Annotated in this window: 103 protein-coding genes, 2 tRNA genes and 3 pseudogenes (2 of these 108 running past the window's edge); 46 read left to right on the top strand and 62 right to left on the bottom strand. The window is 41.4% G+C overall.

Features of this window, described 5'->3' with window-relative positions:
• A protein-coding gene (locus tag ACN222_RS23225) for a DNA-directed RNA polymerase subunit omega (protein WP_010998779.1) crosses the window boundary here: on the bottom strand, window positions 1–41 show its 5' end (the start). It extends 196 nt beyond the left edge of the window; 41 of the gene's 237 nt are visible here — the first part of the coding sequence; it begins with the start codon at window positions 39–41; the stop codon falls past the left edge of the window.
• Between the two features lie 188 nt (window positions 42–229).
• On the opposite strand from ACN222_RS23225, the gene ACN222_RS23220 reads away from it, so the two are divergent.
• Window positions 230–649 carry a fasciclin domain-containing protein gene (locus ACN222_RS23220; RefSeq protein WP_010998778.1) on the top strand — a complete coding sequence of 140 codons (420 nt, stop codon included), beginning with the start codon at window positions 230–232 and terminating at the stop codon, window positions 647–649.
• 166 nt (window positions 650–815) lie between these two features.
• Here the strand turns inward: ACN222_RS23220 and ACN222_RS23215 are convergent, their stop codons facing one another.
• Entirely contained in the window at window positions 816–2,282 is a 1,467-nt protein-coding gene (locus ACN222_RS23215) for a glycoside hydrolase family 13 protein (protein WP_010998777.1), read from the bottom strand.
• Window positions 2,283–2,743: 461 nt separating this feature from the next.
• On the opposite strand from ACN222_RS23215, the gene ACN222_RS23210 reads away from it, so the two are divergent.
• The 3 genes from ACN222_RS23210 to ACN222_RS23200 all read left to right on the top strand — a co-directional run bounded on the left by ACN222_RS23210 (window position 2,744) and on the right by ACN222_RS23200 (window position 5,771).
• Entirely contained in the window at window positions 2,744–4,033 is a 1,290-nt protein-coding gene (locus tag ACN222_RS23210) for a glucose-1-phosphate adenylyltransferase (protein ID WP_010998776.1), read from the top strand.
• A 64-nt stretch (window positions 4,034–4,097) separates the two neighbouring features.
• Window positions 4,098–4,649 carry an AAA family ATPase gene (locus ACN222_RS23205; RefSeq protein ID WP_044522275.1) on the top strand — a complete coding sequence of 184 codons (552 nt, stop codon included), beginning with the start codon at window positions 4,098–4,100 and terminating at the stop codon, window positions 4,647–4,649.
• A gap of 120 nt (window positions 4,650–4,769) precedes the next feature.
• Window positions 4,770–5,771 (top strand): DnaJ C-terminal domain-containing protein, encoded by a 1,002-nt coding sequence (locus ACN222_RS23200; RefSeq protein ID WP_010998774.1) that lies wholly within the window; start codon window positions 4,770–4,772, stop codon window positions 5,769–5,771.
• A gap of 104 nt (window positions 5,772–5,875) precedes the next feature.
• Here ACN222_RS23200 and ACN222_RS23195 read toward each other — a convergent pair whose 3' ends face one another.
• Together ACN222_RS23195 and ACN222_RS23190 are read right to left on the bottom strand one after the other, a co-directional pair.
• On the bottom strand, window positions 5,876–6,412 hold the full coding sequence (locus tag ACN222_RS23195) for a peroxiredoxin family protein (protein ID WP_044523313.1): 537 nt from the start codon (window positions 6,410–6,412) through the stop codon (window positions 5,876–5,878).
• A 295-nt stretch (window positions 6,413–6,707) separates the two neighbouring features.
• On the bottom strand, window positions 6,708–7,319 hold the full coding sequence (locus ACN222_RS23190) for a peroxiredoxin (protein ID WP_010998772.1): 612 nt from the start codon (window positions 7,317–7,319) through the stop codon (window positions 6,708–6,710).
• Window positions 7,320–7,517: 198 nt separating this feature from the next.
• Between ACN222_RS23190 and ACN222_RS23185 the strand changes: the two genes are divergently transcribed.
• Window positions 7,518–9,581, top strand: coding sequence for an amylo-alpha-1,6-glucosidase (locus ACN222_RS23185; protein WP_096637202.1), 2,064 nt, complete (start codon window positions 7,518–7,520; stop codon window positions 9,579–9,581).
• A gap of 190 nt (window positions 9,582–9,771) precedes the next feature.
• On the opposite strand, the gene ACN222_RS23180 is transcribed toward ACN222_RS23185, so the two are convergent.
• The 3 genes from ACN222_RS23180 to ACN222_RS23170 all read right to left on the bottom strand — a co-directional run bounded on the left by ACN222_RS23180 (window position 9,772) and on the right by ACN222_RS23170 (window position 10,567).
• Window positions 9,772–9,845 (bottom strand) — tRNA-Met (locus tag ACN222_RS23180).
• A gap of 45 nt (window positions 9,846–9,890) precedes the next feature.
• The gene (locus ACN222_RS23175; RefSeq protein ID WP_010998769.1) at window positions 9,891–10,061 is read right to left on the bottom strand and encodes a hypothetical protein; all 171 of its coding nucleotides are present in this window, start codon (window positions 10,059–10,061) and stop codon (window positions 9,891–9,893) included.
• Between the two features lie 2 nt (window positions 10,062–10,063).
• Window positions 10,064–10,567, bottom strand: coding sequence for a Spy/CpxP family protein refolding chaperone (locus ACN222_RS23170; protein WP_010998768.1), 504 nt, complete (start codon window positions 10,565–10,567; stop codon window positions 10,064–10,066).
• 356 nt (window positions 10,568–10,923) lie between these two features.
• Between ACN222_RS23170 and ACN222_RS23165 the strand changes: the two genes are divergently transcribed.
• Together ACN222_RS23165 and ACN222_RS23160 are read left to right on the top strand one after the other, a co-directional pair.
• A complete protein-coding gene (locus ACN222_RS23165) occupies window positions 10,924–12,129 on the top strand; it encodes a sensor histidine kinase (protein WP_010998767.1) in 1,206 nt (401 codons plus the stop codon).
• On the top strand, window positions 12,126–12,785 hold the full coding sequence (locus ACN222_RS23160) for a response regulator (RefSeq protein WP_010998766.1): 660 nt from the start codon (window positions 12,126–12,128) through the stop codon (window positions 12,783–12,785). The genes ACN222_RS23165 and ACN222_RS23160 overlap by 4 nt, the downstream gene beginning before the upstream one ends.
• Before the next feature lie 34 nt (window positions 12,786–12,819).
• Here ACN222_RS23160 and ACN222_RS23155 read toward each other — a convergent pair whose 3' ends face one another.
• The gene (locus ACN222_RS23155; protein WP_010998765.1) at window positions 12,820–13,242 is read right to left on the bottom strand and encodes a nucleoside deaminase; all 423 of its coding nucleotides are present in this window, start codon (window positions 13,240–13,242) and stop codon (window positions 12,820–12,822) included.
• 65 nt (window positions 13,243–13,307) lie between these two features.
• Between ACN222_RS23155 and ACN222_RS23150 the strand changes: the two genes are divergently transcribed.
• Both ACN222_RS23150 and ACN222_RS23145 read left to right on the top strand, forming a co-directional pair.
• Window positions 13,308–14,099 carry an ion transporter gene (locus ACN222_RS23150; RefSeq protein WP_010998764.1) on the top strand — a complete coding sequence of 264 codons (792 nt, stop codon included), beginning with the start codon at window positions 13,308–13,310 and terminating at the stop codon, window positions 14,097–14,099.
• A 97-nt stretch (window positions 14,100–14,196) separates the two neighbouring features.
• Window positions 14,197–14,433 (top strand): DUF3134 domain-containing protein, encoded by a 237-nt coding sequence (locus ACN222_RS23145; protein ID WP_044523309.1) that lies wholly within the window; start codon window positions 14,197–14,199, stop codon window positions 14,431–14,433.
• A gap of 41 nt (window positions 14,434–14,474) precedes the next feature.
• Here ACN222_RS23145 and ACN222_RS23140 read toward each other — a convergent pair whose 3' ends face one another.
• On the bottom strand, window positions 14,475–16,037 hold the full coding sequence (locus tag ACN222_RS23140; RefSeq protein ID WP_044522263.1) for a phytoene desaturase family protein: 1,563 nt from the start codon (window positions 16,035–16,037) through the stop codon (window positions 14,475–14,477).
• Window positions 16,038–17,163: 1,126 nt separating this feature from the next.
• On the opposite strand from ACN222_RS23140, the gene ACN222_RS23135 reads away from it, so the two are divergent.
• Complete coding sequence (locus ACN222_RS23135; protein WP_010998761.1) at window positions 17,164–17,550, top strand: hypothetical protein; 387 nt, start codon at window positions 17,164–17,166, stop codon at window positions 17,548–17,550.
• Window positions 17,551–17,655: 105 nt separating this feature from the next.
• Here ACN222_RS23135 and ACN222_RS23130 read toward each other — a convergent pair whose 3' ends face one another.
• The 3 genes and pseudogenes from ACN222_RS23130 to ilvN all read right to left on the bottom strand — a co-directional run bounded on the left by ACN222_RS23130 (window position 17,656) and on the right by ilvN (window position 21,111).
• Window positions 17,656–18,603 (bottom strand): PEP-CTERM sorting domain-containing protein, encoded by a 948-nt coding sequence (locus tag ACN222_RS23130; protein ID WP_010998760.1) that lies wholly within the window; start codon window positions 18,601–18,603, stop codon window positions 17,656–17,658.
• 510 nt (window positions 18,604–19,113) lie between these two features.
• A pseudogene (locus ACN222_RS23125) lies at window positions 19,114–20,240 on the bottom strand (IS630-like element IS895 family transposase).
• A 349-nt stretch (window positions 20,241–20,589) separates the two neighbouring features.
• Entirely contained in the window at window positions 20,590–21,111 is a 522-nt protein-coding gene (ilvN, locus tag ACN222_RS23120) for an acetolactate synthase small subunit (protein ID WP_041456726.1), read from the bottom strand.
• Between the two features lie 278 nt (window positions 21,112–21,389).
• On the opposite strand from ilvN, the pseudogene ACN222_RS23115 reads away from it, so the two are divergent.
• A pseudogene (locus ACN222_RS23115) lies at window positions 21,390–21,757 on the top strand (BON domain-containing protein).
• 16 nt (window positions 21,758–21,773) lie between these two features.
• Here ACN222_RS23115 and ACN222_RS23110 read toward each other — a convergent pair.
• Window positions 21,774–22,712, bottom strand: a complete 939-nt coding sequence (locus tag ACN222_RS23110; RefSeq protein ID WP_010998756.1) for an alpha/beta fold hydrolase — start codon at window positions 22,710–22,712, stop codon at window positions 21,774–21,776.
• A 460-nt stretch (window positions 22,713–23,172) separates the two neighbouring features.
• Between ACN222_RS23110 and infC the strand changes: the two genes are divergently transcribed.
• Both infC and ACN222_RS23100 read left to right on the top strand, forming a co-directional pair.
• A complete protein-coding gene (gene infC, locus ACN222_RS23105) occupies window positions 23,173–23,706 on the top strand; it encodes a translation initiation factor IF-3 (RefSeq protein ID WP_011318830.1) in 534 nt (177 codons plus the stop codon).
• A gap of 263 nt (window positions 23,707–23,969) precedes the next feature.
• Complete coding sequence (locus tag ACN222_RS23100) at window positions 23,970–26,978, top strand: hypothetical protein (protein WP_010998753.1); 3,009 nt, start codon at window positions 23,970–23,972, stop codon at window positions 26,976–26,978.
• A 38-nt stretch (window positions 26,979–27,016) separates the two neighbouring features.
• On the opposite strand, the gene ACN222_RS23095 is transcribed toward ACN222_RS23100, so the two are convergent.
• Window positions 27,017–28,012, bottom strand: a complete 996-nt coding sequence (locus ACN222_RS23095; protein WP_044522253.1) for a DUF389 domain-containing protein — start codon at window positions 28,010–28,012, stop codon at window positions 27,017–27,019.
• A 130-nt stretch (window positions 28,013–28,142) separates the two neighbouring features.
• Here ACN222_RS23095 and ACN222_RS23090 point away from each other — a divergent pair, with 130 nt between their 5' ends.
• Entirely contained in the window at window positions 28,143–29,705 is a 1,563-nt protein-coding gene (locus tag ACN222_RS23090) for a cation:proton antiporter (RefSeq protein ID WP_010998751.1), read from the top strand.
• A gap of 48 nt (window positions 29,706–29,753) precedes the next feature.
• On the opposite strand, the gene ACN222_RS23085 is transcribed toward ACN222_RS23090, so the two are convergent.
• On the bottom strand, window positions 29,754–30,554 hold the full coding sequence (locus ACN222_RS23085; protein ID WP_010998750.1) for an ester cyclase: 801 nt from the start codon (window positions 30,552–30,554) through the stop codon (window positions 29,754–29,756).
• Between the two features lie 408 nt (window positions 30,555–30,962).
• Between ACN222_RS23085 and ACN222_RS23080 the strand changes: the two genes are divergently transcribed.
• Both ACN222_RS23080 and ACN222_RS23075 read left to right on the top strand, forming a co-directional pair.
• Complete coding sequence (locus tag ACN222_RS23080; RefSeq protein WP_044523306.1) at window positions 30,963–31,526, top strand: CAP domain-containing protein; 564 nt, start codon at window positions 30,963–30,965, stop codon at window positions 31,524–31,526.
• A gap of 84 nt (window positions 31,527–31,610) precedes the next feature.
• Window positions 31,611–32,087, top strand: coding sequence for a TspO/MBR family protein (locus ACN222_RS23075; protein WP_010998748.1), 477 nt, complete (start codon window positions 31,611–31,613; stop codon window positions 32,085–32,087).
• 317 nt (window positions 32,088–32,404) lie between these two features.
• Here ACN222_RS23075 and ACN222_RS23070 read toward each other — a convergent pair whose 3' ends face one another.
• Complete coding sequence (locus tag ACN222_RS23070) at window positions 32,405–33,520, bottom strand: ferrochelatase (RefSeq protein ID WP_044523303.1); 1,116 nt, start codon at window positions 33,518–33,520, stop codon at window positions 32,405–32,407.
• A 269-nt stretch (window positions 33,521–33,789) separates the two neighbouring features.
• Here ACN222_RS23070 and ACN222_RS23065 point away from each other — a divergent pair, with 269 nt between their 5' ends.
• The 3 genes from ACN222_RS23065 to ilvB all read left to right on the top strand — a co-directional run bounded on the left by ACN222_RS23065 (window position 33,790) and on the right by ilvB (window position 37,853).
• Complete coding sequence (locus ACN222_RS23065) at window positions 33,790–34,362, top strand: hypothetical protein (RefSeq protein WP_010998746.1); 573 nt, start codon at window positions 33,790–33,792, stop codon at window positions 34,360–34,362.
• A gap of 156 nt (window positions 34,363–34,518) precedes the next feature.
• Window positions 34,519–35,784, top strand: a complete 1,266-nt coding sequence (locus tag ACN222_RS23060) for an MFS transporter (protein WP_010998745.1) — start codon at window positions 34,519–34,521, stop codon at window positions 35,782–35,784.
• Window positions 35,785–35,954: 170 nt separating this feature from the next.
• A complete protein-coding gene (gene ilvB / locus ACN222_RS23055) occupies window positions 35,955–37,853 on the top strand; it encodes a biosynthetic-type acetolactate synthase large subunit (protein ID WP_010998744.1) in 1,899 nt (632 codons plus the stop codon).
• A gap of 304 nt (window positions 37,854–38,157) precedes the next feature.
• On the opposite strand, the gene ACN222_RS23050 is transcribed toward ilvB, so the two are convergent.
• Together ACN222_RS23050 and ACN222_RS23045 are read right to left on the bottom strand one after the other, a co-directional pair.
• Window positions 38,158–38,952: a DUF2993 domain-containing protein gene (locus tag ACN222_RS23050; RefSeq protein WP_010998742.1), complete on the bottom strand. Its 795-nt coding sequence runs from the start codon at window positions 38,950–38,952 to the stop codon at window positions 38,158–38,160.
• 288 nt (window positions 38,953–39,240) lie between these two features.
• Entirely contained in the window at window positions 39,241–39,735 is a 495-nt protein-coding gene (locus ACN222_RS23045) for a pentapeptide repeat-containing protein (protein WP_010998741.1), read from the bottom strand.
• A gap of 176 nt (window positions 39,736–39,911) precedes the next feature.
• On the opposite strand from ACN222_RS23045, the gene gcvT reads away from it, so the two are divergent.
• From gcvT to gcvP, 3 genes are all read left to right on the top strand, one after another.
• Entirely contained in the window at window positions 39,912–41,042 is a 1,131-nt protein-coding gene (gene gcvT, locus ACN222_RS23040) for a glycine cleavage system aminomethyltransferase GcvT (RefSeq protein WP_010998740.1), read from the top strand.
• Window positions 41,043–41,231: 189 nt separating this feature from the next.
• Window positions 41,232–41,624, top strand: a complete 393-nt coding sequence (gcvH, locus tag ACN222_RS23035; RefSeq protein WP_010998739.1) for a glycine cleavage system protein GcvH — start codon at window positions 41,232–41,234, stop codon at window positions 41,622–41,624.
• 272 nt (window positions 41,625–41,896) lie between these two features.
• Window positions 41,897–44,848: an aminomethyl-transferring glycine dehydrogenase gene (gcvP, locus tag ACN222_RS23030; RefSeq protein ID WP_010998738.1), complete on the top strand. Its 2,952-nt coding sequence runs from the start codon at window positions 41,897–41,899 to the stop codon at window positions 44,846–44,848.
• A 151-nt stretch (window positions 44,849–44,999) separates the two neighbouring features.
• On the opposite strand, the gene ACN222_RS23025 is transcribed toward gcvP, so the two are convergent.
• The 15 genes and pseudogenes from ACN222_RS23025 to ACN222_RS22955 form a co-directional block, all read right to left on the bottom strand.
• Window positions 45,000–47,315, bottom strand: coding sequence for a hypothetical protein (locus ACN222_RS23025; RefSeq protein WP_010998737.1), 2,316 nt, complete (start codon window positions 47,313–47,315; stop codon window positions 45,000–45,002).
• 211 nt (window positions 47,316–47,526) lie between these two features.
• The gene (locus ACN222_RS23020; protein ID WP_010998736.1) at window positions 47,527–47,694 is read right to left on the bottom strand and encodes a type I restriction enzyme endonuclease domain-containing protein; all 168 of its coding nucleotides are present in this window, start codon (window positions 47,692–47,694) and stop codon (window positions 47,527–47,529) included.
• Entirely contained in the window at window positions 47,672–48,535 is an 864-nt protein-coding gene (locus tag ACN222_RS23015; protein ID WP_419756909.1) for a type I restriction enzyme endonuclease domain-containing protein, read from the bottom strand. Before ACN222_RS23015 ends, ACN222_RS23020 begins: the two co-directional genes overlap by 23 nt.
• Window positions 48,530–48,631: pseudogene (locus ACN222_RS23010) on the bottom strand (type I restriction enzyme subunit R domain-containing protein); the annotation flags it as partial. The pseudogene ACN222_RS23010 and the gene ACN222_RS23015, both read right to left, overlap by 6 nt.
• Before the next feature lie 82 nt (window positions 48,632–48,713).
• Window positions 48,714–50,564: a type I restriction endonuclease subunit R gene (locus tag ACN222_RS23005; protein WP_419756877.1), complete on the bottom strand. Its 1,851-nt coding sequence runs from the start codon at window positions 50,562–50,564 to the stop codon at window positions 48,714–48,716.
• Complete coding sequence (locus tag ACN222_RS23000) at window positions 50,561–51,235, bottom strand: hypothetical protein (protein ID WP_044522249.1); 675 nt, start codon at window positions 51,233–51,235, stop codon at window positions 50,561–50,563. Before ACN222_RS23000 ends, ACN222_RS23005 begins: the two co-directional genes overlap by 4 nt.
• 41 nt (window positions 51,236–51,276) lie before the next feature.
• A complete protein-coding gene (locus ACN222_RS22995) occupies window positions 51,277–52,449 on the bottom strand; it encodes a restriction endonuclease subunit S (RefSeq protein ID WP_010998733.1) in 1,173 nt (390 codons plus the stop codon).
• 3 nt (window positions 52,450–52,452) lie between these two features.
• Entirely contained in the window at window positions 52,453–52,884 is a 432-nt protein-coding gene (locus ACN222_RS22990; RefSeq protein WP_044522246.1) for a type II toxin-antitoxin system VapC family toxin, read from the bottom strand.
• A complete protein-coding gene (locus ACN222_RS22985) occupies window positions 52,881–53,150 on the bottom strand; it encodes a hypothetical protein (protein ID WP_049942511.1) in 270 nt (89 codons plus the stop codon). The genes ACN222_RS22990 and ACN222_RS22985 overlap by 4 nt, the downstream gene beginning before the upstream one ends.
• A 71-nt stretch (window positions 53,151–53,221) precedes the next feature.
• The gene (locus ACN222_RS22980) at window positions 53,222–53,800 is read right to left on the bottom strand and encodes a Uma2 family endonuclease (RefSeq protein WP_010998730.1); all 579 of its coding nucleotides are present in this window, start codon (window positions 53,798–53,800) and stop codon (window positions 53,222–53,224) included.
• Between the two features lie 104 nt (window positions 53,801–53,904).
• Complete coding sequence (locus ACN222_RS22975; RefSeq protein ID WP_126987137.1) at window positions 53,905–54,162, bottom strand: hypothetical protein; 258 nt, start codon at window positions 54,160–54,162, stop codon at window positions 53,905–53,907.
• A gap of 10 nt (window positions 54,163–54,172) precedes the next feature.
• Window positions 54,173–55,756 (bottom strand): type I restriction-modification system subunit M, encoded by a 1,584-nt coding sequence (locus ACN222_RS22970; protein ID WP_010998728.1) that lies wholly within the window; start codon window positions 55,754–55,756, stop codon window positions 54,173–54,175.
• 796 nt (window positions 55,757–56,552) lie between these two features.
• Window positions 56,553–57,944, bottom strand: a complete 1,392-nt coding sequence (locus ACN222_RS22965; protein WP_010998727.1) for a malic enzyme-like NAD(P)-binding protein — start codon at window positions 57,942–57,944, stop codon at window positions 56,553–56,555.
• Between the two features lie 311 nt (window positions 57,945–58,255).
• Window positions 58,256–59,149: a DUF2207 domain-containing protein gene (locus ACN222_RS22960; RefSeq protein WP_010998726.1), complete on the bottom strand. Its 894-nt coding sequence runs from the start codon at window positions 59,147–59,149 to the stop codon at window positions 58,256–58,258.
• Entirely contained in the window at window positions 59,146–59,346 is a 201-nt protein-coding gene (locus ACN222_RS22955; RefSeq protein WP_010998725.1) for a type II toxin-antitoxin system HicB family antitoxin, read from the bottom strand. The genes ACN222_RS22960 and ACN222_RS22955 overlap by 4 nt, the downstream gene beginning before the upstream one ends.
• Window positions 59,347–59,547: 201 nt before the next feature.
• Here ACN222_RS22955 and ACN222_RS22950 point away from each other — a divergent pair, with 201 nt between their 5' ends.
• On the top strand, window positions 59,548–60,852 hold the full coding sequence (locus ACN222_RS22950; protein WP_010998724.1) for a Tudor-knot domain-containing protein: 1,305 nt from the start codon (window positions 59,548–59,550) through the stop codon (window positions 60,850–60,852).
• 260 nt (window positions 60,853–61,112) lie between these two features.
• Here ACN222_RS22950 and psbA read toward each other — a convergent pair whose 3' ends face one another.
• Window positions 61,113–62,195: a photosystem II q(b) protein gene (gene psbA / locus ACN222_RS22945; RefSeq protein ID WP_010997721.1), complete on the bottom strand. Its 1,083-nt coding sequence runs from the start codon at window positions 62,193–62,195 to the stop codon at window positions 61,113–61,115.
• A gap of 364 nt (window positions 62,196–62,559) precedes the next feature.
• Between psbA and fni the strand changes: the two genes are divergently transcribed.
• Both fni and sppA read left to right on the top strand, forming a co-directional pair.
• Window positions 62,560–63,612 carry a type 2 isopentenyl-diphosphate Delta-isomerase gene (fni, locus tag ACN222_RS22940; protein WP_010998723.1) on the top strand — a complete coding sequence of 351 codons (1,053 nt, stop codon included), beginning with the start codon at window positions 62,560–62,562 and terminating at the stop codon, window positions 63,610–63,612.
• Window positions 63,613–63,689: 77 nt separating this feature from the next.
• Complete coding sequence (gene sppA / locus ACN222_RS22935) at window positions 63,690–65,519, top strand: signal peptide peptidase SppA (protein WP_010998722.1); 1,830 nt, start codon at window positions 63,690–63,692, stop codon at window positions 65,517–65,519.
• Window positions 65,520–65,637: 118 nt separating this feature from the next.
• On the opposite strand, the gene ACN222_RS22930 is transcribed toward sppA, so the two are convergent.
• From ACN222_RS22930 to ACN222_RS22895, 8 genes are all read right to left on the bottom strand, one after another.
• On the bottom strand, window positions 65,638–66,234 hold the full coding sequence (locus ACN222_RS22930) for a methylmalonic aciduria and homocystinuria type D protein (protein WP_010998721.1): 597 nt from the start codon (window positions 66,232–66,234) through the stop codon (window positions 65,638–65,640).
• Window positions 66,235–66,531: 297 nt separating this feature from the next.
• Window positions 66,532–66,738 (bottom strand): hypothetical protein, encoded by a 207-nt coding sequence (locus ACN222_RS22925; protein ID WP_010998720.1) that lies wholly within the window; start codon window positions 66,736–66,738, stop codon window positions 66,532–66,534.
• Between the two features lie 169 nt (window positions 66,739–66,907).
• Entirely contained in the window at window positions 66,908–67,549 is a 642-nt protein-coding gene (locus tag ACN222_RS22920; protein WP_010998719.1) for a MotA/TolQ/ExbB proton channel family protein, read from the bottom strand.
• Window positions 67,550–67,637: 88 nt separating this feature from the next.
• Entirely contained in the window at window positions 67,638–69,704 is a 2,067-nt protein-coding gene (locus tag ACN222_RS22915) for a sensor histidine kinase (RefSeq protein WP_010998718.1), read from the bottom strand.
• A 9-nt stretch (window positions 69,705–69,713) separates the two neighbouring features.
• Window positions 69,714–70,589: a substrate-binding domain-containing protein gene (locus ACN222_RS22910; RefSeq protein WP_044523288.1), complete on the bottom strand. Its 876-nt coding sequence runs from the start codon at window positions 70,587–70,589 to the stop codon at window positions 69,714–69,716.
• A 254-nt stretch (window positions 70,590–70,843) separates the two neighbouring features.
• Window positions 70,844–71,125, bottom strand: coding sequence for a hypothetical protein (locus ACN222_RS22905; protein ID WP_010998716.1), 282 nt, complete (start codon window positions 71,123–71,125; stop codon window positions 70,844–70,846).
• 27 nt (window positions 71,126–71,152) lie between these two features.
• On the bottom strand, window positions 71,153–72,190 hold the full coding sequence (locus ACN222_RS22900; RefSeq protein WP_010998715.1) for an ABC transporter permease: 1,038 nt from the start codon (window positions 72,188–72,190) through the stop codon (window positions 71,153–71,155).
• 141 nt (window positions 72,191–72,331) lie between these two features.
• A complete protein-coding gene (locus ACN222_RS22895; protein WP_010998714.1) occupies window positions 72,332–72,850 on the bottom strand; it encodes an adenine phosphoribosyltransferase in 519 nt (172 codons plus the stop codon).
• A gap of 478 nt (window positions 72,851–73,328) precedes the next feature.
• Here ACN222_RS22895 and ACN222_RS22890 point away from each other — a divergent pair, with 478 nt between their 5' ends.
• Window positions 73,329–73,955, top strand: coding sequence for a DUF3038 domain-containing protein (locus ACN222_RS22890; protein ID WP_010998713.1), 627 nt, complete (start codon window positions 73,329–73,331; stop codon window positions 73,953–73,955).
• Entirely contained in the window at window positions 73,952–75,418 is a 1,467-nt protein-coding gene (locus tag ACN222_RS22885) for a DUF4335 domain-containing protein (protein WP_044522236.1), read from the top strand. Before ACN222_RS22890 ends, ACN222_RS22885 begins: the two co-directional genes overlap by 4 nt.
• 367 nt (window positions 75,419–75,785) lie before the next feature.
• On the opposite strand, the gene ACN222_RS22880 is transcribed toward ACN222_RS22885, so the two are convergent.
• Complete coding sequence (locus ACN222_RS22880; protein ID WP_010998711.1) at window positions 75,786–78,056, bottom strand: transglycosylase domain-containing protein; 2,271 nt, start codon at window positions 78,054–78,056, stop codon at window positions 75,786–75,788.
• Between the two features lie 622 nt (window positions 78,057–78,678).
• On the opposite strand from ACN222_RS22880, the gene ACN222_RS22875 reads away from it, so the two are divergent.
• Entirely contained in the window at window positions 78,679–79,287 is a 609-nt protein-coding gene (locus tag ACN222_RS22875) for a hypothetical protein (protein ID WP_010998710.1), read from the top strand.
• Between the two features lie 77 nt (window positions 79,288–79,364).
• Here ACN222_RS22875 and lspA read toward each other — a convergent pair whose 3' ends face one another.
• Window positions 79,365–79,841, bottom strand: a complete 477-nt coding sequence (lspA, locus tag ACN222_RS22870) for a signal peptidase II (protein WP_010998709.1) — start codon at window positions 79,839–79,841, stop codon at window positions 79,365–79,367.
• A gap of 115 nt (window positions 79,842–79,956) precedes the next feature.
• Window positions 79,957–80,547 (bottom strand): biotin transporter BioY, encoded by a 591-nt coding sequence (locus ACN222_RS22865; protein WP_010998708.1) that lies wholly within the window; start codon window positions 80,545–80,547, stop codon window positions 79,957–79,959.
• Between the two features lie 678 nt (window positions 80,548–81,225).
• Between ACN222_RS22865 and pstS the strand changes: the two genes are divergently transcribed.
• The 4 genes from pstS to pstB all read left to right on the top strand — a co-directional run bounded on the left by pstS (window position 81,226) and on the right by pstB (window position 85,294).
• Window positions 81,226–82,404, top strand: a complete 1,179-nt coding sequence (gene pstS, locus ACN222_RS22860) for a phosphate ABC transporter substrate-binding protein PstS (RefSeq protein ID WP_010998707.1) — start codon at window positions 81,226–81,228, stop codon at window positions 82,402–82,404.
• 175 nt (window positions 82,405–82,579) lie between these two features.
• Window positions 82,580–83,530, top strand: coding sequence for a phosphate ABC transporter permease subunit PstC (gene pstC / locus ACN222_RS22855; RefSeq protein ID WP_010998706.1), 951 nt, complete (start codon window positions 82,580–82,582; stop codon window positions 83,528–83,530).
• Between the two features lie 19 nt (window positions 83,531–83,549).
• A complete protein-coding gene (gene pstA / locus ACN222_RS22850; protein WP_044522230.1) occupies window positions 83,550–84,431 on the top strand; it encodes a phosphate ABC transporter permease PstA in 882 nt (293 codons plus the stop codon).
• Between the two features lie 56 nt (window positions 84,432–84,487).
• Window positions 84,488–85,294: a phosphate ABC transporter ATP-binding protein PstB gene (gene pstB, locus ACN222_RS22845; RefSeq protein ID WP_010998704.1), complete on the top strand. Its 807-nt coding sequence runs from the start codon at window positions 84,488–84,490 to the stop codon at window positions 85,292–85,294.
• Window positions 85,295–85,558: 264 nt separating this feature from the next.
• Here the strand turns inward: pstB and trmFO are convergent, their stop codons facing one another.
• The 6 genes from trmFO to ACN222_RS22815 form a co-directional block, all read right to left on the bottom strand.
• On the bottom strand, window positions 85,559–86,875 hold the full coding sequence (trmFO, locus tag ACN222_RS22840) for an FADH(2)-oxidizing methylenetetrahydrofolate--tRNA-(uracil(54)-C(5))-methyltransferase TrmFO (RefSeq protein WP_010998703.1): 1,317 nt from the start codon (window positions 86,873–86,875) through the stop codon (window positions 85,559–85,561).
• Window positions 86,876–87,024: 149 nt separating this feature from the next.
• On the bottom strand, window positions 87,025–87,699 hold the full coding sequence (locus ACN222_RS22835; RefSeq protein ID WP_010998702.1) for a glutathione S-transferase family protein: 675 nt from the start codon (window positions 87,697–87,699) through the stop codon (window positions 87,025–87,027).
• Window positions 87,700–87,762: 63 nt separating this feature from the next.
• The gene (locus ACN222_RS22830; RefSeq protein ID WP_010998701.1) at window positions 87,763–88,203 is read right to left on the bottom strand and encodes an acyl-CoA thioesterase; all 441 of its coding nucleotides are present in this window, start codon (window positions 88,201–88,203) and stop codon (window positions 87,763–87,765) included.
• Window positions 88,204–88,287: 84 nt separating this feature from the next.
• Window positions 88,288–88,677, bottom strand: coding sequence for a tautomerase family protein (locus tag ACN222_RS22825; protein ID WP_010998700.1), 390 nt, complete (start codon window positions 88,675–88,677; stop codon window positions 88,288–88,290).
• The gene (locus ACN222_RS22820) at window positions 88,664–89,269 is read right to left on the bottom strand and encodes a TetR/AcrR family transcriptional regulator (RefSeq protein ID WP_010998699.1); all 606 of its coding nucleotides are present in this window, start codon (window positions 89,267–89,269) and stop codon (window positions 88,664–88,666) included. Before ACN222_RS22820 ends, ACN222_RS22825 begins: the two co-directional genes overlap by 14 nt.
• Before the next feature lie 111 nt (window positions 89,270–89,380).
• Complete coding sequence (locus ACN222_RS22815; RefSeq protein WP_010998698.1) at window positions 89,381–90,535, bottom strand: iron-containing alcohol dehydrogenase; 1,155 nt, start codon at window positions 90,533–90,535, stop codon at window positions 89,381–89,383.
• Between the two features lie 216 nt (window positions 90,536–90,751).
• Between ACN222_RS22815 and ACN222_RS22810 the strand changes: the two genes are divergently transcribed.
• The gene (locus tag ACN222_RS22810; RefSeq protein ID WP_010998697.1) at window positions 90,752–91,030 is read left to right on the top strand and encodes a hypothetical protein; all 279 of its coding nucleotides are present in this window, start codon (window positions 90,752–90,754) and stop codon (window positions 91,028–91,030) included.
• 174 nt (window positions 91,031–91,204) lie between these two features.
• Here the strand turns inward: ACN222_RS22810 and ACN222_RS22805 are convergent, their stop codons facing one another.
• Complete coding sequence (locus ACN222_RS22805; RefSeq protein WP_010998696.1) at window positions 91,205–92,386, bottom strand: helix-turn-helix domain-containing protein; 1,182 nt, start codon at window positions 92,384–92,386, stop codon at window positions 91,205–91,207.
• A gap of 616 nt (window positions 92,387–93,002) precedes the next feature.
• Between ACN222_RS22805 and ACN222_RS22800 the strand changes: the two genes are divergently transcribed.
• The 4 genes from ACN222_RS22800 to ACN222_RS22785 all read left to right on the top strand — a co-directional run bounded on the left by ACN222_RS22800 (window position 93,003) and on the right by ACN222_RS22785 (window position 95,346).
• On the top strand, window positions 93,003–93,146 hold the full coding sequence (locus tag ACN222_RS22800; protein WP_158303723.1) for a hypothetical protein: 144 nt from the start codon (window positions 93,003–93,005) through the stop codon (window positions 93,144–93,146).
• Window positions 93,147–93,435: 289 nt separating this feature from the next.
• A complete protein-coding gene (gene fba, locus ACN222_RS22795; protein ID WP_010998695.1) occupies window positions 93,436–94,515 on the top strand; it encodes a class II fructose-bisphosphate aldolase in 1,080 nt (359 codons plus the stop codon).
• 370 nt (window positions 94,516–94,885) lie between these two features.
• Window positions 94,886–95,086 carry a hypothetical protein gene (locus ACN222_RS22790; protein WP_044522221.1) on the top strand — a complete coding sequence of 67 codons (201 nt, stop codon included), beginning with the start codon at window positions 94,886–94,888 and terminating at the stop codon, window positions 95,084–95,086.
• Window positions 95,083–95,346, top strand: a complete 264-nt coding sequence (locus tag ACN222_RS22785) for a type II toxin-antitoxin system RelE family toxin (protein ID WP_010998693.1) — start codon at window positions 95,083–95,085, stop codon at window positions 95,344–95,346. The genes ACN222_RS22790 and ACN222_RS22785 overlap by 4 nt, the downstream gene beginning before the upstream one ends.
• A gap of 96 nt (window positions 95,347–95,442) precedes the next feature.
• Here the strand turns inward: ACN222_RS22785 and ACN222_RS22780 are convergent, their stop codons facing one another.
• Together ACN222_RS22780 and ACN222_RS22775 are read right to left on the bottom strand one after the other, a co-directional pair.
• Window positions 95,443–95,661, bottom strand: a complete 219-nt coding sequence (locus tag ACN222_RS22780) for a DUF433 domain-containing protein (RefSeq protein WP_010998692.1) — start codon at window positions 95,659–95,661, stop codon at window positions 95,443–95,445.
• 231 nt (window positions 95,662–95,892) lie between these two features.
• A complete protein-coding gene (locus tag ACN222_RS22775; protein WP_010998691.1) occupies window positions 95,893–98,253 on the bottom strand; it encodes a WD40 repeat domain-containing protein in 2,361 nt (786 codons plus the stop codon).
• 497 nt (window positions 98,254–98,750) lie between these two features.
• On the opposite strand from ACN222_RS22775, the gene ACN222_RS22770 reads away from it, so the two are divergent.
• From ACN222_RS22770 to ACN222_RS22755, 4 genes are all read left to right on the top strand, one after another.
• Window positions 98,751–99,830, top strand: a complete 1,080-nt coding sequence (locus ACN222_RS22770; protein WP_044522220.1) for an aromatic ring-hydroxylating oxygenase subunit alpha — start codon at window positions 98,751–98,753, stop codon at window positions 99,828–99,830.
• Window positions 99,831–100,148: 318 nt separating this feature from the next.
• Complete coding sequence (gene rd, locus ACN222_RS22765) at window positions 100,149–100,313, top strand: rubredoxin (RefSeq protein ID WP_010998689.1); 165 nt, start codon at window positions 100,149–100,151, stop codon at window positions 100,311–100,313.
• Between the two features lie 136 nt (window positions 100,314–100,449).
• Entirely contained in the window at window positions 100,450–101,691 is a 1,242-nt protein-coding gene (locus tag ACN222_RS22760) for an NAD(P)/FAD-dependent oxidoreductase (protein ID WP_044522219.1), read from the top strand.
• A 534-nt stretch (window positions 101,692–102,225) separates the two neighbouring features.
• Entirely contained in the window at window positions 102,226–103,278 is a 1,053-nt protein-coding gene (locus ACN222_RS22755) for a tellurite resistance TerB family protein (protein ID WP_010998687.1), read from the top strand.
• Between the two features lie 120 nt (window positions 103,279–103,398).
• Here the strand turns inward: ACN222_RS22755 and ACN222_RS22750 are convergent, their stop codons facing one another.
• The 7 genes from ACN222_RS22750 to psbD form a co-directional block, all read right to left on the bottom strand.
• A complete protein-coding gene (locus ACN222_RS22750; RefSeq protein ID WP_010998686.1) occupies window positions 103,399–104,271 on the bottom strand; it encodes a 6-carboxytetrahydropterin synthase in 873 nt (290 codons plus the stop codon).
• 140 nt (window positions 104,272–104,411) lie between these two features.
• Window positions 104,412–105,119: a J domain-containing protein gene (locus tag ACN222_RS22745; RefSeq protein WP_010998685.1), complete on the bottom strand. Its 708-nt coding sequence runs from the start codon at window positions 105,117–105,119 to the stop codon at window positions 104,412–104,414.
• Window positions 105,120–105,134: 15 nt separating this feature from the next.
• Window positions 105,135–106,097: a cysteine synthase A gene (gene cysK, locus ACN222_RS22740; protein ID WP_010998684.1), complete on the bottom strand. Its 963-nt coding sequence runs from the start codon at window positions 106,095–106,097 to the stop codon at window positions 105,135–105,137.
• Between the two features lie 126 nt (window positions 106,098–106,223).
• Window positions 106,224–106,661, bottom strand: a complete 438-nt coding sequence (locus ACN222_RS22735) for an RrF2 family transcriptional regulator (protein WP_010998683.1) — start codon at window positions 106,659–106,661, stop codon at window positions 106,224–106,226.
• Window positions 106,662–106,837: 176 nt separating this feature from the next.
• Window positions 106,838–108,565 carry an iron uptake porin gene (locus ACN222_RS22730; RefSeq protein WP_010998682.1) on the bottom strand — a complete coding sequence of 576 codons (1,728 nt, stop codon included), beginning with the start codon at window positions 108,563–108,565 and terminating at the stop codon, window positions 106,838–106,840.
• 365 nt (window positions 108,566–108,930) lie between these two features.
• Window positions 108,931–109,212, bottom strand: coding sequence for a 4a-hydroxytetrahydrobiopterin dehydratase (locus ACN222_RS22725; protein WP_010998681.1), 282 nt, complete (start codon window positions 109,210–109,212; stop codon window positions 108,931–108,933).
• A 608-nt stretch (window positions 109,213–109,820) separates the two neighbouring features.
• Entirely contained in the window at window positions 109,821–110,876 is a 1,056-nt protein-coding gene (psbD, locus tag ACN222_RS22720; RefSeq protein ID WP_010998428.1) for a photosystem II D2 protein (photosystem q(a) protein), read from the bottom strand.
• Between the two features lie 386 nt (window positions 110,877–111,262).
• On the opposite strand from psbD, the gene ACN222_RS22715 reads away from it, so the two are divergent.
• The 5 genes from ACN222_RS22715 to ACN222_RS22695 all read left to right on the top strand — a co-directional run bounded on the left by ACN222_RS22715 (window position 111,263) and on the right by ACN222_RS22695 (window position 114,837).
• Entirely contained in the window at window positions 111,263–111,535 is a 273-nt protein-coding gene (locus ACN222_RS22715) for a hypothetical protein (protein WP_010998680.1), read from the top strand.
• 14 nt (window positions 111,536–111,549) lie between these two features.
• Window positions 111,550–112,227: an ABC transporter ATP-binding protein gene (locus tag ACN222_RS22710; protein ID WP_010998679.1), complete on the top strand. Its 678-nt coding sequence runs from the start codon at window positions 111,550–111,552 to the stop codon at window positions 112,225–112,227.
• 436 nt (window positions 112,228–112,663) lie between these two features.
• Window positions 112,664–113,212, top strand: a complete 549-nt coding sequence (locus tag ACN222_RS22705; protein ID WP_010998678.1) for an NYN domain-containing protein — start codon at window positions 112,664–112,666, stop codon at window positions 113,210–113,212.
• A gap of 154 nt (window positions 113,213–113,366) precedes the next feature.
• Window positions 113,367–113,438 (top strand) — tRNA-Asn (locus tag ACN222_RS22700).
• 1,075 nt (window positions 113,439–114,513) lie between these two features.
• Complete coding sequence (locus tag ACN222_RS22695; RefSeq protein WP_010998677.1) at window positions 114,514–114,837, top strand: hypothetical protein; 324 nt, start codon at window positions 114,514–114,516, stop codon at window positions 114,835–114,837.
• A 276-nt stretch (window positions 114,838–115,113) separates the two neighbouring features.
• Here ACN222_RS22695 and ACN222_RS22690 read toward each other — a convergent pair whose 3' ends face one another.
• Window positions 115,114–115,343, bottom strand: the 3' portion of a protein-coding gene (locus ACN222_RS22690) for a serine hydrolase (RefSeq protein WP_010998676.1). 1,285 nt of this gene lie beyond the right edge of the window; 230 of the gene's 1,515 nt are visible here — the last part of the coding sequence; its start codon lies off the right edge, out of view — the gene reads right to left on this strand; it ends in the stop codon at window positions 115,114–115,116.

Genomic DNA, 115,343 nt, shown 5'->3' with positions numbered 1-115,343 from the left:
ATCTGAGATTGGGTTGTCTCGAATTTAGAACGCTTGAGCATAGTAATGGGTTCTTAGGGACTACCCTAGTTTAGCAGTAGTGATCAAGACTAGGGATTCTTCAGGGGCAGGGGGAAGAACTGCTGACTCTTAACTCATGACTAATGACCTTTCTTGCGATAGAGGTTGATTGCTTTTGTATGTTTATAAGTTGGTTGTAATTGTGAAGTTAATAAATTAACCAAATATTATGGCTGACATTGTGGAAACTGCTGTGAAAACTGGAAAATTCAATAAGTTTGTGCAGGCGGCTGAAGCTGCACAAATCTTAGATACTCTCAATAGTCCTGGGATTTTTACTTTGTTTGCACCTACTGATGAGGCTTTTGCAAAGTTACCGCAGGGAACTTTAGAAGCACTGCTCAAAGACATACCGAAGTTAAAAAAGATTGTCACATATCACGTAGCCTTTGGTGATGTCCGGTCGGATGACTTGGTGCAAATTGAGGAAGCGGAAACCGTGGAAGGATCTGTTTTAGCGATTGAGTCTACTAACGGTAAATTTAAGGTGAATGATGCCACCGTTCTGCAAACAGACATTCTTGCCGATAATGGAGTGATTCATGTTATTGACGCTGTTTTAATTCCGGCAATGGTGGCGGGCAAATAGTTCCTTATAGCCTGCGGAAAGGATTTGTTCTGGGAACAGGGTTGGGTATTACCGAATAAGGCAAAAGTTAAAAGGCAAAAGAAAGAAAAAGAACATCACTTATGGGGATTATCTTTTTTCTCCCCCAGTCCCCAATCCCCAATTCCCAGTTCCCAGTCCCCAATTCCTAATCCCCTAAACCCAGAATGCAGCCACTACGTGGGGGGAGACTTAAGAACAGTTGTTTTGTTTCTTCTGTATTGTGCCAGTGAAATTCTGCTTGACCGTACAGGATTTTATTTGGCTGAGTCTGCAAACTAGCAACATCTACATTAGCCTGGGCTGTTGCTGTACCTACATTTACGGCAATAATTAATTCTTCTTTGCCTAAGGTGCGGGCAAAAATATACAATGCACCTTGCGCCCAAATAACTTGATAGTCACCTGTGCGTAAGGCTGGGTAAGTACGGCGTAAGGCTATTAATTGACGGTGGGTCTGATAAATTTCTCTATCCCAGTTAGCTTCTAAAGGAAAGCCCCGCCGAGAATCGGGGTCGATACCTCCTGGTAAACCCACTTCATCGCCGTAGTAGATACTTGGCGCGCCAGGAAAGGTAAGTAGTAATAGGGTAGCTAATTGTATACTGGCTTGATCACCGCCAGCAATGGTCAGGAGTCGGGCTGTATCGTGACTCGCTAATAAGTTGAGTTGGGTAAGTTGAATGTCCCAAGGGTAAAGTTGCAGTACTTCCTGAATTTTGGTGGCGTATTCGGCAGCGAATAGGGGCGGATATGGTTGATAATCGCGGCTTTGGACTTGTTCTAAGACTACGCGATCGCCTGCGGCAAAGGCAATGGTCGGCCCGGCAAATAAGTAATTCATCACACCGTCGAATTGCGTCCCATCTAGCCACTCGCTGGAATCTCCCCACACTTCCCCCACAATATAAGCTTCGGGGTTAATGGCTTTAACGCGATCGCGGAATTCTTGCCAAAAGCCAGGAGTTTTAATTTCAAATGGTACATCCAACCGCCAGCCGTCGATGCCGAATTTAATCCAATATTCGGCAATTTCCATAATATATTCCCGCACTTCTGGGTTGTCATGATTAAATACTGGCAAGGCGCGATTATCAGCCCAACCTACATAATTTGCCGGCAACTCACCTGTATATGGTGCCAGAGGCCAGCCTTCAATCTTGAACCAATTTACCCAAGGGGAATGAGGGCCATTTTCCAAAACGTCGTGGAAAAAGAAAAATCCTCGACTGGAATGATTAAATACGCCATCGAGGACAACTTTAATATTGCGTTCGTGGGATGCGTCTAGTAATTCCTTAAAAGCGGCATTCCCACCCAACATCGGGTCTACTTGATAATAGTCGTGGGTATGATAGCGGTGATTGCTGGCAGATTGAAAGATGGGTGTAAAGTAAATGGCATCAATGCCTAAGTCTTGAATGTAGTCTAACTGCTCCATGATGCCCCATAAATCACCGCCTTTGTATCCTTGTAGCGTAGGCATCGCATCCCAGTCTTCCCAACGCGCATCACGCAACAGGCGCTTGTGGGGCTGTTTACTTCTAGCAAAACGATCGGGGAAGATTTGGTAGAATACAGCGTTTTTCACCCAGTTTGGTGTTTGAATTTGCATTATTTCCCTTTTATGCCTTCAGGTGCGATCGTGACAAATAATTATCTATTTGGGATTCCTACTTATGATAGAAAATTTACATTTAACAGTATGGATGAGATTCTTGTCTAAACTACGATCGCAACCTTAATAGGCAATGGTGGAGTCAACATAGCGATCGCCCAATAAGCTATTCTGCTTTTAAGTTGCATCATCCATCATGAGGGCTGTTAACAGTCAACAGTCATTTCACAAATTAAGGCAAGATTAAGAAAATACTGTAACCATTAACATATCTAATATTTTTAATCATGAGTGCAAATTAATACAGTGGAAATTGTTTTCTGATCAATGGCTGCACGATACGTCACCAGTAAGGTTTTTTAAAATTCATTCAAGATAATCTTTGATCCCCCCTTACCAGCTGCCACAGACAGTCCTAAACTGTAGGTGGGAGTTGAAAGGCAGTTGGGAGAAATCTTGTGAAAAAAGTCTTAGCAATTATTCTTGGTGGTGGTGCGGGTACTCGCCTTTACCCACTAACCAAACTCCGCGCTAAACCGGCAGTACCAGTGGCAGGGAAATACCGCCTAATAGATATCCCTGTCAGTAACTGCATTAATTCGGAAATTTTTAAAATCTACGTATTAACACAATTTAACTCAGCTTCTCTCAATCGCCACATTGCCCGTACCTACAACTTTAGTGGTTTTAGCGAGGGTTTTGTGGAAGTGCTGGCCGCCCAGCAGACACCAGAGAACCCTAACTGGTTCCAAGGTACAGCCGATGCTGTACGTCAGTATCTCTGGATGTTACAAGAGTGGGACGTAGATGAATTTTTGATCCTGTCGGGGGATCACCTGTACCGGATGGACTATCGCCTATTTATCCAGCGCCATCGAGAAACCAATGCGGATATCACACTTTCCGTAATTCCCATTGATGATCGCCGCGCCTCGGATTTTGGTTTAATGAAAATCGATAACTCTGGACGAGTCATTGATTTCAGTGAAAAACCCAAGGGCGAAGCCTTAACCAAAATGCGTGTTGATACCACGGTTTTAGGCTTGACACCAGAACAGGCGGCATCACAGCCTTACATTGCCTCGATGGGGATTTACGTATTTAAAAAAGACGTTTTGATCAAGCTGTTGAAGGAAGCTTTAGAACGTACTGATTTCGGCAAAGAAATTATTCCTGATGCCGCCAAAGATCACAACGTTCAAGCTTACCTATTCGATGACTACTGGGAAGATATTGGGACAATCGAAGCTTTTTATAACGCCAATTTAGCGTTAACTCAGCAGCCCATGCCGCCCTTTAGCTTCTACGATGAAGAAGCACCTATTTATACCCGCGCTCGTTACTTACCACCCACAAAACTATTAGATTGCCACGTTACAGAATCAATCATTGGCGAAGGCTGTATTCTGAAAAACTGTCGCATTCAACACTCAGTATTGGGAGTGCGATCGCGTATTGAAACTGGCTGCATGATCGAAGAATCTTTACTCATGGGTGCCGACTTCTACCAAGCTTCAGTGGAACGCCAGTGCAGCATCGATAAAGGAGACATCCCTGTAGGCATCGGTCCAGATACAATCATTCGCCGTGCCATCATCGATAAAAATGCCCGCATCGGTCACGATGTCAAAATTATCAATAAAGACAACGTGCAAGAAGCCGACCGCGAAAGTCAAGGATTTTACATCCGCAGTGGCATTGTCGTCGTCCTCAAAAATGCCGTTATTACAGATGGCACAATCATTTAGTCAACAGTCAACAGTCAACAGTTAAGAATTTCAACTTTGACTAATGACTACTGACCCTAGACTAATGACAAAACTCATATTACTGATTGGTCTTCCTGGTAGCGGTAAGTCAACCTTGGCAAAACAATTAGTAGCACAATGCCCCCAGATGCAGCTGATTTCCACAGATGCCATCAGGGGGCAACTGTTTGGCTCAGAAGCAATTCAAGGGTCATGGCTGCTAATTTGGCGGGAGATAGAGCAGCAATTACAGCAAACTGTGATTACAGGTAAAATTGCCCTTTTCGACGCGACCAACGCCCAACGCCGCCATCGTCGTGAACTCATTACCCTAGCCAGTGAATTAGGTTTTACCGACATTACAGGAGTTTGGATCAAAACACCCGTCTGGTTATGTCTAGCACGCAACAAAAAACGCCCACGCCAAGTCCCCGAAGATGTCATCTTACGAATGCACCGTCAACTCCGCGATGCACCCCCCATCCTAGAAGAAGGACTAGAACACCTAATTGTCTATGAAAATATCTTTTCCCCCATTCATAACTCCCTACTCCCCATTCTCTCCATCGATAAGTACGGAAATTGCCCTGACCCAGTGAGCGGGAACCACACTTGATTTTCTTTATTATTTGTTAATTTAAAATCAGAATATTTATGGCTTGGCATTAGACCTAGCAAATTCTCAACTTCAAATCTTAGAAGAAAACTTAAAGAAATTTCTACAGGAGGCTGGTAGATGGCTGCAACCGACTTCAAAGACTATTACGCGATTTTGGGAGTTAGTAAAACTGCCACTCCAGAGGAAATTAAACAAGCTTTTCGCAAGTTAGCCCGCAAATATCACCCTGATGTCAATCCTGGTAATAAACAGGCGGAAGCAAGCTTCAAGGAAGTTAACGAAGCCTACGAAGTTTTATCAGATGCCGACAAACGGAAAAAATACGATCAATTTGGGCAATATTGGCGACAAGTTGGCGAAGGCTTCCCTGGAGGTGGCGCTGGTGTCGATATGGGTGGAGTGGACTTCAGCCAATACGGCAATTTTGATGAGTTTATTAATGAGTTGTTAGGACGCTTTGGTGGTGCTGCACCTCGTGGTGGGCGACAAAGTTACTCTTATCGCACTCCTGGTGGTAGACCAGGGGGTGGTTTTGGTGGCTTCAACGACTTTGGATTTCAAGATGTAGGCGCAGCAGGCGGTGGTCAAGATGCCGAAGCTACCATCAGCCTAACTTTTGCTGAAGCTTTTGCTGGAGTTCAAAAGCGCTTTAATTTAGGTAACGAAACTATTGATGTGCGGATTCCGGCTGGTACTAAACCTGGTACTCGCTTACGGGTAAGAGGTAAGGGTCAATTTAACCCCATGACACAACAAAGAGGTGACCTATATTTAAAAGTAGAATTTCAGCCCCACTCATTCTTCCAAATTGAAGGGGATAACTTAGCCTGCGAAATTCCTATTACTCCCGATGAAGCGGCGCTGGGAGCCTCCATTGATGTACCTACACCCGATGGTTCTGTGAACGTTAAACTACCTGCTGGTGTGCGTTCTGGTCAATCTCTCCGTTTACGGGGTAAGGGCTGGCCTATAGCCAAAGGCGGACGAGGAGATCAGTTTGTCAAAGTGGCTATTGTGCCACCAAAAGATATGAGCCAACAAGAGCGAGAATACTATGAAAAAATCCGGGCTATCCGCAGTTACAATCCCCGGAGTCATTTACAACAAGTGAAGTTGTAATATCCAATTCGGCTGCTTATTTAACTATATAGTTGATTTGGTTGGTAATGGGTAATAGGTAATTGTTTGTCCCATTACCAATGCCCAATTACCCATTACCAATTTTAATCAAATTTTCCTAACAACTTTTCGACGCTAGCATTGTGATCAAAAAACGAAAATAAATGCTTGTAACGCAATCTACCATCTTTATCTAAGACAAATTGGGCTGGTAAAGGCGCTCCCAAGGCTTGCCCTACTTGATAGGTACGAAATGCCCGACAACTTGGATCACTAAGTAAAGGCATTTTTAAGCCTAAATCTTTAACAACTATTTGACTTTGCTTTTCGTCAGTACTCGTAACTAATAGAACTTCTATCCCCCGATTAGTAAATTGTTCGTAGTTCTCATTTAAAGCTTTGATATGAGGAAAGCAAAAGGGGCAATATTGCTTTTCTGTGAAAATTCGCGTAAATGCCAGTAATATGGGCTGTTTGCCTCGGTAATTTGATAGTTTAACTAACGTTCCATTAGTAATATCTGGTAATTGAAAGTCTGGTGTTCCTACATCTAGTCTTAATTCGTTACTAGCGGGAATAGGCAGGAAATTACGAAAGAACCTTTCATTTAATAAGCCACTGAAATCTGTTGAAGTTAACATAAACCGTTCAAAATTATCAACTAACTGATAGTAAATGCAATGATAAAACCACAGATGAACACCGGAGTTAACACTGATTTTATATCTGTGTCTATCTGCGTTCATCTGTGGTATGGATGATTATCTTATTTGACTCTTGCAAGCAGGATAGAAGTTGGAAGGTTTCTAAATAAAGTAATTGATTGCAGAGGGGCAGAATAAATATATGAAAGAAAAAGCTATGAACCAATTAGGCTATTTTCTTTCCTTCTGCCTGCTACCTTCTGTTTAAGAGACGCGATCGCCAACTGCTTTTTTACACAGCAGCGAAGTAAACTTTGGACTTCACAGGGTCGGGAGTCATGGTCTTTTCCCCAGGTTGCCAACCAGCAGGGCAAACTTCATCTGGGTGAGACTGGACATACTGGATTGCTTGCAATGTCCGTAGGGTTTCATCAACGCTACGACCAAAAGCTAGGTTGTTAATGGTAGCGTGCTGAATGATACCATCTTTATCGATGATGAACAGACCACGTAAAGCGATACCTGCTGCTGGGTCTAGTACGTTGTAAGCGTCGCTAACCTCTTTCTTAATATCGGAAACTAAGGGATAATTTAGGTCGCCAACACCACCAGACTTACGATCAGTTTGAATCCAAGCTAGGTGGGAGAACTCGCTATCAACGGACACACCGAGAATTTCGGTGTTAAGTTTCTTGAATTCTTCGTAGCGATCGCTAAATGCTGTGATCTCCGTGGGGCAAACAAAGGTAAAGTCTAGGGGATAGAAGAACAAGACAACGTACTTACCACGATAGTCGGAAAGCTTAATTGTCTTGAATTCCTGATCAACTACAGCTGTTGCTGTAAAGTCGGGAGCCTGTTGACCAACGCGGAGGCTTTCTTGTGTTCCGTAGGTGATGGACATTAACTTAATTCTCCTTCAACTTATATCGGTTTACTAGGTGTTGGAGTTTGGGTTAGGAATAAACTTACCCATCCACGCTTTCACCCTATCGGGTATTCTCCGAGAAGCCTTACGGGTACGCAGTCCTTTAGGGCTGTCTCACAGTTTGATTACGATCTGTTACGACTATATCATAGTCATAACGATTTTGAGTAGCAAATGGATGATTTAGATACAAGAGAATGGTTGCTGACTAATGGCTTAGGAAGTTTTGCCAGTGGAACTGTTTCGGATATCCGTACACGAACCTATCACGGTTGGCTATTTGCATCGACAAATCCGCCTTCTGGACGCACCCTACTGCTGTCGCACTTAGAAGCTAGTTTAGAAGTCTCAGGAAAAGTCGTAGCATTGGGGACGAATATTTGGGGTACAGGTGAGATTGCACCAACAGGTTACAAGCTACTGCGTTCTTTTGATGTTAACCCAGCACCTAAGTGGATTTGGGGTGAAGGAGACTGGCAATTAAGTAGGCAACTTGTGATGCCTTACGGTGTAGTGGGGAGTGGGGAAGTAGAAGGCAGGAGACAAGATCAGGACTCTCAATTCTGCCATCGGTTGTTAATTCACTATCGTTATGAAGGTAGAGAAACTGCCGTATTGAAACTGCGATTGCTAATTGCCGATCGCGACTTTCACCATCAACAAACTAATAGCCTAGATTTACAATTTTCTCAAGTTCTGGGTAACAAGCAAATCTACTTGCAAGCCATGAATTCTGGTCGTTTTGGCACACCTTGGCAGTTGCGGTGGTCACACGGAGAATATCAAGCCAATGCAGTTTGGTATTGGCATTATGGCTTACCAGAAGAAACACAACGGGGATTAGGCGATCGCGAAGACCTCCATAGCCCCGGTTATTTGACAGTAACTCTCCAACCAGGAGACACAGTAACTCTGGAGGCACGGATGGGTTTTCCGGCTGAACTTACAGATTCCCTTACCAGCGATACCTTTGCCGAAGCTGTGGAAGCAGAGCAAGAAAGACTGTCTCAGGTTTTTGGATGGGGCGTTGGGGAAGATGGGGAAGAATTTCTCAATGTTTCTTCCTCATCCCCCTCATCCCCACTCTGGCAGCAACTACTCAAAGCCGGGGATCAATTTATTGTCTATCGAGATTCCATTGCTGGCCCTACGGTGATTGCTGGTTATCACTGGTTCAATGATTGGGGACGTGATACTTTGATTGCCTTACCTGGTTTAGCCTTAGTACCCCAGCGTTTTGAATTAGCAAAAGGCTTATTGCAAACCTTTGGGCGTTATTGCCGCCACGGTTTAATACCTAATGCTTTCCCTGATATTGACAGCGAGCCATATTACAACAGTATTGATGCAGCCCTATGGTGGATTGAAACTTTAGGACTGTACCTGGAAGCTACCCAAGATTGGCAATTTTTGGCGGAGCAGTTCCCCACTGTCCAACAAATTTACAAAGCATATTTTGGCGGTACTCGTTACAATATCCAACTCGATGCGACTGATGGCCTGATTGGTTGGGATGCTCGGAATGTTGCTCTTACCTGGATGGATGCGGTAGTTGGCGGAGAACCCATAACTCCTCGTCCAGGTAAACCAGTGGAAATTAACGCTCTGTGGTATTCGGCTTTATGTTGGCTGAGTCAATGGGCTGAACGATTGAGTCAGATGGATTTGGGTGATTCTGTTCGTCTGGAAAAACAGGGGCGGCGTTATGCTCAACAAGCGCAACAGGTGAAAGCTTCTCTGCAAAAGTTTTGGAATCCACAGCTGGGTTATTTATACGACACCATCGATTTAGACGATCGCCGGAACGTACAAATTCGTCCCAACGCGATTTTAGCTTTGTCTCTACACCACTGTGGATTTTCCCAACAACAGGGACAACAAATATTAGATTTGGCAACTTATCGCCTGCTAACTCCCTATGGTCTGCGTAGCCTCGATCCAGCAGATCCAGAATATCTTGGCAGATATGAAGGTAGCCCCGAAAAACGCGATCGCGCTTACCATCAAGGTACTGTTTGGACTTGGCTGATTGGGCCTTTTATCCGTTCTTGGCAGCGTTTCTACCCAGAACAACCATTGCCTTTTGATTGGCAACCTCTATTAGATCACTTTTTAAGTGATGCTTGTCTTGGTTCCATTTCCGAAATTTTTGATGGTGACCCTCCTCATAGAGCCAGAGGAGCCGTAGCACAGGCTTGGTCAGTCGCAGAAGTGATTCGCCATTTGCCGACGACTTGATTTGTGTTTGCGCCTTTGTATATTTGTTTGTGGAGGTTGGTAATAGGTAATAGGTCATTGGTAATAGCCAAAACTATTATCTTTGACACTCCCGAAGGCGATCGCCTCTTTCCTACTTACAAAGCTTGAGATATTTATCCCGTCTTTAATGACTAAGAAGAAAAACTCTTGTGTAGGTTAATTTTAAATATGGCTCAGGTCGGATTTGAACCAACGACCCCAGGCTTATGAGTCCCGTGCTCTAACCAACTGAGCTACTGAGCCGTGTTTTCACACATTTCTTAATATAGCTGATAAATTTATTTTTGTCTAGTATTCTGGGAAATGAATTTTCTCTGGTTGCTTGATATAAGTAAGCGTAGTTTCTCGATTTTCACGATTGGAAGAAGATTTCCCCCTTGCTTCAGCCAGACCGTCAACCGAACCTAAAAACTGTCGTAGGCTAGGAGTTGAAAGAGTGGAAGTAGCAAGGGGTAGCATTATCAGCTTTGAGGTGAAGGTTGATTATTGCGTCTTTGCTGCCAACGCTGACGGGCATTAGCTTTCAGTTCTTGTAATTTAGCTCGCTGTTCGGGGGTTAAGACTGCTTCCATTTGTTGTTGTGAAGTTTGGCGAATTGACCGGATTCTAGTTTTTTGCTCTTCAGTTAAATTTAATTCAGCAAAATTCTTACCACCGCGCCGGCCAGCTTGTGGGCGCTGACCTTGTTGACGCTGCGCCTGACGAGCTTGGCGTGCAGCTTCCATTTTAGCTTTCTGTTCTGGGGTAAAAACTGCCTCAATTTGGGCGCGGCTGTTACGACCAATTTCTTGTATTCTGGCCTTTTGTTCGTTGCTTAATCCCAAACTTTCCCAAGGGCCTTTCTTTCCAGCTTGTGCAATCAATAACACAGAAGAAGAATTTGTTTGTGCTTGAACAGCAAAGGGAGTTGCAGTTAAAGTGAGCGCCAGCGCTCCAACTAATAGGGATAAGGGTTTGAGTTGCATTAGGTTCCTTGATGTGTTTTCCTGTGGGAATGTAACCATCTTAGAAACCCAGCTCAACTATCCACATGAGGAGAAAGTCATGAATACACCCATGACTTTTGTCATGCTGCAAACCTGATTCAAGTGACTGGCGGTTTGGTGGAAATTCCAGTAAACAGGAATTACACAGGTGTCATCATCAAACTAACTTTTAGAGTGCGTCAGCCCTAATAATTTCGTACACATTAGAGGATTTCCCACATCTGAAGCACACTAATATTGTGCCAGTTGCGTGAGTCCTGGTAAATATAGAGAACTCGTCAGCAGCCAGAAGTCATATCAATTCAAAATAATCACTATATTTTGTAGTATAAACTATGGGTCAATATATTAAAGTTCATAACCACCCTTTCCGCTTTTTACTATATCTAGAATGGATATTGTTAGCAATATCTATTATCACGTCAATATTGCCCTATCCTTCACCTAGATTTTCCAGTAGATTTCCAGAAATTACGATTATTAGTCTCACAATTTTTGGATTAATGGGATTAAGATTACCCACCAGTAATAACTTAAATAAAATAGTTTATACTGTCTTTGAAATCATTTTAATTTTTATTACTGGATTATTTGAAGGGAGATCTGCTCGGATGTTTCCCTTTCTCTACATTATTTTAGTGACTCGTAGTTGTTTAATTTTTAAGTTACCTGGACGTTTATCTGTCACTTTAACTTCGTTTAGTTTGTTTTTATTCACATTAATAAATCGATTACCTCGTTCTCCACTTCCAATACAAGCCCAAGAGCGTTTTCGCTTTTTTACGCTGAGTTTGACACTTGTATTTGGCTTAAGTTTAATTTTCGTCTTGCTGTTAATGAATAGCTTATTATCGGAACGTCAGAGTCGAGAAGAATTAGCTGTTGCCAATGAAAAACTACGTCAATATGCTCTACGTATTGAAAACCAAGCAACTCTAGAAGAACGCAATCGTATTGCACGAGAAATTCACGACTCTTTAGGTCATTCCCTCACAGCATTGAATTTACAATTAGAAACTGCGTTAAAACTTGCACAGTCTAATCCCAATAAAGCACAAACTTTTTTAGTTAGGGCAAAAGAGCTTGGTTCTAAAGCTTTACAAGATGTGAGAAATTCTGTTTCTGCTATGCGCTCTCATCCATTGCAGGGCAAAACTTTAGAACAAGCAATTGATATCATAGCAGCAGACTTTGAGCAGAATACTGGGATTATATTAACTAGTAGTTTTAATCTTGATTACAAATTATCAACAGAAGTTAGTACAGCCATATATAGAATTATCCAAGAATCGTTAACCAATATTTCTAAGCACGCCAGAGCCACAGAAGTTATTTTAGAAGTTTCTCTTAATCGAGGTAGTTTATCTTTAATAATTCGGGATAATGGTAGAGGGTTTGATATCCAACAAAATACCACAGGTTTTGGATTACAAAGTATGCGCGATCGCACTCTGGCTTTAGGAGGAAAATTTGCTATCAATAGCGCTGTTGGTGATGGTTGTCAAATTACAGTTGATATTCCCGCAAGCAGATTAATATGATTAAAGTCTTATTAGTAGATGATCAAAATCTGATCCGTCAAGGATTAAGAGCATTATTAGAGCTAGAACCTGATATAGAAATCGTGGGAGAGGCAGAAAATGGAAAAATCGCTATTGATTTGATTCCACAATTTCATCCAGATGTAGTATTGATGGATATGCGAATGCCAATTATGGATGGAGTAGCTGCTACACAAGAAATTCAACAGAATTTCCCTAATGTTAAAGTTCTAGTTCTGACAACTTTTGATGATGATGAATATGTCAAAGCAGCTTTACAACATGGTGCAATGGGTTATTTACTCAAAGATACACCCTCAGAAGAATTAGCTGTGGCAATTCGCGCAGTTGAGAAAGGTTACACTCAACTAGGGCCAGGAATAGTCAAGAAACTCTTAGTGCAGTTTCAGTCTACACCAAACCACACGCCACCTGCGCCGACTCATTTAGCTGATCTTACGCCCAGAGAAAAAGAAGTTTTACGCTTAATTGCCGCAGGTGCAAATAACCGAGAAATTGCCCAACAACTCTATATTTCTGAGGGGACAGTTAAAAATCATGTGACGAATATTTTAAATCGGTTGAATTTGCGCGATCGCACCCAAGCCGCTATCATTGCCAATACCTATTTAAATTATCTCAATGAATCTGAATAAAAGATAGTAAATTCACTATTATTATCTGATTTCACTAAAACAAATTCAAACATTCCTGTCGAAGAATGCCCTTAGTCACTTTGATGTTTCTCAAAGATTTGGCAATTACTTCTTCACACGATATTTGGATTTGTGATTGATTTGCTAAAATTAAATCTTGAATTGAAGCACCATATATAATCTCTGCAATACCACTCCAAACACAAGCTGCGGCACACATGGGGCAAGGTTCACCGGTGGTATATATGCTATAACCTGCTAAGGAAAAGCTTTGTAATTGCGCGGTTAAACGGCGAATCACATTAATTTCCGCATGAGCAGAAGGATCATTGTCTCTAGCAACGGTGTTGTGTGCGAATGCCACAACTTGGTTATCTTTGACAATTACCGCACCGTATGGCGCATCTCCTTTTTTTGCTTCGGCGATCGCTAGACGCATAAAATATTCTGGGTTCATAATTATCTTGATATTTCAGTAAGATAGACGGTAAAAATACCATATTTAAACAGGTATCGTAAAGTATGTTACTCAGTAGACAACAAACTGAATTTTACTTAACAGACCTAGAAACACCATTAGGTAAAGCCATTAATTTGACAACTGCTGTCTTGGTTCTATTATCATCAGGCATTTTTGTCGCTCAAACCTACGCTATACCCGACTCTATTAGGTTGCAGTTGGATCAAATAGATACAGTTATATTGGTAATTTTTGCAGTAGAGTATGTCCTCCGCCTTTGGAGTGCAGAAAATAAACTCAAGTATATATTTAGCTTTTACGCAATTATCGATTTAATAGCAATTTTGCCGTTTTTACTAGGTTTAGTCAATATTAGTTTTATTCGTATATTACGCTGGTTTAGAATTTTAAGATTAATCAGATTCATTGATAGCAAATTCTTATTTGGCAGTATTAGTTCTGAAGACGGGATAATTTTTATTCGGATACTGTTTACTTTATTCACCATAATTTTTGTTTATTCTGGCTTAATTTATCAAGTAGAACATCCCGTAAATGCTCAAGTTTATAGTACTTTTCTAGATGCCTTTTATTTCTCAGTAGTCACAATGACAACTGTAGGCTTTGGAGATGTAACTCCCATTTCAGAACTAGGTAGATTATTAACCGTATTGATGATTTTGACAGGTGTAGCAATTATCCCTTGGCAAGTAGGGGATTTAATTAGGCGCGTAGTCAAAACAGCCAATCAGGTAGAAACTGTATGTTTGAATTGTGGTCTAAAATTTCACGATCAGGATGCAGAGTTTTGTAAGCGCTGTGGAACTAAGTTACCCAGCCCAAAAATTGATTAACTCTAACCTATTGATCAAAAAGCTCACCCATAAGACAGAAGTCATTGTCAATACACCAATCACACTAGTAATTAAAAGAGATTCGTGGTGCAAAACAATGATTAAATCGTCTAACCCTGCTCTCCACGAAGAACCTCGTCACCAGCCAGCAGCTATTATTCCTCTCAAACAAGAAGAATCTTTACTGGATTGGTTACAAAGTACAGGTCGATTAGTTGCTTACCAACCTATTGACTACTATTACGAAGACGAGGTAGAGGAAGAAGAAGACGTGGAAGAGTTTGTTGATGCCTATAGTTTTGATGCAGAAGAAGTAGAGGATTTAGAAGAGTGAATCATAAACAAGCGATCGCCATTGAGTAGAATAGCGATCGCTTATCTCATCCCCACCAATCCCTGAGGCGCGTTATATTTCTGCCTGACAGATTGCCCAGTCAATAATTCTACAACATCCATTCCATTCCCAATTACACCAGGAATACTAGGATATCCAGCACTCGCACCCACCAAGAACAGGTTAGGTAACTCTGTCGTGTAACCTAAGCGATTTAACCCTACTTGTCTAGGAACTAATTTCGCACCGTAAATATTACCTTGTGGTTGTCCCAGATAATATTCACTCGTTGTTGGTGTGCCGTAAACTTTCATCCTGATGTAATTATCTATATCTGGAACAATATCACGCACACTGTTCATGATTTGTTGGTAAATCTCACGCTTTTTAGCTTTATAAGCTGCCGAGTCGTTCTCATGCAGATATGCAAAAGGTTCATAAGCACAAACAGTAGCAATTTCTAAAACATGATGCCCGACTGGAGCCATTCCTGGTTCATGAGATTTCATCGTCGGACAAGAAAGGAAAATCCACGGCTGACTGAAATCACCTTGCAATTGTCGGTGATATTCTCTATTTAAATCTCCAGTAGGATAATACCAAATGTTCCAGTTACCAATGCCATAGCGTTGTGGATCAAAATTACTATCTAAACCCAAGTAAATATTAAAAGCACTGGCAGAGTATTCATAATCTGTCAGCCGCCGCCGTTCTTTGTGGCTGATGGCTTCACCATCGTGCATCAATTCTACTGTTAATTTAGGGTCAAGGTCGCTGATATAGGCTTTGGTAGCGCGATAGACCTTACCATCAGCAATAACAGTATGAACTTTGCCACCACTAACTTGAATATGATTAACCGTCGTAGCATAAGCAATGACACCACCACCGGCAGTAATGGTCTCAACAATGGTATCAACCAAGTGCTTAAAGTGATGTTTAGGATAATAAGCACCTTCAGAATAATCCCAAACCAGAGAAGTATGGGTCAGTAAAGCAATTTCTGCGGGTGGTAGTGCATAATCGCCACTTTGTCCAGCCAGCACAGCTTGGAGTTTGGGCGATAAGCCAACATAGTTATACAAGTCTTGCAGAGTCCAACTGCGCTTTTTAAAAAGATTAAAATACTTAGGTAACTTTAACCAGTCAGACCACTTCTGGTCAAACCAACGAACTTCCTTACCTAAATTACGGATTTCTTGATGAAGTTGTTGAATTTCGTTGCAGTAGCGATTAATAGCATTGGTTTCTTCAGGAAAGGTAGACAGCAAACGATAACGTAAACTTTCCCATCCTAAGGGAATTCTAAAATCTGCTTCTGGGGTGATGATGCGATCTATGCAGTCGGGGTCAAGGCTATTAAAGGGGACATCTTGACCAATATAGTTGAGAAATTGAGCGATCGCCTGGCCATGACCACATTGAGAAATATAATGCACATCCGCACAAAAACTATATTCCCCATAATCAAAAGTATGGCAACAACCACCAGGTAAATAGTGTTTTTCTAAAACTGCTACATTATATCCTTGTCGAGTTAAACAAGCAGCCGTTGCTAATCCACCCAAGCCGGCTCCAAGAATTACATAATCAAAGATTTCCATATTCTCCTCCTCTGAAATCTTGATTGCTCTTAATTTCATCGATATTTTTGTTAAAACTTCTTATGATGTGATTACTGTTTTTACAATTTTCATCCAATAGTACTGAGAAACCGGAAAAACATTAAATATCAAAGTCGATATTTAGTCTAGTTTGCATTGAAAAGATGAGAAATCATCTAACCAGACTGTTTATTTTCCTCTCACTTAGTTATAGTTAAGGTATCTAAAGATGAGGATTCTATTTGATATCTTCAAGAATCTGTAAATAATCGCTACTAATCAAACTCAGTAGTTTTATCTATGACTGATATTTTTTAGTTTATCTAACATCTCAAAATTCGTTTGAGACTATTTGTCTTTCTTAACACAACCCATTTTTTTATGTAATTGTTCTAACATAGTGATTGAGTCCATATTTGCGATAACTCATGATCGAAGGTATCCTGTCCCTAAGAGAGAATGTGCTAACACATCCCATCAAAAGGATTCACTACTTACAATTTAGTCTGATGAAGACTTATTAATTCCTTCCTATTTGCCATGCTTGAGCAAATTTCCAAATATTTTAGACTATGCTTGTGATAGAGATAGAAATATTACAACTTACCAAAATATACAGATAAAATTCTCTTTTAATCACAGATAATAGCAGTATTTAGACTTTCAGGAAACTGCATGGATAATTATAATTTATAATCCGGAAAATATCATATTACATCGTTTTTAACTATATTCATAGTGGTATATATTAGTGTTCATGATGTGCGCCCATAGCTAGAATTTTTATGATTAATATTCCCACACAAATATGCTTTTGAGAATATGTCTTCAAACTATATCCAAGGATATACTTTTTGGGTCATTAAGCAAAACTATTGACAGAGATAGCTAAAACTTTATTTTGTTAAACATATAATTGAAGCACTAAAAAAGATTCATCTCGCATCAAACACTGAGGTATCAATGTTACACCTGCTTATAATAGTAATCAATATTGATAGTATATGTCTAATTTATGAGCGCTAAATATGTTATGTGATACAAGCATCAATGTTTTTGTGTCCAGAGTACCAAATAAACACCAATAAATCTCACATTAGTAAATATATAAATAAGGGTCAATAATATGTTCACTGAGGTAATAAATCAACACAAGTCAATAGCAAATAATGACATTCAAGTTGTTAATATCACTGAATCCCAACAAAAACACGCTCAAACTAATAATATAGATTTTCCAGATATAGCTATCTCTTTAACTCCTGTTGGATTAGTTTTTAGTTGGGTCATTTTTTTTATAATTTTACGTAAAATTCGTTCCGTCATAGAAAATAAGATGGTTTTTACAGTGAAGGGGTTACATCAATTGCCTTGTAAAAACTGTCAATACTATTGTAATAATCATTATCTGAAATGTGCAGTTCAGCCCTCCATTGTACTCACAGATGAAGCAAAAAACTGTTCTGAATATTTACCTAAAAATGACAAATTTGATGCCAAACATTTTTTTTAACAGCTTATGGTAGTAACAGAACATATAAGAAGAAGGTAATAGATAATATAGCAATTACCCATTACCAAATTCCCATACCCTTTTTGGTGATGATTTTAGCCTCTGTTATTTCTGCTTTTGCCGTTTTAATAAAATGCCAAACCCCATAACCAAAGGTAAGCCAATAATAGAAGAGCCTTCCGGAACAGCGATAGATTGTTGCTGCAACAATGGTGGTAAAACTTGTGTTAGTGCTAGAGCAGTTATTTCTGAGTTTCGAGAAGAGTTTTTGCGAAACTGAAGATTAATGGCTTCAAAAGTCAAAGGACTTTCAATTAGCCCGTTAGCATCTATCCAATCTGAAGCTTTAATTGTAAGTGGCGAAGACATTGACGCTGATTTGGGAGCAAAAATTTTCCAAGCAGTTTGAGCAATATCCCAATACGATAAAGAAGCTTCGTATGAGGTTGAACTCACCTTACTTACCCTCAAGCGAAAATTGGTTGGCTGACCTACTGGAAGATTTAATCGCGTTGATGCAGGTAATTCGGTACTAGTCGGATTGAAACCGGGATCTACATAAACTTGATGATAAGTATCTGCAACATTGGTAGGATTACGAGGTCTCATTGCCACTCTGAGTTCAGCATTTTCATCAACTAGTGAACTACCGCTCGGACAGGGTGGTGTACCAACAATCGTATTGCTTGAACTGTTGTAGCATACAGGAGCGTTATCCGCATACTGCAAACCAACATAATACTTGTCATTTTCTCTGTGAGCATTTGTGCTAGGAAAAAATCCCGTCCAATATAAAGAAACAGTCCCTAAATCTAAACTGACACGATTATTTAGAGAATAAGAGGCAGTACCCCAAGCTGAAGTACCAACAATTTTACTGTCATTAATACTTGTTCCACTTAATGACCAGCCGTCGCTGCTATCAAAATCTGTCTTGAAAATTTCTGTTTCGTTGGCATCATAGCTGAATTGCCCTAATGCTTTAGTTGGTAAAGTTATGAATCCTAGTAATGTTAAAAGTAAACTTAAACTAATACTTTTGTAAGTAAACATTTCCCCTCACTACATGATTTAGGATAGACTTAGCTAGTGATCAAGCGAATTGACAAATATCGCCAAAAAATAAGACAGTTCATCTCCAATAGCCTAAGCGTAGGCCTAGGCAAAAACGCTTGCTAATTCCAAAATCCAGGGTATGAATGGGTTTTTGGCTTTGAATTTGTTCTCATTCTTGACGCTTTAGTATAATTACTGATATTCAAACACAGTAGATTCTAATATTACAGTTGTATTTTTACAAGTAAAACTACTTATTTAATATAAAAAACAGACTTTTTTTAAATTTACTATAAAGTATTATCCAAATTGTTCAATAAACGATTTTATGTGTATCTATCCTATGAATCTCAAAAGCGTAAGTTTTACTGAAAAAACTGCCTAATATGTTGCAGATAACGGTTTGATATGAAGCTGTTTAAATATTTTTATCCAACAATCAAAAATAGTATTTCAACACCTTTTATTAGGCACTCAGAAATAAAAATATCGAGATATATAGGAATCCTATTTGATTTTTGAATAAGTTCCGTACATCTGTAGAGTGTCAAAATCAAAGGTAGTGTGTCTAATAAACCACTCAAATATCCACTTTAAATGTGAAAATGAAGGAATTAAAGCACAAAAACGTCTAACCCATGTTTTGGCTTGTAACCAAATATCCTCTATCGGATTTTGTACTGGGCAATTAGGGGCAAAACGGACACAGTGTATTTTCCATTGCTCGGTTGGTAAGCTTTGATTAACAGAGTCCAAGAAACCTCTAATTTCCTTGGAACGGTGGTAGCTAGCCCCATCCCAAAAAATTAGTAATCGCTGGTCGGGAGAGTTAGCTAGTAAGTATTCTAGGTAGTTGATAGTATTTTTTGAGTTTCCAGCATCATAAGCTTTGAGAACTAATTCTCCAAGGAGATAGTCAACTGCCCCATAGTATGTCTGCTTATCTCGCTCGTTGACAACTGGGACTGCGATTTCTTGGTCACTTTTTCCCCATACATAACCACTTAAATCTCCCCACATTAAATGACACTCATCAATTAACAATACTCTTAACTTTCCTGTTTCGATTTCTTCTCGGTTATTTGCCAGCAATGTTTCAATCTCTTTTTTTTTCTGCAACAGCATTCTCATCGGCTTTCGGATTTACCTTTGTGGTTTTCTTCCAACTGATTCCTGCTTCGGAGAACAAGTCGTAGTAGCTTTGCTTTGACTCATAAACTACGTCATACTCAAAAGCTAGTTGATACTCTAGTTCCCCAAGCTCCCAACAATCTTTTGTTTGTAGCCAGCTCAACACCTCTTGGAGTTGTTTAGCATTCAGATAGCTCTTTCTCCCTTTGTAGTTTAGTCGCAGTCCGTCAATTCCAGTTTCTTCATAGGCTTGCTTCCAGCCTGTGATTGACCCTCGCGATACGTCTAAAATTTTTTGGATTTCATCATACAAGTAACCTTGATAAACTAGCTTGACTGCCAATGCTTTCCTTACTTCACGCGCATCTGGACACATATCTATAAAATCTTGTAATTCAGCAATCGCATTCAGTGCAGTTTCCTCTTTTAAATATTGCTGCGATACTTCATTGCTGCGATACTTCCCCCGCAAGTGTAGTAGCTTGTAAATGCTGACTTTTCATTGTTTACTATTAGACTTTTATCCCTCTCCGTATTATCTCTTGGTCTTGTTCACAAATCAAATAGGATTCCTATAGGACTCATACTTGATTTTTGAAATACACGTAGGGGCGCCACTGCGTTGGACGGGTTTCCCGGCTTGGAGCAAGTGGCGTTGGGCATTCATTGCCCACCGGCTCATGGTTTTGGTGGGCAATGCCCACCCTACAGATACTAAGAATTTTATGCGCTAGCGCAGGCTACGCCAACAGAAATCAAATCGGATTCCTATATCTATGGTTTGTTGGCAAGCATCACGCAAGCAAAAAAATGAAATTTCCCAGTCAGAGACTGGGAGTGAGGGGCTAAAACTTAAGAAACCTTCGCTTCTAAGGATTTAAGTAACTCAGTATTGACACCAGATTCACGAGTCAGGGCGATTTTACCGGTGCGGGCAATTTCTCTGATACCAAACTTTTGTAGCACCTGGACGATCGCCACCATCTTACCAGGGTCGCCGACCACTTCTAAAGTTAAAGAATCTTCCGCCACATCAACTACTCGCGCCCGGAAAATTTGAGCTAATTCAATGACTTCTGAACGGTTGCTGCTGGTGGCGTTCACTTTCAGAAGCATCAATTCTCTCTCCACACAAGGAGTTTCAGTTATATCCTGTACTTTGAGAACGTTAACGAGCTTGTATAGTTGTTTGGTGAGTTGTTCAATCACGCGATCGTCACCAGGTACAACCATAGTAATGCGGGAAACTCCGCCCTCTTCCCCCGAACCAACAGCCAGGCTTTCTATATTAAAGCCGCGACGAGCAAATAAACTAGCAATGCGGGACAGAACTCCCGCCTCATCTTCTACCAGAACCGAAAGAGTATGTTTCATCTTTGCCAACACAGGCTCAGACAACATATAACTAACCAGAATGTTAGCTAACAGCTGCCCTACACGTACTGCTTACTAGGTGAATAGGTTATAAATCTTATACTTTATTTTAAACTTAATCCCTCCATTCCTGAAATCTTCTATAAAAAAGTTATGTCTAAATCATTCCAAAAGCAGAAGTCATCTGGAGAATATATCTTTTGATCGGCAGATGTACATTATTTATCAAAATCTTATCTTGAGAATATTGTCACCATTAAATCAGGAGAAAGACATTTATGAGTTGGTTAAAAAGACTTTTTGGTATGGAAAAACCTCAAAATGCCCAGGTAAATCCAACTCCGCAAGTATCCCAAGCCTCCGCTACGACTAATGCACCTACGGCTACCCAATCAATTCCACCAGAACGTTTAGGGTTAAACGGCGAATATGACCAAAGTGGTTTAGCAAAGCGAGTAGCATTGGCATTTGATCAAGACCAGCAACTTGATGATATGAATTCTTTGTGGGTTGCTCAAACTGGTAGCACCGTTGTTCTAAAGGGTTCAGTTCCCAGTCAAGACATTCTCTCAATAAAATGATTTCCGTGGCGCAATCTGTACATGGTGCTACAAACGTTGATACCAACCAAGTAAATATTGGCTAAAGACTAGCAATTTTTGTCATTTCTGGGAGATAACTAGGTTTTGGCAATCTCCCAAGGACTTGTCCATCCATGCCAAAATAGCCTTGTTTACCTGTTCTGGGCATTCATCATGGGGACAATGCCCTACATCCTCTAGGTTAAGTAATTGCAACTTTTCGTTGTATTGAGCGAATTGGTTAGCCAGAATCGGCGGGACAAACCTATCTTTGTTCCCCCAAATCAGCAGCATGGGTATTTGTAAAGTTGGCAATATAGCTTTGACACTAGGACTAAAGTTAACACCGATCGCCGCTTTAAACAAAGCACTAAAAGCACGGGCTGAACCCCTATCTTGGGGAGGCCCGGCTAAAATATCCACCAGCTCGTCGGTGATGGCTGCGGGATTGGCGTAAGCAAGACCAGCCCAACGGCGGAGAACGCTAGGACGGCGCACGAAATAAAACACCGGTTTTAAAAGTATTGGAGAAGCGACAATATTTTTGATTGTCCTCACTACAGGTCTTAAAAAAGGCGGAATCATCTCTTGCTCTAATGATGGGTCTGGTAAACTCATCATCACAATCCCCTTAACCATATCGGGGTGAGCCGCCGCCGCCGCTAAAGAAATCAAAGAACCATTGGAATTTCCAATCAATACCACTGGTTGACGGATAAAAGCTTGCCAAAAATCGTAAACTTGCTCCACCCAAAGTTCAATGCTGTAATTTGCTGGGGCTTTTTCTGAACCACCAAAACCGAGCATATCCAACGCATAGACTGTATGAGATTCGCCCAAAACTTCTAAATTATGCCGCCAATGACCAATAGAAGCACCAAAACCATGCAGTAAAATTAAAGGGGTTTTTTCCTGGTCTCCTCTGCTAGGACGAATGTAGGTGTAACGAGTCCGCCAACCCCGCCAAACCCAATCCCTTTGATTCCCAACCCGCTCCCGCCAGTGTACAGTCATGGTCACGCCGCTTCGCTCCGATTCTCAGTGGTTACTTCCCATTTTATAGATTCAGATGGGAGGCAGTCCCGATGAAAAAATTCCACAGTCATAGATGAACGATATCTTTCTCCCCTACACCCCCACAACTTTACACCCTCTTTCCAGTCAGAAGGCAACCAGAAAACCCAAATTTCTCCCCCATATCCCCACTCCTATTACCCATAAAAAAAGAATTGTTACAATAGTTAACCATTCTCTAGATTGTGTGATTTAAATTAACGATTATAGAGAAGCTCTCTCAGAGTGAGTAAAATAACAAATACAGAAACCAAATAAACTATTTTATGGATTAGTTCCTATAAAACTATAGACTCCTTCTTAAATTCTCAGTTATTTTAGTATTGTGCTGCTTAGGCAGACCAATCAAAACAAAGCAATCAAGTCCACATTACATCACTTAACAAAGAAGCTCCCACAAATCATAATGCCTGTGATTGAGAAAAAAAGAACTCGCGATCTGCCCCAAATTAACGAACGGATCCGCTTCCCGAAAATTCGAGTCATTGACACTGATGGTTCCCAGCTAGGAATTCTAACTCCACAGGAAGCGCTGCAACTAGCAGAGGAGAAGGAGTTGGATTTAGTACTGCTCAGTGACAAGGCCGACCCGCCGGTGTGTCGGATTATGGATTACGGGAAATACAAGTTCGAGCAGGAGAAGAAGGCGCGGGAAGCTCGGAAGAAACAGCACACGGCTGATGTGAAAGAAGTGAAGATGCGCTACAAAATTGAGGAACACGACTACAATGTGCGTGTTAAGCAAGCAGAACGCTTCTTAAAAGATGGTGATAAAGTCAAAGCAACTGTGATGTTCCGGGGTCGAGAGATTCAACACAGTGATTTAGCTGAAGATTTATTGAAGCGAATGGCAACGGATCTGGAACCGTTTGGTGAAGTGCAACAAGCACCCAAAAAAGAAGGGCGAAATATGATGATGCTTATCTCGCCTAAGAAGTAATACTCATAAGTATTCTTGTAACCAAGTAATCCACCACTGAAAATATCAAAACGGCTTCACCGTCGTTGAAATTAATTGCAACTTGATAGTCCTGAACTCTGAGTGGGAAACATAATACTCAGTTGTTCAGGACTTTTGCCATTTTGGGGATTGGGGAGCCATTATTAATTTTGAATTTTGAATACTTCGACAAGTTCAGTACAAGTTTTGAGTTTTGAATTGATTGCTCCCCACTAGACGGAGAAGATACCAGAAAGTAAAACATGGAATTGAAAAATTATTCGTTGGCAGCAAATCCAAATTGGCTGGCACAACTTTTAAAATGGGTGAATCTACGACCGGAAGAAGGCGAACGGACTTGGATGATGTTTGCCTTTTACACAACTGTATCTGTGGGGTTGCGATGGGCTGAGGATAGTACAGTAGCACTATTTTTGGATGAATATGGTGCTGGGCCATTGCCTTGGATGTATATTGCCAGTGCGGTTATGGGTATGGCGCTGGTTTTTGTCTATTCTTGGCTACAAAAGATTTTTCCTTTGCGCTGGGTGGTGGTGGCGATCGCACCTTGTATGATCGTGCCGTTAATTTTGTTAGTATTATTACGCTGGGGAATCGATGTCGCCTACTTTTCAGTCATCGTCGTATTTTTACTGCGGTTGTGGGTAGATTCTATCTATGTAGTCAACGATCTAAATACTTCCATCGTTGCTAACCAATTATTTAACATTCGAGAAATTAAGCGCACTTACCCACTCATTAGTAGTGGGTTATTAGTAGCTGATGTGATCAGTGGCTTTAGTTTGCCTTGGTTGCTGGAGTTCGCCAAACTCAACCGCGTAATTATGATCGCCTGTGGAGTGATTATGATTGGCTCGGCGATTCTTTGCTATTTAAGTTATCAATATCGCACATCTTTTCCCGAAGCACCACAGCGCCTAATTCCTCAAGAACAAGCCTCTCGGCATCGGCGTATCCAAGCACCACTCAAGCGTTATACTTTACAACTATTTGCCTTTGTTGGTCTGTTACAAATTATTGGTTTATTAGTAGATTTTCAATATCTCCAAGAACTAAAAATCAACTTAGGCGATCGTGAACTAGCAGGATTTTTAGGTATATTTGGTGGGATTGTCGGATTGTGTGAGTTAACTACCCAGTGGTTTGTTTCCAGTCGCCTCATCGAACGCTTTGGAGTGTTCTTCACTGCTGCACTTTTGCCTGTGGCTGTAGGCTTTGTTGTCCCTGGGATGATTGTTGTACTTTACTTGCTACCTGGAATACAATCCCTAGCATTTTTCTGGGGATTGGTTGGGTTGAAGTTCTTTGATGAACTGTTGCGTTACACCTTCGTTATCAGTAGCGGGCCGTTACTATATCAACCAATTCCCGAACGTATTCGTAGCCGAACCCAGGTACTATCAGGGGGAACTGCGGAAGCGATCGCCACTGGTACTGCTGGTATCATCATTGTAATTACCTTGTTTGTGTGTGGGTTGTTTGTACCTGCAACAATGCAAAAGTGGGTGTTTATCGGCGAAACGATGGTAGTAGCCGTTGCCTGCTTGAAGGTAGTATGGTTATTGCGATCGCGTTATGTTGATTTGTTAGTCTTGAGCGCTGATAGAGGCGAACTGAGTGCCTCTAATGTGGGTTTACGTGCCTTTAAACAAGGGGTAGTCAAAGCTTTAGAAGAAAAAGGCAATACCGCAGATAAACACTCTTGTATTGAATTATTAGCCCAAATCGACCCCCAAGGGGCAGCAGATGTTCTCTCGCCTATTTTATTTAAGCTAACGCCAGATTTACAACGACATAGTTTAGAGGTGATGCTAGCCACTGATGCCAGTCCCACTCATGTATCTGAAGTGAAATGGTTGTTAGAGCGTCATCCCGACAATGTTAATCCCGAAGTTTTTGCCCTAGCATTACGTTATGTTTGGCTAGCTGACCCCAATCCCAATTTAAGCCAACTGGAAGAATACCTCAACCAGCGCCACCACTCATTAACCCGCGCCACGGCTGCGGCTTTGCTATTGCGTCAGGGAACACCCATCCAAAAAGTAGCCGCAACCAAGACTTTACGCCGGATGTTAACCCATAAGCAAGAACGAGAAAGGGTGAACGGAGTCAAAGCTCTACGAGAAGTGGTTTATTTACAGGCATTGCGGATTCATATACCTAATTTGTTACAGGATGAATCTTTAAGGGTGCGTTGTGCTGTCTTAGAAATGATTGCCGCAACGCGCATGGAAGAATACTATTCCTCTCTGCTGACAGCACTTTATTACAAGTCAACCCGCGCCACTGCCATGCGTGCCTTAATCAAAATGGAGAATGAAGCATTGGATATGTTGTTACAACTGGCTACCAATGCCCATAAACCAGAAGTATTAAGGATGTATGCTTGGCGTACCATAGGACAAATTTCTACCACAGAAGCTGTAGAGACCTTATGGTTGCAGTTAGAATCTTCTTGGGGTGCTACTAGATACCATATTCTGCGTAGCTTGTTGAAAATTCAGAAACAATCAGAAATTACCAATTTAGTAGATAGGTTTCAACACAGTCGGGTAGAAAATCTCATTGATCAGGAATTACGTTTTTTGGGTGAGATTTATGCAGCTTATATAGACTTACGACCACAATTAAATTTAGATAATAGTCAAACAAACCCAAGAGTTTTGATTGTTAGTGATTTACTACAACGTGCCTTGGCAGAGATGGAATGGGATATTCGGGAACGTTTATTATTACTATTAAAATTACTGTATTCGCCAGATAAAATGCAGGCAGCAGCTTTTAATCTCCGGTCTGAATCAGTGGTGAATTTAGCACGAGGACTGGAAATATTAGAACATACAGTGAATTTGCCACGAAAATCATTGTTATTAAATCTTTTAGATAAGCGATCGCACCAAGAAAAGCTGGATGATCTTTTAGAGGCAGAATTTACAGAATATCAACCGTTGTCAGCTAGTGAAAGATTACGAAAGATGCTCACCTTGGGTAATTTCCTTTCTGATTGGTGTTTGGCTTGCTGTTTTCATTTTGCTCAAGTTAACCGGATTCGTTTGACAATTAACGAAATTCTGATGGCTTTGCGTCATCCTACGGGCTTTGTGCGGGAAGCGGCGATCGCTTATTTGAGTGTGGTTTCATATCGCGTCCTCTTAGAACTTCTGCCCAAATTACAAAAAGATTCTCATCCCCTAGTAGCAGCACAAATTCAGGAATTGATGAATAAAACAGCAATCAAAATTACTAAATAAACTCAATCAGTAGTGAAAATTCGTAATTCTGTAAGATACTAAGGCTCAGAACTTTTTACTTCTTCCACCTGGCCAACTTCAAAAATCAAGGTGAATGGTTGTCCCATTTCTCGCTCGACAAATTCTTCTAGTAGCTTTACTTGTCGGGGTGTAACTGGATCGTTAGCTCGCACACTCAGCCGTACTTCCGGAGGATTAACTAACCAGTTGGTACTACTTCTAAATAATTGCAGGCGTTGAAAGGTGACAGTACGATTTAATAATGCTCTACGTAAACTGGCTTCTAATTGCGTCTGTCGTACCAGTCGAGCAAAGCTCACACCTAAAGGAATAACCAGAATAGCTGTCAGTACCAAAGTCGAAACAATGGGGCGACGCGCTTGGCTCATAGAAGTATAACCTGCCGCCAAAAACGTCACCATACAGGAGAGGGTAATACCTAGTAGATTGGTGAGGTAGAGTAAGGTTGCGCCCAAACTAAGTGCGAAATTTGCCTTAGCTAAACCCAGTCCAATTACGCATATAGGAGGCATAAGAGCAACTGCGATCGCCGTTCCTGCCAAACTACCGGAAATTTTTGTCTCAGTTTTGGCGTAGGCACTAATAGCACCAGCCGCGACGGCAATACCTAAGTCTAACAGGGTTGGTTCAGAACGAGCCAAGACTTCACTACCATAATCAGGTAGTCCCACGATTAAACCCAAAAAGCAGGCGATCGCTAATGCTAATAATGTACCTATGCCTACAGATGTAATACCTTGACGGAATAAAAGAATATCACCTTGTAAAGCACCAAAAGCTAATCCGCGAATGGGCAGCATTAGGGGAGCGATAATCATAGCACCGATAATCACGGCGCTACTATTGGACAATAGACCAAAGGTAGCGATCGCACAAGAACTGACAATTAGAGTCAGATAAGGTATGTCCAGACTTGATTCTGCCTGTAAATCTACTTGTAATTGTTGTAGTTGTTCTGGCTGTCTTTGTTTGCGCCTGAAGTTCTGAAAGCGGTCTCGAATGTTAATACCCAAGAGCTTCCCCCTTCTTGTTTAATTAACTGTTAAATATTCATGCCTAGATGATTAAAATCTTATATTCAGGCGATGCCATCTGAATATATTCCCTGGACAATCAGTACAGAATTCTACTAAATACTTACTCATGGTACTTGAATCAGCAATCAGTGAAGAAGTGATCGCCACGAATCTCAAGCAGTTTCTTTTAGTACTTTCGGTTTCTTTAGGTGTAGCCACCTTACCCCAAGTATTTAGTTGGTTTCGCCAAATCCCTTATACCTTACTTCTGGTAATTGTCGGTTTGGGACTAGCAGTCGTTGATGTGCGCCTGGTTGTCCTGTCTCCTGCTTTAATTTTGTCTATCTTTTTACCACCCTTATTATTTGAAGCCGCATGGAATTTGAAATGGTCAGATTTGCAGCGTGATTTTGTCCCAATTTGTCTATATGCCGTGTTTGGGGTGATAATCTCAATTGCCGGAGTAGCAATTGGACTTAATCAACTGGCGGGAATTTCCCTAACTACAGCGTTACTCATCGGTGCGAGTCTTTCTGCTACTGACCCTGTTTCCGTCACCGCTTTGTTTCGTGAATTGGGTGTAGGAACTCGACTTGTCACCCTCATGGAAGGCGAAAGCTTATTTAACGACGGGATGGCAGTAGTCGCCTTTGGTTTTTTGGTGGCTTTGCCTTTTGGGAATGCCGAATTAGGCTTTCAACCAATTTTGTTACAGCTTATACAAGTGGTGGGTATCGGTGTAGCAGTAGGCTGTTTGATTGGTTTTGCTATTTCCTACCTGACCCAACGTTTTGACTTGCCAATGGTGGAACAGTCCTTAACTTTGGTGTCTGCTTACGGTACTTATCTCATTACCGAAGACTTGGGGGGTTCCGGCGTAATCGGGGTTGTCACTACAGGTTTGATATTAGGTAACTTTGGTTCACGTATAGGCATGAATCCCCGGACTCGGATTATTGTTTCCGAATTTTGGGAATTTTTAGCGTTTTTTGTCAATTCGATTGTTTTTTTATTAATTGGCGACCAAATCCGTTTTGCCAGTTTAGGAGAAAATCTGCAAATCATTGCTATTACAGTAGGTGCAATGATTTTAATGCGAGCAGTTGCATTATTTATTCTCAGCAAATTGAGCGTTATGATGACTCAATCACAAGTCTCCTTACCTGAACAGACTATTCTTTGGTGGGGTGGGTTACGTGGTTCTGTGTCAATTGCCCTGGCATTGAGTGTACCGAATGTATTGCCAGGGCGAGAAAAAATCATTGCTACCGTCTTTGGAGTAGTTTTATTTACGCTACTAGTCCAGGGATTAACAATTAAACCCCTGCTGCAAAAGCTCAATCTGCTCGGCGATGCACCCTTACGCGAACAGTATTTACAACTAGTCGCCCGTAGTGTTGCTCTAGAAAGAGTATTGCAATACCTCCAAACAGAGAAACGTCCCGGTATCGACCCAGAGTTTATTCGTTACCAAGAGAAACTTGTCACAGGTGAAATTGCAGAATTGCAAACCAAGATTGATAAATTACACAATGAATACCCCAATCTTCAGAACTTTACAACAGAACAATTCCGCGATGAACTACTAGCAATTGAGGCAGATACTTATGCGGAATTTGTCAAGTCTGGGCGATTAAATAAAGAATTGGCTCCGATGCTGGAAGATGTATTAGGTCATCAAAGAGACTAGAGTTTAGAGACTAGCGCTCAGAAATTATCTCTTACCCAATCCCTATCTTTACTTCACAACAGCAGCAAAAGGACAACGGCTAGTTTGTAAATTTGCTGGTGCTGATGTCTCCTTTTTTCCCCAAAGTTTTCTGATGAAATTCCAAAACCTCCGCCAGAGAGAATTAGATTTTTTTTGCTGATTTTGGGGTGTTTTGAGTAATTTACCACCAGATGTCAGCTTCGCTAGGAACTTGGTGTTGTCGTAATAGTGTTCCAAAGACAGGATTTTTAAATCCTCTGTGACACGCACAACGCTTGTGCCAATGACTTCTATCGCCTCGCCCGTAGCTGCATAGCCTTTAAATTCACCTTTAAACTCACCCCAGTGTCGCCATTTAAAAACAATCTCCGGCGCCCCAGAATAAACTTCTAGTACTTCCCACAAAAAGCCATCGGGAAAAGCTGTATGAAATAGACCAGTGGAAGTTTCAAAGTTTTCCTCAGTGGCTTTGTAATTTTTGGTATTGCCAATCATCAATTTATAAGTACCTGAATTAATCAAGTCTGTGATGGTATGGCGAGAACCTCCATTGGTACTCATGCGAAATTGGTCGGGAACAACAGAAAGCCACTGAGCAGGATTTGTTTTAAAGTTAGCTTCAATATCAAAGGTACGCACTAAGTTTTGGACTAGTGTTTCCAATGAATTGGATGGGTGATTACGTGTACTTTCTTGAGCAAGTTTTGCATCAGAATGGGTATAATCTGGCTTTTCACCATAACGCCACTCAACATGATTGCTGTATTTTAATACAGTGTCTCTATCTTGTACCCAAAGATGAAGTTTTTCGATGTCGATTTGACTCATAAACCCCTCTGCGAAATCAATGTAAAAATTATAAGCAACCAAATTTCGCAGCTAAATCCCCTCGATTTTTGCAGTTAAATATACAGATTATCTGCTGTTAATTTCTCTTGAATTTGTAGCGATTGAACTATGTTAACTATCTGTATACACTTCTTTTATATTATGCCAGTTCGCTCAATCATAATTGTTAATTTAGCAGCTATTGTCTGGTTAAAAGCCTTAAAATTTGCCAAATAAATGGGCAGCAATTAGTTGTTATGTTATGCAAAAATTGTCTAAAGTATAAATATTGGAACACTAGAAATTAATTAAACTGTTACGCACAGAGCAGTAAAAATACTGTTTAAGGAAGAATAAGTGAAATTACTATACAAATATAAAAATATGTTACTCAAAAATATTTGGGTAATGTGGGGTGCCATGGGCTACGCCCTACCGTTGGCGATCGCCTTATTATCCACAGGCTGTGAGCAGGTAATTGAATCTTTGCCACCTCTGCCAACGGTTGAAATACCATCAAATCAACCACTAAAGCCTCAAATTCCTGTAGAATCTGCCACCTCTGCCCAAATTGAAGCAGCCGTCCGCCAAGGAATCAACCAAGTACGTCAAAAAAACGGGTTACAACCTTTACAAAATAACGTCAAATTAGCGCAGGTTGCCCGTCAATACAGCAGACAAATGGCAGAGAAGAAATTCTTTAGTCATACTGGCGCGGATGGCAGCACCCCAGCAGATAGAGTCCGTGCTGGTGGTATTTCTTATTGGGTAGTCGGTGAAAATCTATACACAAGCACAAATATTCCTCGTCCTGTACCGTCAGCGATTGAAGGGTGGATGAAAAGCCCTGGACATCGAGAAAATATTCTCCGCCCCGTATTTGCGGAGACAGGTGTAGGAGTGTGGCGAATAGGCAACACCTACTATATTACTCAGTTATTCTTGCGGCGATCGCCCCTTGGGTGGCCTTAAATTAGGATCACAACTCCTTATAATATGCAGCGATCGCCAATAATTGTCTAAACTGCAAGTAGACCATTATTTTAGAAAAACCTTGTGAAAGCGAGATGGATCATCACAGCAGTTTCAGCAGCATTGTTTTTTGGTGGTAGCCTGTTTACATCGCTGCGTGACCCCTGGTTTCAAAACTTACAACGTCCCGACTGGCTGACCTTTGAATTTATCATCCCGTTTGTTTGGACTTTCATTTGGGCTTGTACAACCATTTCTGCAATTATTGTTTGGGAAAAAAGGACAAGACAGGGCTTTCGACCTTGGTATTTGATGGCTATTTATGCAGCGATCGCCATTTCTACCTCTGCGTATAGTCCTATTGTAGTAGAACTGCGGAGCCTCACAGGGGGAATAATTATGGGTGGCTTGGCAACGCTACTAGTGTATATTTTAGCCTTCGTAGTCAAGCCCATTTCCCCAAAAGCCTCTTGGCTATTCCTTCCCTACGCCCTCTGGGGGCCATTTGGTACTTATCTAACTTGGTTATTACTCCAACTAAATCCCGGTGTAGCAAGTTAGCCTATTTCTACAAATCTTAAGTATTATAGCATGATTCTTGGTATAGTACTTTACGTAATCGAGTATAATCATAAAGGGTTTCCACCGCCCGCATCGGTCATCCTAATTAACGCAGTCCTGCATAGGATCTAACAAAGTAAAAAATTATTTTCCTCGATTAGCTGCTGAGGGTAGCACCAGCATTGCCATTCGGGAATTACAACGTAATTTGAGCCAAAACTTAATAAGGGTGTAAGGGTGGTGAAAACTACACCCCTACACCCCTACACCCCTACACCCCTACACCCTTATACCCTTACACCCTTACACCCCTAATTCTAGTGATGATGGTGATGATGATGTACAGCTAATTGTGGGTTGATTGCCACTGCTTGCTCATGCTGCAACTCAGCAATCTGAGCATTTGCCCATTCAGCCGCCATCGCCAAAAACTCTGGATGGTCATTCACACAAGCCATCTGCACATAATCCACACCAGAATATTTCTTCTCTAAATCATGAATTATGTGGTGTACATCTAGTAAAGTTTCGTGGTTTTCTGTAGCAAAGCCAATAGGCATAAAGATAATAACCTTTGCACCCAATTGAATCAGGTTTTTAGCTGCTTGCTCTGCGTTGGGTTGCGTCCATTCAATTAAGGGGGTGTCATGATTCAGCCAACCCACGGAAATGAGGGGATACTTATAAATTAACTCTTCCCGCACCAGGTCGTACAACGCTTGACTTTCGACAATTCCAGAGGTGAAACCTTTGGCTTTGTGAGGACAACCATGATTCATCAACACAATGCCAATTTGGGAAGGTAAATAAGCTGTGGCTAAATCAGCGTTAATTTTCTCCTCTACCAGATGAGCCATTAAATGGATGTATTCTGGCTCGTTATAGAAGGAAGGTATATAACGTAATGCTTTCAGCCAATGATTTTCACCATCATTTGTCTCAGTTAAAGCGTTGTTAACTTGTTCAATAGCAATCCCACTGGTGAAAATGGAATCAACGACTAGTAGGGGATAAATCAGAATTTTGTCAAAACCTTGACTTTTGATTTCCGCCAAAACTTGGTTAGGTAAAAAAGGAGCGCAAAAATTAAAAGCTTTGAAAACTTGAATGCGATCGCCCCATTTTGCTTGTAAATTTTGTTCAATGCCAGCACGCTGCTTTTCAAAGATGGCGTTGTGAGGGGAAATAAAATCGTGGTGTTGATGTCCCCATTCGTGACGGTCAAATAACGCCAGTAACTTTGCTAACGGCGGATAAATCCAAGTCGGTACAGGTGCGAATTTTGCTGTCAGTAGATTGAGCGCCTGTTCGTTATAGTTAGCAAAATCTTCGTAGCTTTCAACTTCACCATAACCCATGAGCAACACGGCTACTCGGTCTTGGGTTGATAAATGTTCCTGTGTATTTTGTAGTTTTTCCGGTGTGGCAACCACAATAAATTCCTCGATATAAGCCAGATTGGCAAGCAAAATCAGTAGCTACAACATAGCTGGATTGTTTGCCCACCTAGTAAGTTATTATCCTATCCCCCTGGATGGGATAACAACAAAAGTGACAATAATATATCAAAAGACATACTGAGCTTAATACTAGGTACTGAGTAGGGAAAAATATTTAACACTATATGCTTTGAGGAAGAAATGTTAACTGTTGACCAATGACAACTGACAAATGACAAATGACAACTGACTATAATTTATAAATGAGCATTATTATTTGCCCTGGAATCCATGACTCAGATTTAACTGAAAGCTTTGTGTCAGGGTGCTTGGGTGCATTCTCTGGTAACTCAATTAGTCAAAAGCCCGTAGAGATACTTGTTGTTCCAGTGGCAGGGGTTTTGACTTTATCATCACTTCATATTTTGCAGTTTCTGCACGATCGCTTGGGGAATAAGCTAAAATCGCCAGTTATATTCATCAGCTTCAGTGCTGGCGTAGTCGGAGCGATCGCTGCTGCTTGGCAATGGCAAAATTGGGGGGGTCATGTCAAAGCATTTATTGCCATAGATGGATGGGGCGTACCACTGTGGGGAAATTTTCCCATTCATCGGCTCAGTCATGATTATTTCACTCATTGGAGTTCATTGTTACTAGGAAGTGGGCAAACTAATTTTTACGCAGAACCACCCGTTGAACATTTAACCATGTGGCGATCGCCCCAAACCGTACAAGGCTGGCAAGTTGATATGTATGTCAAAAATACTACTTCAAATACCCGTTTAACTGCGGCTGAGTTTTTACATTTATTGTTAAGACACTATGAAGCAAAATAGTCCGGAAAACCGTCACAGTTACCAGGAGTGAAATATTGAGTGATGAGACAATCAGTAGGGATATGGAAAATGAAGATGAAAAACTCCAGATTCCATTTGCTTCTTCTAGTCCCCACTCCCACCCCCATCTACCGTACTTATTAAACAAAATCCCCAATGTTTCCTACTGAACCTGCTACTGTTAATAATGGGTTTGGCGCACTGATCAAAAATCGTAATTTTATGCTGCTGTGGATTGGGCAATTGCTCTCCCAGTTAGGTGATAAAGTCTTTTTTGTCTTAATGGTTGCCTTGCTGGAGAATTACCCACCCCTTCCAGGTTGGGCAGAAAACTCCATGTACTCAATTTTGATGGTAGCCTTTACTCTGCCCGCAATTTTACTAGGTTCTGCGGGAGGTCTTTTTGTTGATCGCGTTTCTAAAAAATTCGTCCTAGTAGGCGCTGATGTCATCCAGGCATTACTAACACTTTTAATAGCTTTCTCTCCACGGAACTTTTTCATATTTTTAGTCTTGACTTTTGCAATTTCCTCCCTAGCGCAGTTTTTCGCACCAGCAGAACAGGCTGCTATTCCAATTTTGGTGCGTAAAGAAAATTTTATGGCGGCCAATGCTCTTTACAGCAGTACAATGATGGGAGCCTTAATTGTGGGTTTTGCCATTGGTGAGCCGATATTAAGTTTGGCAAAAACCTTCTTAGGCTCAGATTATGGTCAAGAATTAATAGTAGCTAGTTTGTACTCGCTGTCAGCACTTGCATTTTGGCTAGTTAATTTTAAATCTGAACACAAATCCATTAGCGATCCCACAGCCTTAATCCATCCTTGGGCTGATTTCAAAGAAGGATTAGGCTATCTCAAAAAGAACCGCCTAGTATTGAATGCTATGCTGCAATTAACCACATTATATTGTGTTTTTGCCGCTTTAATGGTGCTTTCAATCAGATTAGCAGCAGATTTTGGTTTAAAACAGCAACAATTTGGCTTTTTCTTAGCAGCAGCCGGAGTAGGCATGGTTTTAGGTGCAGCCATATTGGGACATTGGGGAGATAATTTTCGTCACAAACCCTTACCCTTAATCGGGTTTCTGGTGATGGCAGGTGTTTTGTCATTATTCACTTTTACCCACAATTTGCTCTTGGCTTTAGCACTTTGTGGATTTTTAGGATTAGGTGCTTCTTTAATAGGCGTACCTATGCAAACATTAATTCAACACCAAACACCACCTACAATGTATGGCAAAGTATTTGGTTTTCAAAACCATGCTGTAAATATTGCCCTATCAGCACCGTTGGCTATTACCGGGCCATTAACTGATGCTCTAGGCTTGAGAACTGTATTGGTGGGTATGAGTTTCGTAGTTGTAACCGTAGGTGTAATGGCATGGAAAAATACCCGCCGAGTTTTGCAAGATGTGATTTAGTTATTAAGTCCCCATTACCCATTACCCATTCCCCCACCCATACTCTGTATCTATCATCGTCATACTAAAGAAAGAAATTTAATTCATAATTTGATTGAACTTTTCTATTAATATTGAATTACTGACTACAGAATTCCCGCATTAACTTAGCTATCATCTGAGGTTTGACCGTGACTGTGAGCTTGCCTTCCCCGACTAGTCCCTCACAAACAGAGAAACATACTCAGTCTGTTAATTCGCCATCGGTGGTTGTGACACCACAACGGGTAACTGGTGGCTTCGCGCTACTTGATAGCCTGCTGCGCCACGGCGTTGAGTATATCTTTGGTTATCCTGGTGGGGCGATTCTGCCGATTTATGATGATCTGTATAAGGTGGAAGCAACTGGCAGCCTTAAACATATTCTAGTGAGACACGAACAAGGAGCAGCTCATGCTGCTGATGGTTATGCTCGTGCAACCGGAAAAGTAGGTGTATGCTTTGGTACTTCTGGGCCTGGGGCAACTAACTTGGTAACAGGTATCGCTACAGCCTACATGGATTCAATTCCAATGGTGATTGTTACTGGGCAAGTACCCCGGAAAATGATCGGTACAGATGCGTTCCAAGAAACCGATATCTACGGTATTACTCTACCCATTGTTAAGCACTCCTATGTAGTGCGTGACCCCCAAGACATGGCGCGAATTGTGGCAGAAGCATTCCACATAGCCAGCACAGGCCGTCCAGGGCCAGTGTTGATTGATGTGCCGAAAGATGTGGCTTTTGAACAATTTGATTATGTACCTGTAGAACCAGGTTCAATTAAATTACGCGGATATCGCCCCACGGTGAAGGGAAATCCACGCCAAATTAACGCCGCGATTGAATTGATCCGCGAAAGCCGTCGTCCTTTACTATACGTTGGTGGTGGGGCGATCGCATCTGGCGCTCATGCAGAAATTCAAGAACTCGCCGAGTTATTTAATATCCCCGTCACTACCACCCTAATGGGTATCGGGGCTTTTGATGAACACCATCCTTTATCCTTGGGGATGTTGGGGATGCACGGCACAGCTTACGCTAACTTTGCTGTGACTGATTGTGATTTATTGATTTGCGTGGGTGCTAGGTTTGATGACCGTGTTACTGGCAAATTAGATGAGTTTGCTTCTCGTGCCAAAGTCATTCACATCGATATTGACCCCGCCGAAGTTGGTAAAAACCGCATTCCTGAAGTCCCCATTGTTGGCGATGTGCGGAAAGTCTTACTTGATTTATTACGTCGTTGCAAACAAACAAGTGCCAAAACTACCCCCAACCAAAACCAAGAATGGCTTAACTTAATTAACCGTTGGCGGGAGGATTACCCCCTAGTAGTTCCCCAGCATCCAGACAGCATTCCCCCACAAGAAGTGATTGTGGAAGTCGGTAGTCAAGCCCCCCACGCCTTCTACACCACTGATGTTGGTCAACATCAAATGTGGGCAGCCCAATTCCTCAAAAATGGCCCCCGGCGTTGGATTTCTAGCGCAGGCTTGGGAACTATGGGTTTTGGTTTACCTGCCGCAATTGGCGCTAAAGTAGCTTTCCCAGATGAACAAGTAATCTGTATTAGCGGTGATGCCAGTTTCCAAATGTGTCTGCAAGAGCTTGGTACTGCTGCACAATATAAGATAAATGTCAAGACTGTAATTCTAAATAACGGCTGGCAAGGGATGGTACGCCAATGGCAACAAGCATTCCACGGCGAGCGCTACTCCTGCTCAAATATGGAAGTAGGGATGCCAGATGTAGAGTTATTGGCACAAGCCTACGGCATTAAGGGTATTGTAGTCACTCACAGAGAGCAATTGAAAGATGCGATCGCTCAAATGTTAGCCTACGATGGCCCAGTTATTTTAGATGTTCGCGTCACAAAAGACGAGAATTGCTATCCTATGGTAGCTCCTGGTAAGAGTAATGCTCAAATGATTGGTTTACCGAAGCAACCACCAAAGACCAGTGTCGAACCAGTTTATTGCAGCCATTGTGGCACGTCAAATTTACCAAATCACAATTTCTGTTCTGAATGTGGGACTAAGTTGTAATTCATTTGCAGTTATATAAGTGATTTTGATGACGCAGGGTTTTATGTACTCTGCGTTTTTTCTTTTTCAACACAGAGGAACGCTATAGCTGGGGACTGGGGACTGGGGACTGGGGACTGGGGACTGGTGACTGGTGACTGGTGACTGGTGACTGGTGACTGGTGACTGGTGACTGGGTTAAAAGTCTTGTTGTGTCTAGGTTGTATCATCTATCGATGTTCTAACACTACTGGCGACAGCTATATTTAAGAAAATGTCTCAGCTATATTATTCATTTTGAATTTATTCCCCCCCTCCCTCATCTTCAAGCACTACGAGGAATCCGTTCAATTTCTGCATAGCCACTAAAAATTAACCTGTCTCCTTCGGTTTCTAATCGGTTCAGCCGCATTTTCACACCATCAAGGTCAAAACGGTCTAAATCGACCATATTATCTAAAATTTCCGCCAGTGCTAGACTCAAGGTTTGTGATATTTCTTGTTGCGTTTCGGGAACAGCACCAAGTTCAACTTTGGGATCTTTAAAAGAAATACGGCGGCGCTTTTCCACAGCCACCGTCAGAGTCATGCTAATGGGGATCAGTTCTCCGCTACCTAAATCCGCCTGCGCTGTCAGTCTGAGGCTATTTTGGGGTAATAGTTGTACCTGAACTTCAGTAAAAGAAACTGGTTTACCGTCAGATAATTCAGTTAAAGCGGGTAAAGTTAAGTTGACTAGCCGCTTCTGTACTAGTTCAGCTTTAAAGGCTTGATTAATTCCAGTTTCCGATAAAATTACTTGCGCGATCGCTTGTGTTGGTTGCTTAAGATTTAACTTACCACTCAAAACAGCACCAAAGTCAATAGACACGGCATCCGTCTCAAAAGACATCTCCTCTACCGCAAACTCTCTGCGGATGACTAAGCCACGTCCGCTCATTTTGAAGCTATCAATGCTGCCTTGCAACAGCTTGCTAGAGGGATAGCAGCGCACAAAGACTTCTACTGACTCGCTTTGGGAAAACAGGTGGCGAATCGTTTGGCTGGCTACTGTATTGAGCATTCTCTCGCCCCAATCAGTGCCTTTAGGATCTTGTAAACCAGTAAGTCCGCCGAACATTTGGTTGTGGGTCTCTAGAAGTTCTTTGTACTCTTGTAACAAAATGTGAAGATTTCAGCAAGCCCTTGGTGATTCATTGTGCTGATACCAAGACTTGATTTTGCTGATAATGGACGAAAAAAAGCATTTGTGAAAGTTTCATGATTACTCAGCAAAAGCAGACAAAATCATACAGTGCAAAGACGCTAATAACACCTTTGTGCTTACCCTGGGGATTCCTACTTAGTGGTATGCGCCTTTGCGCGAAACTAGGAAATATCTCCTACTCAGCCAAAAAAAATCTCAGCCCTAGCGACAACCCAAAGACTCACGGGTATCAACACCAGTTTTAGAGTTTACGCCATTAGCCTTAAGACAGAGTTTTTTCACTTGCGTTATATCTAAAACCGCATTAGTAAAATCTGCCCCAGTGACATTAACGTTATCAAAAATAGAACGCAGCATCATAGCATTAGTTAAAATAGCATCGCTTAAATCAGCGTTCTTAAAATTTGCCAGATAAGCTATGCCCTCACTAAAATCCACACCATGCAAATTAACCCCCTCCAGCACAGTCCCGTTAAACACACCACCACGTAAGTCAGCATTGCTAAAATTGGCATTTTCTAAATCTACATTGGTAAACTCAGAACCAATTAAACTTTGACCAGAGAAATCTTTTGCCTTCAGTTCATCACCAGCCGAACGGGTGATACTAGACGAACTCGCAGCTTGGGCTGACCCAGGAAACAAAAATAAAACCATTGCTAAGACAAAACTAACCACTACTCGCCAATCTTTCATAACGTATTCTTAATAAATCTCAACACTCCACCATTATTAAACATTAAAGGGGAATGGTGAGCAGAGAGTGGGAAGTAGTGGGTCAGAAATTATTCCCTATGTCTTACTCCCTATTAATTGAAACCATCACGTAGGATATTAAATGTTGAAGTGCGATCGCATAAGCAAAACTATCTGTGGCTAATCAAAAAGATACTGCCGAAACCTTAGCGAGAACCCCTTTGTATCAACTGGGTGTAGAACTCAAAGCCCGCTTGACCAGCTTTGGCGGGTGGGAAATGCCAGTACAATTTAGTGGGATCACCCGCGAACACGAAGCAGTAAGAAACGCTGCTGGGATGTTTGACATTTCTCACATGGGTAAATTCACCCTCCAAGGTAAAAACCTCATTTCTCAACTCCAAGGTTTAGTTCCTTCAGATTTAAGTAGGTTGCAACCAGGACAAGCCCAATATACCGTGTTGTTAAACCCCCAAGGAGGAATCATCGACGATATTATTGTCTACTACCAAGGTGAAGACAACACTGGTACACAACAGGCATTTATTATCGTCAATGCAGCCACCACTAGTAAAGACAAAGCATGGATACTGTCACACCTCGACCAAAATCAGGTGCAATTCCAAGACATATCACCAGCAAAAGTCTTAATCGCCATTCAAGGGCCAAAAGCTATCGGCTATCTCCAGCCTTTTGTGCAGCAAAACTTACAACCAATCAAAGCCTTTGGACATCTAGAAGCAACAGTACTAGGTCAAGCAGGTTTTATAGCCCGTACAGGTTATACCGGGGAAGATGGCTTTGAGATTTTGGTAGACCCAGAAGTAGGGGTAGAGTTATGGCGTAGTTTATATGATGCAGGTGTCATTCCCTGTGGCTTAGGTGCAAGAGATACCCTGAGGCTAGAAGCAGCTATGGCGCTTTACGGTCAAGACATCGATGACAACACCACTCCTCTAGAAGCTGGGTTAGGGTGGTTAGTTCATTTGGATACCAAAGGAGATTTTATTGGTCGGTCGGTTTTAGAACAACAAAAGGCTACAGGAGTACAACGCCGACTTATAGGTTTGCAAACCCAAGGACGTAACATCGCCCGTCATGGCTACCAAGTTCTCTCAGACGGTAAAGTAGTAGGCGGAGTGACTAGCGGCACTCTATCACCTACACTGGGTTATCCTGTTGCTTTAGCCTACGTCCCTAGCAAACTAGCGAAAGTTGGTCAACCGCTAGAAGTCGAAATTCGTGGTAAAGCATACCCAGCTGTTGTAGTTAAGCGACCCTTTTATCGTTCAAGTAATAAGGGTTAGAAAATCGTGATTAGGGTAAGCAAAGGGGTTGAAGAGGGAAAATTTGGCCTATCTCCAGCCCCCAATCTAAAAACCAATGTTGACCTACTGAATGTGTTGTAAGATACTCAATCACAGTATGGTTATTAACTAAATATGGTCTTGATTACTTTGGGACACTAATTTTTTGATATTTTAAGAGGAAAAGAAATGTCGTCGTTTGAATACCCTCAAGATTTAAGATATTTGGATACTCATGAATACGTGAGACTAGATGGCGAAATCGCTACTATCGGTATTACAGAATTTGCTGTAGATCAATTGGGTGATGTGGTTTTTCTAGAACTGCCAGACATTGGCGATTTACTAACAAAAGGAGACACTTTTGGTTCAATTGAATCAGTCAAAGCCGTCGAAAACTTGAACGCACCAATCACCGGAACAGTTGTAGAACGCAACGAAATTTTGGTTGAATCGCCCGAAGCGGTTGCAGATGATCCCTACGGTGAAGGTTGGTTCTTGAAGGTGCGTGTGAATGATCCTGACGAAGTAAATGATGCTTTGACGGCGGATGAATATCGTGCTGAGGTAGAAGGCGAGTAGCTGGGTTTTGGGGACTGAGTACTGGTGACTAGGAGCAAAGAAGCAGGAGAAAAACTCCTTACTCAACACTAGATAAACACCCCGCTATTGCTCTAAGCGTTCGCGTAGATTCTCGTAGAGAAGCTATACCCGCAAAGCTTTACAGCACTCATTACCCAGCACGCCTCATCTCAATGATTATTGATAAATCATTCAAGAGTTTACAAAATACCCCTACCTTTCAGGGGTATTTGTTGCAAAATATTAAATAGTTACTTCTGGAGTTTAATTTAGTGGTATCTTATGCCTCTATTCCTCAGTCTAGCGATGAAGCTCACTCTACCGTAGGTGCTAGTCTACAGCTAGACGAAAGGAAACAAGATTTAAATAATTTTATACAAAGACATATAGGCCCATCATCGGCAGATATTCAACAAATGCTTGATGTGCTGGGATTTTCTAGTCTAGATGACTTGATTGAGAAAACAGTACCAAGCGCAATCAGGCTGCATGAACAGCTACAGTTGCCAGAAGCACAAACTGAGTATGCAGCCTTGGCAAAGTTAAAACAAATTGCCTCTAAAAATCAGGTGTTTCGCTCATACATTGGTATGGGATATTACGATACGATTACTCCTTCAGTCATCGGGCGTAATATCTTAGAAAACCCTGGTTGGTATACTGCCTATACTCCCTATCAGCCGGAGATTGCCCAAGGGCGACTAGAAGCACTGCTTAATTTCCAAACCATGATTATCGATCTAACAGGGTTGGAAATTGCCAATGCTTCCCTACTTGATGAAGCAACAGCCGCCGCCGAAGCCATGAGTATGAGTTACGGTGTGAGCAAAAATAAGGCCAATGCTTATTTTGTCTCTCATGATTGTCATCCCCAAATCATCGACGTTTTACAAACACGGGCTAAACCCTTAGGGATTGAGATTATTATCGGGGATCACCAGACATTTGATTTTGATAAACCGATTTTTGGTGCAGTTTTACAATATCCCGCCAGTGATGGCACAATCTACGACTACCGAGCTTTTATTGAAACATCTCATGCTCAAGGTGCATTGGTAACTGTAGCCGCAGACCCATTAAGTTTAACTTTACTTACCCCTCCTGGTGAGTTTGGGGCTGATATTGCCGTAGGTAGCACCCAACGCTTCGGTATTCCCTTGGGGTTCGGCGGCCCCCATGCGGCATATTTTGCAACCAAAGAAGAGTACAAGCGGCAAGTTCCAGGGCGCATTGTGGGGGTATCTAAAGATGTCCACGGTAAAACTGCCCTGCGTCTGGCTTTGCAAACCCGCGAACAACATATTCGTCGTGAAAAAGCTACGAGTAATATTTGTACAGCACAGGTATTGCTGGCAGTGATGGCGAGTATGTACGCTGTGTATCACGGGCCAGAAGGACTCAAGCAAATTGCCGAGAGAATACATCACCTGACTCTGGTCTTAGGAGTGTGGTTGCAGCGACTAGGTTATACAATCACGTCTCAATCTTTCTTTGATACATTGCAGATAAAGTTGGGGGAAAAACCCCTCCAAGAAATTCTAGAAGCGGCTGAAGCTTACCGAATTAATTTGAGGATTGTGGATACATCCACAGTGGGAATATCTCTTGACGAAACTACAACTCTCGAAGATGTCAAGGATATATGCCGGATATTTGCGGGAACGGATGAGTTGCCATTTGTTTTAAATGTGCAAGAGTTTGACTGGATAATTCAGCAATCATCTTTAAAAGATGAACCCTTTAGCCGTCAAAGCAGTTACTTAACACACCCCGTCTTCAACCGTTATCACTCAGAAACTGAGTTATTGCGTTATCTACACAGGCTGGAAACTAAAGATTTGTCGTTAACTACTTCGATGATTCCCTTGGGTTCCTGCACGATGAAGTTAAACGCTACATCGGAGATGATTCCCGTAACTTGGGAAGAATTTGGCAGAATACATCCTTTTGCGCCCTTAACCCAAACGCGGGGTTATCAAATTCTCTTCCAACAACTTGAGGCGTGGTTAGGGGAAATTACTGGATTTGCTGGGGTTTCGCTGCAACCCAATGCTGGTTCTCAAGGGGAATATACAGGACTTTTGGTAATTCGTCAGTATCACCAAAGTCGGGGAGAAACACACCGCAATGTGTGTTTAATTCCTAATTCCGCACACGGGACAAACCCAGCAAGTGCGGTGATGTGTGGCATGAAGGTTGTAGCTGTTGCCTGTGATGCCGGAGGTAATATTGATATTGATGACCTCAAAGCCAAGGCAGAAAAACACAGCCATGAACTGGCGGCTTTGATGGTGACTTATCCCTCAACTCATGGTGTGTTTGAGGCAGGAATTCAAGAAATTTGTGCTGTGATTCATAGTCATGGCGGTCAAGTTTATATGGATGGGGCAAATATGAATGCCCAAGTGGGTATCTGTCGTCCAGGGGATATTGGCGCGGATGTTTGTCATTTGAACTTGCACAAAACCTTCTGTATTCCTCACGGTGGTGGTGGCCCTGGTATGGGGCCGATTGGCGTTGCATCCCATCTTGTACCGTTTTTACCAGGACATCCTGTTTTGGAGAGTGGGAAAAATCCTCAAAATATCGGTGCTGTAGCTGCTGCACCTTGGGGAAGTGCTAGTATTTTGGTGATTTCTTGGATGTATATTGTCATGATGGGGGCGGATGGGTTGACGCAAGCAACCAAGGTGGCAATTCTCAATGCTAATTACATCGCTAAGAAATTGGCAGCTTACTATCCTGTGTTGTACAAAGGGCAAAATGGCCTAGTTGCCCATGAGTGTATTTTAGATTTGCGCGCCCTCAAAAAATCAGCAAACATCGAAATTGATGATATAGCCAAGCGTCTTATAGACTACGGTTTCCATGCCCCGACTGTCTCCTGGCCTGTGGCAGGTACAATCATGGTGGAACCCACAGAAAGCGAGTCTCAAGCAGAATTAGATCGTTTTTGTGAGGCGCTGATTGCTATTCGTCAAGAAATCGCCGACATTGAAGCAGGTAAGGTAGATATTCAAGATAATTCCTTGAAAAATGCCCCCCATACAGTTGAAAGTTTGATTGTTGGGGAATGGCCTCATCCTTATTCCCGTGAACAGGCGGCTTATCCCGCGCCTTGGACAAGGGAGCATAAATTCTGGCCGAGTGTAGGCAGAATTGACGCAGCTTTTGGGGATAGGAATTTTGTTTGTTCTTGCCTGCCAATGGATGCTTATAACTAATTGGTAATTAAGCAAAGAGAATTGTTATAAGCCGTTGCTCAATTAGCCTGCACATTAGCCAAAAATAAAATTTTTGTGGGGTGGAAACCTGCCCACCCCAAACTTATTTAACTTTGGATTTTGTAGGCTTTAGCCCAGATGTAGGCTATTTTTAATTGTGAATTGGTTGACTCCCTATAATCAAAAATTCATTTAACAAGTACTGATTTGGTTGCAAATCAGTGGCAAAGCGACTGTAAACAATTTGCGTTGTAGACGTAGAAGAAAACCAATAAGTATCCTGAATGACTTGATAAGAATTACTATTACCAGATAGCTCAAAGTGAACAAATGCTAAATTGTTCAACCCAACTACTTCTCGTCCATCTTGGAACCAGGGAGATTGCCAAAATTTCAGGGGTTTTAACCATTGCCAGCGTAGATTTCGGCGGTTTTTGGGGGTAATGAAAGTAGACATATCCAATTGGTGATAAAAATTTTGGGTGGGTTGTCGCGGTATCCACTCCAGTACACAATGCCAATCAGGATTAGTTAGTGCTTGGCGGCGGTGTAACCGTTTTGCGGTAACTTCCAGCATATTGGGTGGTTGATTCCAGCCTAGCCAACGGCGAATTTTTTCTGGCAAAAGCCATTGTTTTAATCGTGTATGGATTATTTTAGTGAGCGTCTCTTCATTTTTCAAAGCACTGGCGGTTAACTGGACTATGACAGATTGCTGTGGTGAATGGGGAATTGCTCCATAAGAGAAGCGGGCGGCACAACTGTAATGAATATCACCAGAAAGAATGATGACTTGTTGGCGTTGCTCACATAAAGTTGTCAGGAGTTTTGCTAAGGCTTCAAAATGGATATTCCAGGAATCACCGACATCTGTAGAAAAAACTTTTTCGCGCTTTAACTGCCAATGATGAATCCAATCGATCGCTTGCAATCCAAATACGTTGGTAGGTGCAATCACAAAGGTGGTGAGATTTTGTTTGTCTGCGGTTTTTTGTAATGGTTGCAACAGTTGTTGTTTCATTGCACGGGGACATAACAACATCGGTGGGGCAATTGGTTTTTTGTCGGCTGGGTAGCCCCGCCATGTACGGGTGTCTAATACTATGACTTCATGACAATTGCTGGTGATGGTGTAGTGCCAAGTCAGTGTTTCGGGATGGCGTTCCAGAATAAATACGCCATCTTCTAAAACAAAATTGGGTAGTCCTGTGTGGGGGTTACAGCTTGGCATCCCGACATAACGAGCGATCGCCTGATCAGCCTCAACATTCTTCCCGGCTGATGCTGACCAATTCTTCGCCGCCGCTAGCAACTTTTCCCCAGATCGCCCATCTGTAAACTGCTCTGGCGTATTCCCCCAAGCTTGAAAGACACTGTATGCTAACAAGGCATTTTGTACAGTCCGCCGTCCTAGAGGATTACCCAAAACTCGTAAACACCAAGCTTGATTTAAGTTCCAATCATCGCTGACATCATGGTCATCAAAGATGGTGTACATGGGAATATTCGCCAGCGATCGCCGCACTTGTCCCAGTGTGTAAATTAATTGTCGTAAATCAGCTACAGACTGATCCCAAATTTTTAGGGCTTGGCGATCGCTTGTGACCCATTTTCCGGGGGGAAAGGCATCTGGCCAGCACACAGGCGACCAAGCTAGTAAATAAGCGGCGTAATATTCCCCCAAACTAAACAAATGACTGGAAACTTTCTCTGATTTATTATGCAATCCAGCTGTCAGCATTGCTTCCTCAGTGGCCACTTTTGCCCGTTCTCCTGGGGCTAGTTCTTTGGGAGTGCGATAACCTTCACCTACAGGAAGTCTTTCTTCCCAACCAAGCAGGGCATCACCAAGATGACTGGCGACCCATAAAAACGGATCTGCAACATCATCACCATAGATTTGGTCACCTGTGAGGAATAACTGATGAGGACGGCTACGGGGTTGCTTGGCGGCTGAGGCAATGAGAGCATCGAGTAAGGGTAAGGCATCTATTCCGTGTCCGTGGGGTTTGCGACAAGAAGCATGGATAATATGCAAATCTGCCAACGAATCTGGAGGAAGCACAAAAGTTGGTTTTTGATGCTCAAAGTAACTAATACTAACTTGGGGAAAGCGATTTGAAGATAATGCTTGTTCTAGAGTTAGCAAAGTTTGGTCAGCACAGGCGAACTGGAGGTCATAAGCATAAATGCGATCGCTAATTAAACTCTCTCCCAAGGGAGACACGGCTGTAATCGCTACAATGTGCAGATACTTGCCCAAAGCAACCGTTAAGCGTTGTCCTTCTAATAAACAATTTCCTAACCTTTCACCATTATTTGTTGTTGCGTAAACTTTGAGTTCTACCCGACAAGATTGTTGCAGTGCAACCAGTACGGTGACTGATTTTGCTTCAGTATGTTGTAGCAATGGCCCCGCTAAAATTAACGGTAGTTCCTCGAAAAAGTCTCCAGCTTGGTTATTCATGACCAAAAGTTAAAGGTTTGAGAAATTGTTTGGATGATTCAAGTGAAATAGTATAAATATAAAGGATGGACGAATCGCCCATCCTTGGTGAAGATAATTTTTAGCTTGAACATCGTGACTACGCTCAGTATTTAAGCTTTTTTGTGATTTTATGGTATACCTCGGAAAGCACTAAACCAAATCCTTTTATGTGTTGATTGAGACTGCAAATTCAGTAAAAACTTTGGCTTGTTCTAACTTTAAGATTCCAGTCAATAGAAACATTTTTGCGAATGCGATCTACTAAAACGATCGCTAATTCTCGCAGTTTATCAACACCCATTACATCCTGTGCGCTTTGGTTTTGTGACAGTGCATCATAAAAGGAAGGCCAGTTCATAGGGTTCTAGTCCCAGTTCTTCACCCCTGGCGTTGGCAGCTTTGGTATCTTTTGCTAGTTCCAGCAGTTCTTCTAAAATATCCGTAACGCTGATCACTTGGTTGCGATAGCGGCGTAGGGCATCTTCCAACATTTCTGAGAGTTTACGACTTTGGACAATATTTGTGCGACTGCGGGTTTTAACTTCATCCTTGAGTAGTTTTTGCAGCAGTTCCACCGCGAGGTTTTGGTGTTCCATGCCCCGCACTTCTGCCATAAATTCATCGGAGATGATGGAGATGTCAGGATTTTTAATACCTGCTTCATCAAAGATGTTAATCACGGCATCGGATACCAAGGCTTGATCTACGACTTGACGGATGGCGGTTTCGATGTCTTGGTTGCTGAGTCCACCACTATCACCACTTCCTTCTAGTTTTCTGAGGCTGGCTTGGATGGCTTGGAAAAATGAGATGGTTTCTGATGCGGCGATCGCTTGGGGATGGGGTACGGCGAGAGAATGGGCTTTAGATAGGGCGATAACTTCACTGAGAAATCTATCTTTGATGTTTGGTGCAGCTACGTAGTTAGTGGCATTTTTGAGGATATTCAATTTTTCGCCAGTGTCAGCCTCAAAATAATGCTGATAGGTAAAGCCTGATATGATTTGCTCGACGATTTCCAATTTGGCTAGGAGTAGTCCCACCGCCACTTCTTGATTGAGGGTGAGGTCGCCTTTACCGCCACTTTGAGAATAAAAGGATAGGGCTTTTTTGAGTTCGGTGGCTAGTCCTAGATAGTCCACAATCAAACCGCCTGTTTTTTCAAAATAGACGCGGTTAATTCTGGCGATCGCTTGCATTAAATTATGACTTTTAAGCGGTTTATCAATATACATAGTGTGCAGACATGGGGCATCAAAGCCTGTGAGCCACATATCACAGACTATGGCTAATTCTAGGGAGTTTTCGGGGTCTTTGAGGCGTTGGGCGAGGTTTTGACGTTGGGCTTTACTGGTGTGATGTTTAACTAAATTACCTTCATCGGCGGCAGAGGGTAGTAATTACAACTTTGATTTTGCCTAAGTTGAGATCCTCACTGTGCCAATCAGGGCGGAGTTGAATTATGGCATCGTAGAGATTAACGGCGATTTGGCGGCTCATGGTGACAATCATGGCTTTGCCTTTGTTTACCTGTTGCCGTGCCTCAAAGTGGGTGACAATATCTTGGGCAATCTGTCTTATTCTTTTAGTAGAACCAACAATCGCCTCAAGTTTGGTTTGTTTAGCTTTGGCTTTTTGGGTGGTGCTGAGGTCTTCAAAGCTCAGGTCTTCGTCTAGTTCATCTAGGAGTTGTCTACCTGCTGCGTCTAAATCAACTTGTACTAAGCGGCTTTCGTAATAAATCGGCACGGTTGCCCCATCTTTGACGGCTTGGGAGATGTCGTAGATGTCGATATATTCACCAAAAATGGCGGGGGTGTTTTTGTCGGTTTGTTCTACGGGTGTACCTGTGAAGCCGACAAAGGTAGCATTGGGTAAGGCTTGTCTAATATATTTTGCAAAGCCGTATTTGGTGCGTTTACCAATCACGTTACCTTCAGCATCAAGGACATTAACTTGTTTAGCTGTGAAACCGTATTGGCTGCGGTGGGCTTCATCAGCCAGGACAATGATATTAGGGCGAGGGCTGATTTGGGGATAGAGGGTTTCGCCATCAGCAGGGGAAAATTTCTGGACGGTGGTAAATATGATGCCGCCTGAGTTGGTGTTAAGTAATTGGCGGACTTGTTCTCTATCTCCTGCTTGTTGGGGGTCTTGTCTGAGGAGTTGCTGACAACCTGCGAAGGTATCAAATAGTTGATCATCTAAGTCATTGCGATCTGTCAACATGACAATGGTGGGGTTCTGGAGGTTTTCGTTTAAAACCAGTTTTCCTGCCAGAAATACCATTGAAAGGGATTTACCGCTTCCTTGGGTATGCCAAAGTACACCGCCTTTGCGTGCGCCTTCTTGGGATGAGGCATTAATAATAGATTCGACGGCTTTATTAACGGCGTAATATTGATGATAGGCGGCGATTTTTTTAATGGTGGTAATGCTAACTATGCCTGTTTTCAGGTCTTCTGTTTTGGACTTTTCAAATACAGTGAAGTGACGAATTAAATCTAGTAAAGTTTGCTTGTTGAGTAGCCCATTAGTTAAAATTTCTAGTTCGTTTATCTGGTTTTCGCCTGTGGGGTTTTTCCATGTGGAGAAGCGGTTAAACCCAGCCGTAAGTGAACCAGCACGGGCGGATAGCCCATCTGAAATTACTAATAGGGCATTGTAGGTAAATAGGCTAGGGATTCTGCGTTTATAGGTTTGGAGTTGGTTATAGGCGGCGTTAAGATTGGCTTTTTCATTGGCGGCGTTTTTTAGTTCGATGACGACGAGGGGTAAGCCGTTAATGAACAGGACAATATCGGGGCGGTGGTTATGGTTGTCTTCAATTACTGTAAATTGGTTGACGGCGAGAAATTCGTTATTTTCGGGGTGTTCCCAGTCAATTAATTTAACAGGTTCGCCTCTGGTTTCGCCGTTTTTTTGATATTCAACGGTGATGCCTTCTGTGAGGTATTTATGGAATATTTCGTTGTTGTTGAGTAGGTCGGAACTAGCAATATTAAATATTTCCCGTTGTGCCTGATATTGGGCATCATGGGGAATGGTGGGGTTAATTCGTGATATTGCCTGTGGGAGTCTATGTTTTAAAATTACTTCACCGAAGCTTTCTCGCTCTTGCTTGATGCCTTCTGGTTGGATGTCGTAGCCGTTGCTGTAGCTATAACCAAGGTTTTGCAAAAGTTGAAGTTGGTATTGTTCGATTTCGTCTTCGGTGAGGTATTTCATAATAGTAAAGATTCAAGTATTTGAATTGATACATCAAAAATATTCCGTTCTATTTTAATTTCGCGGGGTTGGTCAGCAATCACTTCAAATATAAAATAGTTTGGTTCTTCTGCTTGTTTCTTGTAGAAAAGAATATGAGGGTATCCATTGTGAAGATAACCATAAGCAAAAGGAGATAAGCAAATAATTTGATTGTTGGCTATGAACTTACAAAACAACCGATATTCATTCAAATTATCGATATTTGTTCGTATAAAATTATTGTCTACAATTAAGTCATGATTTCTTTTCTTTAATGAATGCCCATCGAATTTTAAAAATCTTATATCAGTAATGTTACTGAGAGTATTTTTATATTGAATTAATGATATAGACTCTAGCTTCTTTACTTCAAAAAGCAAATCTATGACTTTCGATATAAGTAAATTGTATTTATCTTCAGCTTGAGATTCTTCTAAAGCTGCAATATGCGAAAAGGAATTTCTTTCATCATTTAATTCACGTAATTTGCCAATCACAGAAATTGGAACAATTTCACCAATTATAAGATTGAATTTATTTAGATCATTATATTCTAAAATTTTTTCAATGATTTCTAGTTTACAGCCTAGCCTATCTGATAACAAACCATTTCCATTCAACCTAATTCTGGCATTATTAAAAATACGCAATGTGGATAAACTTAGTCTCCTATCGATAATTTCTCCAATAGCTATAGCGTAGAGATTAGTATTTTGTCAATAGTTGCTGTGGCTAGGGCTGAAAATTTATCAATTAATTCAAAATCTGGAATCACAAAACTATACTCACAAATTCTTGATGGTGACGTATGGCGAACTGTAGAACCTGATGACGTTCCTAAAATATGAGATCGATATTCTCTACGACATAAAAGAAAATATAAAAATGTTTTGTCGATATTATTATTTTCTACCTTTCCTATCCTTTGGTTATGTAAAAATACTTTTCCTTTAATATCTGGAATAAATGCAGGATAGCCCAGGCTATCTCCCTCTTTACTTAAATCTGTCATTGTGATAGCCAAATCTTTTCTTCTTAGAACATACTCATTTGAATAATCATCAGCAGAGTAATATTTATACTTTGAATCATTGAATCCACCACCGATTTTAAAATTAACAGGAGTTAAAAGAATTTTTTCTGTTACTTCCGTTGTTATATATTCACCCTTGAAAGCATAGCCATGTTTAATATTGAGATATTGTCCTAATTTCCCAACACTCCAAGCTTCGGGAATATAGCCTAACGCCGATCGCACCATCGCCCCACCAGATGATTTATAGGGCTTGCCGTCTGCGTTGGGGAACTCGAAATCTATAAACCAATGCTTAAATAGAGTTTGTGCGATCGCCTCTAACGTCTCATTTTGTGATCGTAAGTTATAAATTTTTTCATCTAAAATCCGTGCAAGATTAGAGATATAGATTTTTATATTTTTAGATGGTAACTGAACAATGAGATTTAGTAAATGATCTTTGGAAATGTTTGGAAAGGTTGAACCTGTAGCAACTGCAAGTAAACTTTTTAACTCTTTTTCAATAATTGCTCTTATGTAAGGTTGAAATAGGATTCCATCTTTTGCTCTGATCGAAGCAATACCTCTACCAATTGCATATTTTTGATCTGCCCAGTTCATTCGACCTGTGGTTGAGCCACGCACGCAAAAGAGCAAATCTCCTGCTTCAGCTATCTTTTTTGGATCAATAGTAAATTGAGTAGGTAATGGGTTTCTATCCCCAAACTCAGTAGGGCCATTTAATAGTGGTAATCCTTGACCATTATTATTACAAGTTTCACCTGTAGGGGATTGCCCCATAATAATGTCTGCAATCTCTCCTAAAGTCGTCTCTTTCCACTCACTCATAACTCAGCCTTCACCACTATTAACAAACCAATTTTCAACCGCTAAATCATTAAAAGACTCAAAATCGGAAACATTATTAGTTACCAAAATTAAATTATTACTGTAAGCAATACTCGCAATTTGACCATCAATAAAAGCTGGAGTTTTGCCCATCTTAGATAATCTAGCCCTTTCTTGGGCGTGCCACTGTGCAGCCTTTAAATCATAATTTAGTATTGTCATTTTTAAAGGTATTTGATTAATATATTCCAGCAACAATCGACGTTTTTGTGATTCCACCAAACGTAAACAACCAAATAAAAGTTCGTGCATTACAACTGAACCAGTCGCAGTCTCTAATTGATGCTGAGTAAGTTTTTTAACCACATTAACATTAGGACTTTGACGAGTGGCTTCTGAAATAATATTTGTGTCCAATAAATACTTAATACTCAAAACTCAACATCCCTACCGACAGAGCGATCTCGAATATCCGCAAAATCTGCATCATCAAAAGTAATATTCTCCTGCTGCATCCTTTCTCTAAATTGTAAAGTCATATCCCAAAAACCCTCAGAGCTTTTTGGTTCTTCCTCTTTTTCTGCTACATCCTCAAGAATAGATGTGATTTCTTCTTCCAAAGTCCGTTGATGACTCTGAGCCAGACGTTTTAGTTTTTCTAGAACAATGGGGTTAAGCTGTTTCAAAATAACTTGAGTCATATTCATCTCCTTAAAAATCACTTTGGCATTTTTAGTAAATTCATTCCCAAACTGATAGAAATACTAGCTATTTATACTGATTCCTCAAAAACAATATCCTCATAAACCGACTCAATGGGAAAACTTAAATCAATACTTTGTAGCTTGATATTATCCCCCAACTGATAATTAAAAATCTCCCAATTACCGCGCTCATTTTTGCGGTATAAATCAATCGCTATTTTCTCAGCATCAACCAAAAGATAATCTTGTAAACTAGGATTGCGACGATACAATCTAAATTTATCCCCTCGGTCATAACTGGCTGTACTTGGAGATAAAACCTCAACAATTAAACAGGGATATTGAATTGCTTGAATTGCAGTGCGATCGCGCTCGTCGCAAGTAACGCTCACATCAGGATAAACATAATCTTTCGTTTCAAAAATATTTATACGACAATCGGAATTACCAACCTGACAACCACCGCCCCGTAAATGACCTTTAACAATGAAAATAATATTACTAGCAATTCGTCCATGATTTTGCGTCCCCCCAGTCATAGCGTAAACTTCACCATTAAGATACTCATGGCGAAGCTGTTGTTTTTCTTCCCAGATGAAATATTCTTCGGGTGTTAACTTAGGAAACTTACCTTTTACAGCAATCATTTTTTGTTACCTCATGTGCAATCAACACAAATTAATATAAGAGGTTGTTTGAAAAGTCTCTATTGGTGTAGGTAGCAAAACATTTTAGGTATCTAACAAATAACTCATAATAGCGGCTCTCGTTCCTGTGCTTCTGGCTGAGGCTCTCTAACTAACAATTCCCCCTGCCAACCAGCACAAGTCTGCTCAAAAAAACCAGGCGACCAGTCCCTACTTTTAGATGTAATTATAGGCGTATTTTCTGTTACATCCTCAAGAATAGATGTGATTTCTTCTTCCAAAGTCCGTTGATGACTCTGAGCCAGATGTTTTAGTTTTTCTATAACAATGGGGTTAAGCTTTTTCAAGATAACTTGAGTCATATTCATCTCCTTAAAAATCAACCAACTCATCACTAACAATAAATCCCACCTTTAACAATTGCTTTTTAATCTCCTCATCCAACAATTGCCCCTCTCGCATTTGCTCACCTAATGCCATTGTAAGCTCACTCATTTTCTCCTCAAAGCTCACCCCATCCTCCACTTCATCAGGAATCCCCACATATCGCCCTGGTGTCAACACAAAATTATGCTTCTCAATTTCCGCGATTGATGCAGACTTACAAAAGCCTTTGATATCGCGGTAACTCCCCCCCGACTTTTTCCACTCATGGTAAGTATCAGCAATCTTGCTAATCTCAGCTTCCGTGAAAGCCCTACTACTGCGATTTACCATATAACCCAACTCTGAGGCATCAATAAACAATACCTCACCGTGTCTATCCCTGTTTTTATTCCCGTTTTTATACCGACTAAGAAACCACAAACAAGCAGGAATACCCGTATTGTAAAAAAGTTGGGTTGGCAACATGACAATACAATCCACCAAATCTTTCTGCACTAAAGCCTTGCGAATATCTCCCTCACCGCTTGTATTTGACGACAGCGAACCATTCGACAACACAAAACCCGCCGAACCTGTGGGTGCTAAGTGGTAAATAAAATGCGATACCCAAGCAAAATTGGCATTCCCAACTGGAGGTACAAGGTCTTTATCCAGCCAACGTCCATCATTTCGCAATAACTCGCCGCCCCAATCACTATCATTAAAAGGAGGATTAGCAATGACAAAATCCGCTTTTAAGTCCTTGTGAGCATCATTGAGAAACGAACCTTCAGGATTCCACTTAATATTTGAGCCGTCAATCCCCCTAATCGCCAAATTCATCCGACACAATTTATAGGTTGTCTCGTTGCTCTCCTGCCCATAAATTGAGATATCATCCAAACGCCCTTGGTGATTTTTGACAAACTTCTCACTCTGGACAAACATCCCCCCTGAACCACAGCAAGGGTCAAAGACACGCCCATTGTAGGGTTCTAACATCTCAACTAAAAGTTTCACAATACTTTCAGGTGTATAGAACTGTCCGCCTTTCTTGCCTTCAGCTAGAGCAAATTGTCCCAAAAAATATTCATAGACTCGCCCTAAAACATCCTGTGCCTGTGCCTCAGCATCCCCTAACGTAATTGATCCAATTAAGTCAATTAATCCACCCAAAGATTTCTGGTCTAATTTCTGCTGTCCATACACCTTGGGTAAAATCCCTTTTAACCGTTTGGCGTTTTCCTGCTCAATTGCTTCCATAGCCAAATCAACGGTTTTACCAATGTCCGGTTGCTTCGCCTGTCCTTGAAGATATGACCACCGCGCCTCAACTGGCACAAAAAACACATTCTCTGCTGAATACTCATCCCTATCCTCTGGATTTGCCCCTGCGTAATCCCCCTCACCCGCCAGCAGCTTTTGATGCAACTCTTCAAAGGCATCAGAAATATATTTCAGAAAAATTAAACCTAAAACAATGTGCTTATACTCAGCAGCATCAATATTTTTTCGCAGCTTATCCGCCGCTTTCCATAATTTCTGCTCAAATGACTCTGAGTTATTCTGCTTTGCTGCTTTTTCTGTCATCTTATCCCTAATTTTTCAAATAAATCTCAACCAGTTTAAATTATCGTCTTGGTTAATTAAAGTTTTGTAGTAGGAACTTTACGCCGTGTGCAACTTTCTCTCAAACCTAACCCCCAACCCCTTCCCTGCAAGGGAAGGGGAGCAAGATTCAAAGCCTCTCTCCGCTTGCCTAACGGCAGGCTAACGCCAACGGGGAGAGGTACCCTGCGGGTACTCCTACGGAGAACTCGTAGAGTAGCAAGCTATGGAGAGGGGTTTCACAAATAAGTCGCACATCGCGTAACTTTAGTTCTCAGGAAAAGACTAAAGTTATCACTAAGAAACGAATCCTAGTATTTTTACCATAGTTTGTTTTTTTCAAGTCATTCTACTTATTGGAGATTGGTTGACGAGTGCTTGAGACTCGTGAATGAGTGTTGGAACTTGGTTGACGAGTGTTTAAGACTCGTGAATGAGCATTGGAACTTAGTTGACGAGTGTTTGAGACTCGTGGACGAGTATTGGAACCTAGTTGACGAGTGTTTAAGACTCGTGAGTGAGTATTGGAAATTGGTTGACGAGTGTTTGGGACTCGTGAATGAGTGTTTGAGACTCGTGGACGAGTATTGGAACTTGGTTGACGAGTGTTTAAGACTCGTGAATGAGCATTGGAACTTTAACGGATACCAAATTAACCTACTTTAATTTTGATTTATACCTTTAACTGAACCCGTTAAAATATAAAGGATGGACGAATCCGCCCATCCTTAATCAAAAAAACTTTTAAATTTAACACTGAACGTAGTCGAAGTGTTAATTAACCCCGTGCAATCCCCTCTTCTCGCGCTGCACGTTGCACAGCAGCAGCGACGGCGGTAACGACACGTTCATCAAAGACTGAGGGAATAATATGTTCCCGACTCAAGTCTGAGGGATTAACCAAAGAAGCGATCGCACTGGCTGCTTCTAAGTACATGGTGGTGGTAATTGTTTGCGCGCGACAATCCAACGCACCACGGAATACCCCAGGAAAAGCTAACACGTTATTAATTTGGTTAGGGTAGTCACTGCGACCTGTGGCGATAACAGCTACATCCTTGCTAATCAATTCTGGCTGAATTTCGGGTATGGGATTAGCCATAGCAAAAACAATCGCATCTTTAGCCATAGACTTTACCATCTCTGGTGTTAAGACTCCAGGCGCACTCACACCAATAAATACATCTGCGCCTTGGACTGCACCAGCTAGTGTACCCTGAGCTTTGACGGCAAACTCCTGTTTTTCTTCATTGAGGTCGGTGCGAGTGGTGGAGATAATGCCTTTAGAGTCGCACATCCAGATTTTTTCTGCCCCAGCTTTCCGTAGTAACCGGGCGATCGCCACGCCAGCTGCACCAGCACCATTAATCACAATGCGGATGTCGGCCAGTGACTTCTGCACCAGTTTCAAGGAGTTAAATAAAGCTGCCAAGGTGACAATTGCTGTACCATGTTGGTCATCGTGAAAAACAGGAATATCTAATTCATCGCGCAATCTCTTCTCAATTTCAAAGCAACGGGGTGCGGCGATATCCTCTAAATTCACACCGCCAAAAACCGGGGCAATATTTTTGACGGCTTGGATAATCTCTTCTGTATCTTGGGTAGCGAGGCAAATAGGAAAGGCATCCAACCCAGCAAATTCCTTAAATAACATGGCTTTACCTTCCATCACTGGTAAAGCTGCATGGGGGCCAAGATTACCCAATCCTAAAACCGCACTACCATCAGTGACAATGGCGACAGTATTTTGTTTGATAGTTAAATTGTATACTTGCGATGGGTCTTGAGCGATCGCCGTACAAACCCGACCCACGCCAGGGGTATAAGCCATTGCTAAGTCGGATACACTCTTGAGAGGAATCCGGCTGGTGATGCTGATTTTCCCGCCACGATGTAAATTAAAGGTGCGATCGTAAACGCTGACTAACTTAATATCAGGTATGGCTTTGACTGCTTGCACAATAGTTTCCGCGTGTTCAGTACTAGCAGCATCAACAGTTAAGTCACGGAGAGAAACTTGGCGTGTTTGCTCGATTAAATCGATTTGACCGAGATTACCACCACTAGATGCGATCGCTTGAGTGATAGATGCTAGCATTCCCACACGATTGGGAATCTGTAATCGGAGAGTAACACTAAAACTGGAATTAGGAGTTAAGTCTGCCATCTTAATTGGGGATTTTAGATTTTAGATTTTATATCGAATTGTTACAGTAAATTCTATTTTTACGATAAAACCTACACACCCAAATTATTTGCAGGATAAATTAAGACTTTCTCCCAGGGCTAAAGGTAGATTCTTTTCCTTTGCAGTATGAGTATAAAACTTATCCAGCCAATATCTTTTGAGCTAGCAATACCTTAGCCCTACTACAGCAGCCCTATCTCTTCATACTCTCTTTTTGGTGAAGGTATTGGTGATGTGGAACGCTTTTATTTACAACCAGTAATTCTCAAATGCGTACAGCGTTTATTTGGTTAATCACCACCGCCACCACCACCGCCGCCATAATCACCGCCACCATAATCACCGCCACCATAATCACCGCCACCGCCATAGTAATCAATACTACTGTCTCCAATGTAGCTACTACTAGTCCCAGTCCCATTCCTAGAGACAATAATGAGGAGAAGAGGGATACCAAAGACTAGCAATCCCAACAAAATCCACACTAACCTCTCATAAAAAAATTGTGTACTTTGCCATCCAGAGGTTTCAATCTTAGTACCCGCACGATCAAATATCACCTGAATTTTTAACCCCGTCCCTGGCTCTATAAATTGTTTAGTAACAGCCTCAATAGTTTTTGTATCGACTCGGCGAATATCTGCAACTACACCAAAGCTTTGGAATATTTTAATTTTATTAGTAAGTTCTTCAGGAAATTCCACCCTAACCTGCGCCTGTTTAATAGGGGCTTTACGGTCAGAGAATATTGCTTCCCAGTATACTTGAGCATAGTTATGATTGACGAGCAATCCTCCAATAACACGATATTTCAACACGAAAGTATGGCTTTCTGGTGATTGCAATTGATGTTCCCAACTAATCAACAATTGATGATTTCCTGTACTTGTACTTGTTATACTGGGTAACAATTGACCATTTTCGGATACAGAAACTTCAGTAATTCTGTCTACATTATCTAAAGGAATGTACCGGGAACGCAGATGGTTATAATCTCTAATAAAATTATATTTTTGTGTCTCAGTGACTAACATATCACCGTTAGGCTGTACGGCAATATCGACATTGATAAATTCCCAATAGAAAGGTGCTGATTCGGCTTGGACATTATGAATAGTAAATGTGAAGCCAAGAACAAATGTGAAACAAAATAGCAGCAGCCTGTCTACTAATTTTTTGCTCATATATTTATAAATTGGTATTCTGGAAGAGTTTCGCCTTTGTCTTGGAGAACTTCGATATTAGTTAAAGCCTCTTCACGAGTTTTTCCCTGACTGATACAACCAGGCAAACTCGGCACTTCGACAACAAAATAATTATCTTCTCCAAGATATAGCAGTACTTGACGTGGAGATTTTTCTTGAGGTGCGATCGCCGTCATACTTCAAATAGCTGCTTAATTATTTCATCACGGATTTTAACACTCTAGACCCTGACTAACTTGTTAAAGTTACTTTTTTCTCAATCTTGGGAACTCTATAAATACTGTGCAGTGAATAGAAGCCGAAGCGGTTAGAGGCTATTTGCATCGGCTGATCTGAATTGTTGTGTCAGTATTTCCCCAGATTATGAGGTCTGCTTTATGGATAAATCAATTATTCAGTTGGTTGATGAATTACCGAGCGATAATATTACCGTCAAAGTTCTCAACGCTCTAGATTATGTCGCCCCTGGTCAGTGGCAGAATTTAGTAGGCTTTGATAACACTATTCGCGCTGTTACCGGAGAAACTGATGCCAGGGTAATTCAGAAAATCCGCGATCGCGCCACTTCTTTGTATAATGACCCCCAGCAAGGCTATCAATCCGCCGTCAAACTTTACCAGACCATAGATAAAGCCGACACAGCAATGGCAACTGCGGCTTTAGCGAATAAAGTAGGTGAAAAGATCGGCTTTCTATCTTTTTTAAGCAATATTACCCCCAAAGCCGATGTCACCCAAAGCATTGATTTAGTCTCAAAAATTGCCATCGAAATTATCGTTTTTTGCAAACTCAACGGTATTCCCCAACCAAACCCCCAAGAATTTGCCAATTCTCTGGCTAACAACTATCAAGATGCTTCCTTAATCCGCATGGTAGCTCTAGTTTGTCTAGATGGCATCCTACCATTAGGCCCCGACTTCCTCAGCAAAATCCAGGGAATCATTAGCGGTGCTGAATCTAACAGCATCACTCAAAATCCTGTTTTCTTAGCCGTCAATAGCTCCTTACCAGGAAGTAATCCCACTGATAAACTGGGCTTTATCAATCAAGGTTTCAATGCTGTTCAAGGCTGGATGAATAACTTAGTCACTAAGACAGGTATCACCCCACAATCTATTTCTAGTCATCTTGGTAATTTCATCCAAATTGCTGATGATAATTTAGATTTTGTCGCTGCATTCCTAGACCAAACTACCAATTACTTTGAGCATACAGGTATTCAATCAGTAGCTCGGAGATTGATTTTGAAAGCCCATACTTTAGTTAAAGAAGAAATAAAACAAGAGACAACACAGCCTATTCAAGATTCATCATCTGCTGTGAAATCAGATACTAGTCAGTATGCAGTCAGCAAAAAAATAGAAGTCTGGGATGAAGAAGAAGAAGACTGGTATCAAGCCACAATTGAGAAAGTTCAAGATGACCAGTTCTTTATAAACTATATTGGCTATGGTTCATCCCATAATGAGTGGGTTGGCAAAGATGATATTCGCGCTACTGATTATGCCTCATCTGATGCCAACGGATATGCAGTTGGTAAAAAGGTCAAATGTTGGAGTGATGAAGAAGAAACTTGGTACACTGCAACCATTGAGAAAATTCAAGGAAATCAATATTTTATTCATTACACAGGTTACGATTCATCCTACGACGAATGGGTTAATTCAGATGATATTAGCTAATCTTCTTGTTGATTGCTAATGGCTAACAGGTAATTGTTTTTACTATTACCAATTACTGGTCACCAAAGAGATGATTTTTAAATATAGCGTTTACTAGTCTGATGAGCTACAAATCTCTGCGTACCTCTGCGCTTTACTCAGCGCCCCTTTGCGTTTCAAAATATCGTCTGTAACTAACTTAACTAGGAATCGCTATAATAAACAACAAAAAAGCGCCCCCTTTGCAGGAGACGCTTTTTTATTGAATTAAGAATTCAGAATTAACCGTTGATAGCAGGAGCGCTTATTGCAACAGGAGCAACTTCACCAGCAGCCAAATCTAGAGGGAAGTTGTGAGCGTTACGCTCGTGCATTACTTCCATACCCAAGTTAGCGCGGTTGATGATGTCAGCCCAGGTATTGATTACACGACCTTGTGAGTCGATGATGGATTGGTTGAAGTTGAAACCGTTCAAGTTGAACGCCATTGTGCTTACACCTAAAGCGGTAAACCAAATACCGATTACAGGCCATGCAGCTAGGAAGAAGTGCAGTTGACGGCTGTTGTTGAAGGATGCGTATTGGAAGATCAAGCGACCGAAGTAACCGTGTGCAGCAACGATGTTGTAGGTTTCTTCTTCTTGTCCGAATTTGTAACCGTAGTTTTGTGATTCGTTTTCGGTTGTTTCACGAACTAAGGAAGAGGTTACCAAGGAACCGTGCATTGCAGAGAACAAGGAACCACCGAATACACCAGCTACACCCAACATATGGAAGGGGTGCATCAAGATGTTGTGTTCTGCTTGGAACACGATCATGAAGTTGAAGGTGCCGGAGATACCCAAGGGCATACCATCTGAGAAGGAACCTTGTCCGATTGGGTAGATCAAGAATACTGCGGTTGCTGCTGCTACTGGTGCAGAGAATGCTAGGCAGATCCAAGGACGCATTCCTAAGCGGTAGGATAGTTCCCATTCACGTCCTAAGTAGCAGAATACGCCTGTCAAGAAGTGGAAAATTACCAATTGGTAAGGGCCACCGTTGTACAACCACTCGTCTAAGGATGCTGCTTCCCAAATTGGGTAGAAGTGCAAGCCGATAGCGTTGGAGGAGGGAACAACTGCACCGGAGATGATGTTGTTTCCGTAGATTAAGGAACCTGCTACTGGTTCACGGATGCCGTCGATGTCTACTGGGGGTGCAGCGATGAAGGCGATGATGAAGCAGGTGGTTGCAGCTAGCAAGGTGGGGATCATTAGTACGCCGAACCAACCGATGTATAGACGGTTGTTGGTGCTGGTAATCCACTCGCAGAACTGTTCCCATACGTTGGCGCTTTTGCGCTGTTGTAAGGTTGCGGTCATGTTTTTATGATTGCGATTAATTATTTATGAATCAGGCGGTTGTTTTTCTGCCTGTGTTAATACTTTACACTACTTTACAAATACCAGCATCTTTTTAATATGAGTAAAAACTATATAGATTGTCAGCTTTGCTTATCTTATGACTTACGCACACAGGTTGTCTGTTGAGACCGGGTATAGGGGTAAAGGTTTCAAATTTATACCCCTATACCCTTCTCCAAACCCTTGATCTTTACTTTTCATGCGTAAGTCCTATATCTAAAAGCACAGACTCTGGCTACAGTAAGTTACGATGCTGCCTTTCCACCTCTCTGGGTGAGTAACCCATACAATAGTAATCGCAAGCCATAAGTCATCCCTACCAGTGAACCCACCTACTACCAGCGATTCTGCTCAAACCCAATCACGCAAAGCAGACCATATCCGCATCTGCTTGGAAGAAGACGTACAATTCCGCGACACTACCAACGGACTAGAACGCTATCGTTTCACTCATTCTTGCTTACCAGAAATAGACCGCAACGATATTGATCTGAGCGCGACTTTTTTAGGTAAAAAGCTGAATGCACCTTTGTTAATCTCCTCCATGACTGGAGGAACCGAAGAAGCAGGAATCATTAACCAGCGTTTAGCCGGACTTGCCCAACACTATAAATTGGCAATGGGTGTGGGTTCCCAACGGGTGGCAGTAGAAAAACCCCAGGTAGCTGACACATTTGCCATCCGCAAGTATGCGCCCGATGTGCTGCTGTTCGCTAATGTAGGTGCGGTGCAACTTAACTACAAATATGGTTTAGATGAATGTCTGCGTATCATCGATATGCTAGAGGCGGATGCTTTGATTCTGCACATCAATCCTCTACAAGAGTGTATTCAACCTAGAGGTGATGTGAATTTCCGAGGATTACTTGACAAAATAAATCAGCTATGCAGCAAACTGCCAGTACCTGCAATTGCGAAAGAAGTGGGCAATGGCATTTCCGGCGCAATGGCTGAAAAGTTGATTGCTGCGGGAGTGCAAGCAATTGATGTAGCCGGTGCGGGTGGTACTTCTTGGGCAAAGGTAGAAGGAGAAAGAGCAGAGAACGCTATGCAAAGGCGTTTAGGTAGAACCTTTGCGGATTGGGGAATGCCCACAGCAGAGTGTATTACAAGTGTAAGAGCGATCGCCCCCCATATTCCCTTAATCGCCTCTGGTGGTTTGCGTGATGGACTTGACGTTGCTAAAGCGATCGCCTTAGGTGCAGATATCGCCGGTTTAGCTATGCCTTTTCTGCAAGCGGCCGTAGAATCAGAAGCCGCCCTACAAGATTTAACTGAGGTATTAATTGCGGAAATCACCACAGTCTTATTTTGCACCGGCAACGCCAATTTAGATCAGTTAAAACACTCTGGTAGTTTACAACGCCTACAATAAATGAATAGGTAGAAATGGTTAGGCATGATTGGCTAATCACTAATGACTAAATAACTAAACTAAATAACTAATAACTAATGAGTAACTTCTTTAAACAAACTCTTGCTAGCTTACTAGGTACATTATTAGGACTGTTTCTGTTCGCTGGTGCAGGTACTACAGGACTTTTATTATTATTGTTTGCTGCTGCTAGTTCCAGCAATACCGGCCCAGTAGTTAAAGATAAATCAGTAGTGGTGTTCGACTTGTCCATGAACATCACCGACAGAGAACCAAGTGCTGGTGAAGAGCTACAAAATAGATTTTCCGGCGTTACACAAGAACGGATGACACTCCGTAATGTTATCGATAGTTTAGAAAAAGCACAACGAGATAAACGCATCGTTGCTATTTACCTAGATGGTAGTCGTGGAGGCAATAACCTGGGTTTTGCGTCGTTGAAAGAAATCCGCAAAGCTCTAGAAGAATTCCGTAAATCTGGGAAAAAGGTAATCGCCTATGGTGTGGCTTGGGACGAGAAGGAATATTACCTCAGTTCGGTAGCTGATACTATCGCCCTTAATCCTTTGGGTGGACTAGAAATCAATGGTTTGAGTAGCCAACCAATGTTCTTAGCCGGAGCTTTGCAAAAGTACGGTATTGGCGTTCAGGTTGTACGAGCCGGAAAATTTAAGGGAGCAGTTGAACCGTTCTTGTTAGATAAACTGAGTCCAGAAAACCGCGAACAAACTCAAAAATTATTGGACGATGTTTGGGGTGAATGGCGTACCACCGTTGGCAATAGCCGGAAAATTAACCCACAAAAACTGCAAGCGATCGCCGATAATCAATCTTTATTGGAAGCAACGGAAGCTAAGACTAATGGCTTAGTCGATCAAGTAGCGTACAACGATCAGGTAGTTGCTGACCTCAAGAAATTAACAGGTAGCAATAAAAAGGATAATACATTTACTCAAATTAGCCTGCGCCGATATGCTCAAGTACCTGGACAGTCTTTAGGCTTAGAAAAAAATTCTAAAAATAAGATTGCCGTAGTTTATGCCGAAGGCGATATTGTCGATGGTAAAGGCGATGATGGGCAAATCGGAGGCGATCGCTTTGCCCGCATCTTTAATAAAATCAGACAAGATGAAAATGTCAAAGCAGTTGTCTTACGCATCAATAGTCCTGGTGGTAGCGCTACAGCATCAGAAGTAATGCAGCGAGAAATACGCTTGACTCGTGAAAGCAAACCCGTTGTTGTATCTATGGGTGATTATGCCGCTTCTGGTGGTTACTGGATAGCCACCGACTCCAACCGAATTTTTGCCGAACCTAATACAATCACCGGTTCCATCGGTGTATTTGGCGTACTATTTAACGGGCAGAAGCTAGCAAACGATAATGGTATCACCTGGGATGCTGTCAAAACGGCACGTTATGCGGATTCCCAAACCGTCGCTCGTCCCAAATCACCCCAAGAGATAGCGATTTACCAGCGCAGTGTTGACCGCATTTACAATATGTTTGTCAACAAAGTTGCTCAAGGTCGCAAGTTACCCACACAAAAAGTAGCCGAAATCGCTCAAGGTAGAGTTTGGTCTGGTGTAACTGCAAAACAAATTGGTTTGGTTGATGAAATCGGTGGTTTAAACGCCGCCATAGAATACGCAGCTAAAGCAGCGAAACTAGGTAAAGATTGGCAATTAAGAGAATATCCCAGAGAAAGCTCATTTGAAGAGCGCTTTTTTGGCGGGGTAGTCGAGGAAATTAGTACTACTTTGGGAATTAAGAAGTTGGACGTTAAACCAAATGACCCATTAACAGTACAAATCCAAAAAATCCAACAGGAAATCTCTATTTTACAGACTATGAACGACCCACAAGGCGTTTATGCGCGGTTACCAATTAACTTAAAAATAGAGTAACTGTACAGATTAACTACAAAGTCTCATATTCCCTAAAATATCTTAAAGTCTGCCCTTTAAGATAAATTGAAGTGAATTAGAAATCCTTGGATTAAAAACCTAGATTTATCGCACACCCTCACACCCTCACACCCTTACACCCCTCTCTGTGATCATCTTCCTCAATTTCTTGCCATCCGTGCATAGATGATATGCTTTTGATCGCCCATTCCAAAATCTTTGGTGGTGCTGCGGAAAGAAAAATACTTGGATAAACAGCAGTACCCCAATGAGGATGGACGATCACAGAACACTTGTTTTTTAAGACCGGGTAATTAAGTAAAGCTTTGACAACGGCTGTATCATTATGAGGAATCACCCCTGGGCGGGAAAGCATAGGGTAACCGGTGCGAGGATCTATGAGGTCTGCTAGATAACCGCGATCGCGCAGTTCAAAAGCTAAATCGCAGCCAAATCTCATAAACTTTTCTCGCAGATGTTCTTTTTCTCTCTCAATTTCTGCCGTGCTTTTTACCAACGGATATTTTGATTGCTGTAAAACAATCACAACCCAAAATAGAGCTTGTTCTTGCCAATCTGGTAATATCCGTTCGCGGTTGGCACAGATATACTGACTGGGGTAATGAATAGAAATTTGAACTGCTTGTCCCTGTTTGCCAACCAAATTAATGGGACGGCTTTGCTCCGCAGTATAAGCTCTGGGATAGTTCACCACATTGATTCGGTTTTTGCAACTTTTTAATTTATTCTTTAGAATCGATGATAACTCTTAATACTTCCAAAAATTCATAAAATTTTCAGCAACAGTTATGTCTTAGGGAAAATTTAGCCTATATATTGCCCAGTTTTAATCTAATTTTTATATTTTATTAACCTCACCTAGCAATTTGTAATTTGTAATGGGCCATGCTAACGGATTTAATAATTATTACAGTCCCATTACCTATTACCCATGACCGCTTCTAAGAATAGATAATTTTGCGAATCCCAGAGGACAGTTACAGACCCCCAATTAATCAAGTTTTAAAGCGTTCACCGGCACTTCATCCCAAGAATTGACTGTTCGTAAGCGCGCTACCCAGCCAGAAGCCTTTTGATTATCCGTTAAGTTATTTTGAAACGATGCATGGCAATCTTGGGCTTGGGACTCGTTGCAAGAGGCAATACAGGCATGAATCATACCTGATGGATCAATCTGCTCATTTACCCAAATAGTCATAAACTACCCTCTGAAAAACAATTTACTCTTTGCGAATACTAGTTAGAACTAAAAATTCTACAGCAAACATCCCAGTTAACATCAGTAATTAGTAACAATAAAATACAATTACCAATTACTTAATACAGTAATTCCTAGCGATTTCTCTATCTAGCTCCGGGTTTAAATTTCAACCTTGCTTGCCTCTCCTCTCGTAACGACGACGGTAGAGTAATTCTAGCTGTCCCCCATACTCCTGAATCCAGGCAATTTGACGCTGATAGAAACCCCGGAAACTATTAGCAAAAAACAGTGTCAGGATAGCAACAACCAAGCCAGATGCAGTAGAAACTAAGGCTTCACTAATACCAGCCGTTACACCAGCCGTCTTTGTTCCTCCCACATCACCGATGTCTAAAGATGCAAAGGAATTAATTAATCCCAAAACAGTACCAAGTAACCCTAATAAGGGCGCGAGACCAATTATGGTATCAAAAATATTTTGAAAGCGTTTGAGTACAGGTATCTCAGCCTGGGCTTCACTTTCTAAAGCCAATCGAAATTCTTCTGGTGTCGGCTCCTCCAATTCTAAAGCGGCGAGGAAAATTCGCGCGATGGGTAAATCGGCATTTTGCCGTAATGCTTCTAAGGTGCTAACCACATTATCTAGTTGGTAAAGTCTCAGAACTTCCCGTACTATGAGGTTTTGCTTGCCCAAAATTCTTACCCAAAAGCTGATACGTTCGATGATTAGTGCTACCGCTAATAAGGAGAACGCCAGCAGAGGCCACATAACCACACCACCGGCTGTAAATAGATTCAGAATTCCCATCTGTTGCTCAACTCAATTGATGCAAAACCAGATTAGCAGATTAGTAGTGAAGATAGAGAATGCGATGATTTTTAATACCTAAAAGTATTTAATCGGCTAAACGGATGGGAATTGTTATGACAAATTTTGTTCCCTGTCCTGAGGATGAAATGCACTGTAAAGTGCCACCATGTTTTTCAGTAATAATCTGGTAGCTAATTGATAGTCCCATACCAGTTCCTTTTCCCACGGGTTTAGTAGTAAAAAAAGGGTCAAACAAACGAGATTGTACCTCCTGAGGAATTCCTGTGCCGTTATCAGCAATTGCAATTACGATGCTTTCATTTACCTGAGAGGAAGTAATGTGAATAGTTGGTTCTGGACAAAGCCCATCACAGAATGCTTCTTCTAGGGCATCAATGGCATTGGCTAAGATATTCATAAATACTTGGTTCATTTGCCCTGCGAAACAAGGGATTTTGGGAATATCACCATACTCTTTGACAATTTCTATTTGCGGACGATGCTTATCAAAAATTTCCTTTTTGTTCAAATTATCGGTGATGTCGTTCCGCTCACTGTAGGCGATCGCTTTGACAGTTTGTGCTTTAATCCGGTGTTGTAAGATCAATAAGGTACTATTAATGCCTTCATGCAAATCAGCCGTTTTAAACTCGGCTTCATCCAAACGAGAAAATATCCGCAAACTCAGTACAATTTCCCGGATACGAGATGCACCGATTTTCATCGAAGCCAATATTTTTGGTAAATCCTCTATGACATATTCAATCTCAGCTTCTTCCTGCGCTTCTTGAATCTCTCGCTCTGGATTGGGATAATATTTTTGATAAAGCTGAAATAATTTAAGTAGTTGCTGAATGTATTCGTCAGTATAGTTGAGGTTTCCGTAAATAAAATTAACTGGGTTGTTGATTTCGTGGGCAATACCAGCCACTAATTGTCCCAAAGAAGACATTTTTTCATGCTGGATTAATTGTGATTGTGTAAGTTTGAGTTCCCGTAAAGTATTTCTGAGGGAAATATTTTTTTGTTGCAGTGCTTGTGTACGCTCTTCAACTCTTTGTTCTAATGTTTGGTTATAAGCTTCTAGCTTTTTTTGCCCTTCATACTGTTCCGCCAGTAGTAACTTGACTTGTTGAATCAACTGATTTAAGGAAATAGCTAGAATACCAACTTCGTCTTCAGTGGTAACGGAGGTTTGGAGATTAAAGTTAGAGTCTTGGGTAACTCGTTGTGCAACCTGAGTAACGGCTTGCAAGGGACGAGTAATTGTTCTAGCTGTTAAAAATCCAGCGATCGCTACAATACCACTACCCAACACATACAAAAACCCCAAATGTTTCCATAGTCTCCATTGTGCTGCTTCTAGTAGGGATGTGGGATACAACACAGTTGTAGTCAATGTCTGAGTAGCCCCAGAAAATAAAATGCTTTTGGCTAAATAGTTGCGTTTGTTAACCATAATTTGTGTAACTGGCAAATTATGGGCGGGAAATTGCCAGTTACCTTGCTGTGCAGCTAATAGAGTTGTCGCAACTATACGATTGTTTCTTTGGGTAATTAAATGTTTGGAAGAACCAGCAGCAATTTTTTTGAGGAGGGTATCATCTACAGACTTACCAATGATGATTCCGCCTAGTAATCCTATCGGTGATTTGATTCCATAAGTCACGGTCTGGAGAATTTTTGTCTCACCATCCACATCTACCAGATCAGTGATTTGCGCTCCACTACTAGCACTACTGCTAATTATTTGATCTAATAATTTCGCCTGAGTTAAGGAAGTGCTACGTAAATCTGTCAGGACATTACCGTTAGGATCAACTACCTTCAGCCAATCCAATCCTAATACTGTCCTCAGTGGCAATAATATCTGCAACAATAACCCTTGATCCCGTTCCTCAATAGCTTGGCGAAGTTTATCTTGATAGGAAATTAGTTTGATTTCCGTTTCTAGAACGTGCTGTTCATACTGCAAATCCTGATAAACCCGCTCAGTAAAATTTTTCACATCTTGACGGAAATTCTGTTCTAAACTCTCTGTAAACCAATGGCCTATAACTACTAAACCCAACATGAATACACTTAAGTAAACCATGAGTAAGGGTATGACAATTTTTTGGCTCAGATTTAGCCGCCGAAAAAATCTCTGCATAGTAAGTTATTAAATTGATGAGGTAGGGACAAAGCCATTGTCTTTGAGAATTTTCTCGCCTTCTTTGCTAAATATAAAGTTAATAAAATTCTCAGTAGAAGTGGAAGGTTTTTTATCCCAAATTATGCCAATCTGACGTACCATTTGGTATTTACCACTGGTGAAATTTTCGACCGTGGGGGCAACACCATTGAGACTAAGGCGATTGATTGGTAATTTATTAATTACAGAAGTTGCTAAAGAAAAAGCACCAATAGAATTAGGTGTAATCTGTAAAGTTTCTATTAATTCTCCTTCCTTATTCAAAATAACTGCTTTAGTTGTAGTCTTGTCTCCACCTAAATAGTATTTTCGTAATAATTTTTTTGCTGACTCGTCTTCAGGTCTATCTAACACAATAATGTTTGCATTAGAGCCACCTAATTGTTGCCAGTTAGTAATTCTACCTTGGTAAATTGCTTTTAACTGCTGATTCGATAAATTGGTAACACCTTTCACGCTGTTATTGGTAGCAACTAATAACAAATCCTTTGCCAATTCACGATATTGAATCTGACCGTTATCTTCTGCCTTTGTAATTTTGTGACTGCTACCAGCAATATCAATGATGTCATTTTTTAAGGCAGCGATCGCTCCCTCTGACTGATTATCAGAAATAAATTCTATTTTGACGTTTTTATTTTGAGATTGATAAGCTTTTGCCAATAGTTTTAACACTGTTCCGGTAGAAGTGGAACCACCAATTTTAATTATCTTCTGGTTTGTGGAACTTGTAGGACTAGTAACTTGATTTGAGGTTTTGGGTGTACTGGAGTTAATTGATGCACAACTGCACAAACCTAAAATTATACTTCCGATGATAATTGAGTCAGCAATCTTGGTCATGGGTGAATCTCCAAATATCTCTAAACCCACTATTAGGTCTAGACATTCACACATTAATATTCCCTTATTATCATCAAGCGTAACAGTATTGGTTTTTCAAAAGTATTTTTAGATACTATTAATTCTGAATTTAATTTCAGTATTAATACTAAGTAAAAGCGCGAAAAGCCTTTAATTACGTTAAATAAGATTTAAGTTACGGTGAAATATTAGTCACTACCTTTACGAAAATATATTATTGAGAGTTCTTCTAATTAGCTGTGCTGTAAAAACTCAACTGTAGGTAATAAAGGGTCAGTAACTACGGCGACACCAGTAAAACCCCAGCGTTTGAGCAAACTTCCCAACTGTGTACCCGGAATAGATTCAATAGTAAAGCGATGGGCTACATCTGCTGCATGGGTGTTGAGATAGCTTAAAGCCTCAAAATTTTCTCGAAATAATAACAAATAGCCAGACTCATCCTCATGGGGACGAGCAGTAATATAACGGCCATCAGCTTTTGAGCGTATTAGATAATGTACTTCGGACAACATGGGAAGATGAGTGAGGAGAACAGTTAACTATTCTAAGCGGATGCGTGGGTCGGCTACTTTGAGTAATAAATCGGCTAGTAAGTTGCCTACATTCAGTAAAACGGCACTCATGACTAAACTTGCCATGACTAAATACTGGTCTTTGGCGATGACTGCTTGCAAAGTTAATCTACCTAAACCTGGCCAGTTGAAAAATTGCTCGGCGATAAATGCACCACCTAATAAACCAGCTAACTCAAAGCCTAACAGAGTAATCAGGGGATTAATGGCATTACGCAGTGCATGAACGTAAATCACGCGATTTTCTGGTAATCCTTTGGCGCGTGCTGTTTGAATGTAATCTTGCCGCAATACGTCTAATAATTCGCCGCGAGTGATGCGTTGTAAACCGGCGAAACTAGTGATACTTAAGGCGATGGTAGGTAAAATCATGTGCCAGCCGACATCAATAATTTTACCGAACCAAGATAAATCAGCGTGGTCGATGCTTGTCATCCCACCTACTGGAAACAGAGGCGAACTGACTTGAGCAAATACGAGCAGAAACAACACAGTAATAAAGCTGGGAAATCCCTGCCCTGTGTAGCTAATCACCTGTAAAATTCTGTCAGTGGCTCGATTTTGTTTGACCGCCGCAACGATTCCTAAAGGAATAGCGATCGCCCATGTCATGATTAAAGAAGCGATCGCTAGTAGTAAAGTTGCTGGTATTCTTTCCCATAGCAGAGATGATACTGAGCGCTGGTAAACAAAACTCGTGCCAAAATCTCCTTTGGTGATAATCCGCCATAACCACAGCCAATATTGTTCTACCCAAGACTTATCTAAACCAAACTGTCTCTTGAGTTCTTCGATGCGTTCTGGTGAAATTTTCGGATTTTGTCGCAATGTATCTACATAATCCCCAGGAGATAACTTCATGATGAAAAATGACAGCGCTGAAGCCAAAAACAAAGTCAACAGCGCCTGCAAAATCCGCTTCACCACATAAATGAACGTTTCGCTGGTAACTAGCCTAATCAGCCAATCCCAACTGCTTTCCCAGGTAATTCTTGTAGATGTCACGTCGCTTCGCTCCGAATTCAAAATTCAAAATTCAAAATTAACAGTCTCTATACATTCATTTAGACGGCTCATCTCCTTTTTTTCATTCAATAGTCAATTTCTACGACTTTGGACTATTGACTGTGGACTTTAAGTTATTACCTAATATTCCACTAAGGAAATAATGGGTACATCGGGTAGATGTTTTCGCCCTTGTAAATCCCGTAGCTCGATAATAAACCCAAATCCCACTAATTCGCAGCCAATCTGCTGCACTAGCTTGGCGGTGGCGCTGGCTGTGCCACCTGTGGCAATCAAATCATCTACAATTAGCACTCGACTATCTGGATGTAAAGCATCCCGATGTACTTCTAAACAGTCAGTGCCATACTCTAATTCATACTCAATCGAGTGAACTGCTGCGGGTAACTTACCTTTTTTGCGGACAGGAATAAAACCAGCCCCTAATTTATAGGCTAAGGGAGTACCAAAAATAAACCCCCGTGACTCCATGCCTATCACGTAATCTATATTTAAGTTTGCCTCAGAGCATTTTTCCGCTAAAAAGTCAATAGTGTATCGCAATCCTTGGCGATCGCGCAGTAGAGTAGTGATATCTCGAAATAAAATTCCGGGCTTAGGAAAATCAGGGATGTCACGAATGAGAGATTTTAAATCCATAGATTGGGTACTGGGGATTGGGGATTGGGTACTGGGGGTTGGGGATTGGGTACTGGGGATTTGAGGGGTTATCAGTCCGGAGCAAGGAATTATTACTCCTCATACTTCCTCTTCTCCCTTTTCTTCATCCCTAGTCCTGAGTCCCCAATCCCTAGCCCCTTACTTACACCTGAAAAATCGTACACTATAATGTCATACGCTTGGGCTAAAGGCTACTATCTCGTTATCCATTGACGATAGAGGTAATCTACATCAAGCTTAAAGATGGATTTATACTCATAAAGCAGGAGAATAAAATTATGCTTTAAAAACACAGATGTACTTATAGGTCAATTTCTAAGTAAAACAATTTAAGTAATGTGTATATCAAATAGCCAGGCTGATGCCGCAAGTTTAATCTTGTAGTTTAGCTGTTTATCTTAAATTAGTTGTACTAGTTTTATCTAGTCTATTAGAACTGCACAAGGTATTTGAGAGAATGAATGCTTCTGCTAGCTTAACGCCATTTAACAGTCCAACGCCTCCATCTCTACCGATGATTTTGGATACTTTACCAGATCCTGCGATCGCTGGACATGGATGTCCTGCACGCACCAGGTTGCAAATTGATTTAATTTTACTGGCAATTGAAGCTTTAGAACTAGGTGGTTCTGAAGCTATCCTGACTTTTGCGGCAGAATTGGATTTAAAGGGAATTGTCAAAGACCGGGTGAATTTGTGGCGAATGCGGAGTTCTAACCCGATTAGACGAGCGCATATTCGCCGGCCTTTAACCATCATGGAAGCAAAGGCTTTAGTCGTTATCGCTTGTTACATAGCGAGGCGCTTAACAGTAGTTATTCGCCAGATGTTGATGATTTGTCAACAAATGAATGACAAGCAAATTCCCCTGGAACAGAATTTACGCCTATCTAATTATTTAGAAAGATTTAGAGCGCATTTTAAGAGTAGAATGAATGCCCGCCGTTTTGGTGCATTAGCATTAAATTCTGATGAGAAGTTAGATGAACTAGCGATAAATCTGTTAGGACAATTGTTATTTTGTACTGGTACTGCTGGGATGCAGCGATTTTGGATTAGTCTATTTGACGGTGAAGTGGAATGAATATTCAACGAAAGTACAGTCTACCTAATTGTACGTTGCTTTTAGAAGGATTAAGTGATGCCAGTAGAGGCGCAAATTTTCAGGAATTGCGCCCTGAACTGTCTATTTTGGTAAATGCAGAATGTTATTTATCTGGATACAATCAACCCTTGGTGGGAGGACGGGAATTTTTTGAAAGTTTAGTTCGAGCAGTAAGCGGTTATGCTCAAGAATTTTTGAGTAGTGTGCCGAATCCCCAAGCACACAACCAAGATTCAGAACTAGTGGAAATCCAAAAAATAGATACTAATCACCACAAGTTAATCGTACATTCTGAGAATGCGCCAGAGGAATTTAATACAAACGCTAATTATAATAAACAACCAATTGAAATAGATTTAAATACGGTGCAGTTGTTTGATTTGGTGGAAGCTGTAGATCAGTTTTTCGCTGACACCCAAACTTTACCGGAGTTATCACTAGAATTACAACCAGTTACTAGACGTTATGGTGGTGCTAGTCAACTTGTCCTGAAACAGGCAGTACCTGCAACTATTGGTGTTTCCAGTTTAGCTGTAGCAGCGATCGCCTTTAGTCTCATTCCTGCGCCACAAATACGTGTACCAGAGCCAAAACCAGAGGAGCAAACTAATTCCAATACTCCCACCACCAATCCCACCCCTGCATCAACAACCACACCCATAGCAGCAGCAACTCCCACAGCAACGGCTGTAACCATCCCAGAAGCAACTCCCACCGCCACACCCGCAGCCACAACACAACCCACCGTTAAAGATTTAGAAGCGCTTTTAAATACAGTCACAGAAATCACCGATCCTTCCCAACTTCGGGCATTAAATCGGCAAGTTTGGAACCAAATCGAGCCAGCTTGGAATAGTCGTTCCGCCGTGAAGGAAAATTTAATTTACCGTGTTGGTGTGGCTGCGGATGGAGCCATTGTAGGTTATAAAGCAGTGAATCAAGGAGCAAATGCAGGGATTGAATTAACACCTCTGCCCAACTTACTTTATAATCCGGCGAACCGTCCCCCCATTGCCAATGAACCGATCGCCCAATTTAAAGTAGTATTTACCAACAATGGCGTACTAGAAGTTAGTCCTTGGCGTGGTTATGTCAGAACACCAGAAGTAATCGGGGCAAAAATTACCGATACTAACACCGTCAAAGATTTGAACCAAAGACTTTTCGATACAGTACGTCAAAATTGGAGTGGTAAGCCCACCTTTACTAAAGATTTGAAGTATCGAGTAGCCGTCACCAAAGAAGGCACAATTGCTGACTATGAACCTCTAAATCAAGTAGCTTTTGACTATTTCCGCGAAACACCTTTACCCAGAATGTTCCAAGCTGTTTACGGTTCCAATGCAGCCGCACCTAACAACAAGGAACCTCTTGCACACTACCAAGTAGTCTTTCAACCCAGTGGCAAATTAGAAGTCACTCCTTGGCAGGGATATAGGTAACTGGGGATTGGAAATTGGGGATTGGGGATTAGGCATGAGGGATTGGGGAGAGAAAATGATTACTCAGCACTGCCTACACCCCTGCTAACAGCACTCAACGCTCCCCCTTTCCCTAGTACTCACGCTTCGCGTATCAATTTTTATACCAATTTGAAAAAAGAATGCGACAGATGTACAGACCCAAATGCTTGCTCTGTCTTGATTCTTAATTTTGAATTTTGAATTTTGAATTGGTATTAGTTGTCAGTTGTCAGTTGTTGAAAGGATCTGGTCTAATACCCCAACCCGCAAGTGGAGTGGTTTTTACATATCTTTGCCACTGACTACTGACCACTGACAAAACTCTATCTCCTTGTGGGGAGAGTTTTTATCTCGTAATTCTCCGCATATAATTTCCCCACAACTGGGCGGCTTGAGCGCTGCTACCAGAGGTAGGGGAATTATCATCGTTTCCTAGCCAAATACCGGTGACTAAGCGACGGTTGGGAATAAAGCCAATGAACCACAAGTCAACGTTTTTATCGGTTGTACCTGTTTTACCTGCTTCTCCTAAACCAATAGCGGCGCTACGTCCTGTACCTCTGGTAATCACAGCCTGCATTAAATCGGTCATTTGGTCGGCAATGGGTTGTGGTAAAACTCGCTTGTTAGCTTCGCGATCGCTATCAAAGGAATAAATCACACGACAGGTTTTAAGATCATTGCGATCGCTACAGTCGCTACTGTCTAAAATTCTGTTAATGGCATGGGGTGGATTCCATACACCACGATTACTAATCGCCCCAAAAGCCCCAGTCATCTCCAAAACATTAACAACACTCTGACCCAAAACTAAACCCGGTACTGCGTCAAGTTGAGACTTTACCCCCAAACGTTGCGCCATCGATACTACCTTATCTAACCCAACCTCTCTGGCAATTCTCAACGCCACAGGATTTTCCGACAGAGCCAATCCTGTAGCCACATCCATGTTCACACCAGCACCAGAACGACAAGGCCTGTAAGTAAATCCCTGCCAAGTCAAAGGAGCGCAAGAATATGTCCTAGATGCAGGTATTCCTTGTAACAGAGCTTGAGCATAGGCAAAAATTTTGAAGGTTGAGCCTGGTTGCCTTTTAGCTTGTACAGCCCGGTTGAACTGGCTAGTTCGATAATCTCTCCCACCTACCATTGCCAAAATACTACCAGTTCTACTATCCAGGGTCACCATTGCCCCTTGAGAAAAGCGAAAAGTTGACCCCGCCGTACTAACTGAATTCCGCAAAGCTGTTTCTGCTTGAGCTTGAATGGCTGGATCAAGTTGGGTTTCAATGATGTAATTGCCCTCCCTGGCTGCTCCTTCCCCTAAAATTGCTTCCAGTTCTTGGAACACATAGTTATAAAAATAGGGGGCAATTGTCTTGGCTTGTTGTTCACAAACCTTAGGGCTAACTTGGACAGTGGATCTTCTGGCTCGGTTCGCTTCTTCGGGCGTAACTTTACCCATTTCCAACATCCGCTTCACCACGCGATTGCGATAGTCGGCGGCTTCTAGTTTATTGGGGCCACTGCCACAAAAATCAAAAGCATTGGGCGCTGGTAAAATTCCCACTAAAGTGGCTGCTTCCGCCAAAGTTAATTCTTTAGCTGGTTTATCAAAATAAAATTGTGCTGCGTCTTCAAAACCGGAGGTATCTGCTCCCAAAAATACCCGATTTAGGTACATCAGCAAAACTTCATCTTTGCTGTAAAAGGCTTCTAGCTTCAAAGAAACTATCGCCTCTCGTAATTTTCGCCCCAGGGAGTCTTGTCTACCCACGTAATCACGAAACAAGCTCCGGGAGACTTGTTGGGTAATAGTACTGGCTCCTTGTTGGACATCGCCACTGCGAGTATTGATTAATACTGCTCGTAAAATCCCCAAAGGATCAACCCCAAAATGCCAGTTAAAGCGGCTATCCTCAGAAGCAACCACCGCCGCCGCCAAATAAGGGCCAAAATCTTCTAACCGCTTCATGTCTACATGAGAAACAGTCCGAGGCTCACGTAATGGGGTACTACCATCGCGGGCATAAACAACTACTGGAGCGCGAGTTGTTGTTGGTAAAGGCCTGACAGAAAATTTTAGCCATTCCACGCCAATAACCAATGCTAATAAGGCGCTAGCACCGCCTACACCGTAGCCTGCCCAAGTTGCCGCTTTTATATACCAGGGTGGCGGATCGACGTATTGTAGGCGCACAGAGGCAGCTAATTCTGGTGGCCCCAAGGTAAGAATATCCCCGTGGCGCAGTTCTAAGGTATTAACCCGCCGCTTACCGCGATAGATGCCGTTCGTAGAGTTTTCATCTTTAATGATGAAAACTGGGGTACGCTGGCTAGAATCCCGCGATAACGACAAATGAATTTGGCTAACTACTGGGTTACGAATCACTATATCGCTGGATTTAGAGCTACGACCGAGAACATAGCGATCGCCCAGTAGCGGATACACCTCTGCTTTATCCGCCCCCGCATCCTGCACCCAGAGTTCCGGTACCTTGGCATTAGGCTTGAGCGCTAGCTTGGAAAAGTCAACCCTAGCTTGAATTGTATTGACTGCTTGCGTCAGTTGACCAAGTAACGTTTGTGGCTTGTGAGGGGGTTGGGGGGAATTCATCGGCTATTTACATCACAATTTATTTGCACTGCGTGTGTCAGTTGTCATTTGTCATTGGTCAGTTGCTTTTGTTCTGGATTTAATTCCTATCCCCCTGTGGGTGATTTTAACAGTCTTGTCCCCAGGGAACACGCTACGCCTATGCCACTGACTACTGACTACTGACAAAACTCCATCACCTCGTAGGTGGAGTTTTTATTAGCTCAGATTCAGGCGAATACCAATCTCAACATTAGTCTTTCATCATTATTTTACTCTTAAGCCAAAAATAATTTCATTGTACGGGATTATTCTAGATTTAATCTTACACCAACATTATATCTAGACCGTAAATACACTTTGTTTACTTGATTACTTTATATCTACAGAGAAAATATTTGTAACTAATTAGTAATGCCCATTTTATCTGAATGCTAAACACTTAAACACAACATTTAACAGGTTTAATTTTGTACTTCTAGGAACTTCTCATCAATAAATTACAAATACAAATTTTACTGCTTGAACACATCCCACCCATAGACAACCAAGACAAACATCTTCCTAAATGAATATTTTCTAAAATTACATTGTCTGATTTAATGGTGCGAAGTGTTCCGTTTCGTGTGAGGTTAAGTTCAGAATGAAGGGAAAATCTCTGACTTTGATTGGTACAGCTTTGACTTTAGCTCTCACAGCTAATTTTGCTGTTGCACAATCTAGTAAATCCCAAATTGCCCAATCAAGTGAATCGTCCACCAGTTCACCAACGGAAATCCAGCTATCACCAGAAGGATTTGAAATTCTTTGTAAGCGTTTCCCCCTCAATTCCCGTTGTGAAGGCAATAGTGCAGTTACCCCTAGTGGTTCTAGTAATACTACCGTAGACACTCAGCCTGCATCTAGCGAAACTCCAGCAACCCCAGCGCCAGATAGCACCACTCTGCCTGCACCTAGCGAAGCTCCAGCAACCCCAGCGCCAGATAGCACCACTCTGCCTGCACCTAGCGAAGCTCCAGCAACCCCAGCGCCAGATAGCACCACTCTGCCTGCACCTAGCGAAGCTCCAGCAACCCCAGCGCCAGATAGCACCACTCTGCCTGCACCTAGCGAAGCTCCATTAACCCCAGCACCAGATAGCACCACTGTACCTGCACCTAGCGAAGCTCCAGTAACCCCATTACCAAGCAGTAATTCTCCTGGTACTGTTCCTGATTCTGGTGTACCTAAAATGCCTACTCCAGGTAACTAAGCTTTTCATTCCAGGTGGCTGAAAAACTATAGTGAAAAAAGAAAAAGGCTAGGAAGGATTGACCCTAGCCTTTTTCTCTATCTAGGCCTGTGATGAGAACTAGGTGGTTTCTGTAACGAAGCCAGTAGCAGGCAAACAATACCGATACTAATGAATGAATCTGCCATATTAAACACGGCAAAATTGATTAAGCGAAAATCTAGAAAATCAACTACATAACCTAAAGCAAACCGATCAATTCCATTACCCATAGCACCGCCCAGAATCAAGCCATAACCGAGTTGATCCCAACGATCTAAAACTGGCCCCAACAATGCCAACCCGATTAATAATAAACTTACTCCCAAGGATAACCAGCGTAGCCACTCTACTTTTCCGCTAAACAAACTAAAAGCTGCACCAGTATTTGTGACATAGGTAAAGTGAAATATTCCCGGTAAGATTGGTAGTGTCTCGCCTAAGCTAAAGGTTTGCACGACCCAGTATTTGGTCAGTTGGTCTACAAAGAAAGCAATAAAGGCAGCTATCCAGAAAAGGCGATTTTTGAAACGCATGGCAAGTTTAGTCAATAGTCAACAGTCCATAGTCAACAGTCAAAAGTCTATAGTCCAAAGCAGTCATCATTAACTAATGACTAATGACTAATGACTGATGACCAATGACTAATGACTAATAAAACATCAAGTGTCGCAACACATATGCTACTACAGAGACAGCACAGACTACAGCTAATTGCCCCGGAATCACCCACCAAGAGTAGACAAGGATCGATTGCATTAAGGGTATTGTGTCTGTGCCTTGCCAGTGGAAAAAAGACCTAATCATAAGATAAGCAATGCCACACAAGTGTACGCTTAATAAGCCACAAATACAGCTAAAAGTGAGAGACTCTATTTTAGGTCTGGCTTGAAAGGCAAAAAATCCACAAATCCAAGCTCCAGGAATGAAGCCTAGCAAATAACCAAATTGTGATGCTTTCACATAACCGATATTCCCGCCACCATCAGAAAAGACAGGGTGCAGAGTCAAACCCATAACTAGATAAGCAATTTGTGAGAGCGCACCAGCATTTTTGCCCCCTAAACAACCTACTAAAAGTACCGCACCAACTTGATAGCTGACACCTAATGAAAAGGTTTGGATTCCTGTCTGACTCCAATTCCAAGGTAAGGTAATACCATAAGCTTCTAAGAAAGTACCTCCCATTGTTAGGAGTAAGCCAATCATAGACCAAAGTAGTTGATTTGAGGCGGCAATCATTTATCAGGCACAAGGGGAAAGCAACAGCAACCAGTATAGGCATTAATTATGTGACTGGAATTCGTACTAATTTGTTCATATGTCCACTAGAATACTGAAGTTCGTTAGCTTGAATGGTTCTGAGTGCCGAGTAATGGGTATTGAGTGCTGTTAGGAATAGCGGGGCTTTGAGCCGCTTGTTGAGCGTTGAGTTAATAGCCGTGAATCATCACTCTCACTACTTTCTTTACTCCTTGCCCCTCTATTACTCAGTCCCCATCTCCCAGTCCCCAATCTCTAATTCCTTTTTTACCTATCCCGATGTGGACAGTTGATGGTGGGGACTGGGGACTAAAAGATTAATTAGACTAAATATTTTATCTCTGCTTTTATTGTGCTTTTTTTGATAAGAGCTTCATATAATTTATGTAATTTCCCTGTTGGCATAGGTTTTGTATGGACTGAAATTTAGAGTCAGCGATCGCCTACCAAGGAAAATGGATTCTCATAATAATTATTTGTCAGTTTGTTTCCATAATTCATGTATAAAGTTTTCCTCAGTACTATAGAGGAAAACTTGGGCAGTATATCTAAAAAAAATATATTTTTCTCTTGATTTAACCTTTCGTTAACCTTAACACCTATCTATAAGGGGTAGCGTAGAAGCGCCCATCTGAAAATTTCCTCAAACAGACAGCGATGCTCTCATATATCAAGAGAATTAAAAATAACCGCATTCCAGTATCAATTACCGTATTAACACTGGCGATGAGTTTAGCTGCTTGTGGTGGGCAGCAAGGCTCAGACAACACTGCAACTCAAGATGGTTCATCCGGCACAGCTAAAGATGCTACAGCTTCCAGCCCTGCAAAATTGGATCTTGGCGGCAATGTTTCATTAACTGGTGCAGGTGCATCTTTCCCTGCACCACTATATGCAAGTTGGTTTACAGATTTAAATAAAAAGTATCCCAATTTGCAAATTAACTATCAGTCAGTAGGTAGTGGTGCGGGAGTTGAGCAATTTATTCAAGGTACTGTAGACTTTGGTGCCAGCGACGTTGCCATGAAGGATGAAGAAATCCAGAAAGTTCAGAGAGGAGTGCTTTTGTTACCGGTGACTGCTGGTGGAATTGTACTAGCTTACAACTTGCCTGGTGTGACAGAATTGAATTTACCAAGAGTTGTTTATACAGATATTCTCCTGGGCAAAATCAAGACTTGGGACGCTCCAGAAATTAAAGCTGCTAACCCTAATGTCAACCTTCCCAGTCAACCAATTACGGTTGTGTATCGTTCTGATGGTAGTGGTACTACAGGAGTGTTTACCAAACACTTGGCTGCTGTCAGTCCAGAATGGAAAAGTAAGGTTGGTGAAGGTAAGTCTGTTTCTTGGCCAGTGGGAGTTGGTGGTAAGGGTAATGAAGGTGTTACTGCCCAAATTAAACAAACTCAAGGTGCTATAGGCTACATTGAGTATGGTTATGCTAAACAAAACAATATCAGCTATGCCACTTTGGAAAATAAAGCCGGCAAGTTTGTGAAATACAATGATGAGTCAGCATCTCAAACTCTAGCAGCAATCCAATTGCCAGAAAACCTACGTGCTTTTGTGCCAGACCCAGATGGAGATGGATCATATCCAATTGTCAGTTTCAGTTGGATTATGGCTTATAAAAATTATCCTGATCCAGTAAAAGCTAAAGCAATGGAGGCTGCCATTGAGTACGCTTTAACTGAAGGGCAGAAGATTTCTGGAGAATTAGGTTATATTCCCTTACCTCAAGCTGTAGTGCAGAAAACTGCTACTGTTGCTGACCAAATCAGTCCAGAATATAAAATATCTGTAAGTGGCAGTGGTACTAGTGCCAGCAAGTAGTAGCCACTAGTTGATCAGCTAATTTAACTTATGTTGTCGCTTTGATTGGAAGATTGAATTAGCTTATCTGAAATTTATCGGTACCTTAAACCGAAAGCACTAATCAAAGCGGCAATATTATTTAACTGGTGCTATCACACATTTTCTTCTGATTTAATCGTAAGAGTCAGTATTCATGGCTACAAATTCTCACGATCTGCCATCAGCAATTAAAAGTCGCTCTGAAGGAGAAAAGTCTCTAGACCGTGGCTTTGTTTGGTTAACTCGTATTTTTGCAATGGCGATCGCCGCCACCCTCTTATGGATTGCGTTTCAAGTAACTATTAGTGCTTGGCCTGCCATCCAGCAATTTGGCCTCGGCTTTTTAGCTAGAAGTGCGTGGAATCCAGTCACTAATGATTATGGGGTTTGGCCTCCAGTCTATGGAACTCTTGTAAGTTCTTTTATTGGGTTGCTAATAGCCATACCTATTGGTGTCGGTACAGCAGTGCTACTGAGTGAAAACTTTCTCCCATCTCAGGTGCGCGTAGTTTTAGTGTTTTTAGTAGAGTTGTTAGCTGCTATCCCCAGTGTTGTTTACGGTGTCTGGGGCATTTTTGTGTTGATTCCCATCCTCACCGGCGTTGGGCAATGGCTGAACACTTATTTTGGCTGGATACCCATTTTCAGCACGATTCCTACTGGCCCTGGAATGTTTCCCGCCGGAGTTATTTTGGCAATCATGACTTTACCTATCATCACAGCTATATCTCGTGATGCTTTGATTGCTGTACCACCTAGTTTACGCCAAGCATCTATAGGGTTGGGTGCAACTCGCTGGGAAACTATCTTTCAGATTATCATTCCAGCTGCTTTTTCTGGCATAGTTAGTGCCATCATGCTGGCACTTGGTCGAGCAATGGGAGAGACGATGGCTGTGACGATGTTGATTGGCAATGCCAACAATGTCAATATCTCGATTTTTGCACCAGCCAATACAATTTCTTCCTTGCTGGCAAATCAATTTTCAGAAGCTGGTGGTCTGCAAATTGCTGCTTTAATGTACGCTGCCTTAGTTCTATTCGGCTTAACTCTAATAGTGAATATTTTGGCAGAACTGATAGTTTTGCGCGTCAAGAGAATGTAGCCTAGCTGTGAGTTGGATTATGGAATCTGGTTTTGTTGAAAGGAGTTTAAATCGTAATTCCCAGTCTCCCCGGACGCTGTTTAATACAGCGATGACTGTTGTTGCCTTTATTTGTGGCGCATTGGCAATTTTACCCTTAATCGCGGTATTGTCTTATGTCCTAATTAGAGGCTTTAGTAGTTTAAGCTTAAGTGTATTTACTGAGTTGCCACCTGCACCTATGAGACCAGGGGGAGGATTTGGTAACGCTATCTTGGGGACACTGCTGATGGTGGGTATCGGTGCGGCAATCAGTATCCCATTTGGTGTGATGGCAGCAATTTATTTAACAGAGTTTAGCACTGGCTCATTGGCTAGATGGGTAAGGTTTGCTACTAATGTTCTCAGTGGTGTACCTTCTATCATTGCTGGGGTATTTGCCTATGGTATTGTAGTCTTGACACTAGTTAAGCTTAATCTAGGTTCCTACTCTGCACTCGGTGGAGGGTTCGCACTGGCAATCTTGATGTTGCCAATTATTGTAAAAACTACAGATGAAGCTTTGCAGTTAGTATCAAAAGATTTGCGACAGGCCTCTGTAGGTTTAGGTGCAACTAAATTTCAAACAGTGGCACAAGTTGTATTGCCAGCTGCCTTGCCAGCAATTGTGACAGGTTCAACCTTGGCGATCGCTCGCGCAGCCGGAGAAACTGCCCCGTTATTGTTTACAGCTTTATTCTCACCATTCTGGCCTGATAGCTTATTCAGACCCACTGCTTCCCTTGCTGTTTTAGTTTTTAACTTTGCAATTTCTCCCTTTCAAAATTGGCAGTCACTAGCTTGGGCTGCGTCTTTAATTTTAGTGTTGATGGTTCTCATCACCAGTATTATTGCACGCTGGGTAACTCGCCAAAAAGCTTAGACAATCGTCGATCAATAACGCAGTCTGCTATCCTTAAAATCTACACTAGACCATTTATGGCTACAAATACTAGCACGCTCAATAGCACAGAAACCGTTCTCAGAACGGAAAACCTCAATGTCTACTACGGCAAGTTTCTGGCTTTACAAAACATTTGGTTAGATATCCCCAAAAATAAGGTGACAGCCTTTATCGGCCCTTCTGGTTGTGGCAAAAGTACTCTGTTGCGCTGCTACAATCGTCTCAATGACTTGATTGAGTCATTTCGAGCAGAAGGTAAGATTTTCTACTACAGCAAAAACTTGTATGCACAAGACATTGACCCTGTAGAAGTACGTCGTCGGATTGGGATGGTATTTCAAAGACCAAACCCCTTTCCTAAGTCAATTTACGACAACATTGCCTTTGGAGCTAAAATCAACGGCTACAAAGGTAATATGGATGAGTTGGTTGAACGAAGCTTACGTAAAGCAGCGTTGTGGGATGAAGTTAAAGATAAACTGCGTCAAAGTGGTGCATCTTTATCTGGTGGACAACAACAAAGGTTATGTATCGCGCGAGCGATCGCTGTTCAACCAGAAATTATACTCATGGATGAACCTTGCTCTGCCTTAGATCCCATCTCTACTTTACGTGTAGAAGAACTGATCCACGAACTGAAAGAGCAATACACTATTGTTATCGTCACCCATAATATGCAGCAAGCTGCCCGTGTCTCTGACAGGACAGCGTTTTTCAACGTCCGGCCTACAGAAACAGGTGGTCGTATTGGCTATCTAGTAGAATACGATGCCACAGAATCAATTTTCAATAATCCCAAGCAGGAAGATACCAGAGACTACGTTAGCGGCAGATTCGGTTAAATATTGCTTATAACTTAATCTCTAGAATTAGGTATGCGCTGCATTCCTAATTTTGTTTTTTTTGGGGGATTAGAGAGTTTCACAGGTGTAGGTTTTTAATCAAGTGATGAGTGACGACTCTCACACTAACGCAAGAATAATATTTTTATCAATCTCTTCCTACACCCATAAATCCGTATTTTGATAGTGAGATGTAAAAAACCTACACCTATCAGGATTAGAGAGTGGGGTAGAGAAAGAAACATTTACTCAGCACTCATAATTTTAAGTGAGATTGACTTTCCAACTGCTTAAATCTGCTAAGGAGCGATCGCGGTAACGTCCATAACGCTCTGGTTTACTTTTGATTTTCATGCCCAAATCTGGCAGAATGCCAAAGTTAGGGGGCATTGGTTGGAAGTGTTTAGGCGAGGCAGAACTGATAAATTCTAATAATGCGCCTAACATTGTCGTTGGTGGTAATGCCAAGGGTTCTTTACCCAAAGCCAACCTTGCAGCATTGGTTCCCGCTAACCAACCACCTGCGGCTGCTGCTGTGTAGCCTTCTGTACCAATTAATTGTCCAGCCGCTAATAATGTGGGACGTTGCTTAAATTGTAGGGTGGGTAGCATTAACTGGGGTGCATTGATAAAGGTGTTGCGGTGCATGACTCCCAGCCGCACAAACTCCGCCTTTTCCAAACCGGGTATCATTTGAAATACTCGCTTTTGTTCACCCCAACGCAGATTAGTTTGGAAACCGACCATATTCCACAATTGACCGGCTTTATCTTCTTGTCGCAACTGCACCACCGCATAGGGACGTTCCCCAGTCCGGCTGTCAGACAAACCCACTGGCTTGACGGGGCCGTAGCGCATGGTATCTTCTCCTCGTTGCGCTAACTCTTCAATGGGGAGGCAAGCTTCAAAAAACTTGGCTGTTTCCCGTTCAAAGTCTTTAAGTTCTGTTTGTTCGGCTTTGCAGAGTTCTTCCCGAAACCGCAAATACTGTTCCTTATTCATCGGACAGTTGAGATAGGCGGCTTCACCTTTGTCATAGCGGGAAGCCATAAAAGCAATATCGCGGTTAATGGAATCACCGACAATGATGGGACTAGCCGCATCAAAAAAGCTCATGTATTCCATCCCCGTGAAGCGGTGCAAATCTGCCGCCAAGTCGGGACTAGTCAACGGCCCAGTGGCTAAAACCACAATCCCTTCGGGAATATATGGGACTTCACCACGGCGAAATTCCACTAAGGGATGGCTAGCAAGAGTTTGAGTTAAATCTTGCCCAAATTGACCCCGATCTACCGCTAGTGCGCCACCTGCGGGTACTGCGTGTTCATCAGCTTTGGCAATGACCACAGAACCCAGTTGGCGTAATTCTTCGTGCAGTAATCCCGCCGCGCGATCGCTTGCCATTGCCCCAAAGGAGTTACTACATACCAACTCTGCCAAGTGTTCTGTATGATGAGCAGGGCTGAAGCGTTTGGGACGCATTTCGTGTAAAATTACTGGCACTCCAGCCTGGGCGATTTGCCACGCAGCCTCTGTCCCAGCTAGTCCACCTCCAATTACTTGTATCGGTTGTTGATCCATAATTCAATACCCAATTTTACCCAGTTGTAGTTTGCTGGGAGTGCATATCACCAATATAGATGATACTGTTTGTCAGTCGGGCTTTTATCACTAGTTTATAAACACAGGCGATCGCCTACTGTGGGTGTTCCGCGATCGCTCAAGGCCTATTATTTATCTTCATTGGCTTTATGTTCTTGGTTTAGCTGGCGTTGACGTAGCTTAATAAAAACACGCTTAAATTTTTCAAAATCTTCTACACTAATTTCTGTCTGTTGCCATAATTTCCGTGTCATTAAACGCTCAAACCAATCTTGCAAATTGGGGTAGTTACTAAAACTAATCCCTAATTTTGGCAACAAAGATAAATCGGTTCCAGCCACAATATCAGCTAAAGTCAACTGTTCTCCACCATAATAAGATTCGTTACCTAAAGATTCTGATAAAAAGGCTAAGACCTTATTTATATGCTCATAAGCCTGCAAAAATTTTGACGAATTTTTATCCTCAAAAATCAAGGAAATCATTTTTGGTAATAGTTCATTTGTCGTCACCATCTGCACCATTCTTACTTTTGCTAAAGACTCAGCTTCTTTAGGTAACAGTGCAGGTGTAGGGTATTTAGCTTCCAAATAGTCCATGATTGCTAGAGATTCTACTACCCGAAAACCATTATCTAATATGACGGGAATATGATGAAATGGGTTGATTTCTAAAAATTCAGGTTGTAATTGATCGCCATCTAAGCTCATGATTATTGGCTCAAATATAATTTCTTTCTCTAGTAAGGTACGCCATACACGACGGGCCATAGGTGAACGATGATTGTAGTAGAAGTTGAGCATACGCTTTTACGCCTCAAAAAAAGACCGATGGGTTTGTAAGAAAATAAAAAAATCCTAAAAACTTTATTCACTACTTAATTTATTAATATTTAAATATTTTTGCTGTAATTCTTCAGGAATGCTAACTGGACGACCATTTTGTAAATTCACAAAAGCACCCTTCTGTTGAGCAACTGCTGCTAGTTGATTATTTGATAAAATCTCTGCTTGCACTGTCCATTTTAATCGTCCCAAATTACTCAGCCATAAGCGCCCAATTACTTTGTCTATCAACTTAATAGGACGTTTATATTCAATTTCTGTCCCAGCAAGTATAGGTACATATCCTTGTTCAATTTGTTGATGAATAGGAAAATGTTCTTCTAGAAACTTTAAACGTAAATCTTCTAACCACTTAATATACACAATGTTGCTGACAATCCCAGCAAAGTCAATTTCATAAGTTCTTACAGGTATTTGCAAAGTTACTTCTAATGCTCTATGTAAGTTATTTACTATTAGCATAGTTACACCTATTCATTTAAGACCTGTCGGTCGGTTTTTGTACAAAAAATAAACTATCCTTGAAGATAGATTATTCATAAAACTTTAAACTTCTACCTTGTAGCTAAGATTTAGCTCATCTCCAGGTATGCCCCTAATACCCCAATTCTGTTTGGGAATTTCAAAAAGTGTAATTTCAATATCATAAACTGAAATTCCGAATTTCTCGTCAACTTTTTTAAAAATATCTCTCAGTAGCTGTTTTTTAGTCTCTACTGAACGCCCTTCAAACATAATGATTTCAATAATTAAATAATTATCAGTTCTATCAGATGGATAGTAAAAATCTAATTTATCCAAGGGGAAGAACCGATGAAATCTCTTCTCAGGACTAATCTGTAAAACTTCAATTAAAGAGGTATGGAGAATATTTGATAGCTCTGCTTTAATTGGGTTTAGTTTTTCTGCTAAACCATAAACCTTAATTTGTACCATGAGTTTTTAGGATATTTTCTGTGTAATGATTCAGATGATTCACTGCCCTTTGCATATAAATAGTATCGTCATAAAGCTGGCTCATCATAATTGCACCTTCTAAAGTTGCAACTATGATAGTGGCAATTTCCTCAGCATTGACATGAGGCTCAATTTCTCCTCTCTCAATTCCCGTTTGAATGATTCGCCGAATCATATTCAGCCAAGAGTTCATCGCTTGTTGAGTGCGTTCCCGTAACGCTGGATGTGCATCATCACTTTCCACAGCCGTATTTAGTAACGGACATCCTCCGGGGATGGGTGGATTTTCTGCAAAACTACTAAAGACTGCAATTAGTGCTTGCACACGTTCTATAGCATTACGTTTGCTACGTAATGCAATTCTATAGTGTTTGCTGATGGAGGCGATCGCATAATCAAAAGCCTGTAGTGCTAATTCATCTTTGCTTTGGAAGTGATTATAAATTCCTCCTTTTTGCAATCCCGTTACACGCATGATGTCAGAAATAGACGAACCAGCGTATCCCTGTTGGTTAAACAGTTCCGCCGCCTGTTGGAGAATCCGAGTTTTTGTTTCTTCGCCTTTAGACATCTATTTACCGACCACTTGGTCTGATTGAGAATAACATAATAACTACTGGGGAGTCTAGAGATTAGTCATTAGTCCATAGTCCTATTCTTCTTGCTCCCCACTCCCCAATTTTTAAGCTGAGAGAGTTAAAATCTGCTCAACGACTTGAGAGTCTACATCTTTCTGTTCACCTAAGATTGCTAAACCATGCTTTTGTAAATTTTCTACAACTAGAGGAATGGTTTCTAGTCCTACACCGTAGTCAGATAGACGAGTGCGGACACCTACAGACTCAAAGAAATTGCGAGTTTTAGCGATCGCCTCATTTACTCTGTATTCTTCAGAACCATCGACAATGTTCCAGACTCGCTCTGCATATTGTAGGAGTTTTTGCCACTTGCGATCGCGTCTAATTGAGAGTGTGCTGGGTAAGACAATCGCCAAAGTTTGGGCGTGATCTAGACCATGCAGTGCAGTTAACTCATGACCAATCATGTGTGTAGCCCAATCTTGGGGTACTCCTGCACCAATTAGCCCATTGAGTGCCAAGGTTGCAGCCCATACCAAATTTGCCCTGGCATCGTAATCTGTAGGATTAGCTAGGGTTTTTGGCCCCTCTTCAATCAACGTTTTCAAAATAGATTCTGCCCATCGGTCTTGTAATGGTGCATTAACTGGATAAGTCAAATACTGTTCCATCACATGGGTGTAGGCATCAACAATGCCATTACCAATTTGTCTAGGCGGTAAGGAAAATGTTGTTTCTGGGTCAAGAACAGAGAAGCGAGGAAACACCAAGGGACTAGCAAAGAACAGCTTTTCTTTGGTTTCCCACTTAGTCACAACCGAGTTAGTATTCATTTCCGAACCTGTAGCTGGTAAGGTCAATACCGCCCCAAAAGGTACAGCCGCAGTCACAGGTGCTTGCTTGGCCAAGATGTCCCAAGGGTCACCAACAAAAGGAACCGCCGCCGCAATAAATTTAGTCCCATCCACAACTGAACCACCACCAACAGCCAAGAGAAAATCGATACCTTCTTGGCGTATTAATTCCACCGCCTTCAACAGAGTTTCTAAATGGGGGTTAGGTTCAATCCCACCAAACTCAAAGATTTTCCGTCCAGCCAATGCAGATTTAACCTGGTCGTACACACCATTGGCTTTAATGCTACCGCCACCGTAGGTAATAAGAATCTTAGCATCAGTCGGAATTTCGGCGGCAATATTAGCGATTTGACCTTTGCCAAATAAAATTTTGACTGGGTTGTAAAAAACAAAGTTTTCCATAAATGTTGAAACCAAGGAATAAAATTTTGCCTTGAGTATTGTAATCAGTTTTACTATTTCTGCGCCTGTACCCATCAATGAGTAGGCAATCCTCAGGAATGAGAAGCTTCACAAGTCCATCTGCTTTGTTTTGAGAAAAGATGCGAGACAAACACAAAAAACCAGGATGATATTAAAATTACTCAGCACCACCTTAGACATTGAATCAAAAAGCCAATGCAGATATTTAAGGTCATAGAAGAAGCCATTACAAAACCACCCATCCCCCACGAACCACATAAGCAATCATTGAAAGCTTGGGCTATGTATTGTCTACGAGATAGAGGCTTTAAAGTTATTTACGCTCAAAATGCTGATTTTGCTATTGAAATCAAGGGCGGAGAAAAATTTTACTTTAAAGTTTCCCATAGCCCCGTTGAGCAAAGTAGTTCTTTTAGCTCGATAGTTTGGGATAGCGCGACTAAAAACGCCAGTTTAATTCCCCAACAATCTTAATGGAGAGGTTTAGAGGTTAGGGGTGAAAAAAGCGAATTATAGCCGTAGCTAGATAGATTAGGACATCAAGCCAAGATCAAACCCTGACAACACAAGACTTTCAAGTCTGTCAACCGTCAACTGTCAACAGCTATACTACATCAGCACCCATAACTCCGCCATGCACAGAAAAATTTATTCCCTATCCTCTAGCCTCTTATTAATAATCATATGTTTCTTCGAGTCGAAACTAATCAAACCTTGTTGTTGTAACTTACCCATCAATCGTGTAATTGTCACTCTAGTAGTACAACAAGCACTGGCAATATCCTCATGAGTAAAACGTACACTTAAGCGAGTCTTTTCTCCTACAGGTTCACCGATTTCTTGTTTTAAAAACTGTAATAAATGATAGAGACGATCTTCTATTTTTCGTCTTCCAGTAATAACTAAAAAAGATTCTTTCTGCTGTAATTGCTGATTTATTTTTGGTAGCAAGATATGACTCAGCATCTGGGAAACAGCTATTTCTGCAAAATTTATTGATACTAATTCCACATCAGCAAGAGCCGTAGCTTGATAGATAGGTAACTTAGTCATACTAGAACCAAATACCATGTGTGTTTTTGCCAAACCCGTTAATACTTCTTCACCTGTTTCACAAAAAGTACTCAGCTTGACTAAACCTTGGCGAACATACCAAATAACTAAAGGATTAAGGGGGATATTCTCTCCTTTAGCATATACGTATACTGGACGGTTTTGACTGAGATAATTTTCATGATTGACTAAGCCTAAACTTTGCTGTTGGTTTTCATTAATGTGACTTAACAACCAGTGCAGGGATTTTATTTTACCATTTTGGCTCCGGACTACAGATATTGTTAGAAGCGCATCAAAAGATTCACCATGAAATTGGTGTAAGCGCACTATTAACTTTTTAGCCTTATCTGTCTGGAATAATTGATTGAGTTCACAGTGAAAGCTTTCCCGTTCTTCGAGGCGAATAAAATTAATTACTGACCTATCTACTAGGATATGTTTTGGTGCATTGAATAACTTTGTCGCAGTCAGGTTAGCTTCTTGAATAATTCCCTCAGCATTAGTTACTAAATACCCATCTGGTGCAAACTCAAACAAATCATGGTAGTGTTGGCGTTCTGCTTCCAATAAACTGCGTGTTTGTATAAGTTCCTCGTTTTGATGATAAAGTTCTTCGGCTGCCAGTTGTACTAGCTTGGAGTTACTGTAAAGCTCTTTAAAAGCCTGTGGTAGTAAATCTGGCGGAATCCAAGGCAAAACGCTAGCAGTTTGGTACAAATCTGCTAGTTGTTTATGTAATGCTTCTGCCCGTTGGATAAATAATTCTATGTTCACTGTAGATGCCTACGACTTGATGACAGAGGTTAGATAGTCGAATTTAATGCACTAATTAAACAGGAATAACAACACCTCTGGCACTGCCAAAGGTGAATTTTATAGTAAATATAATTAATAATTAAAATATCTCTCAAAGCCCAAACTCATTTGACAGCTTTCATAACTATTTAGACCTGAAAGGATATTGCTAATATGGCAAATACGTCCGCATTATTTTGGGAGTATAACTATCGGTGATCTCTAAATTATAAATATTAGACCATAGTATAAATTAGCTTTTTCAAAGGATAAATATACAAACAAACTGCTAAATTACCACTTTTTAATAATGATTTCCTCTATCTGTGGTTGGATAATTCACCAAAATTAGTAAAATATCAAATTGTGAGATAGTGCTGCTTTTTAGTAAGTAATGGACACACCCTGGATAATTATTAATTTTTCAGAATTATTACGCCTATTTATCAGCGTAGCTATTGGTGTATGGTCTTACGTCCGCCGCTAGCATCAAAACTGTTAAGACTATAGAGATAGGTCAGGTGTAAATGTTTAAAATTCTTACACCCAATTCCAATAGACAACCTGGTTGTAGAAATCCTGTCTAAATATCATCATGGTGAACATACCTCCACCACATCGAACAATTCCCCTAGTGGAAAACGGCAATAAATTCACCTGCGATCAAATTGCGTGTCGCCATAACGCCATCCCTGCCCAGAAACTAGCGGTGGCGATGAATTTGGAATACTTTGTGTAAATTTTCAATTGATGAGGAGGCTTGATGATGCTCCACTCTGTGGGCGATCGCCCACAGTATCTTATCTGGGATAACACACTACTAAAGCCTCTAACTGTGCCGTAGCATACTTGACAGTAGTTTAGTCAAATCATAGGGCATCTTGATTAGTAACGGCGTAAACTTTTTCAACATAAACACCCTACACTAGTTATAATTTCCTATAAGTTGAAAAAACTATTAAGATTTAGCGTAATCACTACGCTGCTTTCACACCCACTAGCTGACAACCACATTAGGAGGACTATCTATGGCGCTTGTACCATTGCGGCTGCTTTTGGATCACGCGGCTGAAAACGGTTACGGCATCCCAGCTTTCAACGTTAACAATTTGGAGCAGATTCAGGCAATCCTGAAGGCTGCTGCCGAGACAGATAGCCCCGTAATTTTGCAAGCTTCTCGTGGCGCTCGTAATTATGCAGGTGAAAACTTCCTCCGCCACCTGATTTTGGCTGCGGTAGAAACCTATCCTGAGATTCCCATCGTCATGCACCAGGATCATGGTAATGCTCCTTCTACCTGCTACTCAGCAATCAAGAACAACTTCACCAGCGTCATGATGGATGGTTCTTTAGAAGCTGATGCTAAAACCCCTGCTAGCTTCGAGTACAACGTCAATGTTACCCGCGAAGTTGTAAATGTAGCTCATGCTTTGGGCGTAAGTGTAGAAGGTGAACTCGGTTGTTTGGGTTCTCTGGAAACCGGTGCGGGTGAAGCTGAAGACGGACACGGTTTTGAAGGTACTCTTGACCATTCCCAACTGTTAACTGACCCCGATGAAGCTGTTAACTTCGTAGAAGCAACCCAAGTAGATGCTTTGGCTGTAGCTATCGGTACCAGCCACGGTGCTTACAAGTTTACCCGCAAACCCACCGGCGAAATTTTGGCTATCAGCCGCATTGAAGAAATTCACCGCCGTCTACCTAACACCCACTTGGTAATGCACGGTTCTTCTTCCGTACCTGAAGATTTAATCGCTTTGATTAACGAGTACGGTGGTGCTATTCCTGAAACCTACGGTGTACCTGTAGAAGAAATCCAAAAAGGTATCAAGAGTGGTGTTCGCAAAGTGAACATCGACACCGACAACCGCCTGGCTATCACTGCGGCTGTGCGCGAAGCTTTAGCAAAAAATCCCAAGGAGTTTGACCCCCGTCACTTCCTCAAGCCTTCTATTACATATATGCAGAAGGTTTGTGCAGAACGCTATGTACAATTCGGTACTGCTGGCAATGCTAGCAAGATTAAGCAAGTTTCTCTAGAAACTTTTGCTGCTAAGTATGCTAAAGGCGAATTGAACGCTATCAGCAAGGCTGCTGCTAAGGTTTAATTTTAGTCAAAGATAAATAGGGGCATGATTTTGCTCCTGCAAAATTTTTGATATTGATATAAATAAACCGGGATACCTAAAAGTGTCCTGGTTTTTTGTTGGAATTAGTGATTCATTATCATAGCGATGATAAAACTTGTATCGCAGGAGATCAAGAATGCTCATAATGCTCCTTACTTTTAAGTTAGAATAATCCCTTCAAACTTAAGTATTCCCAAAAATTATAGGTGATAAGCTCGCATGACCATAGGCGATCGCCATCATACTGCTTAAATATATTGGTAAACTAGAGACAAATGCGATCGCCTACTTCAAAGAACATCATGATGGTGTAAATATCAGCAATAAAGAATAATTAATGAGGTATATAATGCAACCTACAGAAACTAGACAAGCGTTACTCAAAGCTATTTATGAAGAATTAGAACAAGCTTATGACGACACTTTAGAAGATGTTTTAGAGTTACTAAAAATTCGTAAAAGTGAAGATGAAGAAGATATTCAGGATATTTATGCTGCAAAAAATGACACTACTATCTCTTGGGAGCAATATAAGCAAGAGAGTGCATGATTTATCAAATAGAAATTACAACTAGGGCAGCTAAACAATTAAAAAAGCTATCTGAAGATATTAAACTTAAAATTGAGGAAAAAATTCAAGAGTTATCAAACAATCCTCGCTCTAATGATGTAGTTAAGTTAGAGGGTGAAGAAGATACTTATCGTATTCGTGTAGGTAATTATCGTATCTTATACGAGATTAAAGATGATTTACTAATAGTTAAAGTTGTTAAAATTAGTCATCGTAGAGATGTTTATCGCCGTAAATAGAGCTAGTTAACTTTAGCTTTAGTTCTTGTTTCAAGAATGATGGATTTTGCTCTTTTAATTGACTAGCAAATTCTTCATCAACAAGCAACTTCATAACTATGCTACCGCGTCAAGAATTTGTTTGCCTGTCTCTTCTAAAAATGCAATAACTTGCTCCCTATTTACAGTTGGAAATCCATCTAAAAAATCGTCAATAGATTCTCCGGCTTTGAGATAGTCCAAAAGTGTTTGTACGGGAACTCTAGTACCAGTAAAGACAGGTGTTCCACCCATGATTTCTGGGGATGTGCTGATGATTGAGGAGTATTTAAGCATAGTTATTTAAGCTCCAGATTCCGTAATGAATAGTGGCTCTCCTAGACTAGCTATGTTAAGTTAATACTTATTACCAGCTTAAATTATTACATAGCAAGGAATTAAAACAAATAAATCGTATTTTTATTAAATCTTTTATTTTGTGTTGCTAGAATCTTGCTAAATCAATATCCTTAGCCTGTTTTTATTATTAATTTATCATAACCACTCTGGGAGAGCCTGAATAGTTTATTAGATTTTATCTATCTGCCAAATTTTGATGGTTTGATCAGCGCTACCACTGGCGAGGAGGTTACCACCGGGACTGATGGCTACAGAATTGACTGATGCTGAATGTCCGGTGAGGGTGTGTAGTAGTTCGCCTGTGGAAATGCGCCAAATTTTGATGGTGGTGTCGGCGCTACCGCTAAATAAAAATTGTCCATTAGGACTGGTTGTGAGGGATTTAATATCGCCTGAGTGTCCTGTGAGGGTATGGAGAATTTGACCTGTAATTAAATGCCAAATTTTGATGGTGGTGTCGGCGCTACCGCTAAATAAAAATTGTCCGTCTCGACTGATGGCGATCGCTTTTACTTCGTTATCATGACTGTTGAGGGTGCGTAAAGGGTCGCCTGTACGGGGGTTCCACAGCCTGATTTTATTATCAGAACTACCACTGGCGAGGATGGTACTATCAGGGCTAATGGCTATGGCGTGAACGGCTGAGGAATGCCAAAGGGTGCAAATGCGATCGCCTACGGTGGGCGGAACGCCATCACCTTTTTGCAGATTCCAGATTTTAATTTTATTACTACCACTAGCTAAAATTTGCCCGTCTGGGCTGATAACTACTACATTTACAGGTTTTTGATGTCCTAAGAGGGTATGCAGCAGTTTACCTGTTTTTAAATGCCAGACTTTGACGTTACTTCTGGGATGTACACCACTACCCACGGCGAGAAAATTACCGTCAGGACTGATGGCTACGGAGGAAACTTCGCCTAAATTACCTGTTAGAGTGCGGATGAGTTTACCAGTTTGCAAATTCCAGATATTAACTGTTTGATCTGTACAGCCACTAACTATAACTTCGCCATCGGGGCTAATAGCTACAGATTTGACCTTACCTGAATGTCCTGTGATTGTTTTGGTCAGGTATGGGTATTCTAGGCTGCGTTTGTATTTGAGGGTAGCGATCGCTTCTAGCAGTTTCTCTACAAATTGTAGATTATGGCGATCGCCTATGACTGTGAAATATTCCCTGAGCTTTTGGATATATTCTTCGTCTTCTATCTTGACGACTGACTGCATCGCTTCCAAGGGACTAGTGAATTGCTGTAATGAAACTTGACGCAGTTCTAACCATGTGTTTATGGAGTAGTCAACCTCTGCTTGCGCCCAAGAAGTATCCGGTAAATGGGATAAACTCTGAGCTAACTGCATGGACAATTCTGGTATCCAATAAAGTCTTTCTTTTTCTAGAGCTTCGTAAACTTGTTTGTAACTTGAGGCTATTGCTTGCAGTGATTGTACATCAATCGCATTTTTGAGCAAACTTGGTAGTAACTCTGGTAGTAGTGGAGGGATATCATGATTCCCCAGATGATAAATATCTGCTACCCAAGCCGCAACCAAACAATGACAAGTGATTAAAACTTGGCAAAGTTGTTCAATATCTTGCTGACTGACGCGATACTGTAAAGATAATTTACTAATATCAATACCCTGTGCTTGCCATTTTTCTGCTTTCTCTAAAATTGCTAAATTAAAAACGTTATCTTTTCCGAATTCATTAATTTCCTCTACATCTACGCCTATTTCTAGCAGTTCATCTCTAACTTTCTTCCACTCTAAAGCCCGATTCTTTGCAGAATTCTGAATAATTTCTTTATAAGGTAAGCGAGAAATTGTTTTGTAATAGTATGTTCCTTGAGTCAAACCCCAATAGGCAATACGAAAATTTAAATAATCTCCATCATTTTCTGACTCTAAAATTAATATTGGCTCTGTTTTTAACATCCCAAACAAAGCTTTGATACTTGATTCACTATGAAATCTTTTACTATCCCAGGCTCCTGCTAAAAATTCTATCGGTCTTGTGGGGCTGTGGAGAGAGTAATTTTCGTTGATAAACTCTCGTAAACCCTCCGCTAGCATTAGCTCAATTTCGGAATAAGTCTCTACGTGGTTATCAAATTTATCAAAATGGATCTTCGGAGGCGCAATAAAAACTTTTAGAGGTTTACGCTCGTAGCTATGATGTGATTCTAAAATTTGTGATGGATATAACCTTAAAGGCCAGCTATCAAGGATTTTATTAACTTCTGGTAACTTTAACGCTGTATCTCTCTGTTGGTTGGCAATTTGGGCTTGTGTTTCCCGTTGATAAGCCACCAATTGCTGCTGCCAAAGTTTTTCTTGTTCAAGGCTCTTATTTGAATTATCAATGTCATTGATATTATTGATAGTTTCGATAAATCCTTGAATTAAGTTGGGAACTTGGTATCTAGCTGTGGTTAGGCTTTCCTCGCTCCTTTTGTGGAGGATATTGACAAACACAGGAGCAAACTCTAGTACTAGTTGAATTAGTAATCTTAACCCTGGTTCCATAGGGGGTTCCTGTTAAATCAATCACATGAGCATTATGAGAAAATTATGTGAGCTTCTCGCCCAACATTGCTCATAATATACCTTGTGGATTAGCCAATCTTATCGTCTAATGCAACGATAACTATATACTTTCATCCTACTACTTCTAGATAACTTTACTGTCGTAAGACATAATAATAATGAGTAAGGATGTAGGGTTGGGAATATTGCAGAAATCAAGAGCTATTTTACTTAAGCTCTTTTATTATGATACCAAACTCCACACAATCCTGATTTTTTGCCTTTAAAGACTCTTTTTTTAATCTGTGATTTTTACTTGAGTGCGTAGCTATCATCTCTACAAAAATGTGTGCGATCACCAGGACATAATTAAATTTGGTTACACTGATTTACTTAATCATGAATTTTGTTATTTAAGCCAGTACTCAAAATAACTGTTTTGGGAATATATCCATGCTATTTCTAAGGTAAATGCTTCACTGTCAGTGAAACCTCAAATGGATGCAAACTCTCCGCATATCAAGGCTACTCATAAACCGAAAATTTTTAATAATTCAGAACGTTTTATTGAGGGATGGTATTGGGTAATACCATCTAATAATTTAGGAATAAATGAAGTTAAATCTATCACTCTCTTAGGTAGAAAACTAGTAATTTATCGCGGTCAAGATCAACAAGTAGCTATTTGTGATGCCTACTGTCCACACATGGGCGCTCACTTGGGTGAAGGTACTGTTGAAGGTAATGAATTACGCTGTGCTTTCCATCACTGGAAATTTAATACTGATGGAATATGTGTGGAGATTCCATGTTTAGATGAACCTCTTTCCCTCAAGTTAAAAACTTGGCCGACGGTGGAGAAGTACGGGATAATTTGGATTTGGACTGGAGAAATACCACGAGAATCTGTACCATTCGTTCCAGAGTTAGAGTTTCAGGACTATGAAGCTGTTCTCGGTTCTAGTTTTGTGATAAATTGCCATCCTCATCTCATGATGTTGAATACTATTGATACTCAATATTTTCAAGGAGTCCAGGTTTTAGATATTGGCTTTGAAAAACAGGAATTAAATCAAAATGCCATTATTTTTAGTAAATATAAACGACAACACCATGATTTGCCCTTTAAAAAAGTCTTTCGTCCTCTATACAAAAATCCTATTTATAGTATTTGCTATTGGTATGGCAGTACATTCACTTTAACCGTAGGAACAGACTTACGTCGTTGCTATCTTATGTTGGCTTTGCGGTTAATCCCAGGGGAACAGGTAGAAGTACAAACTATATTTTTTACCAAGCAACGTAAAGGTCTATTTGGTTGGTTGTTTAATCGTTTGATGTTATGGCTGAGTAATTCTCTGGTGCAGGAATTAATCAGTGATGAGAGAAATATTTTGCAGACTATACAGTTTAATTTAAAAAATCCCATCAAAGTAGATCAATCGATTATGCAGTTAATCAATCATGTGGAACTGCAAAAACCTTTGATGTGGAAGACTTGGCTGTTGGCGCGATCGCCTGAGACAGAGGTGAAGGAAACTCAAACGAAATGGCGAGATGAATTGACTAACGATTAAAAAAAGATAAAAAGTAAAAAGTTATCTATCATGACTTTTTACTTTTTTCAGTCAGGCAATTGCACTCATAAAAAGAAGTGGCAAAGCCACTTCAGATTTCCCAGGTAGAACCTAGAAATGAGTATAACGACTAAAAAAAATTAAAATAGTATAAATTGACACCAATTATTTTAATAATGCCAGACTTGAGGCTGATAAATCCTCTATGGGGAAACAAAAGGCTAGAAGATGAAACATTTTTATGTTCGATTGTAGATTTTTCTTTTGACCGCTACTTGTATAGTAAAAGCCATTCTAGTAATCATTCAGGGGAAGATTATGGTAACTCATGTATGTACTGTTTGCGGCTATGAGTATGATCCAGAAGTTGGTGATCCAGATGGCGGTATAGCTGCGGCTACGTCCTTTGAGGAGATCCCGGAAGACTGGGTGTGTCCGGTTTGCGGTGCGACAAAAGATTTATTTGAACCAGCAGATTTGTAAAAATAACTACGATAACCGCTACGCAAAATTCAAAATCTTGTGTCCAGAGGTTTTGAAAGATTGACAATGGGAAATTTATTTCCACCGTGCTGTACTAGCCTAGAAAGTAGGTGATCTAGAAAAGAAAGTTGGAAAATTGCTACCTTCAAAAATTGTAGTTGTTGGCGGCGGTGCCGCAGGATTCTTTGGTGCGATCGCTTGTGCTAGAGTCAACCCCCAAGCAGAAGTTACGTTAATTGAAGCCAGTCGTCAAACACTGGCGAAAGTGAGTGTTTCTGGCGGTGGGCGTTGTAATGTTACTCATGCTTGTTTTGATGCAAATGAGTTAGTGCAGTATTACCCCAGAGGTGGTAAAGCTTTGCGGGGAGCTTTCGCACGTTTTCAGGCTCAAGATACAGTAGATTGGTTTGCGACCCAAGGTGTGCGGTTGAAAACTGAAGCTGATGGGCGGATGTTTCCCATCACAGACAGTTCGGAAACGATTGTGGACTGTTTGATGAACGCAGCCACAGCCACAGGGGTGGAAATATTAACGGGAACGGCTGTTGCATCAATTAAACAGTCACAGGGGAGTCAGTTTGAGATTTTTTGCAGGTCGGGAAAGATCATCAAGTGCGATCGCCTATTATTAGCTACGGGTAGCAGTCGTGTGGGCTATCAAATAGCTCAAGAATTGGGACATCATATTGAATCGCCAGTCCCATCACTATTTACCTTTAATATTTCTGAAGCTAAGTTGCGGGCGTTAGCAGGTATTAGCGTTAACCCGGCGCGGTTGCGGTTATGTGCTGATGGTGCATCACCACTGGAACAAACTGGCCCATTGTTAATCACTCATTGGGGCTTAAGTGGCCCGGCTGTCCTCAAGCTTTCTGCTTGGGGTGCAAGATTGCTACACGACAAACATTATCAAGCAACCTTATTAGTTAATTGGTTGCCAGATTTTTCTCAAGAACAAGTACGGCAAAATATCCTGGCCATAAAAAATGAATGGGGAAAGCGAGCGATCGCTTTACATCGTGGTGTTGATTTACCGCACCGTCTTTGGCAATATATCATTGCTCGTGTCGGCATCACTACAGATGAACGCTGGGCAGAGTTATCCAATAAAACCCTAAATCTGCTAGTTCAAGAACTCACTCAAGGGCAATACCTAATTAGTGGTAAAGGAGTCTTTAAAGAAGAATTTGTCACCTGTGGTGGTGTGAATCTAAAGGAAATTAATTTCAAAACAATGGAAAGTAAAATTGTGCCAAATCTCTACTTTGCTGGAGAGATTTTGGATATTGACGGTGTTACTGGTGGATTTAATTTTCAAAGTGCTTGGACAACAGGTTACTTGGCAGGAAAGGCTATGGGCGAAAATAGTGCTGATTAGGCTTTGTTGATTAGTCAGGGTTTCAATTGAGCTTGACTATTTAAGATTACTATCTGATTAAAAGCTAGAAGGGGAAAGGCTAAAAATTTTTAGTATTGTCTCCTTCTACTTTTTTATCTAAGTAGAACTGGGTAAATAATTAAAGGTTTGTAGTGAGAACTTTAGTTCGTAGTCAGGACTAAATTTTAGTATTTTTACATCACCTAACATGGTTTGTTTTCTTCAATTCGTTCTACTTGTATTTCTTCATCTAATCAAGTTGATTGATGGCTAATTACTAATATTCTCTGCAAGAAAGATTAATTTCAGAGCGATCGCTTTGTAAATATAGGTAAATATCCAACTAAAAGATCACAGTTTATTAATAAAAATAATTCAATTGCTAGATGCTCAAATAACAAAGTTATGGTAATAATGATTTGCGATGTTTGGACAAATACCAAACATTGTAGATGAAAAGCCCGTTTTCTTCTTCCTATTGTTATAGGAGTCTCCAGTTTTGTGTAAACTCGCGTTTCGCTAGAGGTAACACTTATGACTAGTTATGATCAGGTCTTTAACTCAAAAAAGACGATAGAAGAATCACTCAGCCCGGAAGAAGCCGTTGCGGCGATCGCAGTCGTTACCGCCATTGCCGATTCTAATATTGAAGAGATAGATGCAGAAAGTATCGCCGGCATACTTTGGGAATTTGAGGTTTTCGCTGAATATTCAGAAGATGAAATTATTGAAACGGTTGATGAACTCATAGCCATTGCCGAAGATGAGGAAGTGGGGGCTTTATTTAATGCAGCGAGTAAGGCTCTTACCGATGAATTAGTTTGGGATGGTTTTGCAGCTGGGGTGATTATACTCCTAGACGAAGAACAACTAGTAGTTCCCCAAAAGAAACAGGCTTATCTGAAAAAGCTTCAGCTAGCATTAAAACTGGAAGAGGACGAAGCCCAAGAAATCATCCAAGAGGTAACAGCAGCCTTCCAAGATTTAGAAAATGAAGATTACTTAGATGAAGAAGACGATATTCTCACAGTAGAAAACTACTCTGATGAGGTATACGAATCACCCTTGGGTAACTTCACTGTACCCATTCCCGTTGATGCCGAACAAGGGGGAAAAATTCAAAGTCAAGAAGGTGTGGTTGGTTTCTCAGATGACTTCGGCACTTTATTAAGAATTGATTACTATCCCATACCTCCAGAGCAATTAGAGGAACTTGACTCTACAGAAAAACAAGAATATCTCCGCTCAATCATGGTTGAAAAGTATGTACCCCAGGCGATTTTGAGTAATATACCCAATGCGGAAATTAAGCATACAGAATATCAAGAAAACGAGACACTAGGCTATTATTATGCCCTGGTAGATATGCCTAATGGCTCAACAATTTCCCAAGCGGAAAACAACGGCACTATTACTAGATTGAACGCCTATCGAGGTTTGATTTCCTTTATTAAAGATGATTTTTTGTATATAGTTAGCAACCAGCGTAGCTTTTTCAATGGAGATACTCCTACTTCTATTGAAGAAGAAGCTAAGAACATTAAAGAAAACATTTTAGGGTTTGTAGAAACTATAGAGTTTACTTAGTAGTAAACTTTGCATAAACGTGAGTCTCCAACTCAGGCGAAGTTGGAGACTCACATTACTTGATTTTGGTTTGTATTCTCACCACAGGAAGTTTTCTACATCCCGGAAACAGTGAATCAATTAGATCCGCGCTAAAATTGGTTCTGGTTTTGCTGCGTTGACAGTGTTCGATTCTGAATCTGTGCTGTATATTTCACAGGAGTTATTGGGACTTTCTATCAGCTTAACTTTGTAAAGTTTGGCTCCTAATTCTTGGATGGGCGATCGCAGTAAGTTACTAATGTATAGAGCGATATTCTCAGCCGTTGGCACAACCTCAGCAAAGTAAGGAATATCTTTATTCAAAAATGTGTGGTCAAATGGTTCCACAACATAATCTTCAATCGCCTGATTCAAAGCACCTAAATCGACAATCATACCGGTGCGTGGATCAATCTCGCCTTTGACTGTCACTTCTAAATGATAGTTGTGTCCGTGACCGTGGGGACGCGCACATTTACCATAAATTTCTGTGTTGTCTTCTTGGCTAAGATTGGGATGAGCCAGCCGATGGGCGGCGCTAAAGTGAGTGCTGATAGTGAGGTAAGCTTCCATTCCGTTTCCTTGATAATCTGCCCAAAGTTCAGGATGTTCAAATAACTGCACGCGGACTAAAGGTAAGTGAGGAGCTAGTCGCTGCCAGATAACCCGTGCGATATTTTCTGTCGTCGGCAAAGTCTGCCCAAATTCTGCCCAGACATCGTTGAGATAGGAAAAGTCCAGTTGGCTGGTAACTTCCCGCTTGATTACTTGTTTCACATCAGACAAGTTCAACACCATGCCATATTCATCTAGTTCTCCAGCCAGGGAGATAAATATGACGTAGTTGTGTCCATGCCCAGGAAATCGAGAGCAAGCACCAAATTTTTCAATATTCTCGGCTTCACTCAGTTCTGGCAACCAATAGCGATGGCTAGCCGAAAACTGAGCGCGGCGATTTACAATACATTGCATGAGTACACTGGGAGCAAAATTTAAACTTTCTTAATCTTTCACTCTTTCCAGCATAAACTAATTTCATAGTCATTAGTTATTGGTAGATGGCCATTACTCATTAGTCTATGAATTGTTAACTATTGATTATTGGCTATGGACTAATGACTACTTACAGATGCTTGTGCTTCATAGTGCAATCTTGTAGCAATGCGGAATAATTCTTGACCTGTATGTAAATAGCGATCGTCATAGTTTAAGGGAAAGTAAGCCAATTCTTCTAGTCCGTCTGCTACTTGATTGAGGCTGTAGTAAAGGTGTGCGGCGGCTCTCGCCATACTAGGAGGGTTGGGACGGGAGCGAAAAATAGTTTGGGCTTGCTTGAAGTCGTCTTTACAAGTTTGTAAGTATTCCTGAAACTCGTCTAATAGTTCATCATCAAAGGGATCAGCAGCTAGTTCCTCAATCTGTTCTTCCAATGAACTGAGAATAGTACAAAGTAAACGATTGACTGGTTGATATACCAAGCGTAGCCATTCTTCTACCTGTTCATCAGCATCTTTGCCGCTTTTACGTTTTACCTGATATTCTTTTTGAACTGATGCAGTACGCTGTAGGCGATCGCCTTTGAATTTCTGAGATTTATCCCGCAGTTCCTCATCATAATTGAGGCGACTTTGATTGTCGCCTAAGATTTCATAAGCTGCGTTAATTCGGATAATCTGCTCTTTATCTGCCGTGTCCTGATTACTATCTGGGTGAAATAATTTTACCAAGCGGCGATAAGCTTGCTTGATCTCCGCTTGGCTGGCTTTAGGGCTGACCTTGAGAATTTCGTAGTGATTTAAATCTTTCTTAGAATCGACCATTCATCCAAAATTACGTTAGCTAATGCTAGCTGTTGCCTTTGTTTCTAGGTCTTGGAACAATGGTGTACTAAGATACCTTTCTCCAAAACTAGGCTGAATCAATACAATTAAGCGTCCGGCGTTTTCTGGACGTTGAGCTACGCGAATGGCAGCAAACAAAGCAGCACCACTGGAAATCCCAGATAGTAGCCCTTCTTCTCTAGCTAAACGCCGACCGTAAGCGATCGCTTCTTCATCTGTGACCGTAATCACTTCATCAATCAATTGTGTTTTTAGAACTTGGGGAACGAATCCCGCACCAATTCCCTGAATTTTATGGGGGCCTGGTTTACCTCCAGATAAAACTGGACTATTGGCAGGCTCAACTGCGATCGCCTGAAAACTTGGTTTACGGGCTTTCAGCACTTCCGCTACACCTGTGATCGTACCACCTGTACCTACCCCTGCGACAATCATATCTACCTGACCATCGGTATCTTCCCAGATTTCCTCGGCGGTAGTCTCTCGATGTATTTTCACGTTCGCTGGGTTGCGGAACTGCTGCAACATATAAGCATGAGGGGTAGTATTCACTATCTCCTGCGCCCGGCGAATCGCTCCACTCATTCCCTCCATTCCCGGTGTCAATTCTAACTCCGCTCCATAAGCCCGCAACATAGCCCGACGCTCACCACTCATGGTTTCTGGCATCGTTAAAATTAAGCGATAACCCTTGGCTGCTGCTGCCATTGCTAAAGCAATCCCTGTATTTCCCGATGTGGGTTCTACTAATACAGTCTTCCCAGGAGCAATCAACCCCTCCTGTTCAGCTGCATTAATCATACTCACCCCAATTCGGTCTTTCACTGATGATGATGGGTTCATACTTTCCATCTTCACAAGAATCTGAGCTACACATCCTTCCTCTTGGGGAATACGATTTAGCTGTACTAAAGGTGTACGACCAACAAGTTCTGTAATGTTACGAGCAACCCGCATAATTATTTTTCCTTATTTAATTAGTTATTTAGTCATTAGTCATGAATTATTTTCCCTCATTCACAGTACACGCCCGACAGCCTATAAACTATGGACTATGGACTATGGACTGTTGACTACTGACCACTAAATGTAATACATCACATCCAACTGCCTTCGAGAATCTCTTTTTTCACAAAGATCCTGTAGGCTATATTTTTTCAAAACGGAATTTGCCGCCTGACGCGCTTCTTGCCAAATTTCTTCTATCACAGAAGCATCTAAGGTTTGAGACTTGAGATTTTCTTCACTAGTCTTCACCTCTAACCCTTCCAAACATTCCAATATCTCGAATATGCTAATTTTTCGGGGTTCGCGGGCTAAAAAATAGCCGCCTCTTGACCCACGTTGGCTTCTGAGTATACCTCCGCGCCTTAATGTCGCTAATAGTTGTTCTAAATAGCGATCGGGTATGCTTTGTTGAGCGGCGATTTGCCTAATTTGCATAGGTTCGCCACTGTCGTAATGAGTTGCCATTTCTAGTAAGGCCAGAATTGCGTATTCTGATTTACACGATAGTTCCACGAGCAATAAGTGAGTGGTGAATAATTATGAATAAAAAGTTAAGTATTAAGCCCTAACTTACTCTAGTATACTCCGGTTAAGCAGTAGGGTTTGTGCATTACTACTAAAGACAGCAAAAAACCCCGCTCAGTAGCAGGGTTTCAGTTATATTCAACTTTCTAGAAGTTTTTAATAGCTTAGAAAGTGAAGGTGGTTCTCAGAGTACCGATGATCGCATCATCTGCATTGCTGTTCTGACCAGGGTTAGTCACCCAGATTACACCAGGGGTGATGGAGATGTTGTCAGATACGCGATATTTGTAGAAACCTTCAACTTGGTAAGGAACTTCATTAGCACCAGCTTGAACACCACGTGCATAAGGTTGAGCGCCTGCGAAGATACCCAGGACGTTACCTCTCTTACCAAAGTCAGGCAATGCTACACCAATACCGTAGCTCCAAACTTCTCTGTCATCATTCGCACCGAAGCCTGTGACATCACTGTAAGATACAAAGCCGCTAACCGATAGTTTATCGCTAGGTCTGAATGCAGCAGACAAACCGTAGGAATTGCTGGAAGAAGCATTAAGGAAACTATTGTTATTGGCTAGTGAAGTACCTACAATGGCACCATTTGCTCCAGAGTCAAATAGGGCGCTACCACTTGCACCATGATATCCATGAACATAAGTAGCAGCTAAAGCCAAGCGATCGCCTACACTAAAGTTCAATTGACCTAAAGCAGCGTAGTCGCCGTTGAATAAACCTTGATTAGGACCAGGGTTATTAGCATCCGAAGCCAAATAACCTACGGTAAAAGAGCTAGGTCTTAAGATGCTACCGCCTTGACCAAAAGGCACGTTGAAGGCGATACCTGCACCACCACCAATGCGGTAGATGGGATTTTCCGAGGAAAATGTAGATAAAGCACCGTTACCGCCGTCAGTTTTGTCAAAGAAATAGGGGTTGTTTACTGCTGCATAATGGCTATGTCGTCCACCACTAGCTGCAAGGTAAACTTGAGCTGGTCCAAAAGGTGCTTCATAGGTCAATCGGTCTATTTCTACATTATTGTTGCCAGTACTACCAACTTGGAAAGTTTGTAGTCCTTGACCACTAGCACCAATAGAGTTGTTATTGTTATCTCTAAAATCAAAGCCAGTTGCATTACCAGCAGCTAAACGGGTGGTTAAAACATCTCTACCTGTGAAGCTGGTTTGCAAGCCTAGACGAACTCTGTTTTGGAAAACAGTGTTGTTAGCGTCGCCAGTGTTTTCACCAAAAGCATCGGTAACCGCGAAGATAGCTTCACCAACTAGTTTTGTAGTTGTAGAGAACTGGTTAGCTTCCAACTCCGCAGTCCGTGCTTCTAAAGCATCTACACGACCGCGCAAGGTTGCTAATTCCGCAGAAAATTCTTCTTGTAAGCGTTGTAAGGTAGCTAAATCTTGCTTGGTTACTAAGTCAGCTGTTGCTGTAGCAATCAATTCATTGACACGATCCAAACAGGCGTTTAAACCAGCCGCAAATTCATAGCGGGTTAAAGCACGGTTTCCACGATAGGTACCGTTAGGGTAACCAGCAATACAACCGTAGCGCTCAACCAAAGACTGTAATGCTTGGAAAGCCCAATCAGTTGGTTGTACGTCAGAAAACTGAGAAACTGAGGTTACTTGGCTTTGAGCGTTACCTTTACCTTCGTTACTGTAGCGGTTAACTTGGTCGATAACCTTTGTATCTTCGGTTATTGGTGCTGCTTGAGCCACAATTTCTGGCTGTTGAGCTAGTTCAGTAGGTACTACTGTTTCTGTTACTGATAATTCTGTAGTTGCATTTGTAGCTGCGATCGCTGCTGACGACACTAATAGTGTTGCGCCTAAAACAGCAGGGCTAACCACTAGGGATTTCCACAATAGATTAGACATTTTTACTTTTCTCCTCACACCTTGTATAGATAATTGTTCTTGTTGCAGCTACTCTCAAAAATGTGACATCTTATTGAAATCTTTTGATGAGGCATAGTTGCCACTATTACAATTTTAGTTTTTGCCAAGCTGATGATTGATTAACTTAGTATTAAAAATTAATGCAATTAACTTATGCAAAAACGTACCCATATAGCTGATTATTATAGAGCATTTCGACTGTATGGCAAGATAGGAGGGATCGCCTCATTAACTGTCACACTGATTCGTAGTTAGATTACAAAAGGGAGTATTTAACTTACAACTCCTTGTGTACCGAAAGTCATACATTGATTTATGTAGCTTCCAAGCACTACCAAAAATGATTAGTTGATTTGGGAAATCGTTGCTGCTACATCAAAGTCTTTTTGTGTCAAACCACCTGCATCATGGGTTGTTAGTGTAACTTTGACTTTGTTATAAGAGATTTCTATATCTGGATGATGTCCAGCTGACTCCGCAGGTTCTACCAACTTATTGACAAATGCGATCGCCTCAATAAAATCTTTGAATTTGCGGGTAGTCTGCAACTTAGAACCCTCTAACGTCCACCCAGATAGTTTGCTAGCTTGTGACTGAATTTCTACATCGCTTAGTAGCTGCGCCATTGGCAAAATCTCCTATATTTAAAAGACGTGTATGGCTCTGTCACCCTTGTCATTTTTTGATCTTGCAATTTCTCTTTCCGCAAGAAAACAAGAAGCACGCGATATGGTTATTTCCTTACACAAATTTAACGTAGTTACCTGCTGAGTTTTCCTATGCAACCATCAATATCTTAAAACGTACCCATAAAAAACTATCCGCTCTGATTTAGATCGGATAATCTAAGTCAGAGCGGTCTAGCGGGTCTTCAGGTTGCAACCAGACTGCCGGAAGGAACTCCGAGCTTTAGCCTAGCTTTTGGAGCTAACTTAGTCTCGAAAAGACTAAGGCTAACTTTTAGAGAACAGCCCCGGCACACAGCCGGCTAACTGCAACCTGATGACCCATGCTTTTACTACTTTCTATCATGGGCATCACCTCCTTGTTGCCTAAACGGTCTTATTCTCAAAAAGGCAGAGAATTTATCTCTGGGTTTTCACCTTCGCTCAATATAACATACAAGTTTAGAGATTAGTCCATAGTCAACTGACAATCGACCAAAAAAAGAAAAACCCCCGTTTTTTTGGCGGGGGTTTGAACACAATGGCAAGCGATGAATCTTAAATCATGCTTAGAGAGCGTTACCGCGAGGTAATACTTCTTCAGGGAATACAAATTTTTCGTGAGGCTGATCTTGAGGAGCCATCCAAGCGCGGATACCCTCGTTCAACAAAATGTTCTTGGTATAGAAGGTTTCAAATTCTGGGTCTTCTGCTGCCCGTAGTTCTTGGGAAACGAAGTCATAAGCCCGGAGGTTTAATGCTAAACCGACGATGCCTACAGCACTCATCCACAACCCAGTTACGGGTACGAACAACATGAAGAAGTGCAACCAGCGTTTGTTGGAGAACGCAATCCCGAATATCTGTGACCAGAATCGGTTGGCTGTCACCATTGAATAGGTTTCTTCTGATTGGGTGGGGTTGAAGGCACGGAAGGTGTTTGCGCCTTCGCCGTCTTCAAACAAGGTGTTTTCTACTGTGGCACCGTGGATGGCACACAGTAACGCTCCACCTAGTACACCAGCTACTCCCATCATGTGGAAGGGGTTGAGTGTCCAGTTGTGGAACCCTTGGAGGAATAACAAGAATCTGAAGATTGCTGCTACTCCGAAGCTGGGTGCGAAGAACCAGGAAGATTGTCCCAAGGGGTACATCAGGAATACGCTGACGAATACCGCGATGGGGGCTGAAAATGCTAGTGCGTTGTAGGGTCTAATTCCTACTAGCCGCGCAATTTCAAATTGACGTAGCATGAACCCGATTAATCCAAAGGCTCCGTGTAGGGCTACGAATGGCCATAACCCTCCTAGCTGGAACCAACGGGTCAAGTCGCCTTGGGCTTCTGGCCCCCATAACAACAACAGGGAGTGTCCCATGCTGTCTGCTGGGCTGGATACTGCTACTGTCAGGAAGTTTGCTCCTTCCAGGTAGGATGATGCTAGTCCGTGGGTGTACCACGACGTTACAAATGTTGTACCGGTTAGCCAACCGCCTAGTGCTAGGAAGGCGCAGGGGAATAATAATATCCCTGACCAACCTACGAATACGAAGCGATCGCGCTTTAACCAGTCGTCTAGTACGTCAAACCACCCTCTACTGGGGGCCCGTCCTACTGCGATGGTCATTACAAGAAATCTCCAATGTTTTTATAAGTTCGGGTTTGTCTGTAGATGAAAATTGTATTACATCTCACAAACAGAAAGTTAACCAGATTGTCAATCTAGTTTACAAATTTTTACCGTCTCTAATAATTCTATGTGCAAACCGCTAATTTTTCCAGTAAATTTTGGGAATAATTTAATCTTTGGATACAAAAGAGATTGGGGATTAGTAATTAGGGACTAGGCGCAAGCAGACAAGCACAGGGGAATGTTGAGCATCGGCTACACGCCGCCTACCCCGCTTCAGCACACCCTATGGGTTCTCCGCAGGAGTAAAGCACTCATCATTCCCCAATCTCCAATCTCATAACGCTAAAATGAGTCCTACAGTTATATGTAATTCCTGCTAAATGTTTACCATTGATTTAAGCATCAAAAACACTGCCTTCCCGATAACAGTGCAACGTAAGACAGCAGAGGACGCTGAGGCTGTTTATCAGCTGATTTTGGCTGCGATCCGCTCTGGTAATCCTGATATTGTGGAACTGAAGTGTGAGGGCAAGACAGAGAAAAAAATTGCTGTCCGCGCTAGTGAAATTTCTGGAGTCCAGATTACTCAGAAAGATGGTGTCACTACAAGTAGTGGTAGAGCGCCTGGATTTTTTGCCCTAGCGGGTGAGTAACCCAAGGTATCAAAATGGCGGACATGGGCATTGTCGTTAAAGATTTAAATTTCAGTTGGCCGAATGGTGAAACAGCAATTCAATCTTGCTCTTTGGAAGTACCCCAAGGAGAATTTTGGATGCTTTTGGGTACTAATGGCAGTGGCAAATCTACTTTACTGCGTCTCCTAGCAGGGCTTTTGGCTCCTAAATCTGGTGAAATTGGGGTTTTACATCCTGTGGGTTTTGTCTTCCAAAATCCTGATCATCAATTGGTAATGCCAACTGTTGGTGCTGATGTGGCTTTTGGTTTGGTGGAAGAAAAACTGCCAACATCTGCTGTCCGAGCTAGAGTAGATGAGGCACTGGGGGCAGTGAATTTGAGCGCTTTACAACTACGCCCAATTTACGCCTTGAGTGGGGGACAAAAGCAGCGTGTGGCTATTGCCGGGGCGATCGCTCGTCGCTGTGAAGTCTTATTATTAGATGAACCTACAGCCTTACTTGACCCAGATAGTCAACTGGACTTAGTGGCCAGTGTCCGCCGCCTAGTGAAAAGTAGGGGTATCACAGCTTTATGGGTAACACATCGCTTGGATGAGTTGAATTACTGTGATGGTGCTTTCTTACTAGAAAAAGGTTGTTTAATAGATCAAGGTGAACCCCAACGCCTCAAACAACGTCTCATGGAAGTACACCAAGAAGCTTCTTGAATTGGAAAATGGGGAATGGGGGAAAGTATTAATGCCCCACCCATACCTCATAACCAATCACTACTAACATCTGACTAGGACTGACACATGAAAACGAAAGATCAAGGATTTGGAGAAGGGTATAGGGGTATAGGGGTGTAGGGGTATAAATGTTTGAAACCCTTACACCTCTATAACCTTACACCCGGTCTCAACAGAAAGTCTCGGTGCGTAAGTCCTATTGACAAGTGACCAACCTAAATTAATCAGTAATTTTTGACAACTGCAACGCGCCATTAATGGCGTGTTTGTTATTATCTAGGGCTTTTTCAACCTCAGCTTTGTAAACAAATCATATTTTCTAGCCATTTGTAACATAGTGTTACAGCCGATGCTTCAATTACTATAAAAGTTATGAATGGATCTTGTTAACTCTAGAAAATTGTGATCGAAAACCATGCCCCGTTCCCCAATCCCAGCCGTTTTATTAGTAGACGGCTACAATATAATTGGCGCTTGGCCGTGTTTGAAAAAAACCCGTGATAAAAATGGGCTAGAAGCTGCTCGCGGGCAACTTGTGGAAGCGATGACAAGTTACAGCTCGTTTCAGGGTTATGATACTCAAATAGTTTTTGATGCTCACTATCAAAATACTTGTAGTAACAAAGAAATTATTACAGAGCTAGTTTCAGTTTATTACACAGATTTTGGGCAAACAGCAGATACCTATATTGAAAAAATTTGTGCTTCTTTGCGCCCCGAAGTTTCACAAGCTCGGATTTCTCGTGTAATTGTTGCTACATCAGACCGCGCACAACAGTTGACAGTACAGGGATATGGGGCTGAATGGTTATCAGCATATCAACTGTGCGGGGAGGTAGAAACTACAGTGTGTAGGATGCGACAAAAGTATCAATCTCGTAAACAATCTAAAAGTAGGTTTCTCGCTAGCGCTATTGATCCTAAAGCGCGTCAAAAGCTAGCTGAACTACGAATGGGTATTTAAGTAAATATTAGCATCTCAAAGTCTCTAGTGTCCATCTAGAGAAGGCTTTGGCTGGAAATAATCTAGATAAGAAAGCTACTGGAAAATTTTTTTTGCAAAAGTACTTGCCATATCCTATCGACTACGATAATATTATAAATCGTGAGAGCAACGTTCCTCAGTAGCTCAGTGGTAGAGCGATCGACTGTTAATCGATTGGTCACTGGTTCGAATCCAGTCTGGGGAGTTTAAAAATAGAGAAAACTAAAGGGTAAGAATGAAGGGCTAAATATCAGACTTCACTAGCCCCCTGATGGATTTTCGCAATTTTGTCACAGAATCAACGTGTGGTCTTCCTGAATCATGGGTCTTATGGTGGAATGTCGCTAAGAAAAGGTGCAACTCTTGCTGTGAATGGGTGTAGGGGTTAGGAGAAGAACAAACAGTATTGATGAGATATTTTCACTTAAGTATTAGTTGTTTCCCTTACACCCTTACACCCCAAAAGCCTTATACCTTAAAGATTTGCGCTTATCTTAGTACCATTCGTCTTATGGTGCTTGTCATAAGACAGTATTGGTGGTGTAGAACAGACTGAAATGAGCTACTCCCCTACTTTGGCGATAATCGTAACTAGAACGGGAACCATTGCGATTTTTTGGTAGGGTATGGGAACCACTATTTAGATAACGCTAGAGCCAAACTAGCGGCGTTTGTGAATGCTGATGTGATTTGGTTTTTGTACCTAATGCTTTGATAACTTTGGTATTCAGTTACAGGTAGTTCTCTGACCATAATCGCCGCGATTGTTAATCAGGATTCAGCGCAGATTTACAAGAAGCTAGAGCAGTACGCATATTTAGCACAAGCGCTAAAAGAATTATTAAACAGCTAAAGTAACTCAGTAGGTTGCGAATATTAACCTATCAGACTAACAATATCGTTGGTCATTAACCGGACTTGGTATAATAGTTTTGTACAACAGCAATAAGAATAAGCCCAAAACACGACATCTCTGAACAATCAAAGAGGCTTTTTGAATGGAAAGTACCTTTCAATGTCAACAGGGTATTAACCTGTTATGGCTGTTGATTGTGAGTCAGTCGCAGTCTTGGCTTTTGCGTCGTTAGCGTTAGCGGTAGCGACAAAGGAGCGTCTTGCGAACTGCCGTTCTCCGTTCGCGGAGCGTTCCGTAGGAAAGGAGTTCTCGAAGAGTACCCGGAGGGTTAGCTGTTGACAGGCTTGAAAGCTTTTTATTGTCAGGTTTTTATCTTAGCTTGATGTATTAATCTATCTGGCTAAGGCTATAACAGGGGAGCAATATGAAAAATATTGTGCAGAAAATATTTTCCGGTTTAGCTACACCCATAAAATTGTCTTTAGCAGTTTTGCTGTTAAGTACGCCAGCAGTAGCTAATGAAAATTCTCGGATTACTAGCGGTTTAATTCCTAGAGAACCAAACTTCTTTAAACAGGGAAGAGATCTGTTCGATAGAGAAATCTATCTTTTACTCACAACAAATAGACAGGCTCAAGAATCTGTTCTCAAGATTCCCAACCAGTTATCAATTCAAGAAAAATTATTGCCTTTTGAAAAGCCTCAACCCTTACCAAGTAATCATAATAATCCTAGAATAAATAAATGAATTTGTTTGGTTACTTGAGAAGTTATTCTTGGAATTGGAGATAATTAGCAATCTCGTCCAAGTTTTGTTCTGAACTTTGTCTAACTTCTGCGGGAATAGTTTAAGTTACTTCCAGATAAAAAATATCCAAAATGTAGGGTGTGTTAGTAAGATAAAAACTAATTATACTCAGAAATTATTCATACTGAAGCACCCTACCAAACCATACAATTTTGGATAATTTATTTTTTGGTGTTCCCTAATCAAGTTGTTAAGGCTCATGTAAAGGCAAGCCAATTATCTGTTTGGTGGATAATATTGTGGATTCATCACTGGAGCGGGATAACTATTAGATATGGGAGGGGCAATTGATGGATTTATGGGTGTGTTGGTGGCTGGAGAAGCCATGACTGGTGAAGGATAAGCGGTTGTAGGTAGATTACTGGTCGTATTACTAGGCGTTGGCTCACTTTGGCTAAACTGTTGGTAGGCTGCACGAGAAATTGAGCTAATGAGTTTTTCCGCAC

The sequence above is a fragment of the Anabaena sp. FACHB-595 genome (assembly GCF_048568275.1).
Classification (GTDB): domain Bacteria; phylum Cyanobacteriota; class Cyanobacteriia; order Cyanobacteriales; family Nostocaceae; genus Trichormus.
Note: the sequence above shows the minus strand (reverse complement) of the source record. Positions and strands in the feature narration are given on the sequence as shown.

Bases quoted from the DNA above. Each gene is read 5' to 3' on its own strand.
- ACN222_RS23220 (WP_010998778.1), top strand. From the start codon at position 230: ATGGCTGACATTGTGGAAACTGCTGTGAAAACTGGAAAATTCAATAAG.
- ACN222_RS23215 (WP_010998777.1), bottom strand. From the start codon at position 2,282: ATGCAAATTCAAACACCAAACTGGGTGAAAAACGCTGTATTCTACCAA.
- ACN222_RS23205 (WP_044522275.1), top strand. From the start codon at position 4,098: ATGACAAAACTCATATTACTGATTGGTCTTCCTGGTAGCGGTAAGTCA.
- ACN222_RS23200 (WP_010998774.1), top strand. From the start codon at position 4,770: ATGGCTGCAACCGACTTCAAAGACTATTACGCGATTTTGGGAGTTAGT.
- ACN222_RS23195 (WP_044523313.1), bottom strand. From the start codon at position 6,412: ATGTTAACTTCAACAGATTTCAGTGGCTTATTAAATGAAAGGTTCTTT.
- ACN222_RS23190 (WP_010998772.1), bottom strand. From the start codon at position 7,319: ATGTCCATCACCTACGGAACACAAGAAAGCCTCCGCGTTGGTCAACAG.
- ACN222_RS23185 (WP_096637202.1), top strand. From the start codon at position 7,518: ATGGATGATTTAGATACAAGAGAATGGTTGCTGACTAATGGCTTAGGA.
- ACN222_RS23175 (WP_010998769.1), bottom strand. From the start codon at position 10,061: ATGCTACCCCTTGCTACTTCCACTCTTTCAACTCCTAGCCTACGACAG.
- ACN222_RS23170 (WP_010998768.1), bottom strand. From the start codon at position 10,567: ATGCAACTCAAACCCTTATCCCTATTAGTTGGAGCGCTGGCGCTCACT.
- ACN222_RS23165 (WP_010998767.1), top strand. From the start codon at position 10,924: ATGGGTCAATATATTAAAGTTCATAACCACCCTTTCCGCTTTTTACTA.
- ACN222_RS23160 (WP_010998766.1), top strand. From the start codon at position 12,126: ATGATTAAAGTCTTATTAGTAGATGATCAAAATCTGATCCGTCAAGGA.
- ACN222_RS23155 (WP_010998765.1), bottom strand. From the start codon at position 13,242: ATGAACCCAGAATATTTTATGCGTCTAGCGATCGCCGAAGCAAAAAAA.
- ACN222_RS23150 (WP_010998764.1), top strand. From the start codon at position 13,308: ATGTTACTCAGTAGACAACAAACTGAATTTTACTTAACAGACCTAGAA.
- ACN222_RS23145 (WP_044523309.1), top strand. From the start codon at position 14,197: ATGATTAAATCGTCTAACCCTGCTCTCCACGAAGAACCTCGTCACCAG.
- ACN222_RS23140 (WP_044522263.1), bottom strand. From the start codon at position 16,037: ATGGAAATCTTTGATTATGTAATTCTTGGAGCCGGCTTGGGTGGATTA.
- ACN222_RS23135 (WP_010998761.1), top strand. From the start codon at position 17,164: ATGTTCACTGAGGTAATAAATCAACACAAGTCAATAGCAAATAATGAC.
- ACN222_RS23130 (WP_010998760.1), bottom strand. From the start codon at position 18,603: ATGTTTACTTACAAAAGTATTAGTTTAAGTTTACTTTTAACATTACTA.
- ilvN (WP_041456726.1), bottom strand. From the start codon at position 21,111: ATGAAACATACTCTTTCGGTTCTGGTAGAAGATGAGGCGGGAGTTCTG.
- infC (WP_011318830.1), top strand. From the start codon at position 23,173: ATGCCTGTGATTGAGAAAAAAAGAACTCGCGATCTGCCCCAAATTAAC.
- ACN222_RS23100 (WP_010998753.1), top strand. From the start codon at position 23,970: ATGGAATTGAAAAATTATTCGTTGGCAGCAAATCCAAATTGGCTGGCA.
- ACN222_RS23090 (WP_010998751.1), top strand. From the start codon at position 28,143: ATGGTACTTGAATCAGCAATCAGTGAAGAAGTGATCGCCACGAATCTC.
- ACN222_RS23085 (WP_010998750.1), bottom strand. From the start codon at position 30,554: ATGAGTCAAATCGACATCGAAAAACTTCATCTTTGGGTACAAGATAGA.
- ACN222_RS23080 (WP_044523306.1), top strand. From the start codon at position 30,963: ATGTGGGGTGCCATGGGCTACGCCCTACCGTTGGCGATCGCCTTATTA.
- ACN222_RS23065 (WP_010998746.1), top strand. From the start codon at position 33,790: ATGAGCATTATTATTTGCCCTGGAATCCATGACTCAGATTTAACTGAA.
- ACN222_RS23060 (WP_010998745.1), top strand. From the start codon at position 34,519: ATGTTTCCTACTGAACCTGCTACTGTTAATAATGGGTTTGGCGCACTG.
- ACN222_RS23050 (WP_010998742.1), bottom strand. From the start codon at position 38,952: ATGTTCGGCGGACTTACTGGTTTACAAGATCCTAAAGGCACTGATTGG.
- ACN222_RS23045 (WP_010998741.1), bottom strand. From the start codon at position 39,735: ATGAAAGATTGGCGAGTAGTGGTTAGTTTTGTCTTAGCAATGGTTTTA.
- gcvH (WP_010998739.1), top strand. From the start codon at position 41,232: ATGTCGTCGTTTGAATACCCTCAAGATTTAAGATATTTGGATACTCAT.
- ACN222_RS23025 (WP_010998737.1), bottom strand. From the start codon at position 47,315: ATGAATAACCAAGCTGGAGACTTTTTCGAGGAACTACCGTTAATTTTA.
- ACN222_RS23020 (WP_010998736.1), bottom strand. From the start codon at position 47,694: ATGAACTGGCCTTCCTTTTATGATGCACTGTCACAAAACCAAAGCGCA.
- ACN222_RS23015 (WP_419756909.1), bottom strand. From the start codon at position 48,535: ATGCAAGCGATCGCCAGAATTAACCGCGTCTATTTTGAAAAAACAGGC.
- ACN222_RS23005 (WP_419756877.1), bottom strand. From the start codon at position 50,564: ATGAAATACCTCACCGAAGACGAAATCGAACAATACCAACTTCAACTT.
- ACN222_RS22995 (WP_010998733.1), bottom strand. From the start codon at position 52,449: ATGAGTGAGTGGAAAGAGACGACTTTAGGAGAGATTGCAGACATTATT.
- ACN222_RS22985 (WP_049942511.1), bottom strand. From the start codon at position 53,150: ATGACTCAAGTTATTTTGAAACAGCTTAACCCCATTGTTCTAGAAAAA.
- ACN222_RS22980 (WP_010998730.1), bottom strand. From the start codon at position 53,800: ATGATTGCTGTAAAAGGTAAGTTTCCTAAGTTAACACCCGAAGAATAT.
- ACN222_RS22975 (WP_126987137.1), bottom strand. From the start codon at position 54,162: ATGACTCAAGTTATCTTGAAAAAGCTTAACCCCATTGTTATAGAAAAA.
- ACN222_RS22970 (WP_010998728.1), bottom strand. From the start codon at position 55,756: ATGACAGAAAAAGCAGCAAAGCAGAATAACTCAGAGTCATTTGAGCAG.
- ACN222_RS22965 (WP_010998727.1), bottom strand. From the start codon at position 57,944: ATGGCAGACTTAACTCCTAATTCCAGTTTTAGTGTTACTCTCCGATTA.
- ACN222_RS22960 (WP_010998726.1), bottom strand. From the start codon at position 59,149: ATGAGCAAAAAATTAGTAGACAGGCTGCTGCTATTTTGTTTCACATTT.
- ACN222_RS22955 (WP_010998725.1), bottom strand. From the start codon at position 59,346: ATGACGGCGATCGCACCTCAAGAAAAATCTCCACGTCAAGTACTGCTA.
- ACN222_RS22950 (WP_010998724.1), top strand. From the start codon at position 59,548: ATGGATAAATCAATTATTCAGTTGGTTGATGAATTACCGAGCGATAAT.
- psbA (WP_010997721.1), bottom strand. From the start codon at position 62,195: ATGACCGCAACCTTACAACAGCGCAAAAGCGCCAACGTATGGGAACAG.
- sppA (WP_010998722.1), top strand. From the start codon at position 63,690: ATGAGTAACTTCTTTAAACAAACTCTTGCTAGCTTACTAGGTACATTA.
- ACN222_RS22925 (WP_010998720.1), bottom strand. From the start codon at position 66,738: ATGACTATTTGGGTAAATGAGCAGATTGATCCATCAGGTATGATTCAT.
- ACN222_RS22920 (WP_010998719.1), bottom strand. From the start codon at position 67,549: ATGGGAATTCTGAATCTATTTACAGCCGGTGGTGTGGTTATGTGGCCT.
- ACN222_RS22915 (WP_010998718.1), bottom strand. From the start codon at position 69,704: ATGCAGAGATTTTTTCGGCGGCTAAATCTGAGCCAAAAAATTGTCATA.
- ACN222_RS22910 (WP_044523288.1), bottom strand. From the start codon at position 70,589: ATGACCAAGATTGCTGACTCAATTATCATCGGAAGTATAATTTTAGGT.
- ACN222_RS22905 (WP_010998716.1), bottom strand. From the start codon at position 71,125: ATGTTGTCCGAAGTACATTATCTAATACGCTCAAAAGCTGATGGCCGT.
- ACN222_RS22895 (WP_010998714.1), bottom strand. From the start codon at position 72,850: ATGGATTTAAAATCTCTCATTCGTGACATCCCTGATTTTCCTAAGCCC.
- ACN222_RS22890 (WP_010998713.1), top strand. From the start codon at position 73,329: ATGAATGCTTCTGCTAGCTTAACGCCATTTAACAGTCCAACGCCTCCA.
- ACN222_RS22885 (WP_044522236.1), top strand. From the start codon at position 73,952: ATGAATATTCAACGAAAGTACAGTCTACCTAATTGTACGTTGCTTTTA.
- ACN222_RS22880 (WP_010998711.1), bottom strand. From the start codon at position 78,056: ATGAATTCCCCCCAACCCCCTCACAAGCCACAAACGTTACTTGGTCAA.
- ACN222_RS22875 (WP_010998710.1), top strand. From the start codon at position 78,679: ATGAAGGGAAAATCTCTGACTTTGATTGGTACAGCTTTGACTTTAGCT.
- lspA (WP_010998709.1), bottom strand. From the start codon at position 79,841: ATGCGTTTCAAAAATCGCCTTTTCTGGATAGCTGCCTTTATTGCTTTC.
- ACN222_RS22865 (WP_010998708.1), bottom strand. From the start codon at position 80,547: ATGATTGCCGCCTCAAATCAACTACTTTGGTCTATGATTGGCTTACTC.
- pstS (WP_010998707.1), top strand. From the start codon at position 81,226: ATGCTCTCATATATCAAGAGAATTAAAAATAACCGCATTCCAGTATCA.
- pstC (WP_010998706.1), top strand. From the start codon at position 82,580: ATGGCTACAAATTCTCACGATCTGCCATCAGCAATTAAAAGTCGCTCT.
- pstA (WP_044522230.1), top strand. From the start codon at position 83,550: ATGGAATCTGGTTTTGTTGAAAGGAGTTTAAATCGTAATTCCCAGTCT.
- pstB (WP_010998704.1), top strand. From the start codon at position 84,488: ATGGCTACAAATACTAGCACGCTCAATAGCACAGAAACCGTTCTCAGA.
- trmFO (WP_010998703.1), bottom strand. From the start codon at position 86,875: ATGGATCAACAACCGATACAAGTAATTGGAGGTGGACTAGCTGGGACA.
- ACN222_RS22835 (WP_010998702.1), bottom strand. From the start codon at position 87,699: ATGCTCAACTTCTACTACAATCATCGTTCACCTATGGCCCGTCGTGTA.
- ACN222_RS22830 (WP_010998701.1), bottom strand. From the start codon at position 88,203: ATGCTAATAGTAAATAACTTACATAGAGCATTAGAAGTAACTTTGCAA.
- ACN222_RS22825 (WP_010998700.1), bottom strand. From the start codon at position 88,677: ATGGTACAAATTAAGGTTTATGGTTTAGCAGAAAAACTAAACCCAATT.
- ACN222_RS22820 (WP_010998699.1), bottom strand. From the start codon at position 89,269: ATGTCTAAAGGCGAAGAAACAAAAACTCGGATTCTCCAACAGGCGGCG.
- ACN222_RS22815 (WP_010998698.1), bottom strand. From the start codon at position 90,535: ATGGAAAACTTTGTTTTTTACAACCCAGTCAAAATTTTATTTGGCAAA.
- ACN222_RS22810 (WP_010998697.1), top strand. From the start codon at position 90,752: ATGCAGATATTTAAGGTCATAGAAGAAGCCATTACAAAACCACCCATC.
- ACN222_RS22800 (WP_158303723.1), top strand. From the start codon at position 93,003: ATGGTGAACATACCTCCACCACATCGAACAATTCCCCTAGTGGAAAAC.
- fba (WP_010998695.1), top strand. From the start codon at position 93,436: ATGGCGCTTGTACCATTGCGGCTGCTTTTGGATCACGCGGCTGAAAAC.
- ACN222_RS22790 (WP_044522221.1), top strand. From the start codon at position 94,886: ATGCAACCTACAGAAACTAGACAAGCGTTACTCAAAGCTATTTATGAA.
- ACN222_RS22785 (WP_010998693.1), top strand. From the start codon at position 95,083: ATGATTTATCAAATAGAAATTACAACTAGGGCAGCTAAACAATTAAAA.
- ACN222_RS22780 (WP_010998692.1), bottom strand. From the start codon at position 95,661: ATGCTTAAATACTCCTCAATCATCAGCACATCCCCAGAAATCATGGGT.
- ACN222_RS22775 (WP_010998691.1), bottom strand. From the start codon at position 98,253: ATGGAACCAGGGTTAAGATTACTAATTCAACTAGTACTAGAGTTTGCT.
- ACN222_RS22770 (WP_044522220.1), top strand. From the start codon at position 98,751: ATGGATGCAAACTCTCCGCATATCAAGGCTACTCATAAACCGAAAATT.
- rd (WP_010998689.1), top strand. From the start codon at position 100,149: ATGGTAACTCATGTATGTACTGTTTGCGGCTATGAGTATGATCCAGAA.
- ACN222_RS22755 (WP_010998687.1), top strand. From the start codon at position 102,226: ATGACTAGTTATGATCAGGTCTTTAACTCAAAAAAGACGATAGAAGAA.
- ACN222_RS22750 (WP_010998686.1), bottom strand. From the start codon at position 104,271: ATGCAATGTATTGTAAATCGCCGCGCTCAGTTTTCGGCTAGCCATCGC.
- ACN222_RS22745 (WP_010998685.1), bottom strand. From the start codon at position 105,119: ATGGTCGATTCTAAGAAAGATTTAAATCACTACGAAATTCTCAAGGTC.
- cysK (WP_010998684.1), bottom strand. From the start codon at position 106,097: ATGCGGGTTGCTCGTAACATTACAGAACTTGTTGGTCGTACACCTTTA.
- ACN222_RS22730 (WP_010998682.1), bottom strand. From the start codon at position 108,565: ATGTCTAATCTATTGTGGAAATCCCTAGTGGTTAGCCCTGCTGTTTTA.
- ACN222_RS22725 (WP_010998681.1), bottom strand. From the start codon at position 109,212: ATGGCGCAGCTACTAAGCGATGTAGAAATTCAGTCACAAGCTAGCAAA.
- psbD (WP_010998428.1), bottom strand. From the start codon at position 110,876: ATGACCATCGCAGTAGGACGGGCCCCCAGTAGAGGGTGGTTTGACGTA.
- ACN222_RS22715 (WP_010998680.1), top strand. From the start codon at position 111,263: ATGTTTACCATTGATTTAAGCATCAAAAACACTGCCTTCCCGATAACA.
- ACN222_RS22710 (WP_010998679.1), top strand. From the start codon at position 111,550: ATGGCGGACATGGGCATTGTCGTTAAAGATTTAAATTTCAGTTGGCCG.
- ACN222_RS22705 (WP_010998678.1), top strand. From the start codon at position 112,664: ATGCCCCGTTCCCCAATCCCAGCCGTTTTATTAGTAGACGGCTACAAT.
- ACN222_RS22695 (WP_010998677.1), top strand. From the start codon at position 114,514: ATGAAAAATATTGTGCAGAAAATATTTTCCGGTTTAGCTACACCCATA.